The organism is Crystallibacter degradans, from assembly GCF_012952295.1.
Taxonomy (GTDB): domain Bacteria; phylum Actinomycetota; class Actinomycetes; order Actinomycetales; family Micrococcaceae; genus Crystallibacter; species Crystallibacter degradans.
This window is the reverse complement of record NZ_JABBCH010000010.1, coordinates 56,510-157,517: the sequence shown is the minus strand read 5'-3', so window position 1 is coordinate 157,517 and position 101,008 is coordinate 56,510. Positions and strand designations below refer to the sequence as shown.

The 101,008-nt window shown below is 65.6% G+C and carries 94 protein-coding genes, 2 tRNA genes and 1 riboswitch (1 of these 97 only partly in view); of the genes, 76 read left to right on the top strand and 20 right to left on the bottom strand.

Features of this window, described 5'->3' with window-relative positions; genetic code table 11:
• From HGO92_RS15965 to hutI, 4 genes are all read left to right on the top strand, one after another.
• Positions 1–532 (top strand): urocanase-related protein (locus HGO92_RS15965; RefSeq protein ID WP_502305990.1); only part of this gene is annotated, 532 nt, incomplete at its 5' end.
• Between the two features lie 61 nt (positions 533–593).
• Positions 594–1,793, top strand: a complete 1,200-nt coding sequence (locus HGO92_RS15960; RefSeq protein ID WP_169996544.1) for an allantoate amidohydrolase — start codon at positions 594–596, stop codon at positions 1,791–1,793.
• Complete coding sequence (locus tag HGO92_RS15955; RefSeq protein WP_169996542.1) at positions 1,790–3,220, top strand: formimidoylglutamate deiminase; 1,431 nt, start codon at positions 1,790–1,792, stop codon at positions 3,218–3,220. The genes HGO92_RS15960 and HGO92_RS15955 overlap by 4 nt, the downstream gene beginning before the upstream one ends.
• Positions 3,217–4,449: an imidazolonepropionase gene (gene hutI / locus HGO92_RS15950; RefSeq protein ID WP_169996540.1), complete on the top strand. Its 1,233-nt coding sequence runs from the start codon at positions 3,217–3,219 to the stop codon at positions 4,447–4,449. Before HGO92_RS15955 ends, hutI begins: the two co-directional genes overlap by 4 nt.
• 90 nt (positions 4,450–4,539) lie before the next feature.
• Here hutI and HGO92_RS15945 read toward each other — a convergent pair whose 3' ends face one another.
• Positions 4,540–5,139, bottom strand: coding sequence for a TIGR03086 family metal-binding protein (locus HGO92_RS15945; RefSeq protein WP_169996538.1), 600 nt, complete (start codon positions 5,137–5,139; stop codon positions 4,540–4,542).
• Positions 5,140–5,281: 142 nt separating this feature from the next.
• On the opposite strand from HGO92_RS15945, the gene HGO92_RS15940 reads away from it, so the two are divergent.
• Positions 5,282–6,070 (top strand): CPBP family intramembrane glutamic endopeptidase, encoded by a 789-nt coding sequence (locus HGO92_RS15940; RefSeq protein WP_169996536.1) that lies wholly within the window; start codon positions 5,282–5,284, stop codon positions 6,068–6,070.
• A 1,359-nt stretch (positions 6,071–7,429) separates the two neighbouring features.
• On the opposite strand, the gene HGO92_RS15935 is transcribed toward HGO92_RS15940, so the two are convergent.
• Positions 7,430–8,071 (bottom strand): VOC family protein, encoded by a 642-nt coding sequence (locus HGO92_RS15935; protein WP_169996534.1) that lies wholly within the window; start codon positions 8,069–8,071, stop codon positions 7,430–7,432.
• A gap of 110 nt (positions 8,072–8,181) precedes the next feature.
• Positions 8,182–8,296: riboswitch (SAM riboswitch) on the top strand.
• Positions 8,297–8,360: 64 nt separating this feature from the next.
• Here HGO92_RS15935 and HGO92_RS15930 point away from each other — a divergent pair.
• Both HGO92_RS15930 and metX read left to right on the top strand, forming a co-directional pair.
• Positions 8,361–9,680: a bifunctional o-acetylhomoserine/o-acetylserine sulfhydrylase gene (locus tag HGO92_RS15930; RefSeq protein WP_169996532.1), complete on the top strand. Its 1,320-nt coding sequence runs from the start codon at positions 8,361–8,363 to the stop codon at positions 9,678–9,680.
• Between the two features lie 33 nt (positions 9,681–9,713).
• Positions 9,714–10,841, top strand: a complete 1,128-nt coding sequence (gene metX / locus HGO92_RS15925) for a homoserine O-acetyltransferase MetX (RefSeq protein WP_169996531.1) — start codon at positions 9,714–9,716, stop codon at positions 10,839–10,841.
• 153 nt (positions 10,842–10,994) lie between these two features.
• Here the strand turns inward: metX and HGO92_RS15920 are convergent, their stop codons facing one another.
• Entirely contained in the window at positions 10,995–12,293 is a 1,299-nt protein-coding gene (locus tag HGO92_RS15920) for a winged helix DNA-binding domain-containing protein (protein WP_346768984.1), read from the bottom strand.
• A gap of 13 nt (positions 12,294–12,306) precedes the next feature.
• The gene (locus HGO92_RS15915) at positions 12,307–13,146 is read right to left on the bottom strand and encodes an SGNH/GDSL hydrolase family protein (protein ID WP_346768983.1); all 840 of its coding nucleotides are present in this window, start codon (positions 13,144–13,146) and stop codon (positions 12,307–12,309) included.
• An 88-nt stretch (positions 13,147–13,234) separates the two neighbouring features.
• Between HGO92_RS15915 and HGO92_RS15910 the strand changes: the two genes are divergently transcribed.
• Entirely contained in the window at positions 13,235–13,885 is a 651-nt protein-coding gene (locus HGO92_RS15910; RefSeq protein WP_169996529.1) for an alpha/beta hydrolase, read from the top strand.
• 137 nt (positions 13,886–14,022) lie between these two features.
• Here HGO92_RS15910 and HGO92_RS15905 read toward each other — a convergent pair whose 3' ends face one another.
• Positions 14,023–14,250 (bottom strand): RNA-binding S4 domain-containing protein, encoded by a 228-nt coding sequence (locus HGO92_RS15905; protein WP_169996527.1) that lies wholly within the window; start codon positions 14,248–14,250, stop codon positions 14,023–14,025.
• Positions 14,251–14,352: 102 nt separating this feature from the next.
• On the opposite strand from HGO92_RS15905, the gene HGO92_RS15900 reads away from it, so the two are divergent.
• From HGO92_RS15900 to HGO92_RS15850, 11 genes are all read left to right on the top strand, one after another.
• Positions 14,353–15,360, top strand: coding sequence for a DMT family transporter (locus tag HGO92_RS15900; protein ID WP_169996525.1), 1,008 nt, complete (start codon positions 14,353–14,355; stop codon positions 15,358–15,360).
• A complete protein-coding gene (locus HGO92_RS15895) occupies positions 15,357–16,505 on the top strand; it encodes a hypothetical protein (protein WP_169996523.1) in 1,149 nt (382 codons plus the stop codon). Before HGO92_RS15900 ends, HGO92_RS15895 begins: the two co-directional genes overlap by 4 nt.
• 68 nt (positions 16,506–16,573) lie before the next feature.
• Positions 16,574–16,798, top strand: a complete 225-nt coding sequence (locus tag HGO92_RS15890; RefSeq protein ID WP_169996521.1) for a hypothetical protein — start codon at positions 16,574–16,576, stop codon at positions 16,796–16,798.
• 4 nt (positions 16,799–16,802) lie between these two features.
• On the top strand, positions 16,803–18,992 hold the full coding sequence (locus HGO92_RS15885) for an HNH endonuclease signature motif containing protein (RefSeq protein ID WP_169996519.1): 2,190 nt from the start codon (positions 16,803–16,805) through the stop codon (positions 18,990–18,992).
• Positions 18,993–19,280: 288 nt separating this feature from the next.
• Positions 19,281–20,669 carry a glycine--tRNA ligase gene (locus tag HGO92_RS15880; protein ID WP_169996517.1) on the top strand — a complete coding sequence of 463 codons (1,389 nt, stop codon included), beginning with the start codon at positions 19,281–19,283 and terminating at the stop codon, positions 20,667–20,669.
• A 75-nt stretch (positions 20,670–20,744) separates the two neighbouring features.
• A complete protein-coding gene (locus tag HGO92_RS15875) occupies positions 20,745–21,656 on the top strand; it encodes a GNAT family N-acetyltransferase (RefSeq protein ID WP_169996515.1) in 912 nt (303 codons plus the stop codon).
• A gap of 122 nt (positions 21,657–21,778) precedes the next feature.
• The gene (locus HGO92_RS15870; RefSeq protein ID WP_240974669.1) at positions 21,779–23,206 is read left to right on the top strand and encodes a YibE/F family protein; all 1,428 of its coding nucleotides are present in this window, start codon (positions 21,779–21,781) and stop codon (positions 23,204–23,206) included.
• A gap of 125 nt (positions 23,207–23,331) precedes the next feature.
• The gene (gene dusB / locus HGO92_RS15865) at positions 23,332–24,513 is read left to right on the top strand and encodes a tRNA dihydrouridine synthase DusB (protein WP_169996513.1); all 1,182 of its coding nucleotides are present in this window, start codon (positions 23,332–23,334) and stop codon (positions 24,511–24,513) included.
• Entirely contained in the window at positions 24,497–25,801 is a 1,305-nt protein-coding gene (locus tag HGO92_RS15860) for a deoxyguanosinetriphosphate triphosphohydrolase (protein WP_169996511.1), read from the top strand. Before dusB ends, HGO92_RS15860 begins: the two co-directional genes overlap by 17 nt.
• 163 nt (positions 25,802–25,964) lie before the next feature.
• Positions 25,965–28,010 (top strand): DNA primase, encoded by a 2,046-nt coding sequence (gene dnaG, locus HGO92_RS15855; protein WP_169996509.1) that lies wholly within the window; start codon positions 25,965–25,967, stop codon positions 28,008–28,010.
• Positions 28,011–28,182: 172 nt separating this feature from the next.
• Positions 28,183–28,258, top strand: a tRNA-Asn gene (locus HGO92_RS15850).
• Between the two features lie 93 nt (positions 28,259–28,351).
• Here the strand turns inward: HGO92_RS15850 and HGO92_RS15845 are convergent.
• On the bottom strand, positions 28,352–29,770 hold the full coding sequence (locus tag HGO92_RS15845; protein ID WP_169996507.1) for a GH1 family beta-glucosidase: 1,419 nt from the start codon (positions 29,768–29,770) through the stop codon (positions 28,352–28,354).
• A gap of 220 nt (positions 29,771–29,990) precedes the next feature.
• Here HGO92_RS15845 and HGO92_RS15840 point away from each other — a divergent pair, with 220 nt between their 5' ends.
• The 6 genes from HGO92_RS15840 to HGO92_RS15815 all read left to right on the top strand — a co-directional run bounded on the left by HGO92_RS15840 (position 29,991) and on the right by HGO92_RS15815 (position 35,419).
• On the top strand, positions 29,991–30,833 hold the full coding sequence (locus HGO92_RS15840; protein WP_169996505.1) for a phage holin family protein: 843 nt from the start codon (positions 29,991–29,993) through the stop codon (positions 30,831–30,833).
• Positions 30,834–30,933: 100 nt separating this feature from the next.
• Positions 30,934–31,587, top strand: coding sequence for a CDP-alcohol phosphatidyltransferase family protein (locus tag HGO92_RS15835; protein WP_169996502.1), 654 nt, complete (start codon positions 30,934–30,936; stop codon positions 31,585–31,587).
• A gap of 57 nt (positions 31,588–31,644) precedes the next feature.
• Positions 31,645–32,562 carry a DMT family transporter gene (locus HGO92_RS15830; RefSeq protein WP_169996500.1) on the top strand — a complete coding sequence of 306 codons (918 nt, stop codon included), beginning with the start codon at positions 31,645–31,647 and terminating at the stop codon, positions 32,560–32,562.
• A gap of 57 nt (positions 32,563–32,619) precedes the next feature.
• On the top strand, positions 32,620–33,819 hold the full coding sequence (locus HGO92_RS15825; RefSeq protein WP_346768982.1) for a glycosyltransferase: 1,200 nt from the start codon (positions 32,620–32,622) through the stop codon (positions 33,817–33,819).
• A 91-nt stretch (positions 33,820–33,910) separates the two neighbouring features.
• Positions 33,911–33,984: transfer RNA gene (locus HGO92_RS15820), tRNA-Ile, on the top strand.
• Between the two features lie 244 nt (positions 33,985–34,228).
• A complete protein-coding gene (locus HGO92_RS15815) occupies positions 34,229–35,419 on the top strand; it encodes an acyl-CoA dehydrogenase family protein (RefSeq protein ID WP_169996496.1) in 1,191 nt (396 codons plus the stop codon).
• A 22-nt stretch (positions 35,420–35,441) separates the two neighbouring features.
• On the opposite strand, the gene HGO92_RS15810 is transcribed toward HGO92_RS15815, so the two are convergent.
• Positions 35,442–36,023, bottom strand: a complete 582-nt coding sequence (locus tag HGO92_RS15810; RefSeq protein WP_169996494.1) for a M23 family metallopeptidase — start codon at positions 36,021–36,023, stop codon at positions 35,442–35,444.
• A 468-nt stretch (positions 36,024–36,491) separates the two neighbouring features.
• On the opposite strand from HGO92_RS15810, the gene rpsB reads away from it, so the two are divergent.
• The 6 genes from rpsB (at position 36,492) to HGO92_RS15780 (ending at position 41,631) form a co-directional block, all read left to right on the top strand.
• Positions 36,492–37,421 (top strand): 30S ribosomal protein S2, encoded by a 930-nt coding sequence (gene rpsB, locus HGO92_RS15805; protein ID WP_169996492.1) that lies wholly within the window; start codon positions 36,492–36,494, stop codon positions 37,419–37,421.
• A 126-nt stretch (positions 37,422–37,547) separates the two neighbouring features.
• Positions 37,548–38,387 carry a translation elongation factor Ts gene (tsf, locus tag HGO92_RS15800; RefSeq protein ID WP_169996489.1) on the top strand — a complete coding sequence of 280 codons (840 nt, stop codon included), beginning with the start codon at positions 37,548–37,550 and terminating at the stop codon, positions 38,385–38,387.
• Positions 38,388–38,605: 218 nt separating this feature from the next.
• A complete protein-coding gene (pyrH, locus tag HGO92_RS15795) occupies positions 38,606–39,316 on the top strand; it encodes a UMP kinase (protein ID WP_440915781.1) in 711 nt (236 codons plus the stop codon).
• 113 nt (positions 39,317–39,429) lie between these two features.
• Positions 39,430–39,987, top strand: a complete 558-nt coding sequence (gene frr / locus HGO92_RS15790; RefSeq protein WP_169996485.1) for a ribosome recycling factor — start codon at positions 39,430–39,432, stop codon at positions 39,985–39,987.
• Positions 39,987–40,913, top strand: coding sequence for a phosphatidate cytidylyltransferase (locus HGO92_RS15785; protein ID WP_169996483.1), 927 nt, complete (start codon positions 39,987–39,989; stop codon positions 40,911–40,913). The genes frr and HGO92_RS15785 overlap by 1 nt, the downstream gene beginning before the upstream one ends.
• A gap of 127 nt (positions 40,914–41,040) precedes the next feature.
• A complete protein-coding gene (locus tag HGO92_RS15780) occupies positions 41,041–41,631 on the top strand; it encodes a DivIVA domain-containing protein (RefSeq protein ID WP_169996481.1) in 591 nt (196 codons plus the stop codon).
• Positions 41,632–41,643: 12 nt separating this feature from the next.
• Here HGO92_RS15780 and HGO92_RS15775 read toward each other — a convergent pair whose 3' ends face one another.
• From HGO92_RS15775 to HGO92_RS15760, 4 genes are all read right to left on the bottom strand, one after another.
• A complete protein-coding gene (locus HGO92_RS15775) occupies positions 41,644–43,137 on the bottom strand; it encodes a sodium/solute symporter (protein ID WP_169996479.1) in 1,494 nt (497 codons plus the stop codon).
• Complete coding sequence (locus HGO92_RS15770) at positions 43,134–43,616, bottom strand: hypothetical protein (RefSeq protein ID WP_346768981.1); 483 nt, start codon at positions 43,614–43,616, stop codon at positions 43,134–43,136. Before HGO92_RS15770 ends, HGO92_RS15775 begins: the two co-directional genes overlap by 4 nt.
• Positions 43,613–44,332: a LytR/AlgR family response regulator transcription factor gene (locus HGO92_RS15765; RefSeq protein WP_169996477.1), complete on the bottom strand. Its 720-nt coding sequence runs from the start codon at positions 44,330–44,332 to the stop codon at positions 43,613–43,615. The genes HGO92_RS15770 and HGO92_RS15765 overlap by 4 nt, the downstream gene beginning before the upstream one ends.
• Before the next feature lie 70 nt (positions 44,333–44,402).
• Positions 44,403–45,605 (bottom strand): histidine kinase, encoded by a 1,203-nt coding sequence (locus HGO92_RS15760; protein ID WP_169996475.1) that lies wholly within the window; start codon positions 45,603–45,605, stop codon positions 44,403–44,405.
• Positions 45,606–45,860: 255 nt separating this feature from the next.
• Between HGO92_RS15760 and HGO92_RS15755 the strand changes: the two genes are divergently transcribed.
• The 3 genes from HGO92_RS15755 (at position 45,861) to HGO92_RS15745 (ending at position 49,078) form a co-directional block, all read left to right on the top strand.
• Positions 45,861–46,232, top strand: a complete 372-nt coding sequence (locus tag HGO92_RS15755; protein ID WP_169996473.1) for a DUF485 domain-containing protein — start codon at positions 45,861–45,863, stop codon at positions 46,230–46,232.
• Positions 46,232–47,848 (top strand): monocarboxylic acid transporter, encoded by a 1,617-nt coding sequence (locus HGO92_RS15750; protein WP_169996471.1) that lies wholly within the window; start codon positions 46,232–46,234, stop codon positions 47,846–47,848. The genes HGO92_RS15755 and HGO92_RS15750 overlap by 1 nt, the downstream gene beginning before the upstream one ends.
• A 174-nt stretch (positions 47,849–48,022) precedes the next feature.
• On the top strand, positions 48,023–49,078 hold the full coding sequence (locus HGO92_RS15745; RefSeq protein ID WP_169996469.1) for an NAD-dependent epimerase/dehydratase family protein: 1,056 nt from the start codon (positions 48,023–48,025) through the stop codon (positions 49,076–49,078).
• A gap of 15 nt (positions 49,079–49,093) precedes the next feature.
• On the opposite strand, the gene HGO92_RS15740 is transcribed toward HGO92_RS15745, so the two are convergent.
• Entirely contained in the window at positions 49,094–49,573 is a 480-nt protein-coding gene (locus tag HGO92_RS15740) for an Lrp/AsnC family transcriptional regulator (protein ID WP_169996467.1), read from the bottom strand.
• A 213-nt stretch (positions 49,574–49,786) separates the two neighbouring features.
• Here HGO92_RS15740 and pdhA point away from each other — a divergent pair, with 213 nt between their 5' ends.
• Genes pdhA through HGO92_RS15725 form a run of 3 tightly spaced genes read left to right on the top strand, consistent with a single transcriptional unit; the run spans position 49,787 to position 53,309 of the window.
• The gene (pdhA, locus tag HGO92_RS15735; protein WP_169996465.1) at positions 49,787–50,884 is read left to right on the top strand and encodes a pyruvate dehydrogenase (acetyl-transferring) E1 component subunit alpha; all 1,098 of its coding nucleotides are present in this window, start codon (positions 49,787–49,789) and stop codon (positions 50,882–50,884) included.
• Positions 50,881–51,891, top strand: coding sequence for an alpha-ketoacid dehydrogenase subunit beta (locus HGO92_RS15730; RefSeq protein ID WP_169996463.1), 1,011 nt, complete (start codon positions 50,881–50,883; stop codon positions 51,889–51,891). Before pdhA ends, HGO92_RS15730 begins: the two co-directional genes overlap by 4 nt.
• Entirely contained in the window at positions 51,891–53,309 is a 1,419-nt protein-coding gene (locus HGO92_RS15725; RefSeq protein WP_169996461.1) for a dihydrolipoamide acetyltransferase family protein, read from the top strand. Before HGO92_RS15730 ends, HGO92_RS15725 begins: the two co-directional genes overlap by 1 nt.
• Positions 53,310–53,312: 3 nt before the next feature.
• Here HGO92_RS15725 and HGO92_RS15720 read toward each other — a convergent pair whose 3' ends face one another.
• On the bottom strand, positions 53,313–53,780 hold the full coding sequence (locus HGO92_RS15720) for a GNAT family N-acetyltransferase (protein ID WP_169996459.1): 468 nt from the start codon (positions 53,778–53,780) through the stop codon (positions 53,313–53,315).
• A gap of 34 nt (positions 53,781–53,814) precedes the next feature.
• Complete coding sequence (locus HGO92_RS15715; RefSeq protein ID WP_169996457.1) at positions 53,815–54,477, bottom strand: SACE_7040 family transcriptional regulator; 663 nt, start codon at positions 54,475–54,477, stop codon at positions 53,815–53,817.
• Between the two features lie 159 nt (positions 54,478–54,636).
• Here HGO92_RS15715 and HGO92_RS15710 point away from each other — a divergent pair, with 159 nt between their 5' ends.
• From HGO92_RS15710 to HGO92_RS15655, 12 genes are all read left to right on the top strand, one after another.
• Positions 54,637–56,241 (top strand): carboxyl transferase domain-containing protein, encoded by a 1,605-nt coding sequence (locus HGO92_RS15710; protein WP_169996455.1) that lies wholly within the window; start codon positions 54,637–54,639, stop codon positions 56,239–56,241.
• A 5-nt stretch (positions 56,242–56,246) separates the two neighbouring features.
• Positions 56,247–58,391, top strand: coding sequence for an ATP-binding protein (locus tag HGO92_RS15705; RefSeq protein ID WP_169996453.1), 2,145 nt, complete (start codon positions 56,247–56,249; stop codon positions 58,389–58,391).
• Positions 58,384–59,559 (top strand): acyl-CoA dehydrogenase family protein, encoded by a 1,176-nt coding sequence (locus tag HGO92_RS15700; protein WP_169996451.1) that lies wholly within the window; start codon positions 58,384–58,386, stop codon positions 59,557–59,559. Before HGO92_RS15705 ends, HGO92_RS15700 begins: the two co-directional genes overlap by 8 nt.
• A 39-nt stretch (positions 59,560–59,598) precedes the next feature.
• Positions 59,599–60,369 carry a 3-oxoacid CoA-transferase subunit A gene (locus HGO92_RS15695; RefSeq protein ID WP_169996449.1) on the top strand — a complete coding sequence of 257 codons (771 nt, stop codon included), beginning with the start codon at positions 59,599–59,601 and terminating at the stop codon, positions 60,367–60,369.
• Positions 60,370–60,371: 2 nt separating this feature from the next.
• A complete protein-coding gene (locus tag HGO92_RS15690; protein ID WP_169996447.1) occupies positions 60,372–61,025 on the top strand; it encodes a CoA transferase subunit B in 654 nt (217 codons plus the stop codon).
• A gap of 11 nt (positions 61,026–61,036) precedes the next feature.
• On the top strand, positions 61,037–61,603 hold the full coding sequence (locus HGO92_RS15685; protein ID WP_240974681.1) for a MaoC family dehydratase: 567 nt from the start codon (positions 61,037–61,039) through the stop codon (positions 61,601–61,603).
• A complete protein-coding gene (locus tag HGO92_RS15680) occupies positions 61,603–62,412 on the top strand; it encodes an HpcH/HpaI aldolase/citrate lyase family protein (protein ID WP_169996443.1) in 810 nt (269 codons plus the stop codon). Before HGO92_RS15685 ends, HGO92_RS15680 begins: the two co-directional genes overlap by 1 nt.
• A 60-nt stretch (positions 62,413–62,472) precedes the next feature.
• Positions 62,473–63,138 (top strand): SDR family oxidoreductase, encoded by a 666-nt coding sequence (locus HGO92_RS15675; RefSeq protein ID WP_169996442.1) that lies wholly within the window; start codon positions 62,473–62,475, stop codon positions 63,136–63,138.
• Between the two features lie 123 nt (positions 63,139–63,261).
• On the top strand, positions 63,262–64,473 hold the full coding sequence (gene dxr / locus HGO92_RS15670; RefSeq protein ID WP_169996440.1) for a 1-deoxy-D-xylulose-5-phosphate reductoisomerase: 1,212 nt from the start codon (positions 63,262–63,264) through the stop codon (positions 64,471–64,473).
• Positions 64,470–65,819: a site-2 protease family protein gene (locus HGO92_RS15665; RefSeq protein WP_169996438.1), complete on the top strand. Its 1,350-nt coding sequence runs from the start codon at positions 64,470–64,472 to the stop codon at positions 65,817–65,819. The genes dxr and HGO92_RS15665 overlap by 4 nt, the downstream gene beginning before the upstream one ends.
• 92 nt (positions 65,820–65,911) lie before the next feature.
• The gene (locus tag HGO92_RS15660; protein ID WP_169996436.1) at positions 65,912–67,594 is read left to right on the top strand and encodes a hypothetical protein; all 1,683 of its coding nucleotides are present in this window, start codon (positions 65,912–65,914) and stop codon (positions 67,592–67,594) included.
• 34 nt (positions 67,595–67,628) lie between these two features.
• The gene (locus tag HGO92_RS15655) at positions 67,629–67,919 is read left to right on the top strand and encodes a YciI family protein (RefSeq protein ID WP_169996434.1); all 291 of its coding nucleotides are present in this window, start codon (positions 67,629–67,631) and stop codon (positions 67,917–67,919) included.
• Here the strand turns inward: HGO92_RS15655 and HGO92_RS23810 are convergent.
• Entirely contained in the window at positions 67,910–68,161 is a 252-nt protein-coding gene (locus HGO92_RS23810; protein ID WP_240974687.1) for a hypothetical protein, read from the bottom strand. The genes HGO92_RS15655 and HGO92_RS23810 overlap by 10 nt on opposite strands.
• On the opposite strand from HGO92_RS23810, the gene ispG reads away from it, so the two are divergent.
• The 4 genes from ispG (at position 68,046) to HGO92_RS15635 (ending at position 72,793) form a co-directional block, all read left to right on the top strand.
• Positions 68,046–69,176 (top strand): flavodoxin-dependent (E)-4-hydroxy-3-methylbut-2-enyl-diphosphate synthase, encoded by a 1,131-nt coding sequence (gene ispG / locus HGO92_RS15650; protein WP_240974680.1) that lies wholly within the window; start codon positions 68,046–68,048, stop codon positions 69,174–69,176. The genes HGO92_RS23810 and ispG overlap by 116 nt on opposite strands.
• Positions 69,130–70,056, top strand: a complete 927-nt coding sequence (locus HGO92_RS15645) for a GNAT family N-acetyltransferase (RefSeq protein ID WP_346768980.1) — start codon at positions 69,130–69,132, stop codon at positions 70,054–70,056. The genes ispG and HGO92_RS15645 overlap by 47 nt, the downstream gene beginning before the upstream one ends.
• Before the next feature lie 131 nt (positions 70,057–70,187).
• Positions 70,188–71,987, top strand: a complete 1,800-nt coding sequence (locus HGO92_RS15640) for a proline--tRNA ligase (protein ID WP_169996428.1) — start codon at positions 70,188–70,190, stop codon at positions 71,985–71,987.
• Positions 71,984–72,793, top strand: a complete 810-nt coding sequence (locus HGO92_RS15635) for a sulfite exporter TauE/SafE family protein (RefSeq protein WP_169996426.1) — start codon at positions 71,984–71,986, stop codon at positions 72,791–72,793. Before HGO92_RS15640 ends, HGO92_RS15635 begins: the two co-directional genes overlap by 4 nt.
• Positions 72,794–72,820: 27 nt before the next feature.
• Here HGO92_RS15635 and HGO92_RS15630 read toward each other — a convergent pair whose 3' ends face one another.
• A complete protein-coding gene (locus HGO92_RS15630) occupies positions 72,821–73,804 on the bottom strand; it encodes an aminoglycoside phosphotransferase family protein (protein ID WP_169996424.1) in 984 nt (327 codons plus the stop codon).
• Positions 73,801–75,039, bottom strand: a complete 1,239-nt coding sequence (locus HGO92_RS15625; protein WP_169996422.1) for a DUF4439 domain-containing protein — start codon at positions 75,037–75,039, stop codon at positions 73,801–73,803. Before HGO92_RS15625 ends, HGO92_RS15630 begins: the two co-directional genes overlap by 4 nt.
• A 113-nt stretch (positions 75,040–75,152) precedes the next feature.
• Between HGO92_RS15625 and HGO92_RS15620 the strand changes: the two genes are divergently transcribed.
• The 5 genes from HGO92_RS15620 (at position 75,153) to rbfA (ending at position 80,814) form a co-directional block, all read left to right on the top strand.
• Positions 75,153–75,767, top strand: coding sequence for a ribosome maturation factor RimP (locus HGO92_RS15620; RefSeq protein WP_169996419.1), 615 nt, complete (start codon positions 75,153–75,155; stop codon positions 75,765–75,767).
• A 1-nt stretch (position 75,768) separates the two neighbouring features.
• The gene (nusA, locus tag HGO92_RS15615; protein WP_169996417.1) at positions 75,769–76,746 is read left to right on the top strand and encodes a transcription termination factor NusA; all 978 of its coding nucleotides are present in this window, start codon (positions 75,769–75,771) and stop codon (positions 76,744–76,746) included.
• A 62-nt stretch (positions 76,747–76,808) separates the two neighbouring features.
• Positions 76,809–77,210, top strand: a complete 402-nt coding sequence (locus HGO92_RS15610; RefSeq protein WP_169996415.1) for a DUF448 domain-containing protein — start codon at positions 76,809–76,811, stop codon at positions 77,208–77,210.
• 136 nt (positions 77,211–77,346) lie between these two features.
• A complete protein-coding gene (gene infB / locus HGO92_RS15605) occupies positions 77,347–80,253 on the top strand; it encodes a translation initiation factor IF-2 (RefSeq protein ID WP_169996412.1) in 2,907 nt (968 codons plus the stop codon).
• A 78-nt stretch (positions 80,254–80,331) separates the two neighbouring features.
• Positions 80,332–80,814, top strand: a complete 483-nt coding sequence (gene rbfA, locus HGO92_RS15600) for a 30S ribosome-binding factor RbfA (RefSeq protein WP_169996410.1) — start codon at positions 80,332–80,334, stop codon at positions 80,812–80,814.
• 68 nt (positions 80,815–80,882) lie between these two features.
• Here the strand turns inward: rbfA and HGO92_RS15595 are convergent, their stop codons facing one another.
• Positions 80,883–82,016 carry a ScyD/ScyE family protein gene (locus HGO92_RS15595; RefSeq protein ID WP_169996408.1) on the bottom strand — a complete coding sequence of 378 codons (1,134 nt, stop codon included), beginning with the start codon at positions 82,014–82,016 and terminating at the stop codon, positions 80,883–80,885.
• 254 nt (positions 82,017–82,270) lie between these two features.
• Here HGO92_RS15595 and HGO92_RS15590 point away from each other — a divergent pair, with 254 nt between their 5' ends.
• The 9 genes from HGO92_RS15590 (at position 82,271) to HGO92_RS15550 (ending at position 91,764) form a co-directional block, all read left to right on the top strand.
• Positions 82,271–82,696 (top strand): nucleoside deaminase, encoded by a 426-nt coding sequence (locus tag HGO92_RS15590; RefSeq protein WP_346768979.1) that lies wholly within the window; start codon positions 82,271–82,273, stop codon positions 82,694–82,696.
• The gene (gene truB / locus HGO92_RS15585) at positions 82,677–83,666 is read left to right on the top strand and encodes a tRNA pseudouridine(55) synthase TruB (RefSeq protein ID WP_169996405.1); all 990 of its coding nucleotides are present in this window, start codon (positions 82,677–82,679) and stop codon (positions 83,664–83,666) included. Before HGO92_RS15590 ends, truB begins: the two co-directional genes overlap by 20 nt.
• A complete protein-coding gene (locus HGO92_RS15580; protein WP_169996403.1) occupies positions 83,666–84,040 on the top strand; it encodes a hypothetical protein in 375 nt (124 codons plus the stop codon). Before truB ends, HGO92_RS15580 begins: the two co-directional genes overlap by 1 nt.
• Positions 84,041–84,054: 14 nt before the next feature.
• On the top strand, positions 84,055–84,498 hold the full coding sequence (locus HGO92_RS15575) for a hypothetical protein (protein WP_205834550.1): 444 nt from the start codon (positions 84,055–84,057) through the stop codon (positions 84,496–84,498).
• Positions 84,499–84,601: 103 nt separating this feature from the next.
• Entirely contained in the window at positions 84,602–85,582 is a 981-nt protein-coding gene (locus HGO92_RS15570) for a bifunctional riboflavin kinase/FAD synthetase (protein WP_169996400.1), read from the top strand.
• Positions 85,583–85,732: 150 nt separating this feature from the next.
• A complete protein-coding gene (gene rpsO, locus HGO92_RS15565) occupies positions 85,733–86,002 on the top strand; it encodes a 30S ribosomal protein S15 (RefSeq protein ID WP_074702713.1) in 270 nt (89 codons plus the stop codon).
• A 330-nt stretch (positions 86,003–86,332) separates the two neighbouring features.
• Positions 86,333–88,588 (top strand): polyribonucleotide nucleotidyltransferase, encoded by a 2,256-nt coding sequence (locus HGO92_RS15560; protein WP_169996557.1) that lies wholly within the window; start codon positions 86,333–86,335, stop codon positions 88,586–88,588.
• 66 nt (positions 88,589–88,654) lie between these two features.
• Positions 88,655–90,031 (top strand): M16 family metallopeptidase, encoded by a 1,377-nt coding sequence (locus HGO92_RS15555; protein ID WP_169996398.1) that lies wholly within the window; start codon positions 88,655–88,657, stop codon positions 90,029–90,031.
• Positions 90,032–90,276: 245 nt separating this feature from the next.
• Entirely contained in the window at positions 90,277–91,764 is a 1,488-nt protein-coding gene (locus tag HGO92_RS15550; protein ID WP_169996396.1) for an alanine/glycine:cation symporter family protein, read from the top strand.
• 123 nt (positions 91,765–91,887) lie between these two features.
• Here HGO92_RS15550 and HGO92_RS15545 read toward each other — a convergent pair whose 3' ends face one another.
• A complete protein-coding gene (locus tag HGO92_RS15545) occupies positions 91,888–92,160 on the bottom strand; it encodes a MoaD/ThiS family protein (protein ID WP_169996394.1) in 273 nt (90 codons plus the stop codon).
• Positions 92,161–92,170: 10 nt separating this feature from the next.
• Positions 92,171–93,277 carry a GTP 3',8-cyclase MoaA gene (gene moaA / locus HGO92_RS15540; RefSeq protein WP_205834549.1) on the bottom strand — a complete coding sequence of 369 codons (1,107 nt, stop codon included), beginning with the start codon at positions 93,275–93,277 and terminating at the stop codon, positions 92,171–92,173.
• A gap of 114 nt (positions 93,278–93,391) precedes the next feature.
• On the opposite strand from moaA, the gene HGO92_RS23805 reads away from it, so the two are divergent.
• From HGO92_RS23805 to HGO92_RS15500, 9 genes are all read left to right on the top strand, one after another.
• Positions 93,392–93,811 (top strand): TOBE domain-containing protein, encoded by a 420-nt coding sequence (locus HGO92_RS23805; RefSeq protein ID WP_346768977.1) that lies wholly within the window; start codon positions 93,392–93,394, stop codon positions 93,809–93,811.
• Complete coding sequence (gene modA, locus HGO92_RS23800) at positions 93,808–94,611, top strand: molybdate ABC transporter substrate-binding protein (protein WP_346768976.1); 804 nt, start codon at positions 93,808–93,810, stop codon at positions 94,609–94,611. Before HGO92_RS23805 ends, modA begins: the two co-directional genes overlap by 4 nt.
• On the top strand, positions 94,608–95,495 hold the full coding sequence (locus tag HGO92_RS15530) for an ABC transporter permease (protein WP_169996390.1): 888 nt from the start codon (positions 94,608–94,610) through the stop codon (positions 95,493–95,495). The genes modA and HGO92_RS15530 overlap by 4 nt, the downstream gene beginning before the upstream one ends.
• On the top strand, positions 95,492–96,559 hold the full coding sequence (locus tag HGO92_RS15525; protein WP_169996388.1) for an ATP-binding cassette domain-containing protein: 1,068 nt from the start codon (positions 95,492–95,494) through the stop codon (positions 96,557–96,559). The genes HGO92_RS15530 and HGO92_RS15525 overlap by 4 nt, the downstream gene beginning before the upstream one ends.
• Positions 96,560–96,709: 150 nt before the next feature.
• Positions 96,710–98,257: a molybdopterin-dependent oxidoreductase gene (locus tag HGO92_RS15520; RefSeq protein ID WP_169996553.1), complete on the top strand. Its 1,548-nt coding sequence runs from the start codon at positions 96,710–96,712 to the stop codon at positions 98,255–98,257.
• A gap of 29 nt (positions 98,258–98,286) precedes the next feature.
• The gene (locus HGO92_RS15515) at positions 98,287–99,501 is read left to right on the top strand and encodes a molybdopterin-binding protein (RefSeq protein WP_169996386.1); all 1,215 of its coding nucleotides are present in this window, start codon (positions 98,287–98,289) and stop codon (positions 99,499–99,501) included.
• The gene (gene moaC / locus HGO92_RS15510) at positions 99,489–99,974 is read left to right on the top strand and encodes a cyclic pyranopterin monophosphate synthase MoaC (protein ID WP_169996384.1); all 486 of its coding nucleotides are present in this window, start codon (positions 99,489–99,491) and stop codon (positions 99,972–99,974) included. Before HGO92_RS15515 ends, moaC begins: the two co-directional genes overlap by 13 nt.
• A gap of 56 nt (positions 99,975–100,030) precedes the next feature.
• On the top strand, positions 100,031–100,621 hold the full coding sequence (locus HGO92_RS15505; protein ID WP_169996552.1) for a molybdenum cofactor synthesis domain-containing protein: 591 nt from the start codon (positions 100,031–100,033) through the stop codon (positions 100,619–100,621).
• Positions 100,611–101,008, top strand: partial view of a molybdenum cofactor biosynthesis protein MoaE gene (locus HGO92_RS15500; protein ID WP_169996382.1) — the 5' portion only. The gene runs 34 nt beyond the window's last position; only the first 398 of its 432 coding nucleotides appear in the window; it begins with the start codon at positions 100,611–100,613; the stop codon falls past the right edge of the window. The genes HGO92_RS15505 and HGO92_RS15500 overlap by 11 nt, the downstream gene beginning before the upstream one ends.

The following is a 101,008-nucleotide window of genomic DNA, read 5'->3' as shown; positions in this document are numbered from 1 at the left end:
GGAACTCTTCCCGGAGAACGAACATCTGCACCGCTGGATCGACGCCGCGCAGGAGCACGTCGAGTTCGAGGGCCTGCCGGCACGGATCTGCTGGCTGGGCTACGGCGAACGGCAGAAGGCCGGGCTGTTGTTCAACCAACTGGTGGCCGAGGGCAAGGTCTCCGCGCCGATCGTGATCGGCCGCGACCACCTGGACTCCGGTTCCGTGGCCTCGCCGTACCGCGAGACCGAATCCATGGCGGACGGTTCCGACGCGATCGCCGACTGGCCGCTGCTGAACGCCCTGGTCAACACATCCTCCGGCGCCACCTGGGTGTCCATCCACCATGGCGGCGGCGTCGGCATTGGCCGCTCCATCCACGCCGGCCAGGTCTCCGTGGCCGACGGCACCGAACTGGCGGCGCAGAAACTGGAACGGCTGCTGACCAACGATCCGGGCATGGGAGTGATCCGGCACGTCGATGCGGGTTACGATCGGGCCGTCGAGGTTGCTGCCGAGCGCGGGGTAAGGGTACCGATGAACGAGTCCTGATCCTGCCTCGTCCTACCCGCCCGTCTTGTCCTGTCCGCCTGTCCCCATCCGGAGGTCCTCTTTGGAAACCGTTTCCCAGCTGCTCGAGTCAATTAGCGACGTCGGCCGTGACACTGCCCGCGGCGGCTATTCGCGTCCGGTGTATTCGACGGCGGAGTTGGACCTGCGCGGCTGGTTCGTCGAGCAGGCCGGCCGACGCGGGCTGGAGGTGGAGACCGACCGCAACGGCATCATCTGGGCCTGGTGGGGTGCGCCCGAAAAAGGCGCGCTTGTCACCGGCAGCCACCTGGACTCGGTGCCCGGCGGGGGCGCCTTCGACGGCCCGCTCGGCGTGGCCTCGGCACTCGCCGCCGTCGACGTCCTGCGGCGGCGCGGGGTCCAGCCGAACCGGTCCCTTGCCATCACGGTGTTTCCGGAAGAGGAGGGCTCACGCTTCGGGGTGGCCTGCCTCGGCTCGCGGCTGCTGACCGGCGCCATCGATCCGGACAAGGCCCGTAACCTGCGCGACGCGGACGGCAATACCTTTGCGGAAGTCTCGCAGGGGAACGGGCTGGACCCCGAACACCTCGGGCGGGACGAGGAAGCGCTGGCCCGGATCGGCGACTTCGTCGAACTGCATGTCGAGCAGGGCCGCGGCCTCGGCGAGGAGGGGCCCGCGATCGCCGTCGGCAGTTCCATCCTGGGCCACGGACGGTGGAAGCTGACGGTCAGCGGCCAGGGCAACCATGCCGGAACTACGCTGATGCAGGACCGGGCGGATCCGATGGTGGCGGCGGCGCAGATCATTATTGCCGTGCAGAAATCCGCCGCGGCCCAGCCGGACGCCCGCGCCACGGTGGGGCGGCTGGAGCCGATCCCCGGCGGCACCAACGTCATCGCCTCGCGGGTCCAGCTGTGGCTCGACGTCCGGCATCCGGAAGACGCCGTGACCGCCGCGCTCGTGGAGGCGATCCACGGCAAGGCGCAGAAGATTGCCGCGTTCGAGGGCTGCTCCGTGACGCTGACCGAGGAGTCCTATTCCGGCACCGTGCACTTCGATGCGGCGCTGCAGCGGCAGCTCGAAAATGCGCTGCCCGGGGCCCCGGTACTGGCCACGGGTGCCGGCCACGATGCCGGCGTACTGGCCGGTTATGTGCCGTCCGGCATGATCTTCGTGCGCAACCCGACCGGCATTTCCCACTCGCCGGAGGAACACGTTGAGGACGACGACGCCGACGCGGGCGCGGGTGCGCTGGCCGACGTATTGGAGGGGCTGCTGTGAGTGTCTGGTGCGAAGCCGCTTGGATCCGCGGACGCGGCATTGTTTCCGGGGTGCGTGTGGAGGTGGACGAGTCCGGAATCGTTACCCGACTGGAGCTCGGCGCGGAGCGGAAGGCTTCGGACCTGCCGGTCTCCGGCGTGGCCTTTCCGGCTGCTTCCAACGCCCACTCGCATGCGTTCCACCGGGTCCTGCGCGGCCGCACGCATGACATGGGCGTGGGCAGTTTCTGGACGTGGCGGGAGCAGATGTACCGCGCGGCCGGGGCGCTGACCCCGGCGCTGTATGAGCAGCTGGCCACCGCCGTCTTTGCCGAAATGGTGGTGACGGGCTGGACCAGCGTGGCCGAATTCCACTACGTCCACCACCGCCCCGACGGCACGCCGTACGGCGGCACAGGGAGCTCAGCAAGCACCGGCAGCGCAGACCCGAACGGAGCCGACGGCCCGCATGCCATGGAGCTCGCGCTGGCCAGGGCAGCGGTCAACGCCAGGATCAGGCTGACGCTGCTGGACACCTGCTACCTCGCTGGCGGCATAGGGCAGGAGCTCTCGCCGGAACAGCTGCGGTTCGGCGACCCGGATGTGCACGCATGGTTGTCGCGGCTGGCGTCCCTGCGCGAAGCCATCTCGCGGGAATTCAGCCCGGATCAGGTCACTGTCGGTGCCGCGCTGCATTCGGTTCGCGGTGTGCCCGCTGACGTGCTGCCGGTCATCGCCGAGCAGCTGCCGCCGGAGATTCCGCTGCACATCCACCTTTCCGAACAGCCCGCCGAAAACGAAGCCTGCCTGCAGGCTACCGGCCTGACGCCGACGGCGCTGCTGCGCCGGAGCGGCCTGCTCACCCGCCGGCTTTCGGCCGTCCACGCCACCCACCTGACGGAGCAGGACATTGCCATGCTTGGCGCCGCCCACGCCACCGTGGTGATGTGCCCGACCACCGAGGCGGACTTGGCGGACGGCATCGGCCCGGCCGCGGCACTGCGCGACGCCGGGGCACGCATCGCGCTCGGCACGGACCAGCACGCCGTCGTCGATCCGTGGCTGGAAATGCGCGCGCTCGAACACGGTGAACGGCTGCGGTCTGGTCAGCGCGGCTGGTTCCCTCCCGAAGCATTGCATGAGGCGGCCTCGGATGCCGGCGCCCGCTCGCAGGGCAGAAGGCTGCCCGGCTTCGAACGGGGGAAGTACTGCGATTTGATGGCGGTGGATCCCAGCAGCCTGCGCACCATCGGCTCGCAGCCGGACCAGCTGGCGCTTTCCGCCACCGCGCAGGACGTCAGGACCGTCGTCATCGGCGGCCGCCTTGCCGCCCGCCAAGGCATCCACGCGACGCTGGGCGACCCCGCCCGGCTGCTCGCGGCAGCCATCACCGACGTCGACGCCGCAGGAACCGGCGATACCGCAGCCAAGGGAGCCCTCCAAAGATGACCTCTACGCAGTCCACGCTGATCACCAACATCGGCGAGCTCATGACCCAGGATCCGGCACGCGGGACGGCTTCAGTCCTGCGCGACGCCGCCGTCGTTATTGAGGGTGAACGGATCAGCTGGATCGGACCCGCCGGCCAGGCGCCGCAAACAGATGAAATGTACGACGCCGAAGGCCGCGCGGTGCTGCCGGGCTGGGTCGATTCGCACACTCATTTGGTGTTCGCCGGGGACCGGACCGCTGAGTTCGAGGCACGGATGGCTGGGGAGAGCTATGCGGCCGGCGGGATCGCCGTGACTACCGGGGCCACCCGCACCGCCGACGATTTCGACCTGACCCGGTTGCTGATGGGACGCGTCGCCGAGGCGGTTGCCGGCGGTACGACCTACTTGGAGACGAAGACCGGTTACGGGCTCGATGTGGAGCACGAGGCGCGGTCCGCGCGCATTGCCTCCACAGTGGCGGACCAGGTGACGTATCTGGGCGCCCATCTGGTCCCGGACGGAATGGACGCGGATGCCTACACCGAGCTGGTCTGCGGCGAGATGCTCGCGGCGGTCCGGCCATACGTGCAGTGGGCGGACGTCTTCTGCGAGCGTGGTGCCTTCAACGAGGAGCAGTCACGGCGCGTGCTGGCCGCGTGCCGGGATGCCGGACTAGGACTCCGCGTGCACGGCAACCAGCTGGGCGAGGGGCCGGGCGTGCAGCTTGCCGTCGAGTTCGGTGCCGCCAGTGTGGACCACGTCAACTACCTGGCAGACACCGACGTGAAAGCACTGGCCGACAGCTGGTCCGGTTGGGACCGCGCGGCCGGGACGGGGGAACGCGGCACAGTGGCTACCTGCCTGCCGGCCTGCGATCTCTCGACCAGGCAGCCCTTGGCGCCGGGTCGGCAGCTGCTCGATGCCGGCGTCGAAATTGCCCTCGCTTCCAACTGCAACCCGGGCACGTCCTACACAAGCTCGATGAACTACTGCGTGACCACTGCCGTCCTGCAGATGGGCCTGAGCGTCCAGGAGGCAGTCCGGGCGGCGACCTATGCAGGCGCCCTGGCCTTGGAGAAGCACGTTGGCGCCGACGTCGATGGACAGCGGGCGGTGGGCTCGATCGCCGTCGGTCATCGGTCGGACCTGCATTTGCTCAATGCGCCCTCCGCCACGCATCTCGCTTACCGGCCCGGCATGCCGCTGACTGCGGCGGTCTGGCGCGCTGGGGTGAAAGTGCGCTGATTTTCGCTGGTGATTTGCCTGCCTGCCTGCCAGCCGGGCAGCCGCTGGTCCGAGATGCCGGCTGCCGCTGGGCCGAGATGGCGGCTGCTGCTACTTCGCGGTCCAGCCGGGATTCCGTCCCGTCAGCCCTAACAATCGGTCCAGCAGCGGTGCATCGGCGGGAATCTCGATGACGGGGCCGAACAGGCCCTCGCGATCTTCGCCTTCCTTGGCGGAGAGCTCGGCAAATTCGTAGGCCGCCTGCAGGTTGGCTGTGTCGGCCTCGAACGTCTGGCCCGTGGCAGCGGCCAGATCCCAGCCGTGGACCACCAGTTCGTTGGTAGCCACCAAGCCCATGAGCTCGGCGGGCATGGTCACGCCGCCCGCCTGTGCCATACCTTGCCAGGCAGACGGATGTTGCCAGGCAGCAGCCAGGCCGTCCAGGCGCTGGGGGAGAAGGTTCCGCCAATCCGGGTCCAGGTTCGCAGCCGAGGGCCGATTATCCGGGGCGTCGGGCGGCACGGAGCCATAGCCCGGCTCCATCGATGCTTTGGTCGCCGCGTCCCTGAACGCGAGGGTCAAGCCCATGAAGTGGTCCAGCAGGTCCCCGACGCTGTAGTACTCGCAGGGCGTTGGCCCGGCCAGCTGACCGTCCCCGATGCCCTTGACAATTTCCGCCACCTGCCGCGCGGCTGGTTCCAGATTGAGCACGCCGGACCTCCCTCTCTTGTCGCCTATTCCTGTCTTTTTGACCTTCGCACGCGGGGTGCCCGGCGTCCAGAGCCAAGCCGCGGCATTGCGCCAATCCGTCCTTGTTGAGCACGCTCCCAGCAGGAGTTGGCAAGATAGACCCATGCAGAGCCAGACCGCAGCCACCGACACCGTGCCCCGCACCCGCCGCTACTACCACGCCGAAGTGCTGATCGTTCTGGGGCTCTCCCTGGGGCAGTCCGCCGTCTACGCCATTGTGAACCTGCTGGAAAAGATGACGCGGGCGCCACTGGGATCGCAGACCACGGCGCTGAACCCGGTCCTGAACGAGCGGGAACTGTTCGACCTGCTCTACCAACTGCTGGCAATCTTCTTTGCCCTGGTCCCCGTGGCGCTGGTGCTGTTCCTGCTGGCAGGGCCGGGTGAACGTGCCCGCGAGGCCTTCCGGAAGATCGGGTTTACCTTCGCCCGACCTGGCGTGGACTTTGGACTGGGCTTCGGGCTGGCCCTGCTGATCGGCGTGGGCACCTTAGGGGTGTATGCGGGCGGGCGCGCCCTGGGCATCACGACGGCGATAGTCCCGGCCGCGCTGGACGAATACTGGTGGACTGTCCCGGTCCTGGTTCTCTCCGCCCTGCGCCACTCGGTGCTGGAGGAGGTCGTTGTGGTCGGCTATCTCTTCAACCGGCTGGCCAAGCTGGGCTGGGGCACCTGGACCATCATTTTCACCAGCGCTCTGATCCGCGGCAGCTACCACCTGTACCAGGGGATCGGGCCCGGCATCGGCAACTTCCTGATGGGCCTTGTCTTCGGCTATGCCTACACCCGGACCAAACGGGTGATGCCCCTGGTGATAGCCCATGCCCTGCTCGACATCGCCGGCTTCGTTGGCTACGCCCTCTTCGGCTCCGCCATCGGCATCGGCGAATAGCAGCAGCGCCGATAGTCTGCGGCTGGGGCAACCATTCGGCTGCGAATCGGGATGATGCTGCGGCGGCAGAAAGGCGGCCCTTCCCCGAACCGCAGCGTGACCCCATTTCGCAGCACGATGCACTGACCCTGGTGCATGGCACACGGTCCGGCGCAGCGAACGTGAATCTTCATTGACTGCTGATAGGAGGGACTCCCGGCCACCGGTTGTTCCATCGATCCTGCTTGAGGCCAGCATTGAGCAGCAGCTTCACGAGTCCGCTTGGCCGGTGGGACTCAGGCTGCCACGCGGCGTCCCACGTCCATCGAACGAAATGGACCCCACAGGCGCGAATTCGGTCCTCGCGTTTCTTCTCTGCCACGACCCTGTCCACAGGTGTCTGACCCTTCAAATACTCTCCATTGGAGTACTTGGCTGTACCGTCGAACTCCCCGACGAGGCGTTTCTCCTTCCAATAGAAGTCGGTGATTCCTACCGTCCTGCCATCCGTGTCATGGAATGCGTATTGCAGCTCCGGGGCCGGAAAATGAAACAAGTACATTAAGGCTCTAGACAAGGATTCGCCTGGCAACTGCGCACGCGGATCCGCAAAGTCAATGACTCTGTGAGCTCGCAGCGATTTCGCCTTGGTAGGAAGCTGATCTGCCAATGCGTGCAGGTGGGATCTTGCCAACGCTGGCAGGTTCCGTTTCCTATCCGGCCGGAGAACATGGTCCAGAACGGGGACGGCATGCTCAAACGGCAAATGTCCGGCTACGTCGACTGCCGTTTGTGCCCGTGACGTTACGGCATATCCATCTACTGTCTCCAATGGTTCCAGTAGTTTCGAGGCGTGCCATCGCATACCGGCGCGGCGTAATCCATGACAACCTTCAGCTGCCAGCAACTGCACCTCGGTACTCTTGCCCACTACCGGCATACCCCAGATGACCGCAGCAGACTGCCACACGAGCACCCGGGGTGAGCGTCCCTTGCTCACAGCCGCCTCAACGTGGATCCGGTACTGGTCCCACCAAGGCATGCTTGCCCAGTGCTGGGTTCGGACGTAGACACCGTTACGAACGCGCGTCAGTTCCCCGGTCCGGCACCGTTCGGCAAGGCTCCTTCGGCCGATCCCCGTGAGGTCGTAGTCATGGGAAAAGATCAGTTGAGAACACATTCTTCAACCCTGATCGTGTCCGAGCGGTTGGTCTCCTACGATGCGGGCAGATGTGGACAACGCGGTCTGAATACCTGCTGTGGAGGACGATTAACGGGGAAAAGCTTCGATTCGGGATTCCGCCTGCACCGCGTAGGCAAGGCAGAATCCCAAATCGAAGCGTCGCCCCAAAACGGAGCGAAATCTCCGGAAAGGAGCGGTTAGAGTTCGACGACGCCCTTGTCGGTCTCGAACCGTACGGACATGATGCCCGGGGTGCCGTTCGGTGCCGTCCAGGCAACTTTGACGTCATCCAGCAGCGCATCGATCGGTGTTCCCAGCCAGTCCGCCACACGGGTAGAGGAGCCGCCGATGGTCAATCCAATCAGCTTCGCCGTTGCGGGGTAGGCCTTCGACGGGTGCAGCTCTTCGGTGCCGTCGTCCCAGCGCAGCATGTACGGAACCTGCGGGTCCGCGATGAGGCCCTTAATGCCGATCTGCTGCCAGGTCAGTTCGCGGCCATCCGGGAACTTGCGGCCGCCCGGCACCGCATGGCGCCCCAGCCGTTCCTCGAACGGGGCCAGATCGTCGACCTCGACGCACCAGCCCATCCAGCCGCCGCCTGCTTCGGAGCGGGCGCGCACGGCCTGGCCGAACGGCGCCTTGTCCGACGCCGGGTGGTTCAAAACCTCGACGACCTCAAGGTAGTGGCGGTCCGTTAGGGGGAAAATCATGTTACGGGTTCCAAAGCGGGGGTGGACGCCCCCCTTGACGGCTTCGATACCTAGCGCTGCCGAAATCCGTTCGGTAGTAGCCGCCAGGCCATCGGGTTCACAGGCATATGAGACATGATCGAAACGCATGCCTCATTTTGGCATTTTGTGATGTGCCTCTCGACTAAGGGTGTCCTAACCGACATTCACACACCGTCACATACTTGCTGAAAAAGTGCCTGTCGCCGAACCTAGATACAGGTCATGAGTGCCAGCAACAAGCCCCGGCTAGCTGGCCGGCAACCCTCCAACCGCGGTGGGGTGCCCCGGGTGAGGACCAGGCTTCCGCCAGCAGGCGGGACGCAAGCGCGGGTCACCCGAGAAAAATGCCGGAAACCGGTTCCCGGGTAGACCCCTTTGAGACAAGAGGGAGTTCCACATGTCAAATGACTGGTCATTCGAAACCCGCCAGATCCATGTAGGCCAGGAGCCGGACGCCGCAACAGGCGCGCGTGCCCTGCCCATCTACCAGACGACGTCGTTCGTCTTCCCGAGTGCCGAAAGCGCGGCCAACCGTTTTGCGCTGGCCGAACTGGCGCCCATCTACACCCGGATCGGCAACCCGACCACGGAAGCCGTGGAGAACCGGATCGCGAACCTGGAAGGCGGCGTTGGCGCACTGCTGCTGTCCTCCGGCCAGGCGGCGTCCACGTTCTCCATCCTGAACGTTGCCGAAGCCGGTGACCACGTCGTCGCCAGCCCCAGCCTCTACGGCGGCACGTACAACCTGCTGAAGAACACCCTGAAGAAGTTCGCCATCGAGGTGACCTTCGTCGAGGATCCGGACAACCTGGACCAGTGGCGCGCCGCCGTCAAACCGAACACCAAGGCATTCTTCGGCGAGGCCGTGTCCAACCCGCGCCTGGATGTGCTCGACGTCGAGGGCATCAGCGCCATCGCCCACGAGGCCGGGGTGCCGCTGATCGTGGACAACACGCTGGCCACCCCGTACCTGATCCGCCCGATCGAGTGGGGCGCCGACATCGTGGTCCATTCGGCCACCAAGTACCTCGGTGGCCACGGCAGCGCCATTGCCGGCGTGATCGTGGATTCGGGCAACTTCGACTTCGCCAAGGACCCGGAGAAGTTCCCCGGTTTCAACACCCCGGATGAGAGCTACAACGGCCTGGTCTTCGCCCGCGACCTCGGCGTTGGTGGCGCGCTCGGAGCCAACCTGGCCTACATCCTCAAGGCCCGCGTCCAGCTGCTGCGCGACCTCGGCTCCTCCGCCGCTCCGTTCAATGCGTTCCTGATCGCCCAGGGCCTGGAGACACTGAGCCTGCGCATGGAGCGCCACGTGGAGAATGCGCAGAAGGTGGCCGAATGGCTTGAAAAGCACGACGCCGTTACGTCCGTTGCGTACGCCGGCCTGCCTTCCAGCCCGTGGCACGAGCGCGGCCGCAAGTATGGCCCCAAGGGCACGGGTGCCATCATTGCGTTCGAAATCGCCGGCGGGCTCGAGGCCGGCAAGCGCTTTGTCGATGGACTGGAACTGCACTCCCATGTGGCCAATGTCGGCGACGTCCGTTCGCTGGTGATCCACCCGGCGTCGACCACCCATGCCCAGCTGTCCCCGGAGGCGCAGGCAGCCGCTGGTGTCACGCCGGGTCTGGTCCGGCTGTCCGTTGGCATCGAGCACATCGACGATATTCTTGCGGACCTCGAAGCCGGTTTCCGCGCATCCAAGGGTGCCGCCTGAACGCGGCATCATGAAGGAATCACAGGCATAGCATTGACAACTCTGCAACCACAGGAGCTGCTGGACACGGCGGCGGACGGCATTTTGCGTTACGCGTCCATCGGCGCCCTCGAGCTGGAAACGGGCGGCTTTCTGCCGGAGGTCGTTCTGGGCTACGAAACCTGGGGCACCCTGAACGAGGATGCCTCCAACGCCGTGCTCATTGCGCATGCCCTGACCGGCAGCACCCATGTTGCGCGCGGAGATACGGATGAGGCGGGCTGGTGGGATCCCCTGGTGGGGCCCGGCGCCACGATCGACACCAACGAGTACTTCGTGATGGCGGCCAATATGGTCGGCGGCTGCTACGGCTCCACCGGTCCGTCCTCACCGGCGCCTGACGGCAAGCACTGGGGTTCGCGCTTTCCGCTGGTGACCATCCGCGATTCGGTCCACGCCGAGGCGCGGCTGGCCGACCGGCTGGGCATCAAGCGCTGGCATGCTGTTCTCGGCGGCTCCATGGGCGGTGCCCGCGCGCTCGAATGGGCCGCTACCTACCCGGAGCGGACCGCCCGTTGTGCCGTGATTGCCTGCGGTGCGGCGAGCACCGCGGAGCAGATCGCATTTGCGCAGGCGCAGGTGCTGGCCATCCGACTGGACCCGGACTTCAACGGCGGCGACTACTACGAAGGGCCCGCGCCCGACGCAGGCCTCGGCATCGCCCGCAGGATCGCGCATATCAATTACCGGTCCGAGCCCGAATTCGAGTACCGCTTCGGCCGCAACGCCCAGGGAACGGAACAGCCCTTCGGCAGCGCCAACCCGGCAGAGCGCGGGCGGTATGCGGTGGAAAGCTACCTGGACCACCAGGCCAGCAAACTGGCGGGCCGGTTCGACGCCAACAGCTACATCCTGATGACCGAAGCCCTGATGAGCCACGACGTCGCACGCGGGCGCGGTTCGGTCCAGCAAGCCTTGGCCGACGTGGAAACGGATTTCTTCATCGCCGCCGTTGATTCCGACCGGTTGTACTTCCCGGAGCAGTCGCGCCAGCTGGCCGAAGCGCTGCCCACGCCGCCCAAGGTGCACATGATCGAAGTGCCCACCGGCCACGACGGATTCCTGACTGACATCCACCAGCTGCACAATGAGCTAGTGACCCAGTTCTTCCCGCACAGCTGATCCGGCTACGTCCCGGGCTGCCGCGCCCGCCGAACGGTTCCTTGCCCCGTGACGCGTTGCGAATCGCGCCGCGGATAACCACCACGACAATTCCGATCAGGGCCAGCAGGAAAACGAAGCTCAGTGCACGCAGCCGATCAGGAACTCAGCCCATCAGGAATCGAGCAGGTCCACCGTGACAGTGCGGTCCAGGAACGTTTCATAGCGGGCGACGGCGGCGTCCAAGGCCTGTTTCTGCGGCGGAGTCAGCGCCAGGTGCAGCAAGATACTAACGACGGCGGTCTCCGGCTTCAGCGTGTGCTGCCAGTTTCCGATCATGCGCCCGTCGAGCAGGACCACATGGCTGGGCTGTTTGCTGGCCACCGAGGCCGGGGCGGTCCCGCCCAGATAATGCCTGGTGGGCGTGTAGCCCATAACGTATTCGTCGTAGCACTGGATCAAGTCGATCCGAGGGGTTGCCGGCGCGGCGCTGGGTGGCGCGAGACTGACGTCTGGATCGGCCGAGGCTGCTTCGTTTGCTGAATGTGCGGGGCCGGAGGCCATGACGAATTCGCACCCATCGGCGCTGAACGACTGCAGCTGGGAACGGCCGCCCGCCCCTACGTCTTCTTGACTGTCCGCAGCGAGCACAGCCAGTCCACGCCGGACGTCCGCCTGCGTCAGGCCGGACCACAGGGCGCAGTCTTTGACCGTGGCGGGTCCACGGCTGGAAAAGTAGCGCCGGATCAGTTCGGCAAGTGCCTGGTCGCGATTGAAGTCCGCGGCCAGGGCGGACACCCGTTCGTCGAAGAGGGCGTAGGTCTGGCGGACCGCGCCGCTTTCGCTGGTCCGCGGTACGCCGCTGACGAGAACTTGGTCCATTTCCGCATGGAAGGCCATATGGCCCAGGCGCTGGCCACGCAGGGGCGCCCCGTTCAGACGCTCGCCCGTATCCTCCAGCAGGCCCGCCCGTTCGAGCTCGGCGGCCAGCTCATCGCGGGTCAGGTGCCGGCCACCGGCTACGGCCGCTCCGAGGACGTCGTTGCTGCGGCTTACGGTCTCTGCGTCGAGTCCCAACTGCCGGTCCCGGGTCTTATTGCCGGCCCTGAGCCTCGGGCCGGACAGAGTCATCAGCCAGCGCAGATCCTCCGCAAGGACAAAGTGCCAGGTCGGCCGGAGCACATGCGTCCGCAGTATCGTACCTGTTGTAATGGCGGCATCCACGGCTGCTGCGTTGTCCCGGGCTGACCCCTGGCACCGTTGCGCTAATGTCCATCGGGCATACGCATACTCTTGCGCCTGCACAGCGAGCAACGAGCGCAAGGAGGCCTCGGCGTCGTACGCTCCTTCTCCCCACAGCTGCTGCGCGAGCAACCGGTGCCGGACAATCCCGGCTGCCAGCGCGGTCTCGTCGTTGAGCCCACCAGCACCGGAAACCTTCTGGCCGCCAAGCGCGCTGCCCGCGGGATCCACGCTCAGCCGGCCTTCATCCGGCCGCGCCCGGCGGCATGCCCGGGCCGAAGATCGGGCCGGGTATCGGGCGCTTGGGGGAGATCCCGTCGCCGGACGATCGGTGGCGCAGGCGCCGCAGGACCCAGGGAACCAGATGCTGGCGCGCCCAGACCAGATCCTCGGTGCGGGCGGTGCGCCAGTTCTTCGGCGGCAGCGGCTTGGGGATTTCGGGTTGCAGGCAGTGCTCCACATTCAACGTCTCCAGCACCATTGCGGCGATGGTGTGGTGGCCCAGGGGCGAGAAATGCAACCGGTCAGGCGCCCACATCCGCGGATCCTTCAACTCCCGTAATGCCCACATGTCGGCGATGACCGCATCATGCCGGGCAGCCACTGTGCGGAGGTTCTCGTTATAGATCGCCGCCCTGCCGCGGACACTGCCGATCAGGGGTGTATCGCCGAGATCCGGAGCGGTGAACAGGACAATGGTCGCGCCTGATGCCGCCAGCGTTCCGATGGCAACATCGATTTTCTCGGCCAGGGCGTCCGGATCCGAGCCCGGCCGGATGACATCGTTTCCGCCCGCGCAGAAACTGATCAGGTCCGGTGCGAGCTCAACGGCAGGCCCGACCTGCTCGTCGATGATTTGCTGCAGCAGGCGCCCGCGGATGGCGAGATTGGCGTAGGCGAAATCCGGGTGGTCCCGTGCCAACTCCTCGGCAACCCGATCGGCCCAGCCGCGGTTACCGCCGGGGCTGTCCGGATCCGGATCGCCGATCCCCTCCGTGAAGGAGTCGCCGATGGCAACAAAGCGGCTCCAAGGGTGACGGGCGCTTTCGAGCGGTGTCGAAGCTGCCTCAGGGAAGTTACTCACAAGTTCATCCTGCTCCAGCGGCTCTTCGATGGCAAAGACCAAAGCATTCAACTTGAAGCTTCAAGTATCGATGTGTCAGAATGGCAGCATGACCGAAACTACTTATAAGCCCGTCGTCGTCTGGTCCAAGCCGGAAGCCGAGCGGGCCGGCACTCCCTTGCTGGTGCTCTTCCACGGCTACCTCTCCAACGAAGAGGACCTGATGGGTCTGGTTCCCGGGCTGCCCGAAGACTTCACCGTTGCCGCCGTCCGCGCCCCCGTCGCCCTGGGCCCTGGTTTTTCCTGGTTCCCGCTGATGCACGAGCCGGATTTCTCCGTGGACAAGGTCACCAAGGCCGCCGCCGATGTCTGGTCCTGGTTGGATACCGTCAAGGAGCAGCACAGCAGCGTTTCCGTCCTCGGGTTCTCCATGGGCATGGCCGTTGCGACGTCCATCATGCGCCACCGCCCCGAGGAAATCGCCGCGGTCATTGGCCTCTCCGGCTTCGTGATTCCTGCCGACGGCGACCCGTTCTTCAACGACGAGGCTGTCAGGGCGCTCAAGCCCGCGGTGTTCTGGGGCCGCGACCAGGAAGACCAGGTCATCACGCCGGACAAGATCGAGTACAGCCATGCCTGGCTCAACGAGCACGTCGACCTGACCAAGGTGCTTTACGCCAACATCGGTCACGGCATCAACGCGCAGGAACTCGCCCACGTGAAGGAATTCCTGACCTACAAGGTGCTCAACGCGAAGTAAAACTTCGTCCCCAAACCCGTGCCGCCGTCGTCGTTATTTGGTTATCCAGCGCTCCTGCGCTGCTACCGATAACGACGGCGGCGCTTGGCTTACCAGTGCCGTTTGGCTTTACAGCGCAGGCTGCAGACCCAACCGGCCTACTCGTGAACCACGCGGACGGTCTCGCCGTTGACGGTGACCGTGTCGCCAGCGTGCAGTTGGCGGCCGCGCCGGGTTTCGATCTCCCCGTTGACCTGCACCATGCCGTGCTCGACGAACTCCTTGGCCTCGTTCCCGTCCTCGGCGAGGTTCGCCAGCTTGAGCAGCTGTCCCAGCCGGATCATGTCGTCGCGGATGGAAATGTCATTGATGTCATCAGAGGCCATAGGTACATTCTGCCTGACGCAGCGGCCATGGTGCTCGCCACATTGCGGTAGGGCCGGGTGCGTTGCGCCCGCCGCGGCGGAGCCCTGACGTAGGGTGAAACGGTGCCCCACGTTCCCAGAATGCCGCTAGCGATAGGCCTGCCGCTGGCCGTGGTGACGGGCCTTTGCATGCCGGTGCAGGGCCGGATCAACGGGGCGCTCGGAGAAGTGCTTGACGACGGACTCGCAACCGCGCTGGTGAGCTTCGGCACCGGGCTGGTCCTGATGATCCTGATCTGTTTGCTGGTGCCCAGCGGCCGCGCCGGAGTGCGCCGCATCGCACCGGCAATACGGCAGAAAAAGTTCCCCCGCTGGTACCTGCTGGCCGGCCTCAGCGGCGCCTTCCTAGTGGTGAGCCAGGGGATAACCATTTCGTTGATCGGCGTCGCCCTCTTCACCGTCGCGGCGGTGACCGGGCAGTCCCTGAGCGGCCTGCTGGTGGACCGGCTTGGCCTGGGCCCTGCCGGTAAGAAACCGGTCACGATCATGCGGGTGCTCAGCGCACTGCTGACGGTGGCGGCTGTGGCCTGGGCCGTTTCGCCAAAATTCTCAGCCGGCTCCGACGTGAGCGAATGGCTGATCCCGGTGCTGCTGCCGCTGGCGGCCGGATTCATGCAAAGTTTCCAACAGGCTTTCAACGGCACGCAGACGCTGCATTTCGGCTCGCCGCTGCCCGCTACCCTGGTCAACCTCACCGTCGGCATGGTGCTGCTGGTCGCCGCGTGGCTCGTGAAAGTGGCCGTCGCCGGCGTCGGCAATCCCTTGCCCGACGAGTGGTGGTACTACCTCGGCGGCCCGATCGGCTGCCTCTTCCTTGCCCTCGCCGCCGTGCTGGTCCGATCCCTGGGCGTGCTGCTGACGGGTCTGGGCATGATTGCCGGACAGGTGCTCGGATCCCTGTTGCTGGACGTGGTGTTTCCCGCGCCCGGCACCATTATTACGACGGCGACGGTGCTGGGTACGCTGCTGACTCTCGTGGCGATGGTGCTCGCCACGCTGCCCTGGCCGCGGACGGCGTTTAGTCCGCTGCGCCGCAAAGCCTCCGTTGGAGCAGGGGAGAGGAACCGATGACGACGACGGGCGGCGGTTTCATGTCCTTGAGCCCCCATTTAGTGAACCTGCGGAACGGCCGGTTGACCGCCGGCGGCCTGGCCTCGACCACGGCCGAGGATGTGGACCGGATTTTCGAGGTCCACCTGCCCCGGTTCATCGCCGAGCATCCCGGCAGCCCGGTGCCGTTAATGTTCTGGGCCCATGGCGGTCTGGTGCCGGAGCGGACCGGCCTGGCTGCCGCGGCACATCACGTTCCCTGGTGGCTGGCCAACGGCGTCTACCCGGTCTATTTCGTCTGGGAAACCGGTCTGCTGGAAGCCCTCGGCACCAGGATCAGGAATGGCATCGACCGGCTGCGGCCGGCCGTGCCCTTCGAGGAAGCCGCCGACAAGTTCGTGGAGTGGATCGCCAGGCATGCCGGTGGCCAGGCAGTCTGGGCGGACCTCAAAGCCAGCGCGGCCCGGTCCGTCGATCCCGCCGACGGCCCAAGTCCTATTGCTGACGACGGCGATGCTGCCGCTGGCGGTCCCGATGTCATCGAAGACGGCATCGGCGCCGATGAAGGCGGAGCGCGATATGTGGCGCGGAAGCTGGCCGAGTTCCTCCGGCAGAACCCGGGCGCGGTCACGTTGCACGCCATCGGTCATAGCGCCGGGTCCATCTTCCACTCGTACTTCCTGCGCGCGGCGTTCGAGGAAGGAGTGCCGGCGTTTGAGTCCTTTATTTTCCTAGACCCGGCCATCCTGATCGAGGAGTTCACACGGGATATAGTGCCGCGCATCGGCAACGGAATCCACGCCTTGTCTACGTTTGCGCTGGGTAAACAGAGGGCGCTGGATGACGAGTGCAAGTTCCTGAACATCACTTTCTATAACAAGTCCCTCCTGTACCTGGTTCATCACGCTCTGGAAGACGAAGAGGACGCACCTTTGCTTGGACTGCAGGAAAATGTGGAAGCGGATCCCGTGCTGCGCGAAATGTTCAGCAGGGCGGGTCCTCGGTTCCAGGCGATCTGGTCGCCACAGTTGGACGGCCCTTTGGGCAGCCGCTCGGATGCAAGGGAACATGCCGGCATCGATAGCGAACCCGTCACCATGGAGAGCGTCGCCCGGCGCATCATCGGCCAGGAGAATATCGAGAGCTTCCCCGGTATCTTGCCCTGATCCCGGCGGCCGCGTCGACGGTGTTGTTTTCGCCGTTGGTTGTCGGTGGCAGGTGATGGACTTGAGTCATGGCAACGCAGAAGCTCTCGTTTCTGGTTCGCGGGGTGCCCGCTGCCTACTGGCTCGCTGGATACCCACTGCCGAAATGCGGGCTGTGCCGTATGGTCGACGCCGGTGTGCTTCCCACGGGGCTCAAGGAAACTGGTGCAAAAAAGAATTTTGGAGAACTTCCGCGAAACCCGTCAGACGATGTGAATAAGTCTCTGTATTGTCATGGCCGGATGATGGACTGAAGTCATGGCAACGGAAGAGCAATCGGCACCGGTTTCCGGTTCCCCGGACCCCGGACAGGGGCCCGCTGAGCGGGGGCCTGCGGAGCAGGCGTTTTCGATGCGGTGCCTTCAGCCGGCCCGTCCCACTACCGCCGCGCAGCGGCAGGAAGCCCTGCGCAAAGCCCTGGAGCGCCTGGACCACGATTGCGCCCAGGACCGCAAACGCGGCCTGGCACAGGCGCGTGAACATATTGCGGCCGGCAAGCCGCCCAAGCATGCCACGATGGCCGGCTATATGGAGGAGATCTACGCCGAGGCCCGCGGCCCGGTCCTGGACCCGCCGAAGCTGGAGGACTACGGCGAAGACCCGCTGGCCGGCCAAACGGTGCCCGCCCGGGTCGGGGAGCCGGAGCATCTGGGTGCCAGCGCCGGTCTCGATGACTTCGCGGCCTGGGAACGCGAGGAAACCTGGTCCAGCTGGCCGCCGTCGGGCCCGTTCCCCGCGAACTGGGGCCCGGCCGAAGACCTCGAAGGGCTGCCCGCGGAACTGTTCTCCGAAACGCACGGGGAGTACTACGCCGAACGTCTCCGCCGGATCACCGCCGGCACCCCCGCCGACTGGTTCCGCCTCTTCCACGCCACCGCCAACGCCAGCAACGGTGGCGCCAGCAACCCTGGCACCAACGCGAGCGATGTCGGTGATGCGGCTGATGCCGGCGACGGCGGCAGCACCAACGCCGGTGATGCCAATGATGCGGCCAACACCCAGGCCGCCACCGCCAGCGAGGGCAGCAGTAACGCTGTGAACGCTGGCAGTGCTGCCGGCAACGCCGAGGCCGCGACCAGCGCTGCGGGTACCGTTCTGGTTGCCGATGCCGGAGTGCGGGGATTCGAGGAGCTGGATTATCGGTCTGCGGTGGAGCAGCTGGTAGCGGGGCGGCGGCTGGCGGCTTGGCTGGACGCGGGCCTGGTGCGCCTGACCCACCGGATCGGGCAAACCGCCGTCGAAGAGCTCCCGCCGCCGGATCCGGGTACGCCGCCGGCCGGCCGGGCCGGCCTGGAGGATCTGGCCGAGCAGTCCGTGGTCGAGGAACTGGCCTGCCTGTACCGGATCACCGAGCACCAGGCCCGCGGCCGGTACGAGAGGGCCCAGGAGCTGTGCGAACACTATCCGGGCACGCTGGCCGCGCTCACCGCCGGGGACCTGGACCTCGAACGCGCGGGCGTGATCACCCGGCAGGGCGACACCCTGCCCGACGACGCGAAACCCGGCTTCGAGCAGGCCCTGCTGACCGAGGCGCCGGATAAAACCCCGGGCGAGCTACGCTACGCGGCGCGGAAACAGCGCGAGAAACTGAACCCGGAAACCATCACCGTGCGCCGCGAACGCCAGGAACAGTGCCGCAACGTGCATCTGGAACCGGCGGATGACGGCATGGCGTTCCTGGGCGCGTACCTGCCGGCGGAGGAAGCGTACGCCGCGTACGACCGCCTCACCCAGGCCGCCCGGAGCCTGCAAACCAAGACCGAGACCCGCACGCTCGGGCAGCTGCGCGCCGATGTCTTTATCGAGCTGCTCCTGAACGCTGGCATGGAGGCCGGGCCGGCGGCCGGGATCCGGCCCGAAGTCGCGCTCACCGTGCCGGTGTTCACGCTGATGGGCCTGGACGAGGAACCGGCCACCCTCGACGGGTACGGGCCGATCCCCGCCGACACCGCCCGCAAACTCTGCGAAGGCGCGGACTCGTTCTACCGGATCCTGACCCACCCCGAGACCGGGACCACCCTCTCCTACGGCAAAACCGTGTACCGGCCGCCGGCGGATCTGGCCCGCGCCGTCCGCCACCGCGACACCACCTGCACCGCGCCGGGCTGTCATGTTCCGGCGAAGGACTGCGACCTGGACCACACCATCGATTACCATGCGAACGGCGGCCACGGCCGGACCGATTTCGGCAACCTCGGCCCGCGCTGCGGCTCGGACCACCGGCTCAAATCCCTCGCCGGCTGGAAAGTCACCCAGACCAGGCCCGGGGAATACACCACCACCACGCCCGGGAACCAGACCTACACCACCAAACCCGGCGACACCGGAGCCGGACCACCCTCCTTCACCGACCGGATCCTCGACGCCCTGCCCGACAACTTCCGCAACCGCCTCAAACCCAAAAAACCACCACCCGAGAAGGAACCCGAAAAAGAACCACCATTCTGACCAGCGGCGAAGCAGCCGGAGTGCGTTGTGCTGAAAGTCCCTTGAAGAATCCGGTCGAACGAGCATCCGGTTTGATCAAGCCGTTCTTCATCACAACGACGTCATGTCCGGGCAGCGGTGTCGGGGGAGTCGGCAGGACTTGGGTAGGCTAATCTTGTAGCTTCGCTACGCACTGACCTGTGCGCAAAGACCGTCCTGACTACCTGCAAACGCAGGGCTCATTTCGATCTGCGCCCGAACCGAGCCGGACCGCACCCAGCGGCCCTGTAGAGACTGGAGAACCACCTGATGGCAGCAGCCAAATCCAAGCTTGATCCGATCATTTCGCTGGCCAAGCGCCGCGGCTTCGTGTTCCAGGCCGGTGAAATCTACGGTGGATCCCGCTCGGCATGGGACTACGGGCCTCTCGGCGTCGAGCTCAAAGAAAACATCAAGCGCCAGTGGTGGCAGACCGTTGTCCGCGGCCGCGACGACGTCGTCGGTTTGGATTCCTCAGTCATCCTGCCTCGCCAGGTATGGGAAGCATCCGGGCACGTGGATGTCTTCAGCGACCCGCTGGTTGAGTGCCTGAGCTGCCACAAGCGCTACCGCGCGGACCACCTTGAAGAAGAATACGAAGAGAAGAAGGGCCGCGCGCCCGAAAATGGTTTGAAGGACATCGCCTGCGCCAACTGCGGCACCAAGGGTGAATGGACCGAACCGCAGGAATTCTCCGGCCTGCTCAAGACCTTCCTCGGTCCGGTAGCCAGCGAAGAGGGGCTGCACTACCTGCGCCCGGAAACCGCGCAGGGCATCTTCGTGAACTTCAACAATGTGCTCACCACTTCGCGGAAGAAGCCGCCGTTCGGCATCGGCCAAATCGGCAAGAGCTTCCGTAACGAGATCACCCCGGGTAACTTCATTTTCCGCACGCGTGAGTTCGAGCAGATGGAGATGGAGTTCTTCGTCGAGCCGGGCACGGATGAAGAATGGCATAAGTACTGGATCGAAAACCGCCTGCAGTGGTACGTGGATTTGGGTATCAACCCGGACAACCTGCGTCTGTTCGAGCACCCGTTGGACAAGCTGAGCCACTACTCCAAGGGCACCACGGATGTCGAGTACCGCTTCGGCTTCCAGGGATCTGAGTGGGGCGAGCTCGAAGGCATTGCCAACCGGACCGACTTTGACCTCTCCACCCACACGAAGCACTCCGGTACTGACCTGAGCTACTTCAACCAGGCGACCAACGAGCGTTACACCCCGTACGTCATCGAACCGGCTGCCGGACTGACCCGCTCGTTCATGGCGTTCCTCGTGGACGCGTTCGCGGAAGACGAGGCTCCCAACGCCAAGGGCGGCGTGGACAAGCGCACCGTACTCAAGCTGGATCCGCGGCTGGCTCCGATCAAGGCCGCCGTGCTTCCGCTGAGCCGCAACGAGGACCTGTCGCCGAAGGCCAAGGATCTCGGTGCCCAACTGCGCCGCACCTGGAACATCGATTTCGACGACGCCGGTGCAATCGGCCGCCGCTACCGCCGCCAGGACGAAATCGGCACCCCGTTCTGCATCACGGTCGATTTCGACACGCTTGAGGACCACGCAGTGACCATCCGCGAACGCGACTCGATGGCGCAGGAGCGGGTGAGCCTGGACAAGGTCGAAGGTTACCTGGCCGCACGGCTTATCGGCGCCTGACCGACCCAATGAGCTTTACCCGATAGGTGCCGGCGAAACCGGCACCTACCTCAAGCAATTTCGCTAGGAGTAACCATGGCAGAGCTGAATTACCGTGAATGGCGCGACGGGGATGATCTGGCCCTGCTGGAAATCTGGGGTGACCCGGAAACCACGCAGGTCCAGCACTTCCGCGGGGTGCTGCGTCCGTCGTCGGATCAGCCGTGGTCCCGTTGCATAGTTGCTGAGGACCAAGGTGTCGCCGTCGCCGCCGGTGTGGTCTATGAAACGAGCCTGCATCCGGAGCGGTTATGGACCTACGTCGAGGTGGCGCGGGACCACCGCCGTGCTGGTTTAGCGAGCACCCTCATGGGCATGCTGCGTAAGGAAGCCGAGCAATCGCCGTCGGGCGTTACACGGTTGCGCGCCAAGGTGGAGCCGGAGAGCAGCGGTGCCGGCTTCGCGCAGGCCTCCGGGCTGACTCCGATCCAGACCTCGCGGGTGATTGTCGTGCAGCCTGGCGCGTTGCCGCTTCCGGACCTGACCGAAGCGGACGGTCCGCAACTGGAAGAAGCAGCCACGGGTTCTGTGGAATTGACGACGGCGGTGACGGACTTTTACAACTCCGTCCATGTCTGGGACCGGGCGGACATGACGCTCGGGCGTGCCCAGCAGATGCTGCTCAGCGACGCGACCGGTGCTTCCGGTGCGGTGGTGCTGCGCAGCGCGCCCAGGGATAAGGTCGGAACCATCAGCGCCTTCGCCGTCAGTTATACGCAGGAGCGGACGGACGCTCCGGCGGACGTGCTGCTCGGCTACGACACTGCGCTGGAACCGGACGCAGCCCAGCAGGCTGTCCGCCAGCTCCTTGCGATGCTGGTGCACCAGTACCCGGTGCAGCTTGAAGTGGATGACTCCATGACGGCCGTGGTCGCAGTGCTGGAACCGCTGCTCGCGGCCGGCACGGCACAGCAGCTCGGCCCGGTTACCTCCATCGTGAGCGACTGATCCTCCACAGCTAGCGTCGGCGACTGATCCTCCACAGCTGCGCGACCGCGCCACCAGTGCAGCACCGCGCCATCTAGCAGTAACCACCCTCCCGCATCCACCCTCCCGCGCGAAGGAATTCCTTGGGCCACTCCCACTCCCATGCAACCGAGGACCAAGGGCCGCCGAGTGTCGAGACACTGGCTGCCCGGCGCAAGGCCAACCTCCTGCTCGCCGCAATCCTGCTGCCGATCACCGTCCTGACGCTGATCGGCATGATCGCGCTCTGGCCGTCCGGCGAGCGTACCGGCGTTGCCGTCACCGACCCGTATGCAACGGCCCCGGGCGTTACTTTCGACGTCGGCACGGTGCAGCGGGTGGCGATCGAAACCTGCCCGTCCTCGGCGGCAGCGGTTGAGGCGGGGGCAGAAGCACAGGAATGCATGGTTGCCTACACCCAACCGGATGCGGGTGGCTCGCCGCTGCAGGTGGAAGTGACGCCGGAGATTGCGCAGTCCCGCGGCGTGGAAGCGGGGGACAAGATCCGCTACCTGAACCTGAGCGAGATCATGCCCGGTCAGCCTGGGACGTTCATCTTCGTGGACTTTGTCCGCAGCATTCCGATCGTGCTGCTGGCCGTGCTGTACGCCGTCGTCGTTGTATCGGTGGCCCGCTGGCGCGGCTTCCGGGCGATGCTGGGGCTGGTCGGCGGGTTCATCGTGATGGCGCAGTTCATCCTGCCCGGGCTGGTGGAGGGAAAACCGCCGCTCCTGCTGGGACTGATCGGCTCGATTGTGATCATGGTGGGCGTGCTGTATTTCGCACATGGTTTCTCCGCCCGTACTTCCACGGCGCTGCTGGGCACGCTGTTCGGGCTCGGCATTACGGCGGTGATGTCGGCCTGGGCCACGGACGCTGCCTACTTGACCGGCGTGGGGGACGAGGACACCTACCAGCTGGTCAACATGGGCGGCCAGATGTCGCTCTCGGGCATCATCATGTGCGGATTGATTATCTCCGGGCTCGGCGTGCTGAACGATGTGACCATCACACAGTCCTCCGCCGTCTGGGAGATGTACGAGCTGGCGCCGGGAGCATCGGCGAAGCGGCTGTTCACGGGGGCCATGCGCGTGGGCCGCGACCACATAGCCTCCACCGTCTACACCATCGCTTTTGCCTACGCCGGTGCCGCGCTGCCGGTGCTGATCCTGGTTTCGCTCTATGAACGTCCGCTGTTCGACACGCTGACCAGCGGCGAGCTTGCGGAAGAGATCGTCCGTACCTTGGTCGGTTCCATCGGGCTGGTGCTGGCGATCCCGGTGACCACCTTGATCGCCGTGCTGGTGGTCAAGGCTACCGGCATCCGCCGCACCGATGAGGTCACCGTGGGAGTAGCAGGGGGAGAGGCCCTCGCTATGGCGGGTATAGACCGTGGACAGGCCGCCGAACGTGCCCATCTGACTAACGACGGCGGCAGCTCACCGGGGCACGAACTGCCTACTGGGCATGGGCCGTCCACCCAGCATGAGCTGCCCACCCGGCGCGGACGGCGCCGAGCGGAAGAGGCTTGAGGAGAAGCCTGAGAAGAGGCGGCCCCTGCCTGCCATCGGGCCGCCCGACGCCCAGGTTTCCGCCGGTGTTCGGCATTATCCACAGTGGTTTCGGCAGATTTGCGTGGTTTTGAGAGAATAGGTAAGTGACTGTTACCGCTGTACCCACGTCGGACACCCGCTTGGAGCTGCCTCCGCTCAAGCTCGGGCCGCTGACCGTTGATGCTCCCGTGATCCTGGCGCCCATGGCCGGGATCACCAATAAGGCATTCCGCCGGCTCTGCCGCGAGTACGGGGGCGGGCTCTACGTCTCCGAAATGGTGACCTCCCGCGCGCTGGTCGAGCGCAGTCCGGAGTCGATGCGCATCATCTCGCACGACGAGGACGAGAAGGTCCGCTCCGTCCAGTTGTACGGCGTGGACCCCCAGACCGTCGGCGCCGCCGTGCGCCTGCTGGTCGAAGAGGATCGTGCGGACCACATCGATCTCAATTTCGGCTGCCCGGTGCCTAAAGTCACCCGCAAGGGCGGCGGCTCGGCTCTGCCCTGGAAGCTGGATCTGTTCACCGGCATTGTGCAGACTGCGGTGAAGGAAGCTTCCAAGGGCAACATTCCGCTGACCATCAAAATGCGCAAGGGGATCGACGACGACCACCTGACGTACCTGGACGCCGGCCGGATCGCGCGTGACGCCGGGGTGGCCGCCGTCGCGCTCCATGGCCGGACGGCCTCCCAGTTCTATTCGGGCAAGGCGGACTGGTCCGCCATCGCCACCCTCCGTGAGGCGCTGCCTGATATTCCGGTGTTGGGCAACGGCGATATCTGGAGCGCCGAGGACGCCATCCGCATGGTTCGCGAAACCGGGGTGGACGGCATCGTCGTCGGCCGCGGCTGCCAGGGCCGGCCATGGCTGTTCGGCGATTTGCAGGCCGCGTTCGAGGGCAGCGATCGGCGTTTCCGCCCCGGTCTGAAAGAGGTTGCGGAGAGCGTGTACCGCCATGCGCAGCTGCTGATCGAAACCTTCGGCGACGAGGGCAAGGCGCTGCGGGACATCCGCAAGCACATGGCCTGGTATTTCAAGGGTTACATGGTGGGCGGCGAACTGCGTGCCAAGCTGGCCACCGTTCCCACGCTTGAAGTGCTGCGCGAACTGCTGGACACTCTGGACATGAGCGCCCCGTATCCGGGTGCCGACGCCGAGGGGCCGCGCGGCCGGGCCGGCTCGCCCAAGCGGACCGCCCTGCCGGAGAAGTGGCTGGAATCGCGGCTGCTCAACGACGCCCAGCAGGCAGATATCTCCGCTGCCGAATTGGATGTTTCCGGTGGCTGAGAACACCGTCATTACGCCGGCGCCGCTGATGCCCGGCTACACGGAAACGGACCAGGAACGCTGGGTCACCGAACCCGCCAAGAGCACGTACCGCACCCACTTCGAGCGCGACCGTGCCCGGGTGCTGCATTCCTCGGCGCTGCGTCGGCTCGGGGCGAAGACGCAGGTGGTCTCGCCGGACACGGATGACTTTGTCCGCACCCGGCTGACGCACAGCCTGGAAGTCGCGCAGGTCGGCCGCGAACTCGGCCGCACCCTGGGCTGCGACCCGGACGTGGTGGATGCCGCCTGCCTGGCGCATGACCTTGGGCACCCGCCCTTCGGGCACAACGGGGAAACCGCGCTGAACGCCGCTGCCCACGCCATCGGCGGGTTCGAGGGCAACGCCCAGACGCTGCGACTGCTGACCCGGCTGGAACCGAAGGTGCTGCATGCTGACGGCTCGCCGGCGGGACTGAACCTGACCCGGGCCAGCCTGGATGCGGCCTGTAAATATCCGTGGTCGGTGGCGGACGCACCGGTCATCCACGGCAAGCGCACCAGCAAGTTCGGCGCGTACGAGGACGACCTGCCGGTATTCAATTGGCTGCGGGAGGGTGCGCCGCAGCGGCGCTCCTGCATTGAGGCGCAGGTCATGGATCTGGCCGACGATATTTCCTACTCCGTGCATGACGTCGAGGATGCCATCGTGGCAGGGCGCGTGCAGCTGAAGTGGATGGAAAATCCGGACCACCGTAGCCGCGTTATCGGCTACACCCAGCAGTGGTACCTGCCGCACAGCGACCCGGCTGAGGTTGACGCTGCACTCTCGCGACTGCAGGCCTCCGGCGTGTGGGTGCCGGAAGCGGACGGCAGCCGCAGGGCCATGGCCGCGCTGAAGGACATGACCAGCCAGTTGATCGGACGGTTCTGCTCCAGCGCGCTGGAAGCCACCCGCTCCATCTACGGTCCGGACCCGCTGACCAGGTACGCCGCGGAACTGGTTGTGCCGCAGGAAACCGTCATGGAGATCGCCGTCATGAAGGGCCTGGCCACCACTTTCGTCATGACCACGGATCTGCGCCAGCCCATCTACGAGCGCCAGCAGGAAATCCTCACGGACTTGGTGCACGAACTGCACGCCACCGGCGCGCAGCATCTTGAGCAGCCCTTCGTCGCCGATTGGCATTCAGCTAACGACGACGGCGCCCGGCTTCGCGTGGTCATCGACCAGATTGCGTCGCTGACCGATGTATCGGCAATCGCACTGCATGAACGTCTGATGGGCTCGCACCGGACCCTGCTCTGATACTCCTTCAGAGGGCCCGCAGGGTTGGGCAGCATCCCAGCTCGGGGTGCGCTCGTGCTGCCCGGGTGTGCACTTTTCCTGCACATCGGGCAGTGTCGTTGAGGATGTGCCCATACGGGAGCCGGGTGCCGGCCGATTTGGAGCGATTGCCTAAACTGGTTGCATGGCCGGACTGATTAAGCGTGAAGACATCGATGAGGTCCGCCAGCGTACTGACATCAAGGAGATCGTTGACGGGTACGTCACGCTCAAATCCGCTGGCATCGGTTCGTTCAAGGGCCTCTGCCCGTTCCACGACGAGCGCTCACCGTCGTTCCATGTCCGCCCGCAGGTAGGCAGCTACCACTGCTTCGGTTGCGGGGAGGGTGGCGACGTAATTTCCTTTGTCCAGAAGATGGACCACGGTACGTTCAGCGAGACGGTGGAGAAACTGGCCCACCGGATCAACTTCACCCTCCGCTACGAGGACGGCGGAACCGGGCCCCGCCGCGAAGACGTCGGCAAGCGTCAGCGGATGCTGGATGCCCATAAAATCGCGGCGGAGTTCTTCCGGGAGCAGCTGCTGACACCGGGCGGTGCCACCGGACGGCAGTTCCTGTCCGGACGCGGCTTCGACCAGGCGGCTGCGGACCATTTCGGCGTGGGGTACGCACCGCAGGGCTGGGACTCGCTGCTCAAACACCTCACCGGCCGAGGCTTCACCCAGGACGAGCTGAAATTGACCGGTATGTTCTCCGAGGGCAACCGGGGCATCTACGATCGTTTCCGCGGCCGCCTGATCTGGCCCATCCGGGACATCGCGGGGGATACCGTCGGCTTCGGTGCACGAAAGCTCTTCGAAGACGACCAGGGGCCGAAGTACCTGAACACCCCGGAAACCACCCTCTACAAGAAGTCCCAGGTGCTGTACGGGATTGATCTCGCCAAGCGCGACATTGCCCGGAACCGCCAGCTTGTCGTCGTTGAAGGGTACACCGATGTCATGGCCTGCCATCTGGCGGGTATCGGTACCGCGGTTGCCACCTGCGGTACCGCCTTCGGCACGGACCACATCAAGATCGCCCGGCGTTTGCTTTCCGACGACGGCACGGGCGGCGAGGTGATCTTCACCTTCGACGGTGACGCCGCGGGCCAGAAGGCGGCTCTGCGGGCCTTTGACGAGGACCAGCGGTTTATCGCCCAGACCTTTGTGGCGGTGGAACCCAACGGGGCCGATCCCTGCGACCTGAGGTTGAGCAGGGGAGAGGCGGCGGTCAGGGATCTGATCGGTTCCCGGCGTCCGCTGTTCGAATTCGCTATCAAGGCGACCCTGAAGAAATTCGACTTGAACACGGTCGAAGGCCGCGTCCAGGCGCTGCGGGCATCGGCGCCGGTAGTAGCCCAGATCCGCGACTCCGCGATGCGGCCCGCCTACTCCCGTGAACTGGCCGGTTGGCTCGGGATGGAAGTGGACGAAGTGCTGCGCGCTGTCTCGGGCGCGGCCAAGCGCCTGCGGGAGCAGCAACAAGAAGGCGGCGTCGCCGGCAACGGCCAGGCTAGGCCGGGCGCGGCGCACCAGACCCAGCAGGGCGGATCCGGCAAGCAGAGGAATGCGGGCCAGGACCGGTACCCTGGCCAGCAGGGACGCTCGGGGCAGTTTTCCCAGCGTCCGCCGGAAGGCCGGCAGTATCCGGCAGATCCCTACGAATCCAGCCACCGCGGGTCCGGCTCCGATAATCCTGTGCCGGCTCCAGCCTTCACCCGTCCTGACCCGAGGGATCCGGTGGCGCGCATGGAGCGGGAGGCGTTGGAAGTTGCGCTCCAGCAGCCTGGTTTGCTGGACGCCGGCCAGTGGCAGAGTTTTACCGAAGTGAGGTTCCGCACTCCGGCCCACGCCCTGGTGCATGATGCGGTGCGGGCTGCCGGGTTCGCCGGGGCTACGCCGTCGCAATGGGTGGAAAGCGTCAGGCAGGAGGTTCCCGAGGAACTTCGGTCACTCGTGTCCGAACTGGCGGTCACACCCTTGCCTGCGCACAACGACGATGCGCTGAAGTCGTACTGCAAAGGCATCCTGAACCGACTGTTCGACCTGCAGATCACCCAGCTCAAAGCCGAAAAGATGGGCCAGCTCCAACGCATGGACTCGTCGGCGGACCCGGAGTTGTTCCAGCAGTTGAACCGGGAACTGATGGAGCTCGAAATGCAGCGCCGGGCGCTGCGCTCGGAATAGCGAACGCCGATTTGGCATTTGCGGTCAGGTTTACGTAAACTCATTGAGGCCTTGATGGAGCCGCAAAGCTTCCGAAACTGGTGTTCTGAACCGACGTTTTATACGTCAGGAACTGGAAAAGTTCAGGATTTCACTTCCGGGAAAAAGCCTTGTAAGGTTGTATCTGCCGCTTTCCCCCGTAGCTCAATTGGCAGAGCATTCGACTGTTAATCGAAGGGTTACTGGTTCGAGTCCAGTCGGGGGAGCCACCATAAAAAGTCCCCGTCCTGTTACCAGGGCGGGGACTTTTTATTGCCCGTTTCCAATGGGGCGACGTGATCGGGGACTATACGCTGATTGGTTCAGCCCACGGGCACGCTGTTGGTGCCGGCCACGTCGGCAAACCAGGAGCCGCTCGCTTTGACCGTTCGCTCGAAGGTTTCGTAGTTCACCCGCACGAGGCCGAAACGCTTGTGATATCCCCAGGCCCATTCGAAGTTGTCCATAAGTGACCAGCCGAAGTAGCCGCGAAGATCTACTCCGGCGCTGATCGCCTTGTGACACTGGAATAGATGCGCACGGATGAATTCGAGCCGGTCCGGATCCTCCACGGCACCGTCGGGGCCGACTGCATCGTCATATGCTGCTCCGTTTTCCGTGATGTAGAGCGCCGTACCTGCTGGGCCGCTGTAGTCCTCCTGCAACCGTGTCAGCAGCCGGTACAGACCCTCCGGTTGTACCTCCCAGCCCATCGCCGTCGTCGGCAGTCCCCGCGGCACCACGGAAACCTGGTCAGCTGCCGGGTAGGGCGATGCAAGCGGACGTTCCACAGGCGCGGCATGTGCGTTCCCTGCATCCGCCCGGGGATGGCTGGTTACTGCTTCACCGTGGTAGTAATTCACTCCCAGCGTGTCAATGGGTGCGCTGATCGTGCTCATGTCACCCGGCAGGATGCGCTCTTCGAGTCCGTATTTGGCGACGTCGGCAAGGAAGTCCGCTGGATAGGCGCCGTGGAATACCGGATCCAGGAATGCCCGGTTGAACTGGCCGTCGATGCGGCGCGCTGCATCCTGATCTGCCGGATCATTGGGGTTGACCGGATCTACCACCGTGAAATTGAGCGTGAGGCCAAGCTTGGCCTTGGGCGCCCGCTGCCGCAACTCCGTCACGGCCAGGCCATGTCCCAGCAGCAAATGGTGCATGGCGGCGAGGGAGTCCGGACGGGATTGACGCCCCGGTGCGTGCACGCCGGAACCATAGCCGAGGAAAGCCGAGCACCATGGCTCGTTCAGCGTGGTCCACACATCCACGCGGTCGCCGAGCACCTCGTGGACAGCCAGCGCATACTCGGCGAAGCGGTAGGCGGTATCCCGGTTGGCCCAACCGCCGTCGTCTTCGAGCGCCTGCGGCAGGTCCCAGTGGTAGAGCGTCAGCCACGGTTTGATTTGCGCACCATGCAGTTCATCGATGAGGCGTGAGTAGAAGTCCAGGCCGGCGGTATTGGTCTTCCGGCCATCGGGCTGGATGCGCGGCCAGGAGGCCGAGAACCGGTAGGAGTCCAGATTTAGCGACCGCATCAGGGCGACATCCTCCTGGTAGCGGTGGTAGTGGTCGCACGCTTCGTCTCCGGTGTGTCCGTCGACGACGGCGCCGGGCAGGCGGCAAAACGTGTCCCAGATCGAATCGCCCCGGCCGTCTTCGCCCGTGGCGCCCTCTACCTGGTAGGCGGCGGTCGCGGCTCCCCACAGAAAGCCCTTGGGGAAATGCAACACTTCGCTCATATCCGGCTCCGACCTGTGCTGATGGTGTCAATGGCTGGCTGTCAGCATAGTGTTGGAAGTACCGGAGCGTAAGCGTTTACTGTCTCGGAAGCATTGCAATTGCCGAAGATCTTCGCGTTTGAATGTCGTCCTCATGGCTGAGGGGTTGAATTCAGGCAGAATGATAATTTTAGACTGTGGACACTCGAGCACTACCAAACTAGCAATGGAGGCAGAGCCCATGACTCGCGTTGACAACACCAGGACCACTACTGCGGGAAGCAGATCCTCCCTGGTGTCACTGGTCAAGATGGCCGGGCGATTGGTGCCTCGCCAGATCAATGATGAGCTTTCGCTGGCTGCCGTCGAGCTTAAGGGCAAAGGCGTCAAGGTCGGCGTGGCCGCTGCCCTTCTGGCCGTTGCCCTCGTGTTCGTTGCCTTTATGGTTATTGCCTTGCTCGTTGCCGCCATCATGGGGCTTGGCGAAGTCATGGAACCGTGGCTTGCGGCGCTGCTCGTGGCGCTGCTGTTCCTGGTTCTGGCCGCCATTGTGGGCCTGATCGGTGCGCTGCGGCTGAAGAAGACCATGCCGCTGCTGCCTGAGCATGCGCTGTGGGGCATCAAGTATGACATTGGCGTGCTGAAGGAAGGCCGCAGCTTTGATCCGGCCACGCTGGACCAGAAGCCGGTGAAGAAGGAAAAGCCGGAACAGGCTGAGGAAGACCAGACGCCCAAGCAACCGGCTCCTTCGCTGGAAGAACTGCGCAACCGCTCCGGGGAGCGCCGCGAACATCTCGCGCGTATCCGCGATGGACTGGGCGAGAAGCTCGATCCCAAGCCGCAGAGCGAAAGGATCAAGGCCAACGCCAGCGAGGCTGCCGCCAAAGCCCGTGAAGCGGCCGAGACGCGCATCGCAGCGGTCCGGGGCTCGTCTACAGGCTCGCATGCCGGCGCAACTGCGACGGGCACCGGTTCCGGGTCAGGTCTTCAAGATGAACTGCAGGACCGCTGGAAGCCGCTGGCTGCGCTGGCAGCGTCTTTGGCCGCCTTCTTCGTATTGCTGCGTAAACTGCTGCGCCAGTAATCGAAAACCAGCGGCTGGACCGTAGCCGCTGGTTGCATAACTGCACATCAGCACCACTCCGTTCCCTGCGGAAGGTGCGTCAGTGAAGAGGGGAGGGACAGTGAAGCTGATTGGTGCCGGTTCCCGGGATAACTACGAATACCGGGAACTGCAGACGTTTTGGACGGTACCGAACATCATTACTGTCCTTCGCTTCCTCGCGGTCCCGCTGTTTATCCGGTACATCGCACTGGAGGATTACGCAGCGGCCACCATCGTGCTCGTCATTATTGGAACAACCGACTGGGTGGACGGTTACCTGGCGCGCCGCTTGAACCAGATCTCCTCGGTGGGCAAATGGCTGGATCCGGTCGCGGACCGCCTGGCGCTGATCATCGTAGCCATCACTTTCGTTGTCGCCGGCATCGCGCCGCTGTGGCTACTGCTGGCCATCGTCATCCCTGACGGGATCCTGCTGGCGTTCTCACTCGCTCTTTTTCACGGCAACCCGAACCTGCCCGTGACCAACATCGGCAAGATCCGGACGGCGCTGCTGCTGGTCGGAACCCCGCTTCTGCTGCTGCATAAGGCCCTCGAACCCGGAGAGGACTGGCTGGCGGCTATTGCCTACGCGATCCTCATCCTCGGTTGCGTGGGCCATCTGCTGGCGTGGTGGGGATACATGCGCGGGGTATGGCGGAAACACCGTGCCAAACGCGGGCAACAGCCGGACAGCCCCGCCGGCTCCGCTGTCAATGGGCACACGAATGGTTGACGGTCCGCCGGCAGGTGGGAAACGCAGTGCACCAGGAACAACGGCAGTCAGGACCGCATGGTCTGGCTAGCGATCCTCTGCGCGCTGGCCGGTGCTTGCTTCCTGGCCCTCGGAACGCAGCGTCAGGCCAGCGCGGTGCAGGCAAACACCGGCGGGCTCTCCCTCAGCGTCAGCGGACTGCTGCGGCTGCTGCGCAATCCGCGGTGGGTTGTGGGACTGCTGCTGTTGGGCGTCGGCATGGGACTGAACGTCTTCGCTCTCGTCAGCGCCCCGCTTACGGTTGTCCAGCCCATCGGTGCCATCGCCCTGGTCATCACCACCATCGTGAACTCGAAGGACCAGGGGATCCGGCTGAACCGCATGACGGTTGTGGCGATCACCGCGTGTGTCACCGGAAGCGCGGGCTTCGTGTTGCTGGCGGTCAACGTCACCGGGGAGAGCCACCGGGTTACAGCGGCAGAGGAGCTGTCGACGGTACTGCTGCTCGCCGTCGTTGTTGCGGTTTTCCTCTCCCTCGAACTGATGTTCCGGCACCGCTTGAACGCTTTCGCCTACATCCTCGGCGCCGGGATGCTCTTCGGCTTTGTCGCGGTCCTGGTGCGGATCATCGGCCTGCACCTGTTCGACCCCAACGGGCGCTTCCTGGCCAACGTGCCGGTGTACAGCATCATCGCGATTATTGCCGCTGCGGGTCTGGGAGCGTGGTTTGTCCAGAGCGCCTATTCCAGCGGACCGCCGGACCTGGTGATAGCCGGACTCACCGTCATCGATCCACTCGTCGGCATCGCCATCGGAATTTTCCTGCTGGGGGAACTGAAACCCGACGTCGAAGCCGTCACCGCGATTGCCATGGTCGGCGCGGGTTTGGTTGCTATTGTGGGGGTCATTGCTCTTTCAAGACACCATCCGGACGTACTGCAAAAACGAGAAGAAGCACGACGGCGGGCCCAGGCCGCCGCAACCAGGAAGCCTTAGGTACGAACAGATCATATGAACAGCATCGTCACAACCGACCAGGGAGTTCTGCGCCAGGTGAGTGGGAACAAGGGACCGAGACCACTGAAGATCCTGATCGCCGCCGACACCTATCTGCCGGATGTCAACGGGGCGGCGGTGTTCGGCCTGCGGCTGGCCCAAGCCATGTCCAAGCGGGGGCACGACGTGCATGTCGTCGCGGCGCGGCCGGAGCAGGGAACCACGTATGTGGAGCAGCGCTCCGAAGCGGCCGTCCACCGGCTCCGCTCGCATTCGGTGCCCACGCATGAGTCATGGCGCATTTGCTTTCCCTGGGAGATCAGGCGGGACATGAAGCGGATCTTCGATGAGGTCCAGCCGGACGTGGTTCACATCCAGTGCCACTACATGATCGGCCAGGCCACCATGGCCGAAGCGGTACGCCGCGGAATCCGGGCCATTGCTACGAACCACTTCATGCCCGAAAATCTCGAACCGTTCCTGCCGTTCCCACAGTGGTTCCTGGACATTGTTGCCAAGAACTCCTGGCGCGACATGGGCAAGATCATGGGCAAGGCAGCGGTAGTCACTACTCCTACACCGCTGGCCGCCAAGGCCATGAAGGAGCACGCCTTCCTGCACAAAGTGCTTCCGCTCTCCAACGGCATTGACTCAGCCCATTACGAACTGGCGCCGGGTGAAGTCGTCGAGAAACCTGACCATCCCACGGTGCTTTTTGCGGGCAGGCTAGCCCAGGAGAAGCACGTGGACGTGCTGATAGAAGCGATCTCGCTGACGGACCCTGACCTCAATGTCCATCTGGAAATAGTCGGCGAGGGCGAAGTGCGCCCCATGCTCGACGCCAAGGTGGCCGAGCTCGGTATGGCCGGGCGGGTGAAGTTCCTGGGCCACGTCGACGACGACGCACTGCGGCTCGCGTACCTTCGGGCGACTGTCTTCTGCCAGCCGGGTACGGCGGAGCTGCAGTCCCTGGTCTCGCTGGAGGCCATGTCCGCGAGCAAGCCGGTGGTCCTGGCCAATGCCATGGCCCTGCCGCACCTGGTCGACGACGGCGTCAACGGTTACCTCTTCACCCCGCGGGATCCGGTCGACCTGGCCGCCAAACTGGACCTGGTGCTGAAGCAGTCACCGGAGGACATCCAGGCCATGGGCGAGGCCAGCCACGCCAAGGCGGCCAAACATGCCATCGATAAGACCATGGACACCTTCGAGAAGCTGTACCGCGGCGGATCGGTGGATGACTTCTTGCCGAGCTGACGGCGCCGCGCGTCTCAAGGTGCGCGGGGCCGCACGTAGCCATTAGGATGGCTACGTCGAAACTGCTCGCAGCTGATCGCGAGGCAGTCAGGGGGCGGTAGCTCAGCAGGTCAGAGCAGAGGACTCATAATCCTTTGGTCCTGGGTTCAAGTCCCAGTCGCCCTACAGCAACACCCCAGCCGTTGCTGGGCACAGAGGCTCCGGCCGGATCTGATTCGGGATCCAGCCGGGGCCTTTGCCATGCCCGGCGTTATCGGTGTCCCAGTTGCTTTCGAAGCCCGGTTTTGCTGACTGCCTTTCATGGGGCCAAGGTTGCCCCGCTGCAGACGAATAGGTTATGTTACTGACGAGTAACATGACCGCCGGGATGTGCTTTCGCGTCCTGGAGCCGCGAGTAAAGGATGCACCCATGGGCCAGACTGCCATTGATCCGAACAATCTCCCTTATGCCGATGGGGACTTCTACGCCTTCGAGGAAGTTCTCTCTGCCTCGGAGCGCGCCCGGTTGCATGAGGTCCGGGACTGGCTGGCCAAGGAAGTCCGGCCGATCGCAGTGGATTGTTGGAACCGGGGAGAGTTCCCCATGGAAATCATCCCGAAGCTGGCGGAGCTGGACGTTGTCAGCCCTGTCCGGAGGCAGGGATATTCCAACCTGCTGGCCGGGCTGCTGCATGCGGAGTTCACGCGCGCGGATACCTCCATCGCGACATTCATGGGAGTCCATGACGGGCTGTTCACCGGGTCCATCGAGGCCCTGGCCTCGCAGGAGCAGCAGGATGCCTGGCTGCCCGACATCTATTCCTTGAAGAAGATCGGGGCCTTCGGGCTGACGGAACCGCTGGGGGGTTCGGACGTTGCCGGCGGCACGCGCACCACCGCTATCCGGGACGGGGGAAGCTGGATCCTCAACGGCGCCAAGCGCTGGATCGGCAATGCCACGTTCTCCGACTGGGTGGTGATCTATGCCCGGGATGTGGCGGACAACCAGGTCAAGGGATTCCTGGTGGACACCACGTTGGAGGGTTACCAGGCCACGAAGATCGAGAACAAGATCAGCTTGCGCACGGTGCAGAACGCGGACATCATTCTCGACAACGTGGTGGTGCCGGATGAATTCCACCTCAAAGGCGCCAACAGCTTCAAGGACACGAACAAGGTGCTGAAGGTGACCCGGCTGGCGGTGGCATGGCAGGCGGTTGGGCAACAAATGGCGGCCTTCGACGTCGCACGCCGCTATGCCGTCGAGCGGCACCAGTTCGGCAAACCGCTGGCCTCCTACCAGTTGGTGCAGGAACAGCTCGTCCAAATTCTGGGCAACACGGTGGCGTCCATGGGCATGATGGTGCGCCTGGCCCAGTTGGAGGACTTGGGCGCCGCGAAGGACGAACAGTCCGCACTCGCCAAAGCGTTCACTACGGCCCGCATGCGTGAGTCGGTGGCGCTCGGCCGCGGAATCCTCGGCGGCAACGGCATTGTCACCGACTATGAGATGGCCAAGATCTTCGCCGATGCCGAGGCTATCTACTCCTACGAGGGCACCCACGAGATCAACTCGCTGGTTACCGGCCGGGCCATCACAGGCATCGCCGCGTTCGTTTAGCCTCACTCCGCGGCGTTTAACTTCATTCCATAGGCCGGGGAAGCAGGACCGAGGGCCTCATATCCATCACGAACTGCAACGGGTTGAGGTATTCCTCACCCTGCCGCACTCCCCAGTGCAGACAGCCGGGCGGGCAGTGCGACGCTCCGTCCACGGACCCCAACGCGGCGCCCTTGTCCACCGGTTCGCCCTTCTTCAATTCGCTGGATACAGGTTCAAAGCTGCTGCGCAGTCCGTTGCCGTGGTCGATGGTGATGACGGGGCGGTCCACAACCCAGCCGACGAAGCTCACAGTACCGTCCTGCGGAGCGAGTACTGAAGCGCCGTCGTGCGCGTTGAGGTCAACCCCTCGGTGCCCGCGAGACCAGGGCTCGGGCGGGGGATCAAACCCCGCCAGCACGGCAGGCTTCGGATCTGTCGGCCAGTTCCACATCGGGGCGTAGCTTCTGGTCGTGCCAGTCGTGGGCGGTGTGCCGGGCAGCGGGACGTTGGCTGCAGTCAACAGCAGAACGATGGCGGCTGCCCACGCCAGGCGAAGAACCTGCGGGGAGAAGCGCAGCTGGGATCTTCTGGGGGACTGTTCAAGGGGGCCGGGCAATTCCATAGGGTCGATGCTGCGCGTTGTGATGCAGCGGCGCGAGGGTCCGCGTGCCGGATGTGCGCACGACTCCCGCGTGCGGCAGCTGTGCAGGACGGGTGGAACAGCCGGCCGAAGTGCGCAGTTTCCGAAGAGGAAGAGCGGCGAAGCGTGACCCCGACGTGTAGTACACTAGGCAAAGCAGTTTTCTGCCTCCATGAGTCATGTCTTGGTCCTGTTTGTCCATTTGGAATTTACGGCCGGGATACATGGTGGGAGAGCTGACTACGCGTTTCCGTTTCCCGCCGCAGAATCTTCTACGGCAGGGGTATGTCCAGGCGGTCCGGTAAAGCCGGTCCGGACTTACGTCCCGTTTGCGAACAGGACTGACGGAAGCCAGGAGCTTCGCCCGAACCCGGGCGGTGAGCTAATAACCGTCTATTGGCAGTATTTACCCGCGCTGAAGCCGGGAGTCCTGCCGGAAGGAGTGACGACATGCCAGTCGTTACCATGCGCCAGCTGCTCGACAGCGGCGTTCACTTTGGTCACCAGACCCGTCGTTGGAACCCGAAGATGAAGCGCTTCATCTTCACCGAGCGCAACGGCATCTACATCATTGACCTGCAGCAGTCGCTGTCCTACATCGACCGCGCCTACGAGTTCGTCAAGGCCACTGTCGCCCACGGCGGCACCGTGCTCTTCGTCGGTACGAAGAAGCAGGCCCAGGAAGCAATTGCCGAGCAGGCCACCCGTGTTGGCCAGCCGTATGTGAACCAGCGCTGGCTCGGCGGTATGCTGACCAACTTCCAGACCGTTTCCCGCCGGATCCAGCGTCTGAAGGAACTCGAAGAGGTCGACTTCGACGACGTCGCCGGCTCCGCCTACACCAAGAAGGAGCTGCTGCTCCTGAAGCGCGAGCTGACCAAGCTCCAGACCACCCTCGGTGGCATCCGCAACCTGACCAAGGCTCCGTCCGTGGTCTGGATCGTGGACACGAAGAAGGAGCACCTCGCAGTTGACGAGGCGCAGAAGCTGAACATCCCGGTTGTTGCCATCCTCGACACCAACTGCGATCCGGACGAGGTCGACTTCCCGATTCCGGGCAACGACGACGCCATCCGCTCCGTCAACCTGCTCACCCGCGTTGTCGCCGACGCCGTTGCCGAGGGACTGATCGCCCGCCAGAACAAGGCTGCCGGCAACACCGAGGCACCCGTCGAGCCGATGGCCGAGTGGGAGCGCGAGTTGCTCGAAGGTAGCTCCGAGGCTCCGGCCGCTGAAGCCAAGACCGAAGAGGCACCCGCCACCGAGGCCCCGGCCGAAGAGGCGCCCGCCGCCGAGGCCCCGGCTGAAGAAGCTCCGGCCGCGGAAGCTACTGCTCCGGTCGAGGCCGCTGAAGCTCCGGCTGCAGAGACCGACAAGTAAATCTGATCTTCAGCCGCAGGTGACCTAGCCACCTGCGGAGGATGTCTGCTGGTGCGGCCGGCCGAATTTCGGCCGGCCGCACTGGCGGAATATACAACTACTTATTACGGAGGGACTGGAGTCCAAATGGCGAATTACACCGCTGCTGATATTAAGGCTCTGCGCGAGCGCACCGGCGCTGGCATGATGGATGTCAAGAAGGCTCTCGACGAGGCCAACGGCGACGCCGACAAGGCCATGGAGCTCATCCGCATCAAGGGCCTGAAGGGCGCTACGAAGCGTGAAGGCCGCTCCACCGCCGAAGGCCTGGTTGCCGCCAAGGTCATCGACGGAACCGTCGGTGTCATGGTCGAGGTCAACTGCGAAACCGACTTCGTTGCCAAGTCCGCCAAGTTCATTGAACTGGCCGACAGGGTTCTCTCGGTTGCCGTCGAGTCCGGCGCTGCAGAACTGGACGCACTGCTGGCCACCGACGTCGAGGGCAAGCCGCTGAGCGAGGTTGTCGTCGAAGAGGGCGCAATCCTCGGCGAGAAGGTTGTTGTCCGCCGTCTGGCACGCCTCGAAGGCAAGACCGTTGACGCCTACCTCCACAAGACGTCCAAGGACCTGCCCGCCCAGGTTGGCGTGCTGTTCGCTGTTGACGCCGTGGGCGAGGCTGCTGTCGAGGCCGCGCACGACGTGGCCGTGCACATTGCTGCCTTCTCACCGTCCTACCTGGTCCGCGAAGAAGTTCCGGCCGAGACGGTCGAGAACGAGCGCCGGATCGCCGACGAGACCGCTCGCGCCGAGAACAAGCCCGAGGCTGCGCTGCCGAAGATCGTCGAAGGCCGCCTCAACGGCTTCTTCAAGGAGATCGTGCTGGTCGACCAGCCGTTCGCCAAGGACCCGAAGGTCAACGTTGGCAAGGTCCTCGAGCAGGCCGGTGCGAACGCATCCGGTTTCGCCCGGTTCCGCGTAGGCGCCTGATAGCATCGCGCTTAGCAAATAATGGCATGCGCCGTCCGCGACGCAGCACCGTGTAGCGAGGAGGGGGTGGTCACCCACAGGTGGCCGCCCCTTTTTCCTGCCCAGAATCACAGACTTCAGTCCAGTTCAGTCCCTACAGGTCCTTTCCCCCAGGACCAACAGCACGCCCGGGAGGCACGATGGAACCCCAGCACGCAACCGAAACCCAGTCCGCCGAGATGGAGCCCAAGCGGCGCCGCGTTCTGCTCAAGCTCTCCGGCGAAGTTTTCGGCGGGGGTAAACTCGGCGTCGATCCGGACACCGTCCGCGGCATCGCCAAGCAGATCGCGGCAACCGTGGGACAAGTCGAGGTCGCGATCGTGGTCGGCGGCGGCAACTTCTTCCGGGGCGCGGAACTCTCGCAGTCCGGGATGGACCGCTCCCGCGCCGATTACATGGGAATGCTGGGCACCGTCATGAACTGCCTCGCACTGCAGGACTTCCTCGAACAGGCCGGCGTGGACACTCGTGTCCAGAGTGCCATCACCATGGGACAGGTTGCCGAGGCGTACATTCCCCGCCGCGCCATCCGCCACATGGAAAAGGGCCGCGTGGTCATCTTCGGCGCCGGCGCCGGGCTGCCGTATTTCTCCACTGACACCGTTGCCGCCCAGCGTGCGCTGGAAGTCCATGCCGACGTCGTACTCATGGCCAAGAACGGGGTAGACGGGGTTTACACGGCGGACCCGAAGAAGGATCCGGCTGCCGAAAAGCTGGACAGCCTGACTTACGACGACGCGATGCGCCGCAATATCCGTGTCATGGACCAGACGGCCTTCAGCCTGTGCAAGGACAACAAGCTGGCCATGGTTGTCTTCGGCATGGAAGGCGAGGGCAATGTCAGCCGCGCCATCCTGGGCGAGAAGATCGGGACCTTCGTGTCCGCTTAAGCGCACCCGCGCAGAACCCGGAGCGCCTGCCCGTCAGCGGTTCCGGATAGCCTAGGATGGATAACAGAGTCCTTGCCGCCATGAAGGCGGACATAATTGTCTAAGGAGACGCCGTGATCGAAGAAACAATGCTAGAGGCTGCCGAGAAGATGGACAAGGCGGTGGAAGTGGCGAAGGAGGACTTCGCGACGATCCGCACCGGCCGCGCCAACCCGGCATTGTTTTCGAAGGTCACCGTCAACTACTACGGTTCGCCGACGCCGCTGCAGCAGCTGGCTTCGTTCCAGAACCCGGAAGCACGTACCCTGCTCATCACGCCGTTCGACAAGTCGGCGCTGAACGACATTGAGAAGGCCCTGCGGGACTCGGACGTCGGCGCGAACCCGGCCAATGACGGCAACGTTATCCGTGTGGTGCTGCCGGAGCTGACTCTGGAACGTCGCAAGGAATACGTCAAGATCGTCCGCGGCAAGGCCGAGGACGCGAAGGTCTCCATCCGCAACATCCGCCGCAAGGCGATGGACAACATCGCCAAGCAGGTCAAGGACGGCGACATCGGTGAAGACGAGGGCGCGCGCGCCGAGAAGGAACTGGACGCCAGGACCAAGGCCCACACGGACAACGTGGATGAGCTGCTCAAGCGCAAAGAAGCTGAGCTGCTCGAAGTCTGATGGGTACCGACCAGCCTTCCACCCAGGCTGGCGGTTCGCCGGCACCTGAGGCTGGTTCCGGGTCTCAGAAGGCCGGACCAGGACGACGGGCGCTGCGGGCCGCGGCCACGCCTTCACGGGCAGGGCGCAACCTTCCCGCCGCCATCATCGTCGGCCTGGCACTCCTCGTGGCCGTCCTGGTGGGACTGTTCTTCCTGCCCGACGCGTTTGTGGTGCTGGTATCGGTTTTCGCGCTGATCGGGGTCTGGGAAGTTGCCCGTGCGCTGACGCTCAAGAGTATCTTCGTGCCGCAGGTACCGCTGTATGCCGGAGCCTTGGCCATGCCGCTCGCCGCCTACTACGGTGGCCCGGAAGCACTGGCGTTCGCGCTGGTGGCGTCGGCAGTTGCGATCATGGTCTACAAATGCCTGGACCGGGCGCAGGATGCCGTGCGCAGCATTATGAGCGGGGTCTTCATTCTCTGCTGGGTGCCGCTGTTCATCAGCTTTGCCCTGCTGCTGCTGGACGAGGACAACGGCGCGCTGAAAGTGATGACCATGCTGTTGCTGGTGGTCTCCAACGACACTTTCGGTTATCTGGTGGGGGTACTGTTCGGCAAGCATCCGATGGCCCCGAAAATCAGCCCGAAGAAATCCTGGGAGGGTTTCGCCGGATCGGTGGGCGGCGCCGTCGTTGTTGGAATTCTCTGCTCGGTGTTCATCCTTGACCTGCAGTGGTGGTTCGGGCTGGTGCTGGCTATTGCCACCGTCGCCGCCTCCTCGGCGGGGGATCTGGCCGAATCCATGGTCAAACGCGAGCTCGGCATCAAGGACATGAGCAACATCCTGCCCGGCCACGGCGGCGTCATGGACAGGCTCGATTCGATCGTTTTCGCCGCGCCGGTGGCCTATGTGCTCGCCGTGCTGCTGGCGCCGGGGGCGATCTGAAGCCAGCCCGGCAGCAGGCAGACCGCATAAATAATTCAAGTACGCGTTCCGGCGGGCACGCCGGGCACAGGTATTGGGGAGTTTGGCACAGCAGATGTCACTACTGAAGAGGGAAGCATCGAGGACGATGGTGCGACAAAAGAATGAGGCTGGCCGGGGCGGTGCACCCTTCGAACGCGTGGGGCGCCGCGAGCACGGTTACAACGTCCGGCAGGTTGACCAGTTCCTGTCCCGCGCCCGGGAGTACTACAACGCCAACGATCCGGACAGCGGGCAGATCACCAGCCGCGACGTGCGCGCGATGACTTTCGAGCCGGCCCGCGGCGGCTATGACCCGCGCGCGGTCGACTCGGCGTTGGACCGGCTGGAGGACGTCTTCGCGCAGCGGGAGCGCGACGCGTTGATCGTCGCGGAGGGAGAGCAGGCCTGGCTGGCCCAGATCGGCCGCGTTTCGGCCGTGCTCCGCGCCCGGCTCCACCGCGAGCCCGGGGACCGCTTCCGCCGTCCGGCCAAACGCAATGCCACCAGCTACAACGTGGAGGACGTGGACGCGCTGTGCTCCGAGTTGCTGGCCTACTTTGAAAACGACCAGCCGCTGAGCGTCGACATGGTCCGCCGTTCGGTGTTCCGCGAGGCCAAGGGCCAGGACGGTTACGAGGAAACCCAGGTGGATGCGTTCCTGGACCGTGTTGTCGAGCTCATGGCGGCGATTGACTGATTAACACGGTGCTTAACGTCCTACCGTGCGCGGCGCCGGGTGATGGTGTTCGGGCGAGTGCAGCCTCGCCATCACCCGGGCCACCGTCAGGGGCCGGCGCGATGCCGTCAGCTTCGATACGGCAATGGTGACCACGAACGCCACCGGCACGCTCCAGGCCGCCGGCTGGGCGAGCAGTTCCTCAAACCGGCCTAACGCACTCCCGGCGAACGCGGCGAGCATGACCGCAGCGCCGCACAGCACCGCTCCGGTGACCATGCCCGCGATGGCTCCGGCGTCGGTCAGGCCGCGCCACCAGATGCCCAGCAGCAGCAGCGGGCAGATGGTGGAGGCGGTAAAGGCGAACACCGTGCCCACGCTTCCGGCCAGGGCCAGCGAGTCCGTTGCCAGCGCAACCGCCAAGGGCACGACAGCGGAGAGCACGGCGGCCCAGCGGAAACCTCGGACGCTGCCCCGGAACAGGTCCTGGCTGACCACGCCGGCCAGCGACACCACCAGGCCCGACGTGGTGGACAGGAATGCGGCAAACGCGCCGGCAATGACCAGCGCCGAGAGCAGGTCCCCGGCGGCGCCGTCGAAAATCCGGGCCGGCAGCAGCAGGACCGTGGCGTCTGCCTGGCCGCCGGTGGCCAGGTCCGGCGTGTAAATCCGCCCGAGCACGCCGTACAGGGTGGGGAAAATATAGAACAGCGACAGCAGCCCCAGCACAATGACCGTGGTGCGCCGCGCGCTGGGGCCGTCGGGGTTGGTATAGAAACGCACCAGCACGTGCGGCAGGCCCAGCGTGCCGAACAGCAGCGCGGTAATCAGCGAAATGTTGCGGTAGAGCGACGCCTCGTCGGAGACATCGAGGTCACTGTGGAAGACCGCGCCGCCGTCGGTAATTGGTTGCGAAGTGCTCCCGAGGGCCAGCAGCACAAAGATCACCGGCACGGCCAGCGCGGTCAGTTTCAGCCAGTACTGGAAGGCCTGCACAAAGGTGATCGAGCGCATCCCGCCGGTCACTACGGAAAGCACCACCACAACAACGACGGCGGCGGCGCCCACCCAGCCGGGCAGACCGGTAGTGATGCGCACCGTCAGCGCCGCGCCGTGGAGCTGCGGGACGATGTAGAGCCAGCCGACGATGACCACCAGCAGGCTGGTGACGGTGCGGGCCGGGCGCGAATCCAGCCGGGCAGCGGCAAAATCCGGGATGGTGTAGGCCCCGGAGCGGCGCAGCGGGGCCGCGACAAAGAGCAGCAGCATCAGGTAACCGGCGGTGTAGCCGATGGGGAACCACAGCGCGTCGATGCCGGAGACCAGGATCAGCCCGGCCACGCCGAGGAAGCTGGCCGCCGAGAGGTATTCGCCGCCGATAGCCGAGGCATTCCACCACGGCCGCACCGTCCGCGAGGCTACGTAGAAGTCTCCCGTGGTGCGCGAGATCCGCAGTCCGTAGACACCAATGAGCACGGTTGCTGCGCAGACGGCGGCCAGCGCGGCAAGACCGACAGCCGGGCTCATTCAGCCCCTCCCGGCCAGCCCGGACGGGCGATGCGCTCATCGTCCACGAGCTGGCGGAAGCGGCGCTCGTTTCTGGCCGCGGCCCGGTTGTAGAGCCCGGCGCTGACCAGGATGACCGGATAGATGCCCACGCCCAGGAGCAGCCAGGGCAGCGGGACAGTGAAAACCGTGATGTCGTTGATACGTGGAAAGAGGAGCATCAGCACCGGCACACCGGCCAGGATCACGCCAAATCCGCCGGCGACTACCAGCGCCAGCCGCAGCTGGGAGCGGATCAGCGAGCGGATGAAGATTTCGCCGACCTCTGACTGTTCAGCCAGTTCGCGCGAAACGCTGTAGCGGCCAGGCGCCAGCGGTGCTTTGGACCGCGGCGCCGTCACCCGCACGCGCTCGGGCCGGTCCGCACGCGGTTCTCGGACGCCAGCCGGCGGTGCGGGCCGATCCGGTTGATCCTTCGGCCGTCCGGGCTGTCCGGTCATCCGCGCGGCCTGACCCGGTTGGCTTCGAGCTTGTCCCGCACGGCCGGCAGATGCCGCCGGCTCACCGGCAGCTCGGCGCCGTTGATCAGCACCGATGCCTTGCCGGCCGTGATGCGCACCTGCTGCACCTGGTTCATGGCCACCAGGTACGAGCGGTGGATGCGCAGGTAGCCGGCGTCCTCCCATTGCTGCTCGAGATCGTTCAGCGGGACCCGGATGAGGTAGCTGGCCTCGGCCGTGTGCAGCCGGGCATAGTCGCCCTGGGCCTGCACGTACTTAATTTCGTCGCGCCTGATCATCTTGGTGATGCCGCCCTGGTCCACCGTAATGACCTCGGGTTTGGTATCGCCGTCTTCGATCAGCTCGCAGATCCGGCGTACGGACTCGGCCAGCCGTTCCGGCCGGACCGGCTTGAGCAGGTAGTCCACCGCGGCCAGTTCGAACGCCTGCAGCGCCTGGTCCTCGTCGGCAGTCACAAAGACGACGGCGGGAGGCCGGCTGAAGCGTGAAATGACACGGGCAATATCGAGCCCGGAAAGTGCCGGCATGTGGATGTCCAGGAACAGTGCGTCAACGTCGTGGCTTTCCAGCGCCCGCAATGCCTCGGCGCCGCTCATGGCTTTATAGATGTTTTCTATCCGCGGGTCCCGGGACAGTAGGTAGGCAAGGGCCTCGACGGCAGGGAATTCATCATCCGCGATGACAACGTTGACCATGCATGACAGTCTATTGCGTCACCACGGTTGACCCGCTCGCACATCGCTGCCTGGGCGGGCTTGTCGCCGTCTAGACGACGTTGTCCGGCTGGAACTTCGGTACGCGCATGGTGATCAGGGTGCCCTGGCCGGGAGCGGTTTCCACCACCAGGCCGTGCTCGTCCCCATAGACCTGCCGCAGCCGGGAGTCCACGTTGCGCAGGCCCACGTGGTCGCCCTCGGTGTGCCCGGCGAGCACCTGCCGCAGATGCTCAGGATCCATCCCCACGCCGTCGTCCTCGATAGTAACGACGGCGTAGGCGCCGGCATCGTGCGCGGTAATCGTGATGTGGCCGGTGCCCTCCTTCGCCTCCAAGCCATGCCGGACCGCGTTCTCCACCAGCGGCTGGAGGGACAGGAAGGGGATAACCGTGCTGAGTACCTCCGGACCGATCTGCAGGCTGACCTTGAGCCGCTCGCCGAAACGCGCCCGTTCCAGCAGCAGGTAGCGGTCGATGGACTGCAGCTCCTCCGCCACCGTGGTGAAGTCGCCGTGGCGCCGGAACGAGTAGCGGGTGAAGTCCGCGAACTCGATGACCAGCTCGCGGGCGCGCACCGGGTCGGTGAGGATGTAAGACGCAATGGCGTTGAGCGAGTTGTAGATGAAGTGCGGGCTGATCTGCGCGCGCAGGGCGCGGACTTCGGCCTCCATCAGCAGGGTGCGTGAGGCGTCCAGCTCCGCCAGCTCAATCTGCGTGGCCACCCAGCCGGCTACTTCATTTGCGGCCCGGACCAGCGACGCCCCGACATGCTCGGTGTAGGCGCCGACCGTCCCCACCACCCGGTCCTGCACCTGGATAGGGGAGAAGACGGCCTCCGTGACCGGGTTCTCGCGCAGGTCAGCGCCGGGCACGGCGAGCCTGGGCTTGCGGAAGACCTGGGTCCGGCCGCTGTCCAGCACCTGGCGGGCCAGCGCCATGGCCTCTTCTTCCCGCGGTCCGTCGGCGCCGTCCCACGCCAACATCGAGGACTCGTCCGTGATGACCAGATCGTTGCTGCCGAGCATTTCGCGCAGATAGCGGGCGGCCTTGCCCGCGCCGGCAGGGGAGAGCCCGGTGCGCAGGAACGGCGCCGCAAGGCCGGCGGTATGCAAGGTGGTGTAGGTGGCCAGCTCGGCCTCGGAGCCCAGATCCCGGCTGGAGCGGGCGAGCTTAAAACCGATCAGCGCGATGACCGCTACCGTGACGGCCGCGATGGCCACAATGAGCGCGATGTCGACGGCCGTGCTGAACATTCCTCCACGATATCCCTCGTGACAGCGTCACCGAAGGCACCGCCGTCGTCGGATGAACCCGGGGGCACCGGAGGGCGCACGTCCGCGGCCGCGCCAGCGCTGGGAAGTTCCCTCGCCGCATGCTGTTCGTCGCAGCGGGCCGCCGTTCACCGCAGGCCGGTTGCCGTTCACCGATCGCTATGGCCGCGCCTGGAGACATGTACTGGATCACATTGGAGAGTGATTGCAGTCACAAAATCCCCAAGAGGAGGAGACATGGGACAAAATCCCACCCCGGAGGCCGATTTCACGGCAGCCGTGGACTTCGAGAAAGTCCAGCAGGAACCGAAGTTCCAGGAGCTGCGGCGCCGGCACCGCAGCTTCGTGTTCCCCATGGCCATTGCATTCCTGCTGTGGTATTTCGCCTACGTCCTGTTGGCGGACTATGCGCATGACTTCATGTCCATCAAGGTGATCGGCAACATCAACGTCGGCCTGATCCTGGGACTGCTGCAGTTCGTCAGCACGTTCGCGATCACCATGTGGTACGTCAGCTTCGCCAACAAGAAGCTGGATCCGATCGCGGCCGAGATGCGCAGCGAGCTTGAGTCCGCGGCCGTCGAGCCCCAGGCAGGAGAAAAGAACTGATGCTTCCCTTGACCACCACCACGCAGGCCGAGACGCAGGTCGGCGAGCCCTGGCTGAACATCACCATTTTCGGCCTCTTCGTGGCGATCACCATGGTGATCGTGCTGCGCGCCAGCCGCAACAACAAGACAGCGGCCGACTACTACGCGGCCGGCCGCTCCTTCACCGGCGGACAGAACGGCACCGCAATTGCCGGCGACTACCTCTCCGCCGCCTCCTTCCTCGGGATCTGCGGCGCGATCGCCATCAACGGCTATGACGGCTTCATGTACTCCATCGGCTTCCTGGTCGCCTGGCTGGTGGCTCTCCTCCTCGTAGCGGAGCTGCTGCGCAACACCGGTAAGTTCACCATGGCGGATGTGCTCTCCTTCCGGCTCAAGCAGCGCCCGGTGCGCATCGCCGCGGCAACGACGACGCTGGCGGTCTGCTTCTTCTACCTGCTGGCCCAGATGGCCGGCGCGGGCGGACTCGTCTCGCTGCTGCTGGGCATCGACGACAGGCTTGGCCAGTCCATCGTTATTGTGGTCGTCGGTGCGCTGATGATCCTGTACGTACTGGTGGGCGGTATGAAGGGCACCACCTGGGTCCAGATCATCAAGGCCTGCCTGCTGATCGCCGGTGCGTTCGTGATGACAATCTGGGTGCTGGCGATGTACGGCTTCAACTTCTCGGCCCTGCTCGGCGATGCCGCCGCGACGGCCGGAACCACTGACATCCTGAATCCGGGAATGCAGTACGGTGCCAGCGAAACCTCCAAGTTCGACTTCATCTCGCTGGCCCTGGCGCTGGTGCTCGGTACCGCTGGGCTGCCGCACGTTCTGATGCGGTTCTACACCGTTCCGACCGCCAAGGAGGCCCGCAAGTCCGTGGTCTGGGCGATCTGGCTGATCGGCGCCTTCTACCTGTTCACGCTGGTGCTCGGCTACGGCGCCGGCGCGCTCATCGGACCGGAGGTGATCGAGGCAGCTCCCGGCGGCGTCAACTCCGCTGCACCGCTGCTGGCGTTCGAGCTCGGCGGCCCGCTGCTGCTGGGACTGATCTCCGCCGTCGCCTTCGCGACCATCCTGGCCGTGGTGGCCGGCCTGACGATCACTGCCGCGGCTTCCTTTGCGCACGACATTTACGCGAACGTGGTCCGCAAGGGCCAAGTAGACGCCGACGGCGAAGTGAAGGTCGCCCGCCGTACCGTGGTGGTCATCGGTATCCTCTCCATCCTGGGCGGCATTGGCGCCCAAGGCCAGAACATTGCCTTCCTGGTGGCGCTGGCCTTCGCGGTGGCGGCTTCGGCAAACCTGCCGACCATCATCTACTCGCTGTTCTGGAAGAAGTTCTCCACCCAGGGCGCCATCTGGTCCATGTATGGCGGTCTGGCCGCTGCGCTGATCCTGATCGCGTTCTCCCCGGTGGTTTCCGGTACGGAGACTTCGATGATCCCGGGCGCGGACTTCGCTTGGTTCCCGCTGAAGAACCCGGGCATCATCTCGATCCCGCTGGCGTTCTTCCTCGGCTGGCTGGGCACGGTACTCGACAAGCGTGTGGAGGATCCGGCCAAGCAGGCGGAAATGGAAGTCCGTTCACTGACCGGCGTCGGCGCCGAAAAGGCTGTCGACCACTAGACAGACGGCAACACAACTGCCGGCAACACGACTGCACGGCAAAGCGGCGGGCCCGGACATTCCGGGCCCGCTTCGTGCGTCCCAAGCCGGTTTCCAGATGCGTCTTTGAGCGGGGGGAATTTCCAAGCCCGACGGCGTCTATGCAGGCGTGCCCGAGAGGTCCATGCTTGGGGAATGAGAGTCCTGGTGACCGGTGGCACGGGTTTTGTCGGATGCCACATAGTGGCAGCGTTAGTTCAAGCGGGGCACTCCGTGCGGTTGCTGGTGCGTGACCGGGATAAAACGCGCTCGTCGCTGGCTCCTTTTGGTGCCGACGTCGTTGCTGCCGCGCAGCAGGACGTTGTCGTCGGCGATGTGTTGGATCCACAGGTGGTGAGGGGCGCCGTTAACGGATGTGACGCCGTCGTTCATGCGGCGGCCATCTATTCCCTGGATCCGCGGCGGGCCGACGAGATCGAGCGGACCAATGTAGAAGCGGCGGAGAATGTCCTCGGCGAGGCCGTCCGAGCCCGGCTTTCACCTGTGGTGCACATTTCGACGTATGCCGTTCTGGTCCGGAAGGGCGGCACTGATCCGTCGCTTCCGCTGGGCGATATCGATTACCCCTACACCCGCTCGAAAATCCTCTCGGAGCAGGTGGCCCGCGGTTTCCAAGCGGCCGGAGACCCGGTAGTCACCGTCTATCCGGGTTCGACGCTTGGCCCGCATGATCCCTACCGCGGCGACCAGAGTGAACGGCTTCGCTGGCTGGCCGCCGGACGGCTCCCAATCTGGCCCTCCGGCCGCACCCATTACACGGACGTGCGGGACGTTGCGGCCCTGGTTGCCGCCGTCGTCAACAAGTGCAGTGAATCGCACCGCTATGTGGTCCCAGGCCACTTTGCGGACGGCAAGATGATCTTCGGCGCCCTTGAGCGGGCGACGGGGCGCAAATATCCGTTCGTGACGGTGCCGGCCGGACTGATGCTGGCGCTGCTCAAGCCGATGGATGTGCTCCAACGCCGGCTGCCCGCGCAATGGACAATGCCGGCCTACGCAGAGAGCGTGGACATCCTCCGCCGCGGAACGGAATTCGAGACGTCGGCGGCCACCATCGAGCTGGGTGTGAGCGCGCGGCCCTTCGACGACACCGTCCGCGACACCGTCCGGTGGCTGGTGGAATCCGGACGGCTGTCCGCCAAGTACGGCGTGGCTCAGCCCCTCAGGCCAGCTGCGGGTGGGCCAGCCTGACGGGCTCGGAGGCAATCAGTCCGCGTCCGGTCCGCGGGGGCGCTGCAGCAGCGGTCCGATGCGGAACGGCACCAGTTCGTGCATGGCCAGCGAAGTGTCCGTGCGCTCCACGCCGTCGATGGCGAGGACCTTCCCGTTGATCCGGAAAAGGTCTTCGGCGCCGGTGGAGACCACCCGGGCCAGGATGTCGGCCTGTCCGGTGATACCGAAAGCTTCCAGCACTTCGGGAATCAGGGCCAGCTCGTTAGTGATCTGCTCCAGCTTGGGCTGCTGGACATGGATGTGGATGAAGGCCGCAAGCGGATAGCCCAGGGCGGCCGGGCTGATGCGGCGGTCGAAGGAGAGGAAAACGGATTTCTTTTCCAACTGGCTCATGCGCGCCTGGACCGTATTGCGGGAAAGTCCCAGCTCTTGCGCCAAGGCCACAACGGTACGCCGAGGGTCCTGTGCCAGGGCCATCAGCAAACGCGTGTCGGTGCCATCCAGAGGCTGCATAATGCGCAACGTTAGCACGATATATTTGGCCACGGCAGTGCATTATGCTCAGTTTTGGAACCGGATATTGCGCTTGCTGCCTTCTGTGAGTATCGTCACAACTACCTGCCGGCAATGGCGTCGGGAGGTCTGCAAAGGTGCCGTGGGATCCACAAGATCCGCGGGACCGACACAACGAGAAAAGGTTGCGTGCATCAAGTGTCCTTACATGGCATGAGGTCAGTATCCGGGGAAAATCTCGTCCAGCTGCTGACACCGGAGGGAACCCGGGTTGCCGGTCCCTACGGTGAATGGGTGGCGGATATCGACGGGGCCCGCCTCCAGGGGCTGTACGAAGACATGGTGGTGGTGCGCCGGGTAGACCAGGAGGCGACCGCCCTGCAGCGCCAGGGTGAACTGGCACTCTGGCCCCCGTTGCTGGGACAGGAGGCGGCGCAGATCGGATCGGGCCGGGCGCTTCGCAAGGACGATTTCGTCTTCTCCAGCTACCGCGAGAACGGCGTGGCCTACTGCCGCGGCGCCGACTACACGGACATGATCAGGGTCTGGCGGGGGAACGCACCCTCCGGCTGGAACCCGTATGAGATCAACATGGCCACGCCGCAGGTGATTATCGGGGCACAGACCCTGCACGCTACCGGCTACGCCATGGCAACCAAGCTCGACGGCGCAGACGCCGTGGCTGTAGCGTATTTCGGCGATGGCGCCACCAGCCAGGGCGACGTCAACGAGGCCATGGTCTTTGCGGCCAGCTTCCAGGCACCGGTGGTCTTCTTCTGCCAGAACAACCAGTGGGCGATTTCCGAACCGGTCACCCTCCAGTCACAGCGGGACATCGCGGACCGCGCCCCCGGCTTCGGTATTCCGAGCGTGCGCGTGGACGGCAACGACGTACTCGCCTGCATGGCCGTGACACGCGAGGCCCTGGAGCGGGCGCGCAGCGGCGGCGGACCAAGCTTCATTGAAGCGGTCACCTACCGCATGGGTCCGCATACGACGGCGGACGATCCCACCAGATACCGGGACCCGAACGAGCTCGAAGACTGGAAGGGCCGCGATCCCATCGACCGGCTGGCCAAACTGCTGGAGGCCGAAGGACTGCTGACCGGTGACGTCACGGACAGGGTGAACGCCAAGGCGGACGAGGTTGCCGCGCAGCTGCGGCACGGCTGTGTAACACTGCCCGAGCCCGGGGACCTGGACGTGTTCAACAACGTCTACACCACACCGCACTCGGTGCTGGAGCGCCAACGGGACCACTACTCCCGTTATCTTGCCTCGTTCGAGGCTGCAGGGGGAGGCACGCGATGAGCACCATGACTTTTGGCCGGGCTATCAACACCGGCCTGCGTAGGGCAATGGAACACGATTCCAAGGTTGTCCTGATCGGCGAAGACATCGGCAAGCTGGGCGGTGTTTTCCGCATCACTGACGAACTTCAGAAAGACTTCGGTGCCCACCGGGTCATCGACGCCCCGCTGGCGGAATCCGCCATTCTGGGTACAGCCGTGGGTATGGCGTACCGCGGATACCGGCCGGTGTGCGAAATACAGTTTGACGGGTTCATCTATCCGGCGTTCAACCAGATAGTGAGCCAGGTGGCCAAACTGCACTACCGCACCCAGGGGAGGGTCAAGATGCCGCTGACTATCCGGGTTCCGTTCGGCGGCGGAATCGGAGCAGCGGAGCATCATTCGGAATCGCCGGAGGCTTATTTCATGCATACCTCCGGCCTGCGGGTGATCTCGGTATCCAACCCGCAGGATGCATTCGCGATGATCCAGCAGGCCATAGCCTGCGATGACCCGGTGCTCTTCTTCGAACCCAAGCGGCGGTACCACGTCAAGGGGGAGGTGGACGAAGAGGTTGATCTGGGATCCTTCTCCCTCGAGCAGGCTCGGGTGGAGATCGCCGGCGAAGACGTGACGTTGGTGGCGTACGGTGCCCTGGTGCAGGTCGCCAAGGACGCCGCCCTGGCGGCGCGGGAGGAAGGTATCTCGGTGGAAGTCATCGACCTGCGCTCGCTGTCTCCGCTGGACTTCGCCACGCTGGAGGCCTCGGTTCGCAAGACCGGCCGCCTTGTGATCACCCATGAAGCGGCCATGACGGGAGGACTCGGTGCGGAGGTGGCAGCGAGCATCACCGAACGGTGCTTCTACCATCTGGAACATGCACCCGTCCGTGTCACCGGATTCGATATTCCCTACCCGCCGGCAAAGATGGAACACCATCATCTTCCCGATCTGGACAGGATGCTGGACGGCGTGGACCGCGTCCTGGGCCGGACGAATTCGCTCAGCGGTCTGGAGGGGAATTGATGGGAATCAAGGTCTTTAAGCTGCCGGACCTGGGCGAAGGTCTCACAGAGTCGGAAATCGTCAGCTGGCACGTTGCCGAAGGCGACAGGGTGGAGCTGAACCAGATCCTCGGCGAAGTGGAAACCGCAAAGGCCGTCGTGGAACTGCCGTCACCGTTTGCCGGCGTCGTCACCGTCCTGCACGAAGCCCCGGGCAGCACGGTCAATGTGGGCGAACCGATTGTTTCCTTCGAAGTGGCCGGCTCCGGCGACCCGTCCGAGAACGGCACTGGCGGCCGGTCTTCAAACGGTGCCGCCACCGCCACGGCGGGTGGCCGTGAGGCGAACCTGGTGGGCTACGGCGCACAGGCCGAAGCATCAGGCGCACCCAGGCGCCGCCGTCGGGCCGGTGCCGTTGGGACAGGCGGAGGGGTTCCGGTGGCCAGGACGGCTCCGGCACGCGAACCAGCTGCTGCAGCCCGCGCCCAGCCTGCCGGGGAGCTGGCGGAATCCGGGAAGGAACGGCCGCGGTCCACGCCTCCGGTCCGCAAGCTGGCCCGGGACTTGGGCATTGATCTCGCTGAGATAACCGGAACGGGCGAGCAGGGGTTGATCACGCGGTCCGACGTCGAACGTTTCCACACCGGCGCTACTGCCGGGGCCGGCGAACGGGGTAGGGAGCAGCCGGCTGCCGCAGCCACCACTGCGCGTGCGGGCGGATGGCTGGCGGGTGCGGCGGAACGCGAAAGCCGCATTCCGATCAAGGGCATGCGCAAGCACACGGCCGCCGCGATGGTGGCCAGCGCGTTTACCGCTCCGCATGCCACGTCGTTCCTGACCGTGGACGTCACACCGACCATGGAGTTGCTGGCCAAACTGCGGGACAGCCGTGCCTTCAGCGGCATCAAGATCACGCCGCTGACCGTACTGGCCAAGGCGCTGTGCATCGCGCTGGAGCGCAATCCCTCGCTGAACTGGCGCTGGGACGAGGCCAACCAGGAGATCGTCCGGCAGAACTATGTGAATCTGGGCATCGCTGCCGCCACGGAGCGGGGGCTGATCGTGCCCAACATCAAGGACGCCCACGCGCTGGACCTGCGCCAGCTCGCCCTGGCACTGGGCGAGCTGACCGGCGCGGCAAGATCGGGCAAGACAGCCCCGGCAGACCTGACCGGAGGAACCATTTCGATCACGAATATCGGCGTCTTCGGCATCGACGCCGGTACCCCCATCATCAACCCGGGGGAGGCAGCGATCCTGGCCATGGGCGCGGTCCGTAGGCAGCCTTGGGAATACCAGGGCGGCATCGCCCTGCGCCAGGTCGTCACCCTCAGCCTGTCGTTCGACCACCGACTTGTGGACGGACAACAGGGGGCGACGTTCCTGGCCGACGTCGGGACCATCCTGGCCGAGCCGGGGATGGTCCTGACGATGGTGTGAGGGCTAGAGAAGTTCCAGAATTTCTTCGGTGACCACGGCGGCCCGGGCATTGGCAAAGCCCTGGGCCTCGCCGATGGCCTTGAAGCCGGCCTTCTCCAGGACCTTGATCGAACCGAGGTTGTCCTTGACGGCCCGGGCGCGGATGGGGCGGGCGGTGAATTCGGCGAGGAATTTCTCCACGGCTGCGGTGGTGATGCCGCGGCCCCAGTGCGATTTCGCCGTCCAGTAAGTTAGCTCCGGGTAGCCGTCCGAGGGGTAGGCCATGATGCTGCCCACCACTTCGCCGTCGGCGGTGACGGTGCGGACAGTGATGGCCTCGTCGTTGAGGATATTCTGCCAGTGGTGGTTGAACACTCCACGGTCGGAGGGGTTTTTGGCAGTGAAAGCAGCCATACGGTTGGAGTCGGGATCCTGCTGGTACTCGAAGAACTTGTCGAGGTCGGCAGGTTCCACTGGGCGTAGCTCAATCATGGCAAACCTTTCGGCTAGGGGTCTTTATTGAAGCCTACTCGGCTTTCAGTGCTGCCCATGCCATTTGTTCCAGCAGATTGCGCCGCCATATCTTGTCCCGCACCGGCTTGCCCCGGTGGGTGATGTGCGGCGTGGAGTTGATCAGGCCGAAGGCAGCATGGGCACGCACCCGCAACCGCGCCGGCTCCTGCCCGGGGAGCACTCGGGAAAGGACGGCCACCCAGACTTCGACGTACGCCCGCTGCAGGGCCCGCACGGCCTGTGAGTCTTCCGGGGGCAGGCTGTCCAGGTCGCGGTCGTGGACACGGATGACGTCCGGATTGCGCAGCGCAAAGTCCACCTGGAATTCGATCAGCCCGCGCAGGGCTTCTTCAGGACCCGGGGAATTTTCGACTACGGCTTGTCCGCCGTCGAGCAGGTCCTGGCTCACTCCGGTCAGCAGTGCGGACAGCACCGCATGCTTGCTGCTGAAGTGCCGGTAGACAGCGGGTCCGCTGACGCCCGCGGCGGAGCCGAGGTCCTCGATCGAGACGCCGTTGAACCCGCGCTCCGCGAACAGCTTCGCGGCGGCGGACAGCAACGCGGCCCGGCGCGAGGCCTTCGCCAGGCTCCGGCCGGTGACCCTGCCCGTATCGGCACTGGCCACAGGCCCTGGACCCGCTGGTGAGCCGGCTCCGGTAGCTGAGCTAGGGGACATGTACGTCCCTCCTGTTCGGATGAATGCTGGACAATTCGGTTAATGCGCACTAACCTGAATTTCAGTTAGTACAGACTAACCAAAAGCGTGTTCGTTGACCAGCCTGCTGAACGGCAGCGGGACTGGAAAATGGCACCTACCGCGCGAAGAAAGATGTCGATGGAGACACTGCCTTCCCGGGTGGACACTACCAGCCCGGGCTACTTGGAGAACGAAGCGGCGCAACGCGCACTGGTTGAGGATCTGCGCGGCAAGCTCGCGACCGCGGCGCTTGGCGGACCGGAAAAGTCCCGCCGGCGCCATGTGGGCCGCGGCAAACTGCTACCGCGCGATCGCGTCGATGCGCTGCTGGACGAGGGCAGCCCCTTCCTGGAACTCTCGCCGCTGGCCGCGGAAGGAATGTACGACGGCGATTCGCCCGGCGCCGGGATCATCACCGGGATCGGACTGGTGCATGGGCGCCATGTCCTGGTGATCTCCAATGACGCCACGGTCAAGGGTGGAACCTATTACCCGATGACGGTGAAGAAGCATCTGCGCGCGCAGGAAGTGGCGCTGGAAAACAACTTGCCGTGCATCTACCTGGTGGATTCCGGAGGCGCCTTCCTGCCCAAACAGGACGAGGTCTTTCCGGACCGCGAGCACTTCGGCCGGATCTTCTACAACCAGGCCAACCTCTCGGCGCGCAAGATCCCGCAGATCGCGGCCGTCCTGGGCTCGTGCACGGCCGGCGGCGCCTACGTCCCGGCGATGAGCGATGAAACGGTCATCGTGCGCAACCAGGGCACCATCTTCCTGGGCGGTCCGCCGCTGGTGAAGGCTGCCATCGGCGAAGTGGTCAGCGCCGAGGACCTCGGCGGCGGCGACGTCCACGCCAAGATCTCCGGCGTGACCGACCACTTGGCCGAAACCGACCAGCACGCCCTGGAAATCGTCCGCGACATCGTCTCCACGCTGCCCGTAGTCGAGCCGGCCTGGGAGATAGCGGCCGGGGAACCGCCGTCGGCAGATCCAACGGAACTCTATGGATCGGTGCCCACGGATGTAAACGCTTCCTACGACGTGCGGGAGGTGATCGCCCGGGTGGTCGACGGGAGCCTGTTCCACGAGTTCAAGCGGGAGTACGGCGCCACGCTGGTCACCGGCTTCGCCCGAATCCACGGACACCAGGTCGGGATCGTGGCCAACAACGGCGTGCTCTTCAGCGAGTCCGCGCTCAAGGGCGCCCACTTCATTGAGCTCTGCGACCAGCGCGGCATCCCGCTGGTCTTCCTGCAGAACCTCTCCGGGTTCATGGTCGGACGCGACTACGAAGCCGGCGGCATCGCCAAACACGGCGCCAAGATGGTCACCGCTGTCGCCACCACCCGGGTACCCAAACTGACCGTCATCATCGGCGGATCGTTCGGCGCGGGCAACTATTCGATGTGCGGGCGCGCCTACTCGCCGCGCTTCCTCTGGATGTGGCCGGCCAGCCGGATCTCGGTGATGGGCGGCAACCAGGCCTCGTCGGTGCTGTCCACGGTGAAGCGCGACCAGATCGAAGCCGCGGGCGGCGAATGGCCGGCCGAGGAGGAGGAAGCCTTCAAGGCGCCCATCCGCGAGCAGTACGAGGCGCAGGGCAACCCGTACTATTCCACCGCCAGGCTCTGGGACGACGGGATCATCGACCCGGCGGACACCCGCCGGGTCCTTGGCCTCGCGCTCGATGTCTGCGCCCGCCAGCCGCTGCCGGAGACGTCCTTCGGCCTGTTCAGAATGTGAGCGCCATGCCCGAACAGCTCTTCACTACGGTACTGATCGCCAACCGCGGGGAAATTGCCTGCCGGGTGATCCGCACCTGCCGCCGGCTGGGCATCCGCACGGTCGCGGTCTATTCCGACGCCGACGCCGGTGCCCGGCACGTGCGTGAAGCCGACCTTGCGGTCAGGATCGGCCCGGCGGCGCCTACCGCCAGCTACCTGACCATCGAGGCCATCATCTCCGCCTGCCGCCAGACCGGTGCCGAGGCCGTCCACCCCGGCTACGGCTTCCTGAGCGAAAGCCTCGCCTTTGCCGAGGCGCTGGAGACTGCCGGCATCACCTTCATCGGGCCGAATGTGAAGGCCATCGGCGTCATGGGGGACAAGATCCGGTCCAAGAACCACGTGGCCGGCTACCAGGTGCCGGTGGTGCCTGGCCTGGCCGAACCCGGGCTGAGCGATGAACAACTGATCAACGCCGCCAACGGCGTGGGCTACCCGCTGCTGATCAAACCCTCGGCCGGAGGCGGCGGCAAGGGCATGCACGTGGTGGACGGCCCTGACCAGCTGCCGGCCACCCTGGCCACCGCCCGGCGCGTGGCTGCATCCGCGTTCGGGGATGACACGTTGTTCCTGGAGAAGCTGATCCGCAGTCCGCGCCACATCGAGGTCCAGGTACTGGCGGACAACCACGGCAACGTTATCCACCTGGGCGAACGCGAATGCTCCCTCCAGCGCCGGCACCAGAAGGTGATCGAGGAAGCCCCCTCGCCGCTGCTGGACGAAGCCACCCGCGCGAGAATCGGCGAGGCCGCCTGCAACGCCGCCCGCAGCGTGGACTACAGCGGGGCCGGCACAGTCGAATTCCTGGTTTCCGACGAGACCCCGGACGAGTTCTACTTCATGGAGATGAACACCCGGCTGCAGGTGGAGCACCCGGTCACGGAACTGGTCACCGGGCTGGACCTGGTCGAATGGCAGCTGCGCGTGGCAGCGGGTGAGCCGCTGGCGATAGCCCAGTCCGACGTCGTTCTCATCGGTCACGCGGTGGAAGCGCGCGTCTATGCGGAGAATCCGGAACAGGACTTTTTGCCATCGGCCGGAACGGTGCTGGGGCTGCATGAAGCATCCGGCGACGGCATCCGGGTGGACAGTTCGCTGCTGCCCGGGCTGGAAATTTCCAGCAGCTACGACCCGATGCTCGCCAAGGTCATTGCCTGGGGCGAGGACCGGGAGGAGGCCCTGGACCGGCTGGACGGGGCGCTGGGGGAGACCGTGGTGCTGGGCGTGCCCACTAACGTCGAGTACCTGAGGCTGCTCCTGAACGACGACGACGTGCGCGCCGGGCGCCTGGACACCACGTTGATCGAACGGAAACTGCCGCATCTGGCGTTCCGCCGGGTCACCGACGGGGAACTCGTGGCTGCTTCGGTGGCCTGGCTGGAGGGCAGACGGGGCGGACGGGAAGCCCGGCTGCCGCAATCCCGAATACCCGACTTCCCGCACCCTGACTCTCCGCAACCGGATTCCCTGCGGGCTGATTCCCCTTGGGCGGCCGGCGATGGCTGGCGGGTGGGCAGCGCCGTGCCCACGGTGGTCAGTTTCGCCATGCCCCATGGGGAACCTCGCGAGGTTGCGCTGACCCGTCTAAGTCCCGGGAGCACGGGCAGCCAGGCAGTCTTCCGCGCGGAAGTAGCCGGCAGCAGCTTTACGGTGAGCCTTGAGCAAGAGGCGGGAGCCGCCGTCGTCAATGGGGTGCGGAAGCCCTTTCGCCATGCCGTCGACCTGAGCACCGGGACCATCTGGATCGCCGACGCCGGGTTCTGCGTCGGGCTGACGGTGCGGGACCGGAAGCGCCGGTTGGCCGAGGCGCTGGAGCGGATCCACCGCGAGGAGGGCGAGCTGTCACCTGAGGTGCGCTCGCCGATGCCGGGCACCGTGACCGCGGTCGCCGTGAGCAACGGGGAGCACGTCGAGGCCGGGCAGACCGTGCTGACCGTGGAGGCCATGAAAATGGAGCACCAGCTCACCGCGGCCGTGGCCGGAGAAGTAAGTATCCATCTCAAACCCGGCGATCTGGTCAAAGCCGGCCAGATTGTCGCCGTCGTCGTCGCAGCAGATCCTGCCGGCGGGGCGGAAACAACGGAACAGAAGGAAGCCGAGCATGCCTGATTTTTCCCTCAGCGAGGACCACCAGGACCTGGTGGATGCCGTCCGGGACTTCGCCGACCAAGTGGTGGCCCCGGTGTCCGCCAAACACGACGAGGACCACACCTTCCCCTACGACGTGGTCAAACAGATGGGCGAAATGGGCCTCTTCGGGCTGCCCTTCCCGGAGGAATACGGCGGCATGGGCGGGGACTACTTTGCGCTGGCGCTGGCCTTGGAGCAGCTGGGCCGGGTGGACCAGTCGGTGGCCATCACCCTGGAAGCAGGCGTCTCGCTGGGCGCGATGCCGATCTACCGCTTCGGCACGGAGGAGCAAAAGGCCGCGTGGCTGCCCATGCTCGCCAGCGGCCAGGCGCTCGCCGGCTTCGGCCTGACGGAACCCGAGGCCGGATCGGACGCCGGCGGCACCAAGACCCGGGCCCAGCTGGTGGAGGGTGGCCAAGGGAACGAGTGGGTCATCAACGGCAACAAAGAGTTCATCACCAACTCCGGCACGGACATCACGAAGCTGGTCACCGTCACGGCGGTCACGGGCACCTCGGAGCGGGAGGACGGGAGCACCAAGAAAGAGATCTCCACCATCCTGGTGCCCACCGACACCCCGGGCTTCACCGCGGAGAAGGCCTACAACAAGGTCGGCTGGAACGCTTCGGACACGCATCCGCTCACGTTGAAGGACGTGCACGTGCCGGAAGCCAACTTGCTGGGGGAACGCGGCCGGGGCTACGCCAACTTCCTGCAGATCCTGGACGAGGGCCGCATCGCCATCGCTGCGCTCGCCACCGGAGCCGCGCAGGGTTGCGTGGACGAATCGGTGCGGTACGCCAAGGACCGGCAGGCCTTCGGGACCAACATTGGGTCCTTCCAAGCGATCCAGTTCAAGATCGCCCGCATGCAGGCCCGCGCGCACACCGCCCGGCTAACCTACTATGACGCCGCGGCCAGGATGCTTGCGGGCAAGCCCTTCAAAACCCACTCCGCTATTGCAAAGATGGTGGCAGGCGAAGCGGCCATGGACAACGCCCGCGACGCCACGCAGATCTTCGGCGGATTCGGGTTCATCAACGAGTTCCGGGTGGCACGGCATTACCGGGATTCGAAGATCCTCGAAGTCGGCGAAGGAACCACCGAAGTGCAGCTGATGCTCATCGCCCGCGAACTCGGGCTCTGACCGCGCACCGGCCACGATCGACGGAAGGCTAGGGACAACGTGATTAACAAGGTTGTAGGCAGCGCGGCGGAGGCCGTGGCCGATATCCAGGACGGGGCCTCGCTGGCCGTGGGAGGTTTCGGCCTGTGCGGCATCCCGGTGACCCTGATCCAGGCCCTCCACGATCGCGGCACCAAGGACCTGGAAACCATCAGCAACAACTGCGGCGTGGACGATTGGGGCCTGGGCGTGCTGCTGGCAGACGGCAGGATCCGGCGGACCATCAGCTCCTACGTGGGCGAGAACAAGGAGTTCGCCCGGCAGTATTTGGCCGGCGAACTCGAGGTGGAGCTGACCCCGCAGGGCACGCTGGCCGAGAAACTTCGCGCCGGCGGTGCCGGCATTCCGGCCTTCTATACGACGGCGGGCGTCGGCACGCAGGTCAGCGAAGGGGGACTGCCGCAAAAGTACGACGCCGAGGGGAACGTTGCGATTGCATCGGCACCTAAGGAGGTGCGCAGCTTTGGCGGCGCGGACTACGTGCTTGAAGAGTCGCTGCGGCCCGACTTCGGGCTGGTGCATGCGTGGAAGGGCGACCGGCTGGGCAACCTGATTTACCACGTGACCGCGATGAACTTCAATCCGCTGGCGGCCATGGCAGGCAAGGTCACGATCGCCGAGGTGGAGGAACTGGTTGAACCGGGCGAGCTGGATCCGCAGCACATCCACACGCCGGGCATCTTCGTCCAGCGCGTGGTGGTGGCCGGCGACGTGGAGAAACGGATCGAGAAGCGTACGGTCACCGAGGCCGGCGCGGGGAAGGGGAACTGACGATGGCACTGACGCGCACCGAACTCGCCGCCCGCGTAGCCAAGGAGCTGCGCAACGGCCAGTACGTGAACCTTGGCATCGGGATGCCTACCCTGATCCCTAACTACATTCCGGACGATGTGGAGGTGGTGCTGCACTCCGAGAACGGAATCCTCGGCGTCGGGCCCTATCCCACGGAGGAAAACCTCGACCCGGACCTGATCAATGCCGGCAAGGAAACGGTCACGCTCAACCGGGGCGCGGCGATCTTCGACTCGTCGACCTCTTTCGGCATGGTCCGCGGCGGACACGTGGACGTGGCGGTCCTCGGGGCGATGGAAGTGGCCGAAAACGGGGACCTGGCCAACTGGATGGTGCCGGGCAAGATGGTTAAGGGCATGGGCGGAGCCATGGACCTGGTCTTCGGCGCCAAGCGGCTGATCGTGATGATGGAGCACGTGGACCGGAAGGGCAACCCGAAGATCCTCAAGAGCTGCTCGCTTCCGCTGACCGGCAAGGGCTGTGTGGACCGGATCATCACCGACCTGGCCGTCATCGACGTCACCGAAGACGGGCTGGTGCTGCGCGAAGTGGCGCCGGGTGTCAGCGTGGACGAGGTCGTGGCTGCCACCGGTGCCGACCTGAACATCGAAGAACACGAGGTCGACGACGTATGAGCACCGGAAGTATGGGCACAGGAAGCAGCGGAACGCCGGGCGAGGACCTGCGGACCACCATCACCCAGCGCGGGCTCTACTACGACGAGCTCCAGCCCGGTACCGTCTACGCGCACCGGCCGGGCCGGACCATTACCGAAGCGGACAACGTCCTGTTCACCACGATGACCATGAACAGCCAGGCCCTGCACCTGGATGCGGACTGGTCCGCATCGCAGCCGTTCGGGCAGCGACTGGTGAACTCCATGTTTACGCTTGCCACGGTGGTTGGGCAGTCCGTCACCCAGCTCACCCAGGGCACTATCGTGGCCCAGTTGGGACTGACGGACATCAACTTCCCGCATCCGCTCTTCCACGGCGACACGCTGTACACCGAGACAACCGTGACCGACAAGCGGCTCTCGGCCTCACGGCGCGGGCAGGGGATCGTCACCATGAGCCATACCGGACGCAACCAGCACGAGGACATTGTCGCCACGGCGGTGCGCAGCTGCCTGATGTGGACCGAAGAAGGGCACCGGCAGAGCCAGACCGAGCCGGAGGCCAGGAACCGCTTCCGGAACCAGGAGCTCGGCTGATGTTTGCCATGGGCCCGGCCATCCTGTTCTGTCCCGCGGACCGGCCCGAGCGTTATGCCAAGGCGGCGGACCGTGCGGACGCGGTCATCCTGGACCTGGAGGACGCCGTAGCGCCGGCGGACCGGGCGCAGGCCCGGCAAGCCGTGATCGACAACCCGCTGGATCCGGGGCGGACCATCGTGCGCGTCAACCCGCTCGGAACCGAAGACCACTCCCTGGACATGGCGGCGCTGCAGCGTACCGGCTACACCACCATCATGCTGGCCAAATCCGAGAATGCGGACGCCATTGCCGGGCTGGGCGGGTACGACGTCGTGGCGCTGTGCGAGACGGCGCTGGGCGTCCTCTCCGCCCCTGACATCGCGCGCACCGGGAACGTCGTTGCGCTGATGTGGGGGGCGGAAGACCTGCTTGCCTCGCTCGGCGGGACCTCCAGCCGCAACGCCGGCGGGACCTATCGGGACGTCGCACGGCAGGCGCGCTCGCAGGTACTGCTGGCGGCCGCTGCCTACGGCAAGACGGCCATCGATTCGGTTTATGTGGATATTCCGGATCTGGACGGCCTGGCTGCCGAGGCCGACGACACCGTGGCCTGCGGATTCGGTGCCAAGGCCGTGATCCATCCGAGCCAGATACCGGTCATCCGCGCCGCCTACCTCCCATCCGAGGCCGCCGTTGCCGATGCCGCGGCGCTACTGGAGGCCGCCCGGACGGAACCGGGTGTGTTCCGTTTCCGCGGGAAGATGGTTGACGGCCCGCTGATCAAGCACGCCGAGCAGACGCTGCGCCGGGCCGGGCTGGCAGGCTGAATGGCGGGCTGGCATCGGACGGGTTGGAATAGCCTGCACTGAAGTGTGGTTGCACCGGTCATGCGCATAGTTATTGCAGGTGGACATGGAAAAATCGCACGCGAACTGACCAGGATCCTGGCCGCGGGCCGGCATGAGGTGGTTGGTCTGATCCGCAAACCGGAGCAGAGCGCCAACCTGATGGTGGACGGTGCCATCCCCGAGGTGGTGGATCTGGAGAGCGCCTCGGTGGACGAGGTCGCAAAAATCCTGAAGGGCGCCGATGCGGCGGTCTTCGCAGCAGGTGCCGGGCCGGGCAGCGGGGTCGAACGGAAGGAAACGGTGGACCTGGGCGCCGCCGTGCTGCTGGCGGATGCCGCCGAGGCAGCCGGTGTCGAGCGCTTTATCCAGATTTCCTCGATGGGCAACGATCTCGTCCGCGACGGCGCTACACCGGAGGGCATGGACGAGGTCTTCGTCGCCTACCTGCGGGCCAAGCTGGCAGCCGAAGAGGACCTCAAAACCCGCGACCTGAAGTGGACCATTGTCCGTCCCGGCCAATTGACCGACGACGCCGGCAGCGGCATCGTCCGCCTGGACCTGGTGGAGGAGCGCGGTCCCGTGCCGCGGGCGGATGTTGCCGCCGGGTTGGCGGAATTGCTGCACACGGGTGCCGGTGAGCGCCAGCTCCTCAACCTGATCTCCGGAGATGTTCCGGTCAAGGAAGCAGTAGCCGCCTTCGCCTAACTGTGGAGGCCAGCTGCTGAGCCTAGCCAGAACACTCCGAACGACCGGTGCGATGAACTCCCACCGGTCGTTGTGTCTCTCCGGGTGCCGCTGGCCGGGGTTGGGTGCGGGATACTGGAAGATATGGATTTTCTTAGCGACCCAGAGGCAGCCGGCCGGCCACGGAAAGTAGTGCTGCTGGGGTCCACCGGTTCCATCGGAACCCAAGGCATCGATGTGATCGACGGCGCCCCGGACCGGTTCGAAGTGACAGCCCTTGCTGCCGGCGGCGGCAATCTGGAGCTGGTAGCCCGGCAGGCAGTCCACACCCGGGCGGAGGCGGTCGGCATTGCCAGCGGAACGCGGGAGGACCTGGCTACGGCGATCAAGGCAGCTGCCGCGGACGCGGGCATCTGCGGCTACGAGCCCGAACTTTTTGCCGGCCACGACGCGTCGGCGAGCATCGCCGCCTGGCCGAACGCCGACGTCGTACTCAATGGCATTACCGGCTCGATCGGCCTGGTGCCGACCCTGGCGGCGCTCGAAGCCGGCCATCTGCTGGCGCTGGCGAACAAGGAGTCCCTTATCGCCGGGGGCGAGCTGGTCAAACGGGCCGCGAAGCCCGGCCAGCTGGTTCCGGTGGATTCTGAGCACTCCGCCCTGGTCCAGGCGCTGCGCTCCGGCTCAGCGGCCGAAGTGGACCGGCTGATCGTCACCGCGTCCGGCGGGCCGTTCCGCGGCAGGACCCGCGCGGAACTGGGCGCCGTGACCCCGCAGCAGGCACTGGCGCACCCCACCTGGGACATGGGCCGGATGGTGACGACAAATTCGGCCACCATGGTCAACAAGGCGCTTGAAGTCATCGAGGCGCACCTGCTCTTCGACGTGCCGCTGGAGAAGATCGATGTGGTGGTGCACCCGCAGTCCGTGGTCCACTCCATGGTCCAGTTCGTGGATGGCTCGACCATTGCCCAGGCATCGCCGCCGGATATGCGCCTGCCCATCGCGCTGGGGCTCGGCTGGCCGCAGCGGGTTCCGGGAGCGGCGAGGCCGTGCGACTGGTCCAGCGCCGTGACGTGGACCTTCGAGCCGCTGGACGACGAGGTGTTTCCCGCGGTCCGGCTGGCCAAGCAGGCCGCCGCCCAGGGCAGCACCTTCATGGCCGTCTACAACGCCGCCAATGAGGAAGCAGTGGACGCTTTCCACGACGGCATGATCGGTTTTGTGGATATCGTGGACATCGTCGCCGCTGTGGTAGCCGACCACGCCGGCTCCGCGGAACTGACCGTGGAGTCCGTGCTGGCAGCAGAAACGTGGGCACGAACCGAAGCCCGCAAACGTTTAGGAATGATGTGACCGTACTTCTCTTTATTCTCGGAGTCCTCTTCGTCGCGGTGGGCATTGCGCTCTCCATCGCGCTGCACGAAGTGGGCCATCTGCTGCCGGCCAAACTGTTCAAGGTCCGTGTCACCCAGTACATGGTGGGCTTCGGGAAGACCCTCTGGTCGAAGAAAAAGGGCGAAACCGAGTACGGCGTCAAGGCGATTCCGCTCGGCGGCTATGTCTCCATGATCGGAATGTACCCGCCGGCGAAGGACAAGACCGGCGCGGCATCGGTGCGCCAGTCCAGCACCGGCATGTTCCAGCAGCTGGCCAACGACGCCCGGCAAGCCGAGGCGGAGCGGCTGCAGCCGGGCGACGATAACCGCGTGTTCTACAAACTGCCGGTGTTCAAACGCATGATCATCATGCTCGGCGGCCCGTTCGTGAACCTGGTGATCGGCGTGGTCCTGCTCGGGATTGTGATGGTGGGCTTCGGTGCGGCCCAGCCCAGTACCACCATCAGCGAGGTCAACAAGTGCGTGGTCAGCGCCGCGCAGCAGGCCGAAACCGGGCAGACCGACTGCCTGCCGTCGGATCCGCAGGCACCGGCAACCGCCGCGGGAATCCTGCCCGGTGACACCGTCACGTCCTTCGACGGCAAGCCGGTAACGGACTGGTACGAACTCACCCGCTGGATCCGGGACGCCGCCGGCGAGGCCACGCCCATCACGCTTGAGCGCGACGGGCAGAGCATCAGCACCACCATCACGCCGGTGCTCTCGGAACGTCCGGTCTTCGACGAGTCCAACGAGCTGGTGCTCGATGCCAACGGCGACCCGGTAATGGAAGAGGTCGGCTTCGTGGGCATGGGCTCGACCCAGGAACTGGTCCCGCAGCCGGTCACGGCCGTGCTGCCGGCGGTGGGGGAGAACCTACAGGCGATTGCCGGCGTCGTGCTTAATCTGCCGCAGCGGCTGGCCGATGTCGCCGAGGCCGCCTTCAGCGACGCCCCGCGCGACCCTAACGGTCCGATGAGCGTGGTGGGCGTGGGCAGGATCGCCGGCGAGATCAGCGCGATGGAGGAAATCCCGTTCGAGGCGCGGGCGGCGTCGCTGATCGGTTTGGTCGGTTCGGTGAACCTGGCTTTGTTCGTGTTCAACCTGATCCCGCTTTTGCCGCTCGACGGCGGACACGTTGCCGGGGCGCTGTGGGAAGCGGTTCGCCGCGGCTTCGCCAAGCTGTTCCGCCGGCCGGATCCGGGGCCGGTGGACATTGCCAAGCTGCTGCCGCTGACCTACGCGGTGGCCATCCTGATGATGGGCATGGGCGCGCTGCTGATCTACGCCGACATCGTTAAACCGGTCAACATCTTCGGGTAGCAACGCAGGCCCGAACCGCCTGCATCGGAACCTCCACAACGACGACGGCGGCGCTGGCTACACTGGCAGCAGAAGCGACGTATGGAGGTGGCATGTCCAAGCACGGCAGCGGCAAGTCCGGATTGTCTCGGGTACTGGCCGCGTCGGCGTTGGCCGCGGCGCTGGTGCTCAGCGGTTGCACGGCCGGACAGAACGGCAGGCCCGGCGCGTCGGGGACGGCAGCGGAAAGCGGGTCCGACCGGGACGAAAACCGGGTCTACCTCAGCACTGCCGCCGCGGAGCCTGCTGTCATCAAGGGGACCGACGCCGAGGCAGCGCTGGCCGCCAGCCAAACCCTGTTCCAGTCCAGCCCGGTGGCTGTGGTTGCCCCGGGAGGGGACGCCGCTGCCATCGAAGCGGCCGCCGCCGAGGCCGGTCCCGCCGGAGCGCCGCTGCTGCTGGCCGGGGACGGGCTCGAGGCCGAGCTGCAGCGGCTTGGTGTCCGCCAGGTCAAGGCCTTCGGCGCGCCGGCCGGAGCTGCCGAATCCGCGGCGGCTGAGGCTTCCCCCGGTCCGTCCGGTCCGTCCGGGTTGCCGGAACCCACCGGAACTGCCGAAGCTGCCCGAACGGACGAAGCCACCGGGACAGCAGTCTCCGGAACCGCGGCAGCCTCCGGCCCGGCGGAGTGGGAAAGCGTTCTGGGCGGCGTCGAGATTCTTGGTCCGGACCAACCCTTGGACGAGGTTGCGGGCGCGGAAGAAGCAGCCCCGTTCTCGGTGCTGCTTGGCGAAGATGTCCGGAAGGACCTGCCGGCCACCATGGCCGTGCTTCAGGCCGCCGGTGTGCGCACCCACGTCGATGCCGCGGCCGACCCCCGGGCCGACCCGGAAACCATAGACTTTCTGCGCGCCGAACCGGAGCACAACATTCTCGCCATTGGCGCGGACTTCGGCAGCACGGCGCAGTTCGCCGCCCGGACCGAAACCGCCATGACGGCAGCGGAACTGCCCGGGGGAGGAATGCTGGCCTTCCCATCGCGGCGGATGGTCGCACTCTACGGCCACCCGTCCGGTCCGGCGCTGGGGGCCCTCGGCGAACAGGATGTGGAGGCCACCATCGACCGGGCCAAGAAGCTGGCCGGCGAGTACAAGGGCCTGAGCGACGAGCCGGTAGTTCCGGCGTTCGAGATCATTGCCACGGTCGCCACCGGATCCGCTGGCGAGGACGGCGATTATTCTTCCGCCACTGACATCGACCTGCTGCGGACCTGGGTAGACGCCGCAGGCGAAGCGGGCGTGTATGTGGTGCTGGACCTGCAGCCCGGCCGAACCGACTTCCTCACCCAGGCCAAGGCCTACGAGGAACTGCTCAAGGAACCGCATGTCGGCCTGGCCCTGGACCCGGAGTGGCGGTTGCAGGACGGCGAGCGGCATATGGAGCAGATCGGCTCGGTGACCGCGGCAGAAGTCAACGAGGTCAGCGACTGGTTGGCCCGGCTGACGCTGGAGAACAACCTGCCGCAGAAGGTGCTGATCCTGCACCAGTTCCAGTTGCGGATGATCTCCAACCGGGAGCAGCTTGAGACCGGGCATGACGAGCTCGCCGTCGTCATCCATGCCGACGGCCACGGCGGACCGGGACAGAAGCTGGAGACCTGGCGCGCGCTGCGGCAGGACCTGCCCGACGACGTGTGGATGGGCTGGAAGAACTTCTACGATGAAGACACTCCGATGTTCTCCCCGGAGCGGACCTACGGCGACGTTAAACCGGCGCCTTGGTTCGTGTCCTACCAATGATTAACCCGGCCCTGAGGGCAGGTAAGGTGTCGGCATGAGTGTTTTTGCCGTCGAGTATGTTTACGCCGCCGATACCGAAGAGGGCCGCGACGAGTACCGTGCCGCCCACCGCGAATGGCTGAAGGGGTTCGTCAACGAAGGCCGCCTGCTGGCTTCGGGCCCGTACGCCGACGGCACCGGCGCGCTGCTGCTGTTCACCGCCGGGAGCGAAGGCGCCCTGCTGGAGGAACTGAAGCAGGACCCGTTCAATGTGCAGAACTTTGTTTCCGGCCTGCGGGTGACCGAGTGGAAGCCCGTGACCGGAGCCTTCGCCGACTACGCATGATCTTTCCCACAGCTGGCCGGTATCTTCGCAAGATCCGGGTTGCCGGAGGATAATGAAAGCTGTTCTGCAAACTGCCCCCTGGAGGATGTTTTGACCTCGGTCAACCTTGGAATGCCAAACGCACCGCTGCCTGTCCTGGCGCCGCGCCGTAAAACGCGCCAGATCAAGGTCGGCTCGGTTGGCGTTGGATCGGACTCGCCGGTCAGCGTCCAGTCCATGACCACCACACCGACCACGGACATCAACGCCACCTTGCAGCAGATCGCCGAGCTGACGGCGTCGGGCTGCGACATTGTCCGGGTAGCCTGCCCCAGCGCCGATGACGCCGAAGCGCTGCCGATCATTGCGAAGAAGTCGCAGATCCCGGTCATTGCCGACATCCACTTCCAGCCGAAGTATGTTTACGCTGCGATCGACGCCGGCTGTGCGGCAGTGCGGGTGAACCCGGGCAATATCCGCAAATTCGATGATCAGGTCAAGGAGATCGCCAAAGCCGCCAAGGATGCCGGAGTGTCCATCCGGATCGGCGTCAACGCCGGCTCGCTGGATCCGCGCCTGATGCAAAAGTACGGCAAGGCCACCCCGGAGGCACTGGTGGAGTCGGCCGTCTGGGAAGCTTCGCTCTTCGAAGAGCATGACTTCCACGACTTCAAGATCTCCGTTAAGCACAATGATCCGGTAGTGATGGTGCGCGCCTACGAGCTGCTGGCGGAGCGGGGCGACTGGCCGCTGCACCTCGGCGTTACCGAGGCCGGTCCGGCTTTCCAAGGCACCATCAAGTCCGCAACAGCTTTCGGCGCCCTGCTCTCCAAGGGCATCGGCGACACCATCCGTGTTTCCCTCTCGGCACCGCCGGTGGAGGAGATCAAGGTCGGCAACCAGATCCTGCAGTCGCTGAACCTGCGTCCGCGCAAGCTGGAGATCGTGTCCTGCCCGTCCTGCGGCCGCGCCCAGGTGGATGTCTACACGCTCGCAGATGAGGTCACCGCCGGACTGGAAGGCATGGAAGTTCCGCTGCGCGTGGCTGTTATGGGCTGCGTTGTCAACGGACCAGGCGAAGCCCGCGAGGCGGACCTGGGCGTAGCCTCCGGCAACGGCAAGGGCCAGATCTTTGTGAAGGGCGAAGTCATCAAAACTGTGCCAGAGGACCAGATTGTTGAGACACTCATCGAAGAAGCAATGAGAATTGCGGAGGAAATGGGGGAGACCGATGGCGAAAATGCTGTCAAGGGTAGCCCCGTGGTTAACGTCAGCTAACCGGCTGCGCACGGATTCCGGCTGCGAAGCCGCGGCGGCGCTGGGGCATGCCGAAATCCGGGTCCTGGACGAAGGGGACACGCGTCGGCTCTGGGATCTGGTGAAACAGGATCCGGTGTCCAACGTGTTCCTCGCCGCGCATCTGGAAGCCGCAAGAACCGCTGCGCCCACCCCTTCGGGCGCTGAAATCCTCGGTTACTTCGCCGAGGGTGCTTTGGCCGGTGCATGCTGGAGCGGGGTCAATCTTGTGCCCACGGCGCTCACTGCCGAACAGGGCACCAACCTCGGCCAGTTTCTGGCCTCCAGCAACCGCCGGACGTCGTCCATCTTCGGCCCGGCGGAAGCCGTGCTGGGCATCTGGAGTTCCTTCCAGCACAATTCCACCCGACCCTTCGATGTCCGGCCCAACCAGCCACTGATGGAACTGCGCGGCAAGCCCGCCGTGGCTGCGGATCCGGCGGTCCGCTTCTCCACCGGGGCGGACCTGGACGTGCTGCTGCCGGCCTGCGTGGCCATGTTCGAAGAGGAAGTCGGCTATTCCCCGATGGCTGCCGGTGGACACCACTACCGCCAGCGCGTGCGGAGCCTGATCGACAAGGGGCATTCGCTGGTCTACCGCGAGCCCGGCGGTGAAGTAGTTTTCAAGGCCGAGCTAGGCAACGTCTCGGCCGATGCCGTGCAGATCCAAGGCGTATGGATGAACCCGGCCTACCGCGGCAAGGGACTTGCGGCAACGTACATGGCCGCCGTCGTCGAACTTTCGCGCAAGTTCGCCCCGGTGGCGAGCCTGTACGTCAACGACTACAACCAGCGTGCAGTTGCCGCCTACCAGCGCGTGGGCTTTGAGCAGGTCGGCACCTTCGCCACCGTGCTCTTCTAAAAAGCCGCAGTCCAACAGGATGCGCTCCCGGCGACACTCTGCCCCAAATTCACCCGAACCGCCCGGCGACCGTAGGATTAGTTACTGATCTGCTGTTGCGACACAACGAACTTTAGAAACGGAAACCAAGCGTGGTCCTGCGACTCTCCACCCTGTTCCTGCGCACTCTGCGCGAAGATCCCGTCGACGCCGAGGTGGCCAGCCACCGGCTGCTGGTCCGCGCCGGGTACATCCGCCGCGCGGCTCCCGGCATCTACTCCTGGCTGCCGCTGGGGCTGAAGGTGCTGGCCAAGGTGGAAACCATCATCCGCGAGGAGATGACGGCCATCGGCGCCCAGGAAGTCCATTTCCCGGCGCTGCTGCCGCGCGAACCGTATGAGGCCACCAACCGCTGGACCGAGTACGGCGAGGGCCTCTTCCGCCTGCAGGACCGCAAGGGCGCGGACTATCTGCTGGCTCCCACGCACGAGGAAATGTTCACGCTGCTGGTCAAGGACCTGTACTCCTCGTACAAGGATCTGCCGGTCTGCCTGTACCAGATCCAGACCAAGTACCGCGACGAAGCGCGCCCCCGTGCCGGGCTGCTGCGCGGCCGGGAGTTCATCATGAAGGATTCGTATTCCTTCGATATTGACGACGCCGGACTCGAGGACAGCTACCAGGCCCACCGCGGCGCCTACCTGCGTATTTTCGAGCGGCTGGGACTCGAAGTGGTACCCGTGAAGGCCACCGCGGGGGCCATGGGCGGATCCAAGAGCGAGGAATTCCTGCACCCGACCGGGGTCGGCGAGGATACCTTCGTCCGCTCGGCCGGCGGTTACGCGGCCAATGTCGAAGCGGTCACCACCGTGGTTCCGGCAGAGATCGACTTCACCAACGCGCCCGAGGCCGAGGTCAAGGACACCCCGGACACGCCGACCATCGACACCCTGGTGGCGGCGGCCAACGAGCTGGCGCCGCGTCCCGAGGGTGAATGGACAGCTGCGGACACGCTGAAGAACGTGGTCCTGGCTGTCACCCTGCCGACCGGGGAGCGCCAGGTGGTGGTGCTCGGTGTGCCGGGCGACCGCGCCGTGGATCTCAAGCGGGTCGAAGCCAACATCGGCGGCTTCCTGCCGATCGGCGGGGAAATCGGCATCGAGGCTGCCAACGAAAACGACCTCAAGAAGCACCCGGGCCTGGTCCGGGGCTACATCGGCCCGGGCGAGAGCCTGAACGCGGCGGTGCTCGGCACCGAAGGCAAGACCGGACTGCTGTACCTGGTGGACCCGCGCGTGGTCTCCGGAACCAGCTGGATCACCGGCGCGAACGTGGACGGCAAGCACGTCTTCGGCCTGGTGGCCGGCCGCGACTTCACCTGGGACGGCGTCATCGAGTCCGTCGACGTGCGCGCCGGCGACGAAGCCCCTGACGGCTCCGGTCCGCTCGAGGCCGCACGCGGCATCGAGATGGGCCACATTTTCCAGCTGGGCCGCAAGTACGCCGAGGCCCTGGGCCTGCAGGTGCTGGACAAGAACGGCAAGCTGGCCACCGTCACCATGGGTTCGTACGGCGTCGGCGTCACCCGGGCCGTGGCCGCCCTGGCCGAATCGAACCACGACGACAAGGGGCTGATCTGGCCCCGCAACGTTGCCCCTGCCGACGTGCACGTCGTGGCAACCGGCCGCGGACAGGAAATCTTCGAGGCCGCCGACAAGCTCTCCGAAGAGCTCGCGGCCGCCGGACTGGAGGTCATCTACGATGACCGGCCCAAGGTTTCCCCCGGCGTGAAGTTCGGCGACGCGGAACTCATCGGTGTGCCGACCATCCTGGTGGTCGGCCGCGGCCTGGCCGACGGTGTCGTCGAGGTCAAGGACCGGGCCACGGGCGAAGCGCAGAACGTGCCCCTGGAGGACGCCGTCGCACAGGTGGCCGCCCTCGCCGGGAAGTGATCTCCGGACTCGAGGAACTGGAGCTGGCCACCATCATCCTTGTGGTGGTGGCCGGTTTCGCCGCCGGCTGGGTTGACGCAGTGGTTGGCGGCGGCGGGCTGATCCAGTTGCCGGCGCTGCTGCTCGTGCCGGGTATCAGTCCTGTGCAGGCGTTGGCGACCAACAAGATGGGCTCGATCTTCGGCACTACCACCAGCGCCATTACCTATTACCGGCGCGCGCACCCCGACCTGAAGACCGCGCTGCCCATGGCCGGGGTAGCGCTGGCGGGCAGTTTCGGCGGCGCGATCGTGGCCACGGTGCTGCCCTCGGAAGTGTTCAAACCGATCATCGTAGCGGCGCTCATCGCCGTCGCAATTTTTACTGCCCTGCGTCCGACGGCGGGCACCCTCACCAAGCTGCGCTACACCGGGGCGCGGCATTTCGGCACGGCCGCCGGCATCGGTCTGGTCATCGGGTTTTACGACGGGCTGATCGGCCCCGGAACGGGCTCATTCCTGATCATCGCGATGGTGGCCATGCTCGGCTACAACTTCCTGGCCGCCAGTGCCAAGGCCAAGATCGTGAACATGGCCACCAACTTCGGCGCGCTGCTGTTCTTCCTGCCCAGCGGCGCCCTGCTGTGGGGACTCGGCCTGATTCTGGGTCTGGCGAACATGGCCGGCGGCTACCTCGGCGCCCGGATGGCGGTAACCCAGGGCAGCAAATTCATCCGCGTGGTCTTCCTGCTCGTGGTCGCGGCCCTGATCATCAAGCTGGGCTACGACGTGGTGCAGGAGAACATCCTGGGGAAGCCGGGGGCTTAGGACCGAGGTATGCCACGGCGGGCCGGCCTACGGCAGTTGCAGTTCATGTGCGGGCGGAAGCCCCGGCAGGGTACGTCCGGCAAGCGTGGAGGCAACCCAGAGGGAACGTTGTGCGTGGCCGCTGCTGCCGTGCTGCAGATAGTCCAGTGCGTTGGACACCTCGCGGACGATGCTCCACTGCAGTGTGGTCTCCGGCTGCAGCTCCGCCGCTGCGCAAAGTTCCTCGCACCGGCGGACCAGGTGGGTTTCCGGATCTGTGGCGTGCAGGTCCGGTATCCGGTTCCAGAGCATCGGCGCCACCTCGAATTCCGCCTCGCCCAGCATGGGCTTCGGATCGATGGCCGCGAAACTGCGCGCAGTATCCGTCCGGGCCAGCACGTTCCCATAATGCAGGTCGGTGTGGACCAGCACATCGCGGGCTTCACGGCGCCCCACCGTGCCCCGGACCTGGCAGACCTCCAGTGCGCATTCGAGCAGCCAGCGGTCAAAGGGCTCGCCGAGCGCAGACCAGTCCGCAGGCAGCGAATCCGACCACTGCTCGGCCGTCGCCGCTACGGTTTCAAAGGATGGCCAACTCTCCGCCGCTTCGGGGGACCGGTGCAGCTGCCGCACCAGCGGTCCCCACACCGCCGCAGTCTCGTCCAGCGGGATATCGAGCAAGGACCGGTCGCCGTCCAGCCGCTCGAGCAACTGCACAAAAGGGTCCTTCCCGCTACGCAGCAGGGCCACGGCACCGCGACCGTCCCAGATCCGCAGCACCGCGGACTCGAGCAGCGCTTCATCGTGGGGAACCGCGAGCTTCAGCACCGCCGGTGTGCCGGACCGGGTGCGCACCGGCACTACTGCCGCCAGCTGCCCGAACCAGGGTCCGCCACCGGCGGGGTCCGCCTCCAACTGCCAGCTTTCGAACATGGCGGCGCACAGGTTGTTGAACTGCTGGAGCCAGCGGGAGCCGCCGGGTAACTGCAGCGCGTTGAGCCGCAGGTCGGCCGGGAGCTCCATCGGGATCATCGCGGGCCGTCCTTCGTCGCGGGCGCCGACGATGCTGCACCGGCAGTTTCGGACGCTCCGGAAGGGGAGACTGTGTTGCCGCTTGGCCGAAGGTCGAGGCCGGGGGTGAGCGGCGGCTCCCCGGTGATGGCCGCGATCCGCTCTGCCGCTCCCGGCAGGTCTGCGGCTGCGGCCGCCCGCAGTGCGCCGTCCCCAAGGGCCACCAGGTCGCCCAGCGCCAGCGCCGCTTCGTGTTCCGCATTGCCGAGCCCCTGCCACGGTTCGTCGAGGAAGCCCTCGGGAAGTGCATAGGCCGGCTCGCGCAGGGGCAGGTCCACGCAGGCGTCCGCGGCCAGCTCCTCCCAGCGCTCCATCAGGTCCCGATGCGCGGCGTAGTTCTCCGTCGCGGCTTTACGCTGTTCACCCGTGAGCCGGGGCAGCGCGGCCTGGTACAGGAACGCCAGCTTGTATTCACTCACAACGACGGCGGATACGGCCTGTGCTTCCGCCGGCAGTCCGCCCCCGGGCGCCGAAGACTGGGATTCCTGGTCTTGGGCGTCGGGCCGGGCACATTCCGTCGGCGGATCCACCACATCAGATCGCCAGGCCACCGGCTGTTCGGTGGTGGGATAAGCCTCGTGCAGCAAGGAGGCCTGGTTGAAAACCGACGCGCCGACGGAGGCCAGCAGGCGCGCAAGGCCGGGTTCCACCTCCAAGGACGCCGAGAGCAGGAAACGGGAGGTCGAGGCCAGCCGTTGCAGCGTGCTCTCCAGCATCGGCGCCGCTGCTTCGCGCGACGGCGGGTCGGCGGGCATGGGACCGGGTGCATCGGCTTCGGGGGTGCCAGCACCGTCTCCGGAATCGGAATCCGGAACGGCGGCTCCCGATGGCCAGGCGGTCTGCAGCGGGAACAGTCCGGCCTGCTGTTCCAGCGCGGAAGCGGCGCTCAGCAGCAGTATCGAGCCGCCGTCGTCGTTGTTTGAATTGCCCTCTGCCGAGGCGAGGTGACGAAGGTCTCCGGCTACTGCCAGAAGCCGCTGCCGGGCGTCCAGACGCGCCTGTTCGGTGGTGCTCAGCGGGGGAGGGACAGTCTCCAGGCTGGTGACGACGGTGCCGATGCTGACGACCAGTGCGGCGGCAAGCAAAAGCAGTAAGGTACGCCGGAAAAAGCGGCCGGCTCTGCCGCCGGCCTTGGTGCCGGCCGTGCCCTTGGCCGGCCGTCCTGACGTTGTTCCCACAACAGTTGATAATGTCATGGCAGCAGGCACGGACGCACCACACGGTGCGGCGCGTGGCCTATCAGCGTGTCACGGGAGCGTGAGAAAGTCGCTAGTCTAGTAGCTACAACAACATCTAGCGGGAGGCAGCTATGGCGGATCGACCCGATCACACCGGCGTGTTCCAGTCGGGGAAACCATCCGGCGCCCAGACCCAATTGGAAGCGTCGCGGCTGAAGGACCTACTGGCCCCCACCGTGGCTGCCAGCGACCTGTACTTGGAAGACATTGAAGTTCGGATCGCCGGAACCCAGCGCACCGTACACGTGATCGTGGATCTGCCCGAGGACCAGCAGGGCGGCGTGAGCCTGGACAAGATTTCGGAGGTCTCGCAGAGCCTGTCCGCGGCACTGGACGAGGACCCGCATGATGAGGGCGCCCCCTATGATCTTGAAGTTTCTTCCCCCGGCGTGAGCCGGCCGCTGACCGAGCCGCGGCACTGGCGCCGCAATCTCGGCCGCAAGGTGTCGGTGAAAGTTCTCGACGGCGACAACGTCACCGGGCGTCTGCTGGAAGTCGGGGACGATTCCGTCACGCTACGGCCCGACATTCCCGTGAAGAAGGGCATGAAGCCCAAGCACGGGGAACCCGTCCAACTGGCCTTTGCGAACATCCGCAGCGGCAAGGTGGAAATAGAATTCACCCACCTGGATGAAGACCTGGCCGCAGCTCAGATGCGCGGCGAACTAGAAGATGAGGAGGCCTGACATGGATATCGACATGAGCGCCCTGCGGTTCCTGGAACGTGAACGCGAAATCCCCCTGGACCTGCTCATTCCCACGATTGAGCAGGCGTTGCTGGTGGCGTACCACAAGACGCCGGGTTCGATCGATAAGGCTCGCGCCGAGCTGGACCGCAAGAGCGGCCATGTGACCATCTGGGCCGCGGAAATGGACGAGGACGGCACCGTTGTCGGCGAGTTCGACGACACCCCGAGCGGGTTCGGCCGTATTGCGGCTTCCACCGCGCGCCAGATCATTCTGCAGCGCCTGCGGGACGCCGAGGATGACAACGTGCTCGGCATTTTCCGCGGCAAGGAAGGCGAGCTCGTCTCCGGGTTGATCCAGCAAGGCCACAATCCCAACATGGTCCAGGTGGACCTCGGCACCGTCGAGGCACTGCTGCCGCCGCCGGAACAGGTGCCGGGGGAGAAGTACCCGCATGGCGCCCGCTTGCGTGCCTATGTGGTGGATGTACACCGCGGCATGAAGGGTCCATCAATCACGCTTTCCCGCTCGCACCCGGGCCTGGTCCGTAAACTCTTCGAACTGGAAGTCCCGGAGATCGCGGACAACAGCGTCGAGATCGTGGCGCTGGCGCGCGAGGCGGGCCACCGCACCAAGATCGCTGTGAAGGCCAACATTCCCGGCCTCAACGCCAAGGGCGCCTGCATTGGCGAGATGGGTTCCCGCGTGCGCGCCGTCATGACCGAGCTGCACGATGAGAAGATCGACATCGTGGACTTCAGCGAAGACCCGGCAACGTTTATCGGCAATGCCCTCTCTCCCTCGCGCGTGTCTTCGGTCACCATTACGGATCCGGATCTGCGTGCCGCCCGTGTGGTCGTGCCGGACTACCAGCTGTCCCTGGCCATCGGTAAAGAGGGCCAGAATGCCCGTTTGGCTGCCAAGCTCACCGGCTGGCGGATCGACATTGTGTCCGATGCTGTGGCGGTCCAGCAGTAGCCGCCGGCGCTGCAGCAACGGCTCCGGTTCGTAGACTGGCTAGGGAAAGCGCTAGAATAAACATGGTCCGGTCTTCCGACTTCCAGCCCGGCGGGCATGATTTCCGCCAGCAGGGCACCGCTGCGGCTTCGCCGCAGCGCACCTGCGTGGGTTGCCGCCGTCGGGATGACCAGGCCGGTTTGCTGCGTTTGGTCACGGCAGACGGTGCCAGCACCGTCGTCGTGGATCAATTCCGCCGCCTGCCCGGGCGGGGTGCTTGGCTGCATCCCCAACCCGAATGCCTGGCAATGGCTGTGAAGCGGCGTGCCTTCAACAGGGCCTTTAAGGGTAAAGTTGATAGCCGTGCCGTGGAAGGTTACTTCCAAGCACTTGATCCGGCCGCGGAAAACGTGTCCGGATCACACCAACCGTCCAACCTGAAAGCGGGTCAGAAAACTGATGGAAACCCGATGAGTGCCAAGTGATGAGTGCCCAACGATGACTTATCTGTTGTGCGCTGCCCACGGTCTGAGTGCGATGTGCGTTCCGCACGGCGCAGAAGGCCGCAGCAAGAAATAGACGGTTCGTGCCTGGCTCGGTGCGGACCGAGACAGGAGAAATGTGGCCAAGGTCCGCGTACACGAGCTCGCGAAAGAGCTCGGTATTACCTCGAAAGATGCAGTAGCAAAACTGCAGGAACTGGGCGAATTCGTCCGGTCCGCCTCATCCACCATTGAGGCGCCCGTCGTGAAGAAGCTTCGCGACGCCTACCCCGCCGCTCCGGCGAAGAATGCTTCTCCCGCTCCGGCAGCCAAGGCTGCACCGAAGCCGGCGGGTGCCCCGACGCCCGGGCCCAAAACCGAAGCGAAGCCAGCCGCCGCACCGCCGGCCGCACCCAGTGCGCCTGCAGCTCCGGCTGCCCAGGCTCCGGCTCCGACCGCGCCTGCGGCACCGGCTCCCCAGACTCCGGCTCCGACCGCGCCTGCGGCTCCGGCTGCCTCATCCGATACACCGGCACCGGCGAAGCCGGGCGCAGCTGCGCCCGCCAAGCCCGGCGCCGCTGCTCCGCGTCCAGGCGGCACCCGTGCCGGTGGCGCCCCCCGCCCCGGCAACAACCCGTTTGCCACCTCGCAGGGCATGCCCCGCGGCGCCCGTGGCGACCGCGAGCGTGACGGCGAGCGTGCACCGCGTCCGGGAAACAATCCTTTTGCAACCTCGCAGGGCATGCCCCGCGGCGGCCGTGACGGGGCTCCCCGTCCGGCGGCAGCAGGACAGGGCGGACCGCGTCCGGCTGCGGGCCAGGGCGGTCCCCGTCCCGGTGCTCCGCGTCCGGGTGCACCCCGTCCGGGTGCCCCGCGCCCCGGTGCTCCGCGTCCGGGTGCTCCGCGTCCGGCTGGCGGTCCCGGCGGCGGTCCGGGCGGCGCACGTCCGACTCCGGGCATGATGCCCAACCGTACCGAGCGTCCGGCACCTGCCGGCCGCGGCGGTGCTCCGGGCCGTCCGGGTGCTCCCGGGCGTCCGGGTACCGGTGGTCCCGGTGGCGGTGCCCCCGCCGGCGGTGGCTTCGGCAAGGGTGGCCGCGGACGCGGCGGAACCCAGGGTGCTTTCGGTAAGGGAGGCGCCGGCCGCGGCAAGCAGCGCAAGTCCAAGCGCGCCAAGCGCCAGGAGCTGGAGCAGATGAGTGCCCCGTCGCTGGGTGGCGTGAGCGTACCCCGCGGCGACGGCAAGACTGTTGTGCGCCTGCGCCGTGGTTCTTCGATCACGGACTTTGCCGACAAGATCGAGGCCAACCCGGCCGCACTGGTCACCGTGCTGTTCCACCTCGGCGAAATGGCTACTGCCACGCAGTCGCTGGACGAGGAAACCTTCGAACTGCTGGGTGAGGAACTGGGCTACAAGATCCAGGTTGTTTCCCCCGAGGACGAAGAGCGCGAGCTTCTGGACTCCTTCGACATCGACCTCGATGCCGAACTTGAGGCTGAGGGCGATGCAGAGCTGGAGAAGCGTGCGGCCGTTGTCACGGTCATGGGTCACGTTGACCACGGTAAGACCCGGCTGCTCGATGCCATCCGCAACACCAAGGTTGTTGAAGGCGAGCACGGCGGCATTACCCAGCACATTGGTGCGTACCAGATCGGCGTCGAGCACGACGGACGCGACCGCCGGATCACCTTCATCGATACTCCGGGCCACGAGGCGTTCACCGCCATGCGTGCCCGTGGTGCGAAGGTCACCGACATCGCCATCCTGGTCGTCGCAGCCGATGACGGCGTCATGCCGCAGACCATCGAGGCGCTCAACCACGCCCAGGCGGCCAATGTGCCGATCGTCGTGGCCGTGAACAAGATCGACAAGGAAGGCGCCAACCCGGAGAAGATCCGTGGCCAGCTGACCGAGTACGGTCTGGTTCCGGAAGAGTACGGAGGCGACACGATGTTCGTGGACGTCTCTGCTCGCCAGAATCTGAACATCGACGATCTGCTCTCGGCCGTGCTGCTGACTGCAGACGCTGCACTGGACCTGCGTGCCAACCCGAACAAGGACGCCCGCGGTATCGCCATCGAAGCGAACCTGGACAAGGGCCGTGGTGCGGTGGCAACCGTGCTGGTCCAGTCCGGTACGCTGCATGTCGGCGACACGATCGTTGCCGGTATTGCACACGGCCGCGTCCGCGCCATGTTCAACGAGAACGGCGACACGGTCGAAGCCGCTGAGCCGTCCCGTCCGGTCCAGGTACTGGGTCTGTCCACCGTGCCGCGTGCCGGCGACACCTTCCTGGTTACCGACGACGAGCGGACCGCCCGCCAGATCGCTGAGAAGCGTGAGGCTGCGGACCGCAATGCCGCCCTGGCCAAGCGCCGCAAGCGCATCAGCCTTGAAGACTTCGACAAGGCTGTGGCCGAGGGCAAGGTCGATACCCTCAACCTCATCCTCAAGGGTGACGTTTCCGGTGCGGTTGAAGCTCTGGAAGACTCGCTGCTCAAGATCGATGTTGGCGAAGGTGTGCAGCTGCGCGTCATCCACCGCGGTGTCGGTGCCATCACGCAGAACGACGTCAACTTGGCGACGGTCGACAACGCGATCATCATCGGGTTCAACGTCAAGCCCGCCGAGCGTGTGGCTGAATTGGCTGACCGCGAGGGCGTGGACATGCGCTTCTACTCGGTCATCTACGCAGCCATCGACGATATCGAGTTGGCCCTCAAGGGCATGCTCAAGCCGGAATACGAAGAGTTCCAGCTTGGAACGGCTGAAATCCGCGAGATCTTCCGTTCTTCCAAGCACGGAAACATCGCAGGTTCCATCGTCCGCTCCGGCATCATCCGGCGTAATACCAAGGCCCGTGTTAGCCGCGATGGCAAGATCATCGGCGACAACCTCAGCGTTGACTCGCTGAAGCGGTTCAAGGATGACGCCACCGAGGTCCGCGAGGGCTTCGAGTGCGGTATTGGCCTGGGGTCGTTCAACGACCTGAAGGAAGGCGACATGATCGAGACCTTCGAGATGCGCGAGAAGCCGCGCGCCTAAGTAATCTCCGATGCAGGCGCCCGGCGGTCACAACCGCCGGGCGCCTGCACCTTCACCAACACACCATGAGGAGGGGCTATGGCCGATCCAGCACGCGCCGCAAAACTGGCAGACCGGATTAAAGTTGTGGTTGCCCAGGCGCTGGAGCGCCGGGTCAAGGACCCGCGGCTCGGTTTTGTCACCATTACGGACGCCCGTGTCACCAACGACTTGCAGCACGCCACGCTTTACTACACCGTCTTCGGCGACGAGACCCAGCAGGCGGACACCCGCAAGGCGCTGGAGTCCGCCAAGGGAGTCCTGCGCTCCGAGGTTGGCAAGAACATCACGGTACGGCTGACCCCGACCCTGGAGTTCGTCCCGGACGAAATTCCGGTCAACGCCAGTCACCTCGAGGAACTGCTGCGGGCAGCCAAGGCCCGCGATGCCGAGGTTGCGGCCTTGGCAGAGGGCGCAGTTTTCGCCGGCGAGTCCGATCCTTACCGCAAGGACGACGAGGACGACGAGGACGACGAAGACGAAGAAGGCTTCACCGACGAACCGGACGAGGCAGCCAAGTAGCCTCGGCCGATCCGCAGTGCAGGAAGCGGCAGACCATGGGTCTGCCGCTTCCTTTTTTCTGCCGACGGTTACCGGAGACGGACCTTGATCACCTGCCCGGCCGCAGGCATCTGCGGTGCAGCGTTCATGGTGGCGTAAAGTGTCCGGCCCTCTATCTCCACTGCTCCCGGGACCTTGGTCTTGAGGAAGGTACGGACTCTGTCGCTGCCGTCCTCGACGACGGAGATCTTGCCGCCGAACGTCTCGGCCACGTAAATGTCGCCGCGCCTGCTCAGCGCCAGTCCGGTGGCACCGGCGAATCCATCCGCTATTTCGATAGTCTTTCCCGTCCTCGGGTGGACTTTGTAGACGGCTCCGAGCTCGCCCCAGCTGGTGTCTTCGGCCCCGCCGGGCAGTGTGCTGACGTACAGCCAGCCGTCGTCGCCGATTTCGACGTCGGTAGGTACCGGTTCAAGGTACAGGCGTTCACCGATCACGCAGTCCGGCAGTTTCTTCTCCCGGGCCAGCTCCTTGGTGATTTTGACCCTGGTGGCGGGAAGTACCGCAACGGTTCTTACCCGTTCGGAGTCTTTGTTGATCCTGAAGATCGCGTTGGCGCCGGCATCGGCGACAAAGATGCTGCGCCGGCTTACCGCGGTGGCATAAGCGTGCGAATCCACGCCGCCTTTGTACTTGTCGGGCCGGTCCATGGGCATCTTGATCTGGTCGAGGCAGCTCTTGCTGTCGATGTGGCGGAAGCCATAAGTCAGGTTCCCATCCGGATTATGCTTGGCCTCATGTTTGGCAACATCGGCGATGTCGCGGACCCTGCCGTTATCGGACCGGGATTTGATCACCTGGACGTTCGGCGCAGGATCGTGTTCGCCGGCACCGGTACCCTCCATGAAATACAAGGTGTCGCGGAAGCGCGAGACCGCGCCGACTTCCGTTCCCTTCTTTGCCGTCTTGTAGACATTGCGCAGGTCCCCGTCCTCCGTGATGCGGTCAAGGGTGCCGGCGAAGTTCTGCGTGACGTAGACCTCGGTGTTGTCCCTGCCGGTAGCCAGGCTCAACGGCGAGAACAGCGGGTGATCCACGGTGAGAGTTTCGACGTGGCGCGGATGGGGATCATCGCGGTGCGTCGCGTTGGCTGTGGCAATCCCGGAGGCCAGAACCATTCCAAGGGCGATGGGCAAGGCGATGCATAACTTGGTGCGTTTCACAGCTATTGCTCCTGTGCATGGCCGGCAGGCGTGCCCCGGCAGGCACGGATGGGGCCTGTTGGATGAAGATGTTAATACCTATGAGGCAACAGCACCGGCGGCCCTCGGTGCTCCCCAACTGATGCTGCCCTGGTAGCAGTAGGGTCAAGGTAGTCCTGCGTCATCCCACTGTCAACGATCAAAGGATTAAGGAAACCATAGAAAACGATGCTGATCGCGTAGCCGGATATCTGGCCCGGACGGTAGCCCTGGCCGTGCGCAACGTCGGTGCCGAAGGCGGGCCCTTCGGCGCGATCGTGGTGGCCCCTGACGGAAGAATCTTTGAGGGCAGCAACCGCGTGACCGCGAACAATGACCCGACGGCGCATGCGGAAGTGGTGGCAATCCGCCATGCCTGCAGCGAACTTGGAACCTTCAATCTCGCCGGCTGCTCCCTCTACAGCAGTTGCGAACCGTGTCCGCTGTGCCTCTCCGCCGCTCTCTGGTCGCGGTTGGATCACGTGTATTTTGCCGCCGACCGCCACGATGCTGCCCGGGCAGGCTTTGACGACGCCGACTTCTACGACTATATCCAGGGCAGGGGAGATCTTAATCTCATGCCGGTGGAGCAGATTGTGGTGCCGACATCGCAGGAACCCTTCCGCAGCTGGGAACAACTTGATGCCAAAACGGAGTACTGAGGTTCCTGGGGCCGTCGCCGGCGTGAATGGACCGGGCAGCCAACCCCATATACTGAAAGGCGTGAATTCCGGGCCGGTCCGTTCAGGACTAATAATCGTGGACAAGCCGCAGGGGTGGACCAGCCATGACGTGGTGGGCCGCATGCGGCGCCTGGCGGGGACCCGAAAAGTGGGCCATGCCGGTACCCTGGACCCGATGGCCACCGGCGTGCTGGTGGTGGGCATCAACCGGGCCACGCGGCTGCTGACGTACATTGTGGGCACCTCGAAGACCTACACGGCAACCATCAGGCTCGGCCAGTCCACCGTCACGGACGACGCCGAGGGTGAAGTCCTCAACGAAACCATTGCCGCTGCGGTCACCGAGCAGGAGATACACGCTGCCGTCGCCGCGCTGACCGGAGAAATCCAGCAGGTTCCCAGCAGCGTTTCCGCCATCAAGGTCAACGGCGAGCGGTCCTATGCGCGCGTCCGGGCCGGCAACGAGGTGAAACTGGCTGCCCGGCCGGTGACTGTCAGCCGTTTCGACATCCATCATGTCCGGCGCGAACGCGGCGGCAAACTGCTCGACGTGGACGTGACAGTGGAATGCTCGTCCGGAACGTACATCCGCGCCCTGGCGCGGGATCTCGGCAATGCGTTGGGAGTGGGCGGCCACCTGACGGCCCTTCGCCGCACGCAGGTTGGGCCGTACAGCATCGAAGCCGCAGCAACGCTGGAGGAACTGGCAGTCGAACTGCAGATGCTCGAGCTGGATGATGCAGCGCGCGCACTGTTTCCTGCACGTGAACTGAACGACGCCGAAGCAGCCGATCTGTCCCATGGGCGACGGATCTCTGCCGGGCAGGACCCGGCACCGGTGGCGGCGTTTGCCCCGGATGGAACTTTGGTTGCACTTTTGGAGAACAAAGGCGAAACGGCCAGACCCCTGCTGGTCTTCGCCGCCGGGAATGATGAGGGTAAGCGTTAGTGGTCGTCGACGGGTTTTTCATTGCCGGAGCAGTTGTTTGCCTTCTCGCCGCACTGATCTGCGTGGTCGCTGCGGTGATCAGGCAACCGCCCAATGACATCACGATCCTTTCGGTAGCCGCCGTGGAACTCTTCCTGCTGGTGTACGGCATCGCCGCCATCGTCCGGCAGGCCGGGGGAGAGGCGGTAGCGGGAGAGGTCTGGGAGTTCTGGGGGTACTGGATTACCGCCCTGCTGGTACCGATCGCGGCCTTCTGGTGGTCCATTCTGGAGCGAACCCGCTGGAGCAACCTGATCCTGGGTGCGGTGGGCCTGACCATTTTCGTGATGCTCTTGCGGATGGAGCAGATTTGGGATGGAGCCTTGGCAGTATGAAAGCGGAGAACAGCATGACTTCCCCTCAGGAAACCCCGGCAGAACCGGTGGAAACCGGCTCCCGTTCAACCGGAGCGGGACGACTGATTGTGGCCGTATACGGCGTCTTTGCCATCTCGGCCACGGCCCGGGCGTCCTATCAGATCGCCACAAAATTCACCGAGGCACCGGTCGCCTACCTGCTCTCGGCCTTTGCTGCTCTGGTCTACATCCTGGCCACCGTCGCTTTGGCCAAGAAGGGCATGCGCTGGTACTGGATCTCCGTCGCTGCCATCAGCGTTGAACTGCTCGGAGTTGTTGCTGTGGGTCTGCTGAGCCTGCTGGATCCGGCCTTGCTGCCGGAGGACACCGTCTGGTCCGGCTTCGGGCAAGGCTATGGCTACATTCCGCTGGTTCTGCCCCTGCTCGGACTCTGGTGGCTCTGGCGGCACCGGCCCCGGCCGGAACGAATGCGGTAATACCGCCCCGATCGTCCATAATGGACAACGGCGCCGCCGGATTTTTGCCGGGCGCGCCGAGACTGAACAGCTCATGAATAGCTAACGATGCGAGGAGCCTGCTGTGCACTACTGGAAAGACCTGGCCGAAGTACCCTCCGGTTTTGGTCCATCAGTGGTAACGCTGGGCAATTTCGACGGCGTGCACCGCGGCCACCAGCAGGTGCTGGCCAAGCTCGTGGAGACTGCCGCACGTCACAGCGCCAGCGCCGTCGCCATCTCCTTTGACCCCCATCCCGCACAGGTCCACCGTCCCGAGGCAGCGCCCCAGCAGATCATGGGGCTGCAGGACCGCATCGAGGCGCTTGAAGAGACCGGTATCGACGGACTGCTCATGATGACTTACACGCTCGAGCTTGCATCCGATACGCCGGAGGAGTTTGTCCGCAAAGTCTTCGTTGAAGCGCTCGGTGCATCCGCCGTCGTTATTGGTCACGACGTTCGGTTCGGCAAGGGCAACTCCGGTGACCTGAACACCATGCAGGAACTCGGCGAGCAGTTCGGCTTCGCCGTCGACGTGATCGAGGAATACGGTTCGGACCAGCCGGACGCCCCGGATTCGCTCTTCAGGGGTCGGCGCTGCTCCTCCTCCTGGGTCCGGGAAGCGCTGGCCGAGGGTGACGTGACAACGGCCGCCCAGGTGATGGGCCGGCTGCACCGGATGCGCGGCGAGGTGGTCCATGGGGATGCCCGGGGCCGCGAACTGGGCTTCCCAACGGCTAACCTTTCCCCGGATGCCAGCGGGCTGATCCCCGCCGACGGCATCTACGCCGGGTGGCTCTTTGACGAGTCGGGCCGGCGCTGGCCGGCAGCGATCTCCGTGGGCTCGAATCCGACGTTCGAAGGCGCCAGCCGCCGCGTCGAGGCCCACGTCATCGACCGTCCGAAGGAAGCAAACGGGGATTTCGACCTCTACGGCCAGCAGGTCGTTGTGGAGTTCGTCCGCCGACTGCGCGGCATGGTCGCCTACACCGGGCCGGAGGCTTTGATCGCCCAAATGGAGATCGACGTCGACCAGTCCCGGGCACTGCTTTCGACAGACTAACTCCCGGACAGGTAAACTGAGGGCTGAATTCGGCTGCGGTCCGTGGCGGCTGAATTTCTTTGTGCTTGTTCCGGTAATCCCGGCCGAGCGTGAAGACCCCGGCAGCGAAGTGCTGAAACGGGCCTCACGGCACAACTTCTAGGAGTTATTGTGGCATTAGACGCCGCTATCAAGCAGGAAATCATCAAGGAATACGCCACCCACGAGGGCGACACGGGTTCACCCGAGGTACAGATTGCAGTTCTGTCCCGCCGCATCTCGGACCTGACGGAACACCTGAAGATGCACAAGCATGACCACCACACCCGCCGCGGCCTGATGGCCCTGGTTGGTCGTCGCCGCCGCATGCTGGCTTACCTGCGCGACACCGACATCACGCGCTACCGTGCGCTCATTGAGCGTCTCGGCCTGCGCCGCTAGTCTGCTGTGAAGGCGGCTCTTTCTGAACTGCTGAGGGCATAGGAAAGAGCCGCCTTCGCTTTGCTTGGCGCAGAGCCACCGGCCGGGATCCGGCAGGTGGGCAACCATAATTACAAAACAGGAGTGACCGGCGTCGTAAGCATTCGCGGTCCTCGGTAGTGATTTCCGGGAGTGGCCGGTGCAGCAACGCACAGCCGCCCGGGGGTCTCGATCGAAGACCGGGTGTTGACAGACCCCATGGCCAGCCGCAGGCGCTTCCCACCGAGGGAAGCAGGCAAGTCTGGGCCGATGCTGGTTACCTCCGACACCACAGAAACGGAGGTGACTCTCTTGGAGGGTCCCGAAATTCAGTTCTCGGAAGCGGTCATTGACAATGGCCGTTTCGGCAAGCGCGTTATCCGGTTTGAAACCGGCCGCGTTGCACAGCAGGCCGCAGGCTCGGCGATGGTCTACATCGACGAAGACACCGCACTGCTGTCCGCCACCACCGCCGGAAAGTCCCCGCGTGAGGGCTTTGACTTCTTCCCCCTGACGGTGGATGTCGAAGAGCGCATGTACGCCGCCGGCCGCATTCCCGGATCGTTCTTCCGCCGCGAAGGCCGTCCGTCCACGGAAGCCATCCTGGCCTGCCGCCTGATGGACCGCCCGCTGCGTCCGGCCTTCGTGAAGGGCCTGCGCAACGAGGTGCAGATCGTGGTCACCGTCCTGGCGATCAATCCGGACGTGCTGTACGACGTCGTGGCCATCAACGCGTCCTCCATGTCCACCCAGCTCTCGGGCCTGCCGTTCTCCGGCCCGATCGGCGGCGTGCGCGTGGCGCTGATCGAAGGCCAGTGGGTTGCCTTCCCGAAGCACACCGAACTGGAGAAGGCCGTCTTCAGCATGGTTGTTGCCGGCCGTGTCGCCGGTGACGACGTCGCCATCATGATGGTCGAGGCCGAAGCCACGGACAACGCCTGGCAGCTGATCAAGGAAGAGGGCGCCCCCGCCCCGACCGAAGAGGTTGTTGCCGAGGGTCTGGAAGCGGCCAAGCCGTTCATCAAGTCCCTGTGCGACGCCCAGGTCCAGCTGGCCGCAGCCGCTGCCAAGCCGACCGTCGAGTTCCCGGTCTTCAAGGACTACGAGGACGATGTGTTCGCTGCAGTGGAAGCCGCTGCTGCCACGAAGCTGACCGAGATCTTCTCGATCGCGGACAAGCAGACCCGCAATGATGCTGCCGACGACTTCAAGGCAGAGATCCTGGCCCAGTTCGGCGGTTCCGAGGAAGCCCAGTTCGCCGGGCGCGAGAAGGAAGTTTCGGCTGCCTTCAACTCCGTCACCAAGCAGGTAGTCCGCCAGCGCATCCTGAAGGACCAGGTCCGCATCGACGGCCGTGGCCTGACGGACATCCGCACGCTGACCGCCGAGGTAGAGGTTCTGCCCCGCGTGCACGGTTCGGCCATCTTCGAACGCGGCGAAACCCAGATCATGGGTGTCACCACGCTGAACATGCTCAAGATGGAACAGCAGATCGATTCGCTGTCGCCGGTAACGCGCAAGCGGTACATGCACAACTACAACTTCCCGCCCTACTCCACCGGTGAGACCGGCCGCGTCGGTTCACCGAAGCGCCGCGAAATCGGCCACGGCGCCCTCGCCGAGCGCGCCCTGGTGCCGGTGCTGCCTTCGCGTGAAGAGTTCCCGTACGCCATCCGCCAGGTCTCCGAAGCTCTCAGCTCCAACGGTTCCACCTCGATGGGCTCGGTCTGCGCCTCGACGCTGTCCCTGCTCAACGCCGGTGTGCCGCTGAAGGCTCCGGTTGCCGGCATCGCCATGGGCCTGGTTTCCGACCAGGTCGACGGCGAGACCCGCTACGCCGCGCTGACCGACATCCTCGGTGCCGAAGATGCCTACGGCGATATGGACTTCAAGGTTGCCGGTACCGCCGAGTTCGTCACCGCGATCCAGCTCGACACCAAGCTGGACGGCATTCCCGCGTCGGTTCTGGCCGCCGCGCTGAAGCAGGCCCGCGAAGCCCGCCTGCATATCCTGGGCGTGCTCGAGGCCGCGATCGATACCCCGGACGAGCTTTCCGAGTTCGCGCCGCGGATCATCTCGGTCAAGATCCCCGTGGACAAGATCGGCGAGGTCATTGGCCCGAAGGGCAAGATGATCAACCAGATCCAGGAGGACACCGGCGCGGATATCTCCATCGAAGATGACGGTACCGTGCTGATCGGTGCCACCGACGGCGGTTCCGCCGAGGCAGCCCGCTCCGCCATCAACGCCATCGCGAACCCGCAGGTTCCTGAGGTCGGCGAGCGTTACCTGGGCACAGTTGTCAAGACCACCACGTTCGGCGCCTTCGTGTCCCTGACACCGGGCAAGGACGGCCTGCTGCACATCTCCGAGCTGCGCAAGCTGGCCGGCGGCAAGCGCGTGGACAATGTCGACGAGGTTGTCTCCGTGGGCCAGAAGGTCCAGGTCGAGATCACCAAGATCGACGACCGCGGAAAGCTCTCCCTGTCTCCGGTTGTTGCCGAAGAGGCGGCCGGCGACGGCGCTTCCGAGGACGTCCTGGAGCCGGCGGAAGGTTCCGCAGAGTAAATGCCTGAAGCATTTGGCAACGAACTCCCCGCTGCAGAGTCACGCTCTGCGGCGGGGAGTTCCGCTATGTCCCGAGGTATCCATTTGCCGCTGTCCGCCGCTGAAGGCCATACGGACGCCACCGATCTCGGTGGATCCGATCCCACATTGATCCATGGTGATCCGGGCGGCTCCGTGGTGCGGCGTTCCGTGCTCCCTGGCGGCGTCCGGGTGCTGACGGAAGCCATGCCCGGACAACGTTCGGCGACTATCGGCTTCTGGGTCGGCGTTGGCTCCCGGGACGAGGCGGAGGGCCAGCACGGCTCGACGCACTTCCTGGAGCACCTGCTGTTCAAGGGAACGAAGCGGCGCACGGCGCTTGACATTGCGTCGGCTTTTGACGAGGTCGGCGGGGAGTCCAATGCCGCGACGGCCAAGGAGAACACCTGCTACTACGCGCGCGTGCTGGACACCGATCTGCCGATGGCCATCGACGTCATCGCGGACATGATCACCTCCGCCGTGCTCGACAACAGCGAGCTGGAGCAGGAACGCGACGTCATCCTCGAAGAGCTGGCGATGGACAATGACGATCCCTCGGACGTCTGCCACGAGAAGTTCGTCGAGGCCGTCTTGGCCGGCCACCCCCTGGGGCGCCCGATCGGCGGCACTCCCGAGGCGATCATGGCGGTACCCCGTACCGCTGTCTGGGACCACTACCAGCGGTACTATCGCCCGGATGAGCTGGTTGTGACTGTAGCTGGAGGATTGGAGCACGACGACGTCTGCCGGCTGGTTCTGCAGGCGCTGGAGGGCGCGGGCTGGGTACTCAAGCCCGGAGTTGCTCCAGTGCAGCGACGCTCCGCCGAGCGCGCGGACATCACGTCAGTGGCGGGCATCCATGTCCACCGCCGTCCGGTCGAGCAGGCCAACATCGTCATGGGCTGCCAATCCATAGTCGCCACCGACGAACGGCGCTTCGTCATGAGCGTCCTCAACGCGGTTCTTGGCGGCGGCATGTCGTCGAGGCTGTTCCAGGAAGTCAGGGAAAAGCGCGGGCTTGTCTACGCCACGTACTCCTTCGCGGGGTCCTACGCGGACGCCGGCTACTTCGGCATGTACGCGGGCTGCTCTCCGGCGAAGACCAAGCAGGTTATCGAACTGCTGGGTTCCGAGCTGGACAAGCTGGCCTCGGACGGAATAACCGCCGAAGAGCTGCGCAAGGCGGTCGGACAGTTGTCCGGCGGCATCGTCCTGGCGCTGGAAGACAGCGGGTCGCGGATGTCGCGGCTTGGACGCGCGGAACTTGTCTCGGGAGAGTTCCTGGACGCGGACGAGACGCTGGCGAGGATCCGCGCCGTCACGCCGGAGGAAGTGCAGGCGCTGGCTGCCGAACTGGCCGCCGCGCCGCGCACGGTAACCGTCGTCGGTCCGTTTGATTCACCGGCGGATTTCGGTCTCTAAGCGTTCCGCAACTTCTACCCGGCGGCCGGGTGTCCGGGCAATAACCGGGCACCCGGCCGCTGCACTTTTCTGCGCCTGCGGGACGAGCCGTATGGTGATTCTGCGTTGTATGAAGCACGTCATGGCTCGGAGCGGGGCTGCCCTGGGCCGGAAATGTGAATGGGCTGCCCCGGGGTACTAGACTGGTTCCGGCTGTGGGTGACTGCAGTCACACACCTGCACCTGCACCGCAATTGGAGAATGTTTTGGAAGACATAACGGAGTTTCTATCGGCCGTTAGTTCGGTTGTCTGGGGTCCATTTCTGCTCATACCGCTGCTGCTGGGCACCGGTCTGTACCTCACTATCCGCTTGGGTGGTCTCCAGTTCCTGAAACTGGGCGTGGCGCTCCGGCTTGGACTGTTCACGCGCAAGGACGCAGGGGCCGAGGGTGATATTTCGCAGTTCCAGGCACTGACTACAGCGCTGGCTGCCACCGTGGGCACCGGCAACATTGTCGGCGTCGCCACAGCTATTGGTATCGGCGGCCCCGGCGCGCTGTTCTGGATGTGGGTGACGGCCATGGTGGGGATGGCGTCAAAGTACTCGGAGGCTTTTCTGGGCGTCCGTTTCCGCACAACGGACGATGCCGGAGAAAAGTCCGGCGGACCGCAGTACTACCTCGAGCGCGGAATCAAAAACCGTTTCGGTAAGGTTCTGGCCCTCGCCTTCGCCATCTTCGCGTTCCTGGCCTCCTTCGGCATCGGCAACATGACCCAGGGCAACGCCATCGCGACCAATGTTGAGAACAGCTGGAACCTTCCGCTGTGGATTACGGGCGCTGTTCTCGCGGTACTGACTCTTTTGGTGCTCGTGGGAGGCATCAAGTCCATCGGCCGCGTGACGGCGGGCCTGGTCCCGATCATGATCGTGTTCTACGTACTTGGCGCCATCTATATCCTGATTGCCAATATTGAAGGTCTACCCGCGGCCTTTGCCCTGATCTTCACGGATGCCTTCACCGGAACGGCAGCTGTCGGCGGGTTCACCGGTTCCGCAATCATCCTGGTGGTGCAGATGGGTGTGGCACGAGGTATTTTCTCCAATGAATCAGGCCTCGGTTCCGCCGCGATCGCGGCAGCTGCCGCGCAGACCACACACCCAGTGCGCCAAGGGCTGGTCTCCATGACTCAGACCTTCATCGACACGATCATCGTGGTCAGCTGCACCGGCCTGGTCATTATCACCACCGGTGTCTGGGAACTGGGCGGTGACCAGGCAGCGGTCATGACCGGCGAAGCTTTCACTCACGGACTTCCGGGCGAGTGGGGGCACTGGATTGTCACCGTGGGCCTGATTTTGTTCGCTTTTTCGACGATTCTGGGCTGGGCGTACTATGGCGAACGGAACGTAGAGCGGCTGTTCGGCCGCCGCGGGGTGACACCGTACCGTGTCGTGTTCTCAATCGTCGTCTTCATCGGAAGCACGGTCCCGCTGGCCGTGGTCTGGAATTTCTCCGACGTGATGAACGGCTTGATGGCCCTGCCCAACCTCGTCGGGCTGCTCATTCTCTCCGGCCTGATTGTGCGCGAGACCCGGCACTACCTCAAACATGATCCGGAGCTCAAGGCAAACAAGGACGAGATCGAGGCCTTCATGCGGGACCAGCCCGGTTGGGGCGAGTGGAAGGCCGGCGACGTGGTCGGCTCCTCGCACCACCGCGAGCGTCAGGTGCCGCAGGGCGAGGCCCGATAGCCTCAGCAGCGGCACACAGCAACGATGAAGGCCCCGTTTCCGGTTACCGGAAACGGGGCCTTCATGCTGGAAGCTTCTGCCAGCGAACGCCGTCTGGACAGACTGGACTTTCGACGCGGGAGGTTAGCCGCCGGCGAAGGGCGGGAGGATGTCGATGATGTCCTGATCTTCAAGGACTGCCGAACGGTCCTTGCAGGCGATCTCGTTGCGCAGGAAACTGCTGCGCGCGATCACCGACTCCAGTGCCGGTGCACCCTTGGACTGCGCGCCCGGGGACGGGTGCTCCCGGATCAGCACGGCCAGGACGTCTGCCAGGGTGCTGCCTTCGGGCAGAACTAGCTTTTCCTCTTCGACGCCGGCCGCGGCCTGGGCCGCGCCGAAGTACCTGATCAACAACAACAACAATTCAACCGCCGATCGCGCTCATGGTTCGGTCCGGCTGGACGAAGTCCTCGGCGCCCAGCCCGGTATGGTCCATCCCGTGTGCCCGGGGTTTGGCCCACATCGCTTCGCGCCACCGTTCGGCGACCGCCTCGTCCCCGGCGCCGCTGCGGAGCAGGTCGCGCAGGTCGGTTTCCTCATGCGAGAACAGGCAGGAACGGACCTTGCCTTCGGCCGTGATCCGGGTCCGGCGGCAGTCGGCGCAGAAAGGCTCGGTGACCGAGGCGATGATGCCTACAGTGCCGACTATGACGTCGGGCGCAGAGCGCCGTCGTACTTCCCACCTTTCGGCCGGGGCACCGTCGCGGCGCCGCGGATCCGCGGTGAGGACAAACTCCTGTTCCAGCAGCGCGCGGATCTCGGCGGCCGAAATCATGTTCTGCCGGGTCCAGCCGTGGTCGGCGTCCAGCGGCATTTGTTCGATGAAGCGCAGTTCGTAGCCGTGGCTAACGGCCCACTCCAGCAGACCGGACGCTTCCTGGTCGTTGATGCCGCGCATCAGCACCGCGTTGATCTTGATCAGGCCGAGACCCACCCGGTCCGCTTCTTCGATCCCCTTGAGCACGCGGTCAAGGAAGGGCCGGCGGGTGAGCTGGGCGAAGGTTTCCGGGTGCAGCGAATCCATCGATACGTTGATGCGGCTCAGGCCTGCGTCTTTGAGGATCCGAGCCTTCTTGTCGAGGCCGAGGCCGTTGGTGGTCAGCGACACCGGCAGGTCCGGATGGTTGTTTCGGACCCCGGCGATGATGTCGGCCAAGCCGGCGCGCACAAGCGGCTCGCCGCCGGTCAGGCGCAGTTCGCGCACACCCAGATGGTCGACGGCGATGTCCACCAGCCGGACGATTTCGGTATCCGTGAGGACCTGTTCCTTGTTCAGCCAGTCCAGGCCTTCGGCCGGCATGCAGTAGGTGCAGCGCAGATTGCATTTGTCCGTCAGCGAGATGCGCAGGTCCGTCGCGGAGCGGCCGAAACGATCAATCAGCGCGGGGCCGGCATCTGCCGGACGCGCGGGCGGGGCAGCAGGGCCGCGGGCGCCGGCCGAGACCTGCGGCATCCCCAAATTAACGCTCATGTATCGAGGGTACGTCAGTGCCGGCTGCCTTGCCGAGACCCGTCTCCCCATGTGGACAGTGGACGGCTGCGTTGAACCTGTTCAACCCGCAGATGCGGGACTATGCTGGACTTCGTGACGCAAATACGAGTTGTGGATGCCGCACGCTTCCTTGGGGTCAGTGATGACACGGTCCGTCGATGGATCGAAGCCGGCACGCTGACCGGGCAGCGCGATGCCGCCGGGCGTACCGTGGTCGCCGGGACAGAGCTGGCAGCCCTGGCCAAAGAACAGGCCGCCCTGCCGCCGGACCAGGCCGCGGCGGGCAGTTCGGCCCGGAACCGCTTTGTGGGGCTGGTGACCTCCGTGGTGATGGACAAGGTGATGGCGCAGGTGGAGCTGCAGTGCGGCCCGCACCGGGTGGTATCGCTGATGAGTGCCGAGGCCGTCCGCGAGCTGGGGCTGGAACCAGGTTCGGTGGCCACCGCCGTGGTGAAGGCAACCAACGTGATCGTACAGACGCCGGCCGCCCAGCCTGCGAAGGGCCGGCCGTGAGGCGGGCGGTACAGCGGTCCAGCAAGACGACTGCAGGGCCCGGACGGCTTGCCGCAGCACTACTGGCGCTGGCGGGAACCATGGGGCTGGCTGCCTGCGGCTCCGGGGGCGCGGCGGAAGGCACCATCACGGTGTATGCGGCTGCGTCGCTGGCGGCACCGTTCACTGCGCTGGCGGAGTCCTTCGAGGCCCAGGCGCCGGGCAGTACAGTCCGATTGAGCTTCGCCGGGTCGGCCGACCTGGCCACCCAGATCATCGAGGGCGCCCCTGCCGATATCTTCGCGTCGGCGGATGCCGCCACCCTGGCGCGCGTGGAGGAGGCCGGGGGAGTGGCCGGCAGTGTGCAGAAGCTGGCCACCAACATACCGGCCCTGGTGGTGCCGGCCGCCAACCCCGCGGGCATCGAAACCTTGGCAGACCTGGAACGGCCGGACGTGAAGCTCGTGCTGTGCGCCCCGCAGGTGCCATGTGGTGCCGCCGCCCGGAAACTGGCCGAGGCGGGCGGCGTGAGACTTGCCCCGGTCAGCGAGGAAAATTCGGTGACGGCGGTCCTCGGAAAAGTGACCGCGGGCGAGGCGGATGCAGGCTTTGTGTACCGGACCGACGCCGTGCGCGCCGGGGACGAAGTCCGGACCATCCCCGTGCCCCATGCCGGGGACGCCGCGGTGACCTACCCGATCGCGGTCACCGTCGGCGCCGCCGGAACCGGCCGGGAGGAGCTCGCCCGGGAGTTCGTGGAGTATGTGACCGGTGAGCAAGGGCAGCGTGTGCTCACTGACGCCGGGTTCGGCATGCCATGACCACGGGCCCAGCCAGCACACGCCCCGCGCAGGACGGAACAGCCGGCCTCGGCGCGCCACTGCCCCCGGCGGGGCGGCAGCCTGTCCGGCAGGGGACTACGGGGCTGCCCGCCGCGGTCTTCATCTTCGCCGCGGCCGGAACCGTGCTGGTGCTGCTGCCGCTGCTTGCCATGGCGCTGCGGGTGGACTGGGCCGGTTTCTGGCCGCTGGTTACGAGCGACGGCGCGCTGGCCGCCCTGGGCCTGAGCCTGCGAACCGCCACCGCCAGCACCCTGGTGTGCCTGCTGCTGGGCACGCCGCTGGCGCTGGTGCTGGCCCGCTCGAGCTTCCCGGGCCGCAAGCTGCTCCGGGCGCTGGTGCTGCTGCCGCTGGTACTGCCGCCCGTCGTCGGGGGTATGGCCCTGCTCTATACCTTCGGCCGCCAGGGCCTGCTGGGCAGCACCTTGGAGCTTTGGGGGATCCAGATCGCCTTCTCCACCACGGCTGTCGTGCTCGCGCAGAGCTTCGTAGCGCTGCCGTTCCTGGTACTTAGCGTGGAAGCGTCGCTGCGGAGCTCGGGCAGCCGCTACGAGCAGGCCGCCGCCACCCTGGGCGCCCGTCCTGCAACAGTGCTGCGCCGGGTGACGCTACCGCTGCTGCTGCCCGCGCTGGCGTCGGGCACCGTGCTGTGCTTCGCCCGGGCACTGGGCGAATTCGGTGCCACTTTGACCTTTGCCGGCAGTCTGACCGGCGTGACCCGGACGCTGCCGCTGGAAATCTACCTCCAGCGCGAGACTGATCCGGACGCCGCCGTGGCCCTTTCGATGTTGCTGGTCGCTGCCGCCGTCGTGATTGTGGCGTTGACGTATGGGCGCACCGGCCTCGGGAATGGGGCCAGGCGGTGAGTTTTACCGTGCGGGCCGCCTTGGCTGAGCGGCAGTTGGACGTCAGGTTCAAGGTTAACGACGGCGAGACCGTCGCCCTGATGGGGGCGAACGGGGCCGGGAAGTCCAGCGTGCTGGCCATCATCGCGGGGCTGGTCCGGCCCGATCACGGCGAAGCGGTGCTGGACGGGCGCGTCTTGTTCGGAACGGGCACCGTGCTGCCGCCGCACCGGCGGTCCGTGGCGTTGCTGTCCCAGGATGCGCTGCTGTTCCCCCGGCTGAGCGCGCTTGAGAACGTCGCCTTCGGCCCGCGCAGCCAGGGAATCCCGAAGCGCGCCGCACGGAAACGTGCACTGGACTGGCTGGCAGAGGCCGAGGCCACCCACCTGGGCGCGCGCCGCCCGGCCGAGCTGTCCGGCGGGCAGGCCCAGCGGGTCGCGATCGCCCGGGCCTTAGCGGCGGAACCGGACCTGCTGCTGCTGGACGAACCGCTCGCAGCGCTGGATGCAACGGTGGCCCCGGTAATCCGCCGCATGCTCCGGCGGGTGCTTGCCGGCCGCCGCGCCATCATCGTCACCCACGACATTCTCGATGCCCTCCTGCTGGCGGACCGTGTCCTGGTCCTGGAACACGGCCGCGTGGTGGAGCAGGGCACGCCGAAGCAGCTCATCGCGCATCCTCGCAGCGCCTTCACGGCGGAACTGGCCGGCCTGAACGTCATCGGGGGCACCGCGGCTGCGGAGGGTCTGCTCGCGGGCGGGGGCCAGCCCGGTATTCCGGCAGGATCGCCGGTGGCGGGGACGGCAGTCCAGCCGCTGGAACCGGGGGAGTCTGCGGTCGCCGCCTTCCGTCCCGCTGCCGTGTCCGTCTTTGCCGAGCGGCCGCACGGCAGCCCGCGCAACGTCCTGGCGGTGACCGTTGACGATCTGGAGCCAGCCGCCGGACACTTAAAGGTACGGGCCGGTCAGCTCGCTGCGGAGGTCACGGCTGCTGCGGCGGCGGAATTGGATATCTACCCGGGGCGCAGCATGTATTTCGCCGTCAAGGCGGCGGAGGTCAGCATCTATCCGGCCAAGAGCGCCTGACCCGTCCGGCCGCTGCAACTGCCGCAGCCGCCGGAAAACCGCGAGGCTGGAGGCCCGATGGCACCGAACCCAGGGGCACCGAACCGATGGGCACCCAACCGTCCGGCGGTCAACAACGGGGCACCGGGCGAATCTCCGCCGAACAGCACGATGCCGAACAGCACTGCGCCGAACGGATGGGCGGCAGCCGCCGGGGCCGCTGCTGCGCTGCTGGGAACGGCCGCCGGTGAGCTGGCCGCGGCGTTCCTGAGCCCCTCCGTCTCGCCGCTGACCGCGGTTGGATCCGCCGTCATCGACGTGTTGCCGCCGGTCGTGAAGGACGCGGCGATTGCGGTCTTCGGGACGGCGGACAAGGCCGCGTTCTTCGTTGCCATGGCATTGGTCATCGCGGCCCTCGGCGGCCTCGCCGGAGTGCTCGAAGTACGACGGCGGTACGCTGGCGGTGCCGTCATCCTCGCCTTTGCGGCCACCGGCGCGGTCGCTGTGCTGGCCGCCCCGCAGGCCGAACAGTTGGCACTGGCCGCCCCGGTGGTTGCCGGGGTGGTGGCGCTGGTGGCGCTGCGGGTCCTGGTCCGGCGCTGCGTCCAAGCCGCCGCCGCTCATACACAGCGGGACGGTCCGGGGCAAGACCCGGCCCGCCGGACCTTCCTGTTGTGGCTGGGAGGTACCGCGGCCGCGGCGGCGCTGACCGCCGTCGTCGCTACGAGCATCCGCAGCGCCCAGCAGGGCGCAGCCCGCCTCCGCCAGGCCTTCCAACTTCCCGCCCCGGCCGATCCGGCGGAACCGATTCCGGCAGCCGCGACGCTGCCGGTAGCGGGCATCACGCCGCTCGTGACGCCAAATCCGGATTTCTACCGGATCGACACCGCACTCGCGGTGCCCGTGGTCAATGTGGACCAGTGGCGGCTGAAGGTGACCGGCATGGTGGAGCAGGAAGTGGAGCTGGACTTTGATGAGCTGGCCAGCCAGGAACTGGCGGAGCGGTACATCACGTTGTGCTGCGTCTCCAACCCGGTGGGCGGGGACCTGATCGGCAATGCGAAGTGGCTGGGCTGGCCGGTCCGGAAGCTGCTGGCGCGGGCCCGCCCGCAGGCCGGGGCGGACATGGTGCTCTCGCGCAGCGTGGACGGCTGGACGGCTTCGACGCCGCTGGAGGTGCTGACCGACGAGAGGGATGCGCTGCTGGCCATCGGCATGAACGGGGAACCGCTGCCGCTTGAACACGGTTTCCCGGTGCGGCTGGTGGTGCCGGGGCTCTTCGGCTACGTCTCCGCCACCAAATGGGTCACCGAACTGAAACTGACCCGCTTCGAGGACGAGACCGCCTACTGGACCACCCGGGGCTGGAGCGCCCGGGGACCGGTGAAAATGAGCTCTCGGATCGACACGCCGCGCAACGGCGCACGGCTCGAGCCCGGGGAGGTGGACATCGGCGGCGTGGCCTGGTCCCAGCACACCGGCATCAGCGCTGTGCAGCTGCGGGTCGACGACGGCCCGTGGCAGGACGCCGAACTGGGCGCGCCCATTTCCGCCGATACCTGGCGGCAGTACCGGTACCGGTGGAACGCCTCGGCAGGCCGCCACCGTCTCCAGGTCCGCGCCATCGACGCGGCGGGCATGGTGCAGACCGGCGAGAGCGCCCCGGTGGTGCCGGATGGAGCCACCGGCTGGCATACCGTGAGCGTGACCGTCGCTTAGGATGGCTCCTGAAGAGAAGGGAGTTGCGCGTGGCCGCTACAGTAGCCGAGCACCGCAAGGCGGTCACCGAGCTGGTCCGCGCCGCCGTGCAACGCAACGCCCGGGCTGCAGCTACGGTCGGGCTGCTTGAGGCGCGCAACCGGATCCTGGCCCGGGACATCACCGCCCCGGTCAGTCTGCCGCCCTTCGCCAACTCGCAGATGGACGGCTACGCCGTGGACAGCGCGGCAGCCGCCGGCCGGCCGGAGTTTGCGGTGGCCGAAACCATTGCCGCGGGTTACCCCGCTCCGCCGCTGGCCGCGGGCTTCGCGGCCCCGATCATGACCGGAGCCATGCTGCCGGCCGGAGCGGACGCCGTCGTCCCCATTGAACAGGCAGATCCGGACGGTTTCCGCACGCCCGCCCCGGGGTTGACGGTGAGGCTGCCGGCCAACGTTCCGGCCGGCCAGTTCGTCCGCTCCGAGGGCAGCGACATTGCCGCCGGCACCCTTGCCCTCGCCGCCGGCACGCGGCTCAAGCCGGCCCAGCTGGGACTGCTGGCGGCGCTCGGCGTCGCGGAGGTTGCGGTGCGGCCGCGGCTGCGCGTGCTGCTGCTGAGCACCGGCGACGAAGTCATCGCACCCGGCGGCACACTGGGTCCCGGGCAGATTTTCGATGCCAACACCACCTTGCTGGCGGCCGGGCTCGCCGAGGCCGGCGCGGACGTGGCCGGCAGCCGGATCCTGGCCGATTCCCCGGAGGACTTCCTGGCCCGGCTGCACGAGGACCTGGAACGGCACCAGCCGGATTTGCTGCTGACCTCCGGCGGCATCAGCAAGGGCGCCTTTGAGGTGGTTAAGCAGGCCCTGGCCCAGGACCAGGTGGAGTTCGGCCCGGTGGCGATGCAGCCCGGCGGACCCCAGGCCATCGGTACGGTGGGCGGCGTGGCTTACCTGGGTTTTCCGGGCAACCCGGTCAGTTCGCTGGTGTCCTTCGAGACTTTCCTCCGTCCGGCGCTCAGCGAGGTGCTGGGCGACCCGGAGCCGCGCACCGTCCTGCAGGTGCCGCTGGCCGAGGCTGTCCTGTCTCCGGCGGCCAAGCACCAGATCCGGCGCGGCCATTACGACGGCGGCTCCGTCACCTTGATCGGCGGTCCCGGCTCGCACCTGCTCTACGCCCTGGCAGCGTCCAACGCGCTGGTGCATTTTCCCGTCGGCGTAACGGAGGTCCCGGCCGGGTGGAACGTGGAAGTATGGCTGTTATGAGCGAGCAGGACCGGTTGACCCATGTCCGCGAGGACGGTACGGCGCACATGGTGGACGTCAGTGCCAAGGCCGAAACGACCCGTGAAGCCACCGCGCAGGCAGTGCTGACTACGCGGGCGGACGTAGTCTCCCTGCTGACCGCCGGCGGCCTGCCCAAAGGCGACGCCCTGGCGGTCAGCCGCGTGGCCGGCATCATGGCCGCTAAGCAGACGCCGTCGCTGATTCCGCTGTGCCACCCGCTGCCCATCAGCAAGGTCACCGTGGACTTCTTCCCGGGCACCAGCGAGGTGCGGATCGAGGCGACCGTGCGCACACGCGGAGTTACCGGCGTCGAAATGGAAGCACTCACTGCGGCCTCGGTGGCGGCGCTGAGCCTGTACGACATGATCAAGGCCGTGGACAAGCACGCCGTCATCGGCGGCATCAAGGTGCTGGCCAAGTCCGGCGGCAAGAGCGGGGACTGGACGCTGTGAGCACTGAATCCAGCAACGGCACCGGCACGGCCAGTGCCACCGGCACCGCCAGCACCATCGGAGGCGCGGGCAGGCGGCGCACCGCCGGCGTCGTTGTCGCCTCCACCCGCGCGGCAGCCGGGACGTACACGGACCGCAGCGGGCCGATCATCACAGAGTGGCTGGCCGCCGAAGGCTTCGAGCCGCTGCCCGTTCGCGTGGTCCCGGACGGGCCCGAGGTTCGAGCGGCGTTGGCGGACCTGCTGGCCGAGGGCGTCCGGGTCCTCATCACCAGCGGCGGCACCGGCCTGACCCGTGACGACCGCACGCCGGAGATCACCGCTGCGCTCCTCGACAAGGAAGTGCCCGGGATCATGGAAGCCATCCGCGCCGCCGGCCGGCCCCACACGCCGCTCGCCGCCCTGAGCCGCGGGGTGGCCGGAGTGGCAGGCGGAACCTTCATCATCAATCTTCCGGGCTCGCCCGGCGGCGTCCGCGACGGGCTCGCAGTGCTGCAGCCGCTGATCGAGCACATCTGCACCCAGCTGGAAGGCCGCCGCGACGCCGGACACGAAGCAGTCGGACACGAAGGCCCTGGACACCTGGCCGCCGCGGAGAGCTCCACCCACACCACAAGCCACAAAACCGGAGGGCATCATGGGCACTAGCGAAGTGCTGTACGCAGGGGTCGCCGATTCCACCTTGGACGTTGCGCAGGCGATGGCTGCAGCGGAGTCACCCGAATGCGGCGCCGTCGTGACTTTCAGCGGCGTAGTCCGCAACCACGACGGCGGGGAAGCGGTGTCCGCGCTGGGCTACTCCGCACATCCCAGCGCAAGCCGGGTGATCGCCGAGGTCGCCGCCGACATTGCCGCGAAGTATGACGGCGTGCGCATCTGGGTTGCGCACCGGATTGGATCGCTGCAGATCGGGGACCCGGCACTGGTAGCCGCCGTCGCTTCCGCCCACCGGGCCGAAGCGTTCGCCGCGGCGTCGGAACTGGTGGATACCGTCAAGGAACGGGTGCCGGTCTGGAAGGAACAGCACTTCGCGGA

Excerpts from the sequence above, each read along its gene's own strand:
- HGO92_RS15875 (WP_169996515.1), top strand. The coding sequence starts at position 20,745 with ATGGCAGAGCTGAATTACCGTGAATGGCGCGACGGGGATGATCTGGCC.
- HGO92_RS15860 (WP_169996511.1), top strand. The coding sequence starts at position 24,497 with ATGTTTCCGGTGGCTGAGAACACCGTCATTACGCCGGCGCCGCTGATG.
- HGO92_RS15890 (WP_169996521.1), top strand. The coding sequence starts at position 16,574 with ATGGCAACGCAGAAGCTCTCGTTTCTGGTTCGCGGGGTGCCCGCTGCC.
- HGO92_RS15745 (WP_169996469.1), top strand. The coding sequence starts at position 48,023 with ATGAGAGTCCTGGTGACCGGTGGCACGGGTTTTGTCGGATGCCACATA.
- HGO92_RS15700 (WP_169996451.1), top strand. The coding sequence starts at position 58,384 with ATGCCTGATTTTTCCCTCAGCGAGGACCACCAGGACCTGGTGGATGCC.
- HGO92_RS15840 (WP_169996505.1), top strand. The coding sequence starts at position 29,991 with ATGACTCGCGTTGACAACACCAGGACCACTACTGCGGGAAGCAGATCC.
- pdhA (WP_169996465.1), top strand. The coding sequence starts at position 49,787 with ATGAGGTCAGTATCCGGGGAAAATCTCGTCCAGCTGCTGACACCGGAG.
- HGO92_RS15740 (WP_169996467.1), bottom strand. The coding sequence starts at position 49,573 with ATGCAGCCTCTGGATGGCACCGACACGCGTTTGCTGATGGCCCTGGCA.
- HGO92_RS15620 (WP_169996419.1), top strand. The coding sequence starts at position 75,153 with ATGGCGGATCGACCCGATCACACCGGCGTGTTCCAGTCGGGGAAACCA.
- HGO92_RS15770 (WP_346768981.1), bottom strand. The coding sequence starts at position 43,616 with ATGACCGGACAGCCCGGACGGCCGAAGGATCAACCGGATCGGCCCGCA.
- HGO92_RS15755 (WP_169996473.1), top strand. The coding sequence starts at position 45,861 with ATGGGACAAAATCCCACCCCGGAGGCCGATTTCACGGCAGCCGTGGAC.
- dxr (WP_169996440.1), top strand. The coding sequence starts at position 63,262 with ATGGATTTTCTTAGCGACCCAGAGGCAGCCGGCCGGCCACGGAAAGTA.
- HGO92_RS15630 (WP_169996424.1), bottom strand. The coding sequence starts at position 73,804 with ATGATCCCGATGGAGCTCCCGGCCGACCTGCGGCTCAACGCGCTGCAG.
- moaA (WP_205834549.1), bottom strand. The coding sequence starts at position 93,277 with ATGAGCGTTAATTTGGGGATGCCGCAGGTCTCGGCCGGCGCCCGCGGC.
- HGO92_RS15730 (WP_169996463.1), top strand. The coding sequence starts at position 50,881 with ATGAGCACCATGACTTTTGGCCGGGCTATCAACACCGGCCTGCGTAGG.
- pyrH (WP_440915781.1), top strand. The coding sequence starts at position 38,606 with ATGGAGCCCAAGCGGCGCCGCGTTCTGCTCAAGCTCTCCGGCGAAGTT.
- HGO92_RS15785 (WP_169996483.1), top strand. The coding sequence starts at position 39,987 with ATGGGTACCGACCAGCCTTCCACCCAGGCTGGCGGTTCGCCGGCACCT.
- hutI (WP_169996540.1), top strand. The coding sequence starts at position 3,217 with ATGACCTCTACGCAGTCCACGCTGATCACCAACATCGGCGAGCTCATG.
- HGO92_RS15690 (WP_169996447.1), top strand. The coding sequence starts at position 60,372 with ATGGCACTGACGCGCACCGAACTCGCCGCCCGCGTAGCCAAGGAGCTG.
- HGO92_RS15885 (WP_169996519.1), top strand. The coding sequence starts at position 16,803 with ATGGCAACGGAAGAGCAATCGGCACCGGTTTCCGGTTCCCCGGACCCC.
- truB (WP_169996405.1), top strand. The coding sequence starts at position 82,677 with ATGCCAAAACGGAGTACTGAGGTTCCTGGGGCCGTCGCCGGCGTGAAT.
- HGO92_RS15555 (WP_169996398.1), top strand. The coding sequence starts at position 88,655 with ATGTCCCGAGGTATCCATTTGCCGCTGTCCGCCGCTGAAGGCCATACG.
- dnaG (WP_169996509.1), top strand. The coding sequence starts at position 25,965 with ATGGCCGGACTGATTAAGCGTGAAGACATCGATGAGGTCCGCCAGCGT.
- HGO92_RS15940 (WP_169996536.1), top strand. The coding sequence starts at position 5,282 with ATGCAGAGCCAGACCGCAGCCACCGACACCGTGCCCCGCACCCGCCGC.
- HGO92_RS15720 (WP_169996459.1), bottom strand. The coding sequence starts at position 53,780 with ATGATTGAGCTACGCCCAGTGGAACCTGCCGACCTCGACAAGTTCTTC.
- rbfA (WP_169996410.1), top strand. The coding sequence starts at position 80,332 with ATGGCCGATCCAGCACGCGCCGCAAAACTGGCAGACCGGATTAAAGTT.
- HGO92_RS15880 (WP_169996517.1), top strand. The coding sequence starts at position 19,281 with ATGGCAGCAGCCAAATCCAAGCTTGATCCGATCATTTCGCTGGCCAAG.
- HGO92_RS15680 (WP_169996443.1), top strand. The coding sequence starts at position 61,603 with ATGTTTGCCATGGGCCCGGCCATCCTGTTCTGTCCCGCGGACCGGCCC.
- HGO92_RS15685 (WP_240974681.1), top strand. The coding sequence starts at position 61,037 with ATGGGCACAGGAAGCAGCGGAACGCCGGGCGAGGACCTGCGGACCACC.
- HGO92_RS15655 (WP_169996434.1), top strand. The coding sequence starts at position 67,629 with ATGAGTGTTTTTGCCGTCGAGTATGTTTACGCCGCCGATACCGAAGAG.
- HGO92_RS15780 (WP_169996481.1), top strand. The coding sequence starts at position 41,041 with ATGGTGCGACAAAAGAATGAGGCTGGCCGGGGCGGTGCACCCTTCGAA.
- HGO92_RS15530 (WP_169996390.1), top strand. The coding sequence starts at position 94,608 with ATGACCACGGGCCCAGCCAGCACACGCCCCGCGCAGGACGGAACAGCC.
- HGO92_RS15660 (WP_169996436.1), top strand. The coding sequence starts at position 65,912 with ATGTCCAAGCACGGCAGCGGCAAGTCCGGATTGTCTCGGGTACTGGCC.
- HGO92_RS15895 (WP_169996523.1), top strand. The coding sequence starts at position 15,357 with ATGACGACGACGGGCGGCGGTTTCATGTCCTTGAGCCCCCATTTAGTG.
- HGO92_RS15575 (WP_205834550.1), top strand. The coding sequence starts at position 84,055 with ATGACTTCCCCTCAGGAAACCCCGGCAGAACCGGTGGAAACCGGCTCC.
- moaC (WP_169996384.1), top strand. The coding sequence starts at position 99,489 with ATGGCTGTTATGAGCGAGCAGGACCGGTTGACCCATGTCCGCGAGGAC.
- HGO92_RS15910 (WP_169996529.1), top strand. The coding sequence starts at position 13,235 with ATGACCGAAACTACTTATAAGCCCGTCGTCGTCTGGTCCAAGCCGGAA.
- HGO92_RS15750 (WP_169996471.1), top strand. The coding sequence starts at position 46,232 with ATGCTTCCCTTGACCACCACCACGCAGGCCGAGACGCAGGTCGGCGAG.
- HGO92_RS15625 (WP_169996422.1), bottom strand. The coding sequence starts at position 75,039 with ATGACATTATCAACTGTTGTGGGAACAACGTCAGGACGGCCGGCCAAG.
- HGO92_RS15815 (WP_169996496.1), top strand. The coding sequence starts at position 34,229 with ATGGGCCAGACTGCCATTGATCCGAACAATCTCCCTTATGCCGATGGG.
- HGO92_RS15765 (WP_169996477.1), bottom strand. The coding sequence starts at position 44,332 with ATGGTCAACGTTGTCATCGCGGATGATGAATTCCCTGCCGTCGAGGCC.
- HGO92_RS15675 (WP_169996442.1), top strand. The coding sequence starts at position 62,473 with ATGCGCATAGTTATTGCAGGTGGACATGGAAAAATCGCACGCGAACTG.
- HGO92_RS15610 (WP_169996415.1), top strand. The coding sequence starts at position 76,809 with ATGGTCCGGTCTTCCGACTTCCAGCCCGGCGGGCATGATTTCCGCCAG.
- HGO92_RS15905 (WP_169996527.1), bottom strand. The coding sequence starts at position 14,250 with ATGGCCTCTGATGACATCAATGACATTTCCATCCGCGACGACATGATC.
- HGO92_RS15710 (WP_169996455.1), top strand. The coding sequence starts at position 54,637 with ATGGAGACACTGCCTTCCCGGGTGGACACTACCAGCCCGGGCTACTTG.
- tsf (WP_169996489.1), top strand. The coding sequence starts at position 37,548 with ATGGCGAATTACACCGCTGCTGATATTAAGGCTCTGCGCGAGCGCACC.
- rpsB (WP_169996492.1), top strand. The coding sequence starts at position 36,492 with ATGCCAGTCGTTACCATGCGCCAGCTGCTCGACAGCGGCGTTCACTTT.
- HGO92_RS15775 (WP_169996479.1), bottom strand. The coding sequence starts at position 43,137 with ATGAGCCCGGCTGTCGGTCTTGCCGCGCTGGCCGCCGTCTGCGCAGCA.
- HGO92_RS15520 (WP_169996553.1), top strand. The coding sequence starts at position 96,710 with ATGCCGAACAGCACTGCGCCGAACGGATGGGCGGCAGCCGCCGGGGCC.
- HGO92_RS15760 (WP_169996475.1), bottom strand. The coding sequence starts at position 45,605 with ATGTTCAGCACGGCCGTCGACATCGCGCTCATTGTGGCCATCGCGGCC.
- HGO92_RS15845 (WP_169996507.1), bottom strand. The coding sequence starts at position 29,770 with ATGAGCGAAGTGTTGCATTTCCCCAAGGGCTTTCTGTGGGGAGCCGCG.
- HGO92_RS15830 (WP_169996500.1), top strand. The coding sequence starts at position 31,645 with ATGGTCTGGCTAGCGATCCTCTGCGCGCTGGCCGGTGCTTGCTTCCTG.
- HGO92_RS15725 (WP_169996461.1), top strand. The coding sequence starts at position 51,891 with ATGGGAATCAAGGTCTTTAAGCTGCCGGACCTGGGCGAAGGTCTCACA.
- HGO92_RS15810 (WP_169996494.1), bottom strand. The coding sequence starts at position 36,023 with ATGGAATTGCCCGGCCCCCTTGAACAGTCCCCCAGAAGATCCCAGCTG.
- HGO92_RS15935 (WP_169996534.1), bottom strand. The coding sequence starts at position 8,071 with ATGCGTTTCGATCATGTCTCATATGCCTGTGAACCCGATGGCCTGGCG.
- HGO92_RS15705 (WP_169996453.1), top strand. The coding sequence starts at position 56,247 with ATGCCCGAACAGCTCTTCACTACGGTACTGATCGCCAACCGCGGGGAA.
- HGO92_RS23810 (WP_240974687.1), bottom strand. The coding sequence starts at position 68,161 with ATGTCCGTGGTCGGTGTGGTGGTCATGGACTGGACGCTGACCGGCGAG.
- HGO92_RS15715 (WP_169996457.1), bottom strand. The coding sequence starts at position 54,477 with ATGTCCCCTAGCTCAGCTACCGGAGCCGGCTCACCAGCGGGTCCAGGG.
- HGO92_RS15645 (WP_346768980.1), top strand. The coding sequence starts at position 69,130 with ATGGCGAAAATGCTGTCAAGGGTAGCCCCGTGGTTAACGTCAGCTAAC.
- nusA (WP_169996417.1), top strand. The coding sequence starts at position 75,769 with ATGGATATCGACATGAGCGCCCTGCGGTTCCTGGAACGTGAACGCGAA.
- HGO92_RS15930 (WP_169996532.1), top strand. The coding sequence starts at position 8,361 with ATGTCAAATGACTGGTCATTCGAAACCCGCCAGATCCATGTAGGCCAG.